The organism is Aquimarina sp. Aq78 (assembly GCF_900299525.1).
Lineage (GTDB): Bacteria > Bacteroidota > Bacteroidia > Flavobacteriales > Flavobacteriaceae > Aquimarina.
Genome location: NZ_OMKA01000036.1, coordinates 1 through 92,779 on the forward strand (window position 1 = coordinate 1; position 92,779 = coordinate 92,779).

Annotated in this window: 53 protein-coding genes and 1 tRNA gene; 26 read left to right on the plus strand and 28 right to left on the minus strand. The window is 34.1% G+C overall.

Going from position 1 to position 92,779, the window contains the following annotated elements; genetic code table 11:
- Nucleotides 1–250: 250 nt before the first annotated feature.
- Complete coding sequence (locus DG435_RS25060; RefSeq protein ID WP_106794795.1) at nt 251–514, plus strand: hypothetical protein; 264 nt, start codon at nt 251–253, stop codon at nt 512–514.
- Between the two features lie 649 nt (nt 515–1,163).
- Entirely contained in the window at nt 1,164–1,595 is a 432-nt protein-coding gene (locus DG435_RS25065; RefSeq protein WP_106794796.1) for a TerB family tellurite resistance protein, read from the plus strand.
- Nucleotides 1,596–1,629: 34 nt separating this feature from the next.
- Here the strand turns inward: DG435_RS25065 and DG435_RS25070 are convergent, their stop codons facing one another.
- The 5 genes from DG435_RS25070 to fbp all read right to left on the minus strand — a co-directional run bounded on the left by DG435_RS25070 (nt 1,630) and on the right by fbp (nt 6,091).
- Nucleotides 1,630–3,171, minus strand: a complete 1,542-nt coding sequence (locus tag DG435_RS25070; protein WP_106794797.1) for an ATP-binding protein — start codon at nt 3,169–3,171, stop codon at nt 1,630–1,632.
- Between the two features lie 2 nt (nt 3,172–3,173).
- Entirely contained in the window at nt 3,174–3,668 is a 495-nt protein-coding gene (locus DG435_RS25075; RefSeq protein ID WP_024769915.1) for a Rab family GTPase, read from the minus strand.
- Nucleotides 3,655–4,479 carry a hypothetical protein gene (locus tag DG435_RS25080; RefSeq protein WP_024769914.1) on the minus strand — a complete coding sequence of 275 codons (825 nt, stop codon included), beginning with the start codon at nt 4,477–4,479 and terminating at the stop codon, nt 3,655–3,657. Before DG435_RS25080 ends, DG435_RS25075 begins: the two co-directional genes overlap by 14 nt.
- Nucleotides 4,480–4,497: 18 nt before the next feature.
- Nucleotides 4,498–4,851 (minus strand): fructose 1,6-bisphosphatase, encoded by a 354-nt coding sequence (locus DG435_RS25085; RefSeq protein ID WP_024769913.1) that lies wholly within the window; start codon nt 4,849–4,851, stop codon nt 4,498–4,500.
- A gap of 241 nt (nt 4,852–5,092) precedes the next feature.
- Entirely contained in the window at nt 5,093–6,091 is a 999-nt protein-coding gene (fbp, locus tag DG435_RS25090; protein ID WP_024769912.1) for a class 1 fructose-bisphosphatase, read from the minus strand.
- A 176-nt stretch (nt 6,092–6,267) separates the two neighbouring features.
- Between fbp and DG435_RS25095 the strand changes: the two genes are divergently transcribed.
- The 4 genes from DG435_RS25095 to DG435_RS25110 all read left to right on the plus strand — a co-directional run bounded on the left by DG435_RS25095 (nt 6,268) and on the right by DG435_RS25110 (nt 11,256).
- On the plus strand, nt 6,268–6,747 hold the full coding sequence (locus DG435_RS25095; RefSeq protein ID WP_106794798.1) for a GNAT family N-acetyltransferase: 480 nt from the start codon (nt 6,268–6,270) through the stop codon (nt 6,745–6,747).
- Between the two features lie 53 nt (nt 6,748–6,800).
- On the plus strand, nt 6,801–8,054 hold the full coding sequence (locus DG435_RS25100) for an aspartate kinase (RefSeq protein ID WP_106794799.1): 1,254 nt from the start codon (nt 6,801–6,803) through the stop codon (nt 8,052–8,054).
- A gap of 53 nt (nt 8,055–8,107) precedes the next feature.
- Entirely contained in the window at nt 8,108–9,916 is a 1,809-nt protein-coding gene (locus DG435_RS25105; RefSeq protein ID WP_106794800.1) for a lysophospholipid acyltransferase family protein, read from the plus strand.
- Between the two features lie 128 nt (nt 9,917–10,044).
- Nucleotides 10,045–11,256 (plus strand): mechanosensitive ion channel family protein, encoded by a 1,212-nt coding sequence (locus tag DG435_RS25110; RefSeq protein WP_106794801.1) that lies wholly within the window; start codon nt 10,045–10,047, stop codon nt 11,254–11,256.
- Between the two features lie 190 nt (nt 11,257–11,446).
- Here DG435_RS25110 and DG435_RS25115 read toward each other — a convergent pair whose 3' ends face one another.
- From DG435_RS25115 to DG435_RS25135, 5 genes are all read right to left on the minus strand, one after another.
- Nucleotides 11,447–11,875, minus strand: a complete 429-nt coding sequence (locus DG435_RS25115) for an arsenate reductase ArsC (RefSeq protein ID WP_106794802.1) — start codon at nt 11,873–11,875, stop codon at nt 11,447–11,449.
- A 58-nt stretch (nt 11,876–11,933) separates the two neighbouring features.
- Nucleotides 11,934–12,431, minus strand: coding sequence for a GNAT family N-acetyltransferase (locus tag DG435_RS25120; protein WP_106794803.1), 498 nt, complete (start codon nt 12,429–12,431; stop codon nt 11,934–11,936).
- The gene (locus tag DG435_RS25125) at nt 12,432–12,917 is read right to left on the minus strand and encodes a DUF6428 family protein (protein ID WP_106794804.1); all 486 of its coding nucleotides are present in this window, start codon (nt 12,915–12,917) and stop codon (nt 12,432–12,434) included.
- Between the two features lie 21 nt (nt 12,918–12,938).
- The gene (locus tag DG435_RS25130) at nt 12,939–13,262 is read right to left on the minus strand and encodes a helix-turn-helix transcriptional regulator (protein WP_106794805.1); all 324 of its coding nucleotides are present in this window, start codon (nt 13,260–13,262) and stop codon (nt 12,939–12,941) included.
- A gap of 80 nt (nt 13,263–13,342) precedes the next feature.
- The gene (locus DG435_RS25135; protein ID WP_106794806.1) at nt 13,343–13,750 is read right to left on the minus strand and encodes a TM2 domain-containing protein; all 408 of its coding nucleotides are present in this window, start codon (nt 13,748–13,750) and stop codon (nt 13,343–13,345) included.
- A gap of 208 nt (nt 13,751–13,958) precedes the next feature.
- Between DG435_RS25135 and DG435_RS25140 the strand changes: the two genes are divergently transcribed.
- Nucleotides 13,959–14,381, plus strand: a complete 423-nt coding sequence (locus DG435_RS25140) for a hypothetical protein (RefSeq protein ID WP_024769902.1) — start codon at nt 13,959–13,961, stop codon at nt 14,379–14,381.
- Nucleotides 14,382–14,446: 65 nt separating this feature from the next.
- Here the strand turns inward: DG435_RS25140 and DG435_RS25145 are convergent, their stop codons facing one another.
- The 6 genes from DG435_RS25145 to DG435_RS25170 all read right to left on the minus strand — a co-directional run bounded on the left by DG435_RS25145 (nt 14,447) and on the right by DG435_RS25170 (nt 17,933).
- Nucleotides 14,447–14,830 carry a VOC family protein gene (locus DG435_RS25145; protein WP_025665767.1) on the minus strand — a complete coding sequence of 128 codons (384 nt, stop codon included), beginning with the start codon at nt 14,828–14,830 and terminating at the stop codon, nt 14,447–14,449.
- 10 nt (nt 14,831–14,840) lie between these two features.
- On the minus strand, nt 14,841–15,299 hold the full coding sequence (locus DG435_RS25150) for a DUF1801 domain-containing protein (RefSeq protein WP_106794807.1): 459 nt from the start codon (nt 15,297–15,299) through the stop codon (nt 14,841–14,843).
- A gap of 13 nt (nt 15,300–15,312) precedes the next feature.
- Nucleotides 15,313–15,834 carry a DUF4199 domain-containing protein gene (locus DG435_RS25155; RefSeq protein ID WP_106794808.1) on the minus strand — a complete coding sequence of 174 codons (522 nt, stop codon included), beginning with the start codon at nt 15,832–15,834 and terminating at the stop codon, nt 15,313–15,315.
- 101 nt (nt 15,835–15,935) lie between these two features.
- Complete coding sequence (locus DG435_RS26055) at nt 15,936–16,352, minus strand: response regulator transcription factor (protein ID WP_106794815.1); 417 nt, start codon at nt 16,350–16,352, stop codon at nt 15,936–15,938.
- Nucleotides 16,353–16,377: 25 nt separating this feature from the next.
- A complete protein-coding gene (locus DG435_RS25165; RefSeq protein WP_106794809.1) occupies nt 16,378–16,998 on the minus strand; it encodes a hypothetical protein in 621 nt (206 codons plus the stop codon).
- Entirely contained in the window at nt 16,992–17,933 is a 942-nt protein-coding gene (locus DG435_RS25170; RefSeq protein ID WP_106794816.1) for a 2-hydroxyacid dehydrogenase, read from the minus strand. The genes DG435_RS25165 and DG435_RS25170 overlap by 7 nt, the downstream gene beginning before the upstream one ends.
- A 90-nt stretch (nt 17,934–18,023) precedes the next feature.
- On the opposite strand from DG435_RS25170, the gene DG435_RS25175 reads away from it, so the two are divergent.
- The 7 genes from DG435_RS25175 to DG435_RS25205 all read left to right on the plus strand — a co-directional run bounded on the left by DG435_RS25175 (nt 18,024) and on the right by DG435_RS25205 (nt 34,432).
- Nucleotides 18,024–19,700 carry a tetratricopeptide repeat protein gene (locus tag DG435_RS25175; RefSeq protein WP_106794810.1) on the plus strand — a complete coding sequence of 559 codons (1,677 nt, stop codon included), beginning with the start codon at nt 18,024–18,026 and terminating at the stop codon, nt 19,698–19,700.
- Between the two features lie 117 nt (nt 19,701–19,817).
- Nucleotides 19,818–20,411: a hypothetical protein gene (locus tag DG435_RS25180; RefSeq protein ID WP_106794811.1), complete on the plus strand. Its 594-nt coding sequence runs from the start codon at nt 19,818–19,820 to the stop codon at nt 20,409–20,411.
- Nucleotides 20,412–20,566: 155 nt separating this feature from the next.
- Nucleotides 20,567–22,744, plus strand: a complete 2,178-nt coding sequence (locus DG435_RS25185; RefSeq protein WP_106794812.1) for a T9SS type A sorting domain-containing protein — start codon at nt 20,567–20,569, stop codon at nt 22,742–22,744.
- Nucleotides 22,745–22,876: 132 nt separating this feature from the next.
- Nucleotides 22,877–25,369 carry a T9SS type A sorting domain-containing protein gene (locus DG435_RS25190; RefSeq protein ID WP_106794813.1) on the plus strand — a complete coding sequence of 831 codons (2,493 nt, stop codon included), beginning with the start codon at nt 22,877–22,879 and terminating at the stop codon, nt 25,367–25,369.
- Nucleotides 25,370–25,486: 117 nt separating this feature from the next.
- On the plus strand, nt 25,487–27,193 hold the full coding sequence (locus DG435_RS25195) for a hypothetical protein (RefSeq protein WP_106794814.1): 1,707 nt from the start codon (nt 25,487–25,489) through the stop codon (nt 27,191–27,193).
- A 165-nt stretch (nt 27,194–27,358) separates the two neighbouring features.
- Nucleotides 27,359–33,397: a T9SS type A sorting domain-containing protein gene (locus tag DG435_RS25200; RefSeq protein ID WP_108840688.1), complete on the plus strand. Its 6,039-nt coding sequence runs from the start codon at nt 27,359–27,361 to the stop codon at nt 33,395–33,397.
- A 207-nt stretch (nt 33,398–33,604) separates the two neighbouring features.
- Nucleotides 33,605–34,432, plus strand: coding sequence for a GIN domain-containing protein (locus tag DG435_RS25205; protein WP_159025655.1), 828 nt, complete (start codon nt 33,605–33,607; stop codon nt 34,430–34,432).
- Between the two features lie 363 nt (nt 34,433–34,795).
- On the opposite strand, the gene DG435_RS25210 is transcribed toward DG435_RS25205, so the two are convergent.
- The 12 genes from DG435_RS25210 to DG435_RS25270 form a co-directional block, all read right to left on the minus strand.
- A complete protein-coding gene (locus DG435_RS25210; protein WP_106793619.1) occupies nt 34,796–35,191 on the minus strand; it encodes a thioesterase family protein in 396 nt (131 codons plus the stop codon).
- Nucleotides 35,192–35,254: 63 nt separating this feature from the next.
- Entirely contained in the window at nt 35,255–36,610 is a 1,356-nt protein-coding gene (mgtE, locus tag DG435_RS25215; RefSeq protein WP_106793618.1) for a magnesium transporter, read from the minus strand.
- Between the two features lie 91 nt (nt 36,611–36,701).
- Nucleotides 36,702–37,559 (minus strand): 16S rRNA (adenine(1518)-N(6)/adenine(1519)-N(6))-dimethyltransferase RsmA, encoded by an 858-nt coding sequence (gene rsmA, locus DG435_RS25220; RefSeq protein ID WP_106793617.1) that lies wholly within the window; start codon nt 37,557–37,559, stop codon nt 36,702–36,704.
- Entirely contained in the window at nt 37,552–37,866 is a 315-nt protein-coding gene (locus DG435_RS25225) for a DUF4286 family protein (protein WP_106793616.1), read from the minus strand. The genes rsmA and DG435_RS25225 overlap by 8 nt, the downstream gene beginning before the upstream one ends.
- Before the next feature lie 84 nt (nt 37,867–37,950).
- A complete protein-coding gene (locus tag DG435_RS25230) occupies nt 37,951–39,738 on the minus strand; it encodes a tetratricopeptide repeat protein (RefSeq protein ID WP_106793615.1) in 1,788 nt (595 codons plus the stop codon).
- Nucleotides 39,739–39,796: 58 nt separating this feature from the next.
- Nucleotides 39,797–41,068: a serine--tRNA ligase gene (gene serS, locus DG435_RS25235; protein WP_106793614.1), complete on the minus strand. Its 1,272-nt coding sequence runs from the start codon at nt 41,066–41,068 to the stop codon at nt 39,797–39,799.
- Between the two features lie 212 nt (nt 41,069–41,280).
- Nucleotides 41,281–43,179, minus strand: coding sequence for a histidine kinase (locus DG435_RS25245; RefSeq protein WP_106793612.1), 1,899 nt, complete (start codon nt 43,177–43,179; stop codon nt 41,281–41,283).
- A 212-nt stretch (nt 43,180–43,391) separates the two neighbouring features.
- On the minus strand, nt 43,392–44,717 hold the full coding sequence (locus DG435_RS25250) for an HTTM domain-containing protein (protein ID WP_106793611.1): 1,326 nt from the start codon (nt 44,715–44,717) through the stop codon (nt 43,392–43,394).
- Nucleotides 44,714–45,646, minus strand: coding sequence for a bifunctional riboflavin kinase/FAD synthetase (locus DG435_RS25255; RefSeq protein ID WP_106793610.1), 933 nt, complete (start codon nt 45,644–45,646; stop codon nt 44,714–44,716). The genes DG435_RS25250 and DG435_RS25255 overlap by 4 nt, the downstream gene beginning before the upstream one ends.
- Before the next feature lie 162 nt (nt 45,647–45,808).
- Nucleotides 45,809–46,435: an aminoacyl-tRNA hydrolase gene (pth, locus tag DG435_RS25260; RefSeq protein ID WP_106793609.1), complete on the minus strand. Its 627-nt coding sequence runs from the start codon at nt 46,433–46,435 to the stop codon at nt 45,809–45,811.
- Between the two features lie 200 nt (nt 46,436–46,635).
- Complete coding sequence (locus DG435_RS25265) at nt 46,636–47,271, minus strand: 50S ribosomal protein L25/general stress protein Ctc (protein WP_106793608.1); 636 nt, start codon at nt 47,269–47,271, stop codon at nt 46,636–46,638.
- A 23-nt stretch (nt 47,272–47,294) separates the two neighbouring features.
- Nucleotides 47,295–48,236 carry a ribose-phosphate pyrophosphokinase gene (locus DG435_RS25270; RefSeq protein ID WP_106793607.1) on the minus strand — a complete coding sequence of 314 codons (942 nt, stop codon included), beginning with the start codon at nt 48,234–48,236 and terminating at the stop codon, nt 47,295–47,297.
- 147 nt (nt 48,237–48,383) lie between these two features.
- On the opposite strand from DG435_RS25270, the gene DG435_RS25275 reads away from it, so the two are divergent.
- The 12 genes from DG435_RS25275 to DG435_RS25325 all read left to right on the plus strand — a co-directional run.
- Nucleotides 48,384–48,465 (plus strand) — tRNA-Leu (locus DG435_RS25275).
- Between the two features lie 1,183 nt (nt 48,466–49,648).
- Nucleotides 49,649–50,236 carry a UpxY family transcription antiterminator gene (locus DG435_RS25280; RefSeq protein WP_024769849.1) on the plus strand — a complete coding sequence of 196 codons (588 nt, stop codon included), beginning with the start codon at nt 49,649–49,651 and terminating at the stop codon, nt 50,234–50,236.
- A 256-nt stretch (nt 50,237–50,492) separates the two neighbouring features.
- The gene (locus DG435_RS25285) at nt 50,493–61,031 is read left to right on the plus strand and encodes an SDR family NAD(P)-dependent oxidoreductase (protein ID WP_106793606.1); all 10,539 of its coding nucleotides are present in this window, start codon (nt 50,493–50,495) and stop codon (nt 61,029–61,031) included.
- A 15-nt stretch (nt 61,032–61,046) separates the two neighbouring features.
- Complete coding sequence (locus DG435_RS25290; protein ID WP_106793605.1) at nt 61,047–62,816, plus strand: aminotransferase class III-fold pyridoxal phosphate-dependent enzyme; 1,770 nt, start codon at nt 61,047–61,049, stop codon at nt 62,814–62,816.
- Nucleotides 62,813–66,610, plus strand: coding sequence for a beta-ketoacyl synthase N-terminal-like domain-containing protein (locus tag DG435_RS25295; protein WP_106793604.1), 3,798 nt, complete (start codon nt 62,813–62,815; stop codon nt 66,608–66,610). Before DG435_RS25290 ends, DG435_RS25295 begins: the two co-directional genes overlap by 4 nt.
- Nucleotides 66,611–66,702: 92 nt before the next feature.
- Nucleotides 66,703–69,282 carry an RND family transporter gene (locus DG435_RS25300; protein ID WP_106793603.1) on the plus strand — a complete coding sequence of 860 codons (2,580 nt, stop codon included), beginning with the start codon at nt 66,703–66,705 and terminating at the stop codon, nt 69,280–69,282.
- A 270-nt stretch (nt 69,283–69,552) separates the two neighbouring features.
- Entirely contained in the window at nt 69,553–70,440 is an 888-nt protein-coding gene (locus DG435_RS25305; RefSeq protein WP_106793602.1) for an outer membrane lipoprotein-sorting protein, read from the plus strand.
- Between the two features lie 216 nt (nt 70,441–70,656).
- The gene (locus DG435_RS25310; RefSeq protein ID WP_106793601.1) at nt 70,657–71,925 is read left to right on the plus strand and encodes a GMC family oxidoreductase N-terminal domain-containing protein; all 1,269 of its coding nucleotides are present in this window, start codon (nt 70,657–70,659) and stop codon (nt 71,923–71,925) included.
- Nucleotides 71,926–72,011: 86 nt separating this feature from the next.
- Nucleotides 72,012–72,842, plus strand: a complete 831-nt coding sequence (locus DG435_RS25315) for a hypothetical protein (RefSeq protein WP_106793600.1) — start codon at nt 72,012–72,014, stop codon at nt 72,840–72,842.
- 24 nt (nt 72,843–72,866) lie between these two features.
- Nucleotides 72,867–73,040: a hypothetical protein gene (locus tag DG435_RS25795; RefSeq protein ID WP_159025654.1), complete on the plus strand. Its 174-nt coding sequence runs from the start codon at nt 72,867–72,869 to the stop codon at nt 73,038–73,040.
- 35 nt (nt 73,041–73,075) lie between these two features.
- Nucleotides 73,076–92,362 (plus strand): SDR family NAD(P)-dependent oxidoreductase, encoded by a 19,287-nt coding sequence (locus tag DG435_RS25320; RefSeq protein ID WP_106793599.1) that lies wholly within the window; start codon nt 73,076–73,078, stop codon nt 92,360–92,362.
- 10 nt (nt 92,363–92,372) lie between these two features.
- A partial coding sequence (locus DG435_RS25325; protein WP_159098274.1) for a hypothetical protein occupies nt 92,373–92,779 on the plus strand: 407 nt, incomplete at its 3' end.

Below are 92,779 nucleotides of genomic sequence, written 5' to 3' on the forward strand. Positions count from 1 at the left end.
TTCTTCACTATACCTATTCTGCCATTTTGTTGAATAAGTTTTTGAATATCTATCCATTATATTACACTTTTGTGTAAACCTATTTCAGGACAAGACAAGATTGATAGGGTATGAGTGATCAACAACAGTAAGAAATACAGTAAAAACAGTCACGTTTGTAAAAGGATGTGGCTGTTTTTGGTTTTATTCGGTAAATTGCTCATATTGGATTTGTGAGAATATCATGAAAAACAATTCTAAACCATAAAAAATGGATAAGATCGAGGACAAAATTAGAGAGTTTAGAGCAAAATGTAAAGAAGATCGCTGGGGAGGAGTGTCAAAAAAATGTAAACTTACCAAGGAAGAAATGCATCAACTTGAAGAACTAATATCATTTGCTGTGATGGATAGAAACGGTGTTTTAAAGGGGGAATTAAAACAACAATTCGAAAATATGTTAAACTCACAGAATACTGATTTAACAAGAGATCAATTAATAGATGTTATTTTTACTATTGATGATAAGAATTAATAATTTTTATATAAACCAACAGTATAGCTTATAAAAAACAAAAAGCGAGATCAAAATTACCTCGCTTTTTTACATTTTATGTACCGACCTCGATAAGAGTGGTACTATCTTATATCTTCTCATGGCTTATCTGTGTATAGCATAACTAGAAGAAGCAGGTAGTTGTTTTATAAAATTAATAAATGGTTTAAAGTTTAATCCGAATTTAACGTATAAAGTTTTCATATTTTATGATTTTTAAATTATTAATATCTCTTTGGATATAGTATAAACAATTGCCGTGCCAAAAATTTAAAATATCTGTAAAGTCAATAATAACAGGAGTTTACGGAAATTGGTTTTTTGTAAATGAGTCAAGGGAAAGATAGGGTACTCAGATTTTTTCTAAAGAATTGATTAATAATCCCAATACAACTAAATTTAAAATCATTGTTAGAATGTTTTAGTCCAGATATATGTTTTTTGAATGTTTAAGATACGTTGTGAGATAGAGTAGGGTGGTGATTGTTTTTTGTCAAATTCGCTATAGTTTCGAGGTGTAATAGATTTTCTATTACATAATGAGGATTTAAACTAAAAAATGACAATTATTAATTTTAAAAGGTATATAGTTTAGTTATATTTGCGGCAAATTAAACAAAAGTATACAATGTCAATATCTGATTTATTTGATAGCGGATTTCAGAAAAGAAACCAGGACCATTTTGCAGCAATTGTAAAAATAGCAATGAGTGATGGAGTGATTACTGACGAAGAGAAGGCTTTTTTGGATAGATTAGCCACCAGACTGGATATTTCTGAGAATGATTACAAAGAAATTTTAAAAGATTATAGTACACATCCTATTAATCCTCCTACAAGTTACGAAAGAAGACTTGAGCGATTGTATGATTTGTCTAGAATGGTTTATGCAGACCATGTAAAAGGTGAAGGGCAGGTAGTTTTATTAGAAAAACTGAGTATTGGGCTAGGATTTAATCCAGCAAATGCAAAATACATTGTTGATAAAGCCTTAAACTTGGTTGATCAGGGAGTAGACAGCGATACTTTTGAAGAAGAGGTTAAAAATATGAATAGATAATAAGGATCTATTTTAAATCATAAAAAAAGGCAGCTTAATCGGCTGCCTTTTTTGCTATTTGTTTTGTGATTTTATAAATCAATTCTTCTTGCTCGAAGGGTTTGGCTATAAAGTCATCCATTCCGGATCGTATACATTTATCCCTGGCTGCATCATTGGCTTTTCCAGAAAAACCAATAATAGGTACTTCAGAAATAAATTTATCTCCATAATTGTTTCGAATCATATGCGTGGCCTGATACCCATCGATTTTAGAAACGGTAAGATCCATTAAAATCAAGTCATACTTGCGTCGTTCTATATAATTAATAGCCTCTTCGCCGTTAATAGCAATGTCGACAAAAAAGTTACCTTGCGAGATCAATACCTTCATAATTAGGTATTGTGTTATTTCTTCATCTTCTACTACCAGGATTCTATATTTGGTTGCACTTTTTGGTAATGTGTATTTTTTCTTCTTTCGTTCTGGAGCTGCTTTTATGATCTCAAACTTAAATGGAAGCTTTATATTAAATGTAGTCCCTTTTTCGGGCTCACTGGTTACCTTTATTTCTCCGTTTAAGAGATCTACCAGGTTTTTTACTATTGCTAGCCCAAGTCCTGTGCCAGAAATTCGTTTGTCGTGATCAAAACGAGTAAATCGCTCAAAAAGATAGGGGATGTTTTCTTCCATGATACCAATCCCGGTATCTTCAATTTTAAAATTAAGACTTAGCTTATTGGTACGTTGATAATTTTTGGTTACCGAAAGAATAACCTTTCCTTCTTCGGTAAATTTAAAAGCATTGGTCAGGATATTATTTAAAATCTGATATATCCTGGTTCTGTCTCCGATAAGATATTCCTGAATGCTGGGATCTATATTAGTTTCAAAAGTAACTTGTTTTTCTTCGGCTACCTTAGAATAAGACTCACGAAACCCATCCATTAAACTGTAAAAAGCGAAACGTTCTTCTACAATTTTTAGTTTACCAGATTCTATTTTAGACAGATCAACCATATCATCTATAAGTGCATTAAGATGAAGACTTTCTCTTTTTATAATTCTGGCAAGTTCCTCTTGTTCGAAAGTTAGTTTGGTTTTCTCCAGGACTTCTACAAATCCTAATATACTTGTGAGAGGAGTTCTTATCTCATGATTGATATTAGCAATAAAACTATTTTTAAATTCTTCTTTTTCCAGAAGATATTTGTTCTTAAGTTCGAGTTCTTTGGCTAATAAAATGGATTCATTTTTTTGTTGTGCTATTTGATTCAGGTCTTTATATTTTCCTGTATAATCAAAAAGAATAATTATGATTTCTTCTTTTTCAAGAGTAAGTGTGATGTCGCAAATTTTTTCTGTTTCTCCATCTTCTAGATGAATACAAGGGAAGTTTAATGCTTTTTTATCAGAAGAGGTGTTTTTTTCAAATTCTCGCAGGATTTCAAAAAAGGGATGAGCATCAAAAATTAGTGTGCCTTTTTTCCAATTAAAAAAAGTAGTATCACTTTCTGTAATAATACTATCATAAGTAACATGGATAATTTGTACTTGTGGATTAAATTGCGAATGGTCGTTCTGATGTTTTGTCATACTCACTTGGTTATTTCATCTGCTAAATCTAAAAAGAAACTCTCGACATTTTTATTTGTTTTAGCACTGGTTAGACCATCAAAAGGAATATTTTTTGCTGTAAGCTGACTTCTAATTTCTTTTTCATTAACCAGATCGAGTTTATTACCTAATACTCTGGCGGGTACTTTTATGTAGTTTTCTTTAAGGTATTCGAGATCCTTAGTAAGGGTTGCATATGTTTCTTCTCTGGTAAGATCAAAGACATAAATAAAGGCGTGTGATCCCAGAAGGTATGATTTTCGGGTATCTTCTATGCTAATAGAATGCCCTTCTGTATCCCAGATGATCATAGATAACTCTCTACCATCGGGCAGTTGTATCACTTTCTTTTTTATTTGGACTCCAAGGGTTACCTTGTATTCTTCAGAAAATTCGTTGTCCATAAAACGTCTGAATAGAGACGTTTTTCCGACACCAAAGTGTCCTAAAAGGACTACTTTTTTAGACAATTTCATCTGCAAAATGTTTTTTTAATTTTTTAGTAAAAATGGTACTGTTTTCTAAATCGTTGCTAGAAATATTATTCTTGGCAAAATCTATAATTTGATCTTCCAGAACTTCCTTAAACATCATAGTATATGCTCCAGAAATCACAGCGGCTACATAATAAGAATAAAAATTTTGTATGTGTATAGTATACAATTCATATTCTATGAGCTCTAAATTTTGATTTCCTCCTTCAAAAGCATCTTCAACAAAACTTTTTATTGCTGTAAGCATCCCGGCAACCATTTCTTTATCTATGGTCCCTTCTGATAACGGACTGTAATCTGCAAGTAATATGCCAGAGTTTTTTTCGATAACAAACATTTGGATTAGCCTTGGTTTTGCATAATCTGTAATCGCAAGGTCACCATCACTAACTCCTTGAACCTTGGCTTTAGTTCTACGAAACCAGTTTCTAAAGGAAAAGGCTTTTTTTGTTTTTCTACTGATGTTTTCGCTCAGTAATTTCATTTCATGAGCGATGTATTTCTTGATCATTTTACCAATGATAGGAAATAAAGCTTCTACCACGGCATCTTGAGAGTTCTTAATTTCTTCTCGTAACGTTTCTGTAATAGTTGGTCCTAAGGTTTTAGGGATTTCCTGTACGAATTCCTCTAGTTTATCATCAATAATAGGATCAACTTTATGGGAGAGTTCTTTTTTTTGATGAACAATTTTGGTTAAATCATCAACCTTTTGAGCAATGGAGTCAGCAAATTCGTGTTCTTCTGTAAAAAGAAGTTCTTTAAGAATTTTAAGTTTATCCTGCTCTTCCATAATTTTGGATAGATTGGATTATTTTTGGTTGATTTTTTCACCAAGGTTGATAAGAAGATCTCCCAGCGTTTTTTTATCAACTTTTTTGGTATCCAGCATATCAGTTTTATCAGCTAGATTATCTTCTAATTCGGTGATTCTGATATTTATATCTGTACTTAGATTGTCAATTGCTTGATTTAGCTCTTTACGCGTATCATCGATAAAGTCTTCAAGTTCTTTCTTTTTTGAAGTAATTTCTTTTTTTACTTTTTCAAACTCTGAATTATAAGCAGCAATATTTTCCCCAAAGATTAGATTCTTTATTGCTTCTATTTTTGAAGAAGGGTCATCAGCAACTTTTTCTTCAACAGCTTTATTTTCTTTAGCCATTTTAATCGGTTTATTAGATTCTTAATTTTGAACTTACGTAAAATTAACATAAAAACGTTAAAAAAGTCGCTATAATGGCGATAATGTTAATCTCATCAATTCAAAATCCTATTCTTTTAAAAAGATTGTGTTGTACGTTTTACTTTTAAATTTGGGGTGAGGGTATACGAAGTTTTATAAAAATACAAATATTCGATATACAAGGATAGTAAAAAATAAGGTTATTTTGGTCTATTTAGACTTATTTCATAAATGACTCTACTTTTTCAACCATATTTTTACTACCACAAATAAAGGGAGTACGTTCATGTAGCTGAGTTGGTTTAATATCCATAATTCGTCTATATCCATCACTAGCTTTACCACCTGCTTGCTCGGTTATAAAAGCCATAGGATTGCACTCGTATAAAAGACGAAGTTTTCCATTAGGAGATTTTGAAGTATTTGGATACATATATATACCTCCTTTTATCATATTACGGTGAATATCACTTACCAGAGAACCAATATATCGAGAAGTATATGGGCGATCCTCTTTTTCTTCTTGGCAATATTTGATATAATCTTTAATTCCTTGTGGGAAATGAATATAGTTTCCTTCATTTACCGAATATATACTTCCGTTATCCGGAAATTTCATATTTGGATGTGATAAGTAGTATGTTCCTAATGCAGGGTTTAATGTAAAACCATTAACACCATGACCTGTAGTATATACAAGCATAGTAGAGGTTCCATAAATGATATATCCTGCTGCCACTTGTAAATTACCGGGTTGTAAAAAATCATCCAGAGTTACGGGAGTTCCCGTAGGTGTTATCCTGCGATAGATCGAGAAAATGGTTCCTACAGAAACATTAACGTCTATATTAGAACTTCCATCCAAAGGGTCCATAAGAACCACATAATTATTGCGATGGTCGTTTTTTTGCCCTTTTATAGTAATGAATTCATCGTTTTCTTCTGAAGCAATCCCACATACAATTTCTCTATTTGTAAGGGTGTTGATAAAGGTCTCATTAGCCAAAACATCTAGTTTTTGCTGATCCTCACCTTGTATATTGGTTTCTCCGGCAGCCCCTGTAATATCTACTAACCCTGCTTTATTTACCTCATGATTCACCATTTTTGCAGCTAATCGAATTGAGTTGATCAAACGAGAAAGCTCTCCGCTTGCATACGGAAAATCATTTTGATTCTCTATGATAAATTCTCCTAGGGTTTGATTTCTTCTTGTCATTTATGGTGAATTTTATTTGCTGCAAAAGTATTATTTTTTAGGCAACTATAACGTTTTCGGGAGTTTTAATTATTAAAGTTCATTAAGAATTGTAAAAACACATAATGTGATTGCATAACATTAGAAAATTGTCTGATTTCTAATACATATTTTATAGTTTTGATAAACTTTTTTTTATGAATTATGTGATTAGAGATGCCAGGGAAGAAGATATGACTCAAGTACTGAGTCTAATCCAGGAATTGGCAATTTTTGAAAAAGAGCCTGATGCGGTCGAAATAACTGTTGAAGAACTTATACGTGAGGGCTTTGGTGATCATCCACTTTTTCATTGTTTTGTTGCCGAGGTAAAGGATGAAATAGTAGGAATAGCCTTGGTGTATTATAGATTTTCTACCTGGCAGGGACGCTCTGTTCACTTAGAAGATCTTATTGTTAAAAAATCTATGAGAGGAACTGGTTTAGGTAGTGCATTATACAAAGAAGTATTAAAATACGCTAAATCAAAAGGAGTACGAAGAGTAGAGTGGGTTGTTTTGGATTGGAATACTCCTGCTATTGATTTTTATGAAAAAAGCGGAGCAAAGCTTTTAAAAGATTGGTACTTGGTTCAAATGGATCAGGATGGGGTTAATAAATTTGTATCAGAATCATAATGCTTTCAAAATAACATCATCTAATTTATTATTATTAAAGAAACACTTGGTTAATGAGAGTTTTTAAATTCGGAGGTGCATCTGTAAAGGATGCTAATGGGGTAAAAAATGTACTCAATGTACTAGAGAAAACAGGGTTTTCTAATCTAGTTATTGTTATATCTGCAATGGGAAAAACAACCAATGCTTTAGAACATATTGTTGAATTATATATTAACAATAGTAAAGAACTCAAAACATCACTTCAGGATCTGGAGATCTATCATAACGAAATTCTAGAAACACTTTTTGAAAACAAACAACATCCTGTTTTTAATAGAATTGAAGGACTTTTACTAGACATGCAAACAACATTGAATAGAAATAAGTCAACTCAATATGATTATGTCTATGACCAAATAGTAAGCTATGGAGAGTTAATTTCAACAACTATTGTAAGCGAGTACCTAAATCACAAAGGATATCAAAATGAGTGGTTAGATGCACGTGATTTTATTAAAACAGATACGATTTATAGAGACGCCGAAGTACATTGGGAAACTACCCAAGACTTGATACTCCAAAAGATTAATAAAAATAGCCTTAGTATTACTCAGGGGTTTATTGGATCTGATGAGAATAATTTCACTACTACTTTGGGTAGGGAAGGGAGTGATTACACCGCCGGGATTTTAGCATATTGTTTAAGTGCAGATAGTGTAAGTATCTGGAAAGATGTGCCTGGTGTCCTTAATGCAGATCCCAGGGTATTTGATAAAACTCAATTATTGTCTCACATTTCTTATGAAGAAGCTATAGAACTTGCTTTTTATGGAGCATCTGTAATTCATCCAAAAACGATTCAACCTTTACAGCGCAAAGAAATACCACTATATGTTAAATCGTTTCTTAACCCTGTTGATCAAGGGACTTCTGTAAAGAAGGGGCAACCATTAGATCCTCATTTGCCTTGTTATATTGTAAAGAAAAATCAGGTTTTAGTCTCACTTTCTTCTTTGGATTTTTCATTTATTGTTGAAAATAATATTAGTGAAATCTTTAGCCTTTTTCATCAATATCATATAAAAGTAGATCTTATTCAAAATTCTGCAATTAGCTTTTCGGTATGTCTTGACGATAAGTTTGATCATTTTGAAAAACTTTTAGGTAAACTTAAAGCAAAATTTAAAGTTACTTATAATACAAATGTGTCCTTATTTACGATTAGACACTTTACAAATGAAGCTATTACCTCTTTAGAAAAAAATAAAGATATTTTGCTAAAACAAATAACCAGAGAGACTTATCAAATGGTATCCCGAGATTAGTGATATCAATTCAAGGATTTTGCTATATTTGCAGTTAGCACAAATTGTATTTAATGCCTATAGTCACAGCAAGAGAAGTAGCCGCAGGGCTCAAAATGGATAAACTTGGTTTTATAGGCACCTTTATTGGTTGGGTGCTTCTTAAGGTTACCCGAATATCAAAAATAAATCGACAGTATGATAAACTTAGCCATTTAGAAGGGCTAGAGTATATAAGTAAGACCCTTGACTTATATGGAGTTACTTTTGAAATTCCGGCAGAAGATTTAAAACGATTACCCAAAGAAGGTCCATTTATTACATTATCAAATCATCCACTAGGAGGACTTGATGGCGGAGTATTACTAAAATTAATGGTAGAGCATCGTTCTGATTATAAAATTATTGCAAATTTTTTGTTACATAGTTTTAAACCATTAGAACCTTATGTTATGCCTGTCAATCCTTTTGAGGATAGAAAAGAAGCAAAGTCTAGTCATAAAGGAATCAAAGAGGCTATTTTACATCTTAGAGAGGGCAAACCACTAGGTATTTTTCCGGCAGGAGAAGTATCTACTTTTAAAGAAGGTAAGAATTATGTAGACAAGCCTTGGGAACCGAGTGCGATGAGATTGGTTCAAAAAGCAAAGGTTCCTGTAATCCCTATATATTTTCATGCTCGTAATAGCAGGCTTTTTTATCGTTTGGCATCTGTAAGTAGTATCTTACAAACAGCCAAATTACCGAGTGAACTTTTTTCTCAGGAAAATAAAGTAATTAAAGTACGGATTGGTAACCCGGTATCAGTAAAGGATCAAGAGGAACATACTGATCTTGAAGATTTTACGAATTTCTTGCGAAAGAAAACGTATATGCTAGCAAATCCTTTTGAAAAAAAGACATTAAGAGAATCGATTCCTCAAAATTTAAAATTACCAAAATCACCTAAAGAAATAGCTGTTGAAGGAAATATCAATGCAATAGAAGTAGAGTTACAATATTGTAGAGATCATGATAAGCGATTATTGATTAGTAAGAATTATGAAGTTTTTCTGGCAAAGAAAAAGCATATCCCAAATGTGGTTCATGAAATAGGAAGGCTTAGAGAGATTACATTTAGAGAAATTGGAGAAGGTACTAATAATTCGTTAGATCTGGACCCTTTTGATGAATATTACCATCATATGTTTTTATGGGATAACCAAGCCAAAAAAATGGCTGGAGCATATCGTATGGGTATGGGTTCAGAGATTTATGCTAACCGTGGTATTGATGGGTTTTACCTTCAGGATTTATTTAGATTTGAACCAGAATTACATAAAATGATGAATGAATCTATCGAGATGGGTAGAGCTTTTATTATTAAAGAATACCAACAACGTCCTATGCCATTATTTTTACTTTGGAAAGGTATAGTACATTGTACACTTCGTTTTCCAGAGCATAAGTATCTTATAGGTGGAGTTAGTATTAGTAATAAATTCAGTAATTTTTCTAAATCTCTGATGATAGAGTTTATGAAATCGCATTATTATGATCCTTATGTAGCACAATATGTTAGACCTAAAAAGGAATTTAAGGTAAAGCTAAAAGATGCTGATAAAGATTTCGTTTTTGATGAAAGTAAAAGTGATCTCAATAAATTTGATAAAATTATCGACGAAGTAGAACCAGGAAGTCTTCGTATTCCGGTTTTAATTAAAAAATATATTAAGCAAAATGCTAAAGTAGTAGCGTTTAATGTTGATCCGTTATTTAATAATGCGGTTGATGGTTTGATGTATATTCGTATCGCCGATCTCCCCGATAGCACTGTAAAACCTGTTATGGAAGAATTTCAGGCAGAATTAGAACAGAAGTATTTTAAAAACGGTGATAAATAAAATTCTCATTATCATATATTATTTTTAAGATTCGATTTTCTTGATAACTTTTTCTCCTTTAGTCTTTAAAAAAAGCAAAAATTAAAGTAACTTCAGTAGTGTTTCGAATTGACTTAATTTGCTAGGTTATGGTTATTGAATACGTATATTTTGCTATTGCCCTTGTTGGGATTTTATTCTTCTTCTATGTAATGCGTAGGATTTTTAGATGGTTGCAAAAGAAGGCTAGTGCACTAGAGACCAATATTTTTTTTAGTAGTAATAAAGCTATTCAATTTTTTAAGTTTATCACTCCAAGAAGAGAACGGCATATTCTCAAGATTGTAATTAGGTTATTTAGAATAACTGTCAGTATTGCCTTTTTGATTTTATATCTTCCTTTTATGTTCAGTTTGGTTCCACAAACCAAAGTATATGCAGATACTGTTTTAGGATATATAAAAAAACCATTATTATTTCTGTATGATGGCATTATTGGGTTTATTCCTAATTTGTTTTTTATCGTTGTTATTTTCTTTATTACTAAATATTTACTTCGCTTTTTGAAGTATGTAACCAATGAATTGGAACAAGAGGCGGTTAGATTAGAGGGATTTCATGCAGATTGGGCACGCCCAACATTTAATCTTCTAAGAGTTATTATTATTGCTTTTGCGGTAATTATAATTTTCCCATATATACCAGGCTCAGATTCTCCAGCATTTAAAGGAGTATCTATCTTCTTCGGGGTGTTATTTTCTTTGGGATCTACCTCTGCTATTTCTAATATTGTAGCAGGTATTGTAATTACATATATGCGACCATTTAAAGTAGGAGATCGCGTGCAAATAGGAGAGACCATTGGAGATATCACAGATCGGAGCCTATTGGTAACACGAGTAAAAACTATTAAAAATTTAGATATTACTATTCCCAATTCGTCTATTTTGGGAAACCACATTGTTAATTTTAGTAAAAATGCTATTGATGATGTTGGAATTATATTACATACTTCGGTTACTATTGGATATGATGTCTCAAGTAATAATGTATTGAAAGCTTTGGTCGAAGGGGCAAAAAAAACAGACTTGATTTTACCAGATCCTTCACCATTTGTCTTGATTAAAAGCCTTGATGATTTTTATGTAAGCTATGAAATTAATGCATACACCAAAAATCCCGAAAAATCAACATTGATTTATTCGATGCTACATGAGAATTTAAAGAATGAACTTCATCATGCCGAAATCGAAATATTGTCACCTCATTATCAGGCGATAAGAGATGGGAATGTATTGACTGTACCACCAGAGAATGTTCCCGATAATTATATAAAACCTGGATTTAAGGTAGAAAAATAGTGGATTTTTATTTTTCTAATCGTAAGTAGAATATAAAAATATTTTTTAAACATGATTTATGTTATCTAAGAAGGTTTTATAAATGAAAACCGCACAAAAATTAATTTTTGTGCGATCTTTTTTAGTTATTCAGACAAATACAACCTTCAAGATGCTTGTTTAGGAAATCTTATCAGGACCCAGGTTGTATTTATTTAGATACTGTTTTCAGTATATTTTTTTCTACAAAATCTTTGCAATATTCTTTAATCTGATTTCTGGTTTTTGTAAATGCAGTATGAATTTCTTCTTCTGTACCTTCTACTTTTGATGGGTCAAAGAAATTATAGTGTAATCTTTCTGCCTTACCAGGAAAGAAAGGACATCTTTCTTTGGCATTATCGCATACAGTAATAATGTAATCAAATTGCACATCTAGATATTCATCGAGATTATTAGAAGTATGAGTAGAGATATCAATGCTATCTTCCTTCATAATAGCTATTGCTCTGGGATTTACTCCATGTGTTTCTACTCCCGCACTATAAATAGTTGCGTTGTCTTTGGCAAAGTGTTTTAAATACCCTTCTGCCATTTGACTTCTACAAGAATTACCTGTGCATAATACTAAAATATTCATAAGCGTTTTGTTTTTAATTATCCCCTTTTTTGAAGAGAATTTGTGGTGTTTATTGTGGTTATATTATTATTTTACTTCTTCGTTCTAAAAGAGTGTTATCGTGCCAGATATTATCTAATTTCGCCACTTTTTCTCTATATCCTATTTCTCTAAATCCTAAAGATTTATGTAAATCAATACTTGCATTGTTATTTCTAAATATGCCTGCTTGTAAGGTCCAGAATCCAGCCTTTTCGCTTTCCTCAATTAATTTGGACAAAAGTAATTTGCCTATACCCAAACTTCTATATTTTGATGTTATATAAATGCTAACTTCTGCTACTCCTTTATATACTTCTCTTTTTGAGGTAGGGGATAAGGCCGCCCAACCTGCAATAGTATTTTTAGAGATTGCCTTAATTCTACACGATTTTATATGCGAAACATCCCATGTTTCCCATGTAGGGACTTGGGTTTCAAAAGTGGCAATTCCTGTATCCATTCCTTCTTTATAGATTGCAGAGATTACAGGCCAATCCTTTTGGGTAAAATATGCTATTTTTAATGTAGAGTCCATCTAGCAACAACCACTACCCGGAGCGCAAGAATCAGCTTCTGTAGCATTATTTTCTGTAATTCCACAAGCTTCTTTTGCTTTACAGTCTGTGGGGTTTACAGTAAGTTTAAGTATCAATTGATCATTTTTGATTTCAAAATCTGCAATGTGTAATTGTGCAGTATGAAACATAGCATTTCCATATTCTATTTTTGCTACCGCATCCATTTCATAAGATTTCATCTTTCCTACCTTTCTTAATATCCCCAGAGCTTTATAAGTACTCATATACTCTGATTTACCTAATTCACCTGGGCTCTCCCATAGTTGAATAATAGTCTCTTTCCAGAAATCGGTACCAGCACCACAATCTACAGAATCTACGGTAATATGTTTTACTTCGGTGATGTGGTAATTAGTTCCTACCAACATTCCCGGGCCATATTCGAATAGTAATGATTTATCTTGATGTTCTGCTAATAGTGATATAAAATCTGATGTATTCATAATTTTTAGTAATTAATATATTTAACAACAATTCTTTTTGGTTGTATTAAAAAACGAGTTTAGATTTTTTTGCAAAATAGTCCATCGATCGATATCGATACAGTAACACATGCTTTTGCCTTCGATTTCTCCCTTAAGTAATCCAATGCTTTTTAGTTCTTTAAGGTGTTGGGATATTGTAGCTTGTGCTAAGCCTATTTCTTCAACCAAATCATTACATATACAAGCGTTTTGTTTGCTGATATATTGAAGAATAGCAATACGTGCGGGATGCCCTAGTATTTTGAAGAACTGTGCCAATTCATTTTGTTGTTGATCGAATATTTGCGTCTTAGTAATTCCCATAATCAGTATTATAATATCGCAATATTACGATAACAAAATGAAATAAAAAAGCCAGAAGTTAAAATTTCCAGCTTTTATTATTAGAACCAAGGCTTTCTACCAACCTGATATGTTTGATAAAACTCTTCATCAGATTTTGTTAAATACATAATACCTTCTACAAGACCAATAATTGATGGAACGTAAATAGTTAATATTCCTATGCCTAAACACATTAGAGGAAATGAGATTAAAGTTATTCCCAGTAGAATAAAACCTTCTTTTTGATATCCTAAAATGAATTTATGAACTCCAAGCCATCCTAAAAAAATAGCTAAAATACCTGCAAGAACTTTTTTATTATCCGTAGAATTAACAAATTCCTTAGCCTCTTCTGCAAAATCACTGGCCGCTTCTTTAGCATCACTAGCAAATTCTTTTGCAGCTTCTGCCGCTTCTTCTGCTCCTTTTTTTATATCGTCCCCTAGGTTGTTGTTTTCTTCACTCATGTTGTTAAAATGATTTATTAGTTTGGAGAAAATTACAAAAAAATATCAATTAAAAATCAGAAGATTAACAAGAATGTTTGTAAGCACAAATTATTAGTATATAGGATAGCTATAGTACGGTGTATTTTGATAAGTCATATTTATTGCTATATTTGGTATAACAACTTTGAATAAAAAAACAAATACTAACCTTTTAAATTTGAAAACTATGATATGGGGAATCTCATTAATCGTTTTAAGTATTCTTGCAGTACCATCATTACTATTATCTAAAAAACCAAATGCAAAAGAGCTTTTAGAAAAAATCGAACCTTATCAGGGTTGGATTGGATTTATATTTTGTATTTGGGGTATCTGGGGTATTATTTCTGCAATTTTAAATCTGGGATGGCTTACAACATATCCTATTTGGTGGATAACCTTGTTAGCAGGGAATATTGTTTCTGCAACATTAGGATTTATGCTTGGATTTGGTCTCATCAGTAAATATTTTTTATCCAAAAGTGAAGAGGCAAAAGAAAAAGCAAATCGCCTTAGAGAGAAATTAGCTCCCAAACAAGGTAAGCTAGGTATCATAGGAATAATAGTGGGCTGCTGGATGATTGTAGCATCTCTTTTATTCTTTATGTAATATTCTAAATGAAATTATATATAAAAAAAGGTTGGCTATATAGCCAACCTTTTTTTAATGAGGTTTTATAAGAATGCTTTATCGACTGGTTCCCAAAGCTCAATTTTATTACCTTCTGGATCTACAATCCATCCAAATTTACCGTATTCATATTCTTCTACTTTATCAATAACAGTTACCCCTTCACTTTTAAGAACTTCGAGAAGTTCAGTTAGATTTTCTACCCTGAAATTCATCATAAACTCTTTCTTGCTTGGTGCAAAGTAGGTAGTGTCGTCTTTAAAGGGACTCCATTGTGTAGAGCAATCATTGCCTTCTTTATCTTTCCACCAGAATGTACAGCCATAATCATCTGTATTAAAACCCAGGTGATCCCTGTACCAATCTTTTGTTTTTTTTGGATCAGCTGTTTTAAAAAATATGCCTCCTATTCCTGTTACTCGTTTCATAGTTATATTGTTATTTGTTTTTTACTTTAGATTCATACATGGTAATCCATTCCTGCGGAGTCATTTTGGTTGATAGTTCGCCGATCAATTCCATCGGAATCTGATCTATTTTTTTGAAACGAATACAACTTTTGCCCATATCTAACTTTGTTTTTACATACTTAGGATATTCGCCCACAAACCAGTCCATTAATTCTGGATTTGCATAAATACCACTATGATACACTGCTATAAAGTTCTTTTGAGAAGCAATATTCATGAATGGTAATGGTAGTTTAGGATCACAATGATATCCATTAGGATATAGCTCATGAGGTACAACGTAACCAATCATTTTATAACTGATCACTTCAGAAAAGCCTTTGGGAAGATTTTCTTTAATCACCTTTCTAAGGTTTTGCATAACCTCTTTTCTTTCTTCAGGAATAACATCGATATATTCATCTGGTGTTTTAGCTTCGTATTGCATGTATTTTGATTTTTTAGTTACTTCTTATAGGTTTACGTTGAAGGATCAACGCAGAAATTAATGAAATGATAAACCCAACAATCATGACCGTTGCAAACATTAAAAAGAAGCTCATAAACCTGTTAGAAAATAACTCTTTTTGAGCTTCTAACTCGGCCAATTTAATTTTAAGTTCGGCTTCTGGGAGAGAACTTTTCATTTGTTCAACATAATACGAATAGTATTCTGCCATAAAATCCGGATTAATGTATTTTATATAAATTACATCTAATATCCCAAATGCCAAAGCGGCAATAAGAGTGATAAGTATACCTATCAATAATGCTTTTCCAAAAGAAACAATACCATTATTTTCTTTATCTCGATACTGTTTAATGCCAAGAAAGACAAAAAGTAGTGATATTATAATACCAGCATACCCAATTACTTCTTGAATAGAATAATCCAGGTTTTTCCCTAAAAACCATCCTGCAAGCGCTAACAGACATATAGAAATGGCGCTTCGTAATCCATAACGTATAATTGTATTTTTCATTGATTTATATGTGTTTATTGTTAGTCTCAAAAGTAAATTTAGACTAATAAATAGCATTCATACTAAAGTATGAAATTTACAATATATAGGGTTGAAATGCCCTAAAGAGGTATAATTTGTAGTTCTTTTGCAATTTGTATAGCCTGGGTACGACGTTTTGCATCTAGTTTTACCAGCATATTAGAAACATGAGTTTTTATAGTACTTTCCGAAACAAAGAGTTTTTCGGCTATCTCCTTATTTGATAATCCCATAGCAATCTGGCATAATACTTCATATTCTCGTTTACTTAACCCCAGTTCTTCAATCTTTTGATAATCTATTTCCTGTGCAGGATTTTTCTTTTTGTGTAAGACTCTTTTATTTATAACTATGCCAATTACAAAAAAAATAACAGCAATTATGGCAATTACAGTTTCTATTGATGTATCACCTGCAATAACAGTATATTTACTTAACTGAAAAAGAGCTAGTATTGCTAAGACTAAAGCGGCAAAAGTAAAAATTGTTTTCCTCACTCTATAAATGTAGTAAAACTGAAATTTAATTTGAAAGCAAATCAATTTCTTGTTGAAGGTTTTGTTTTGCATTAGCTTCAAACCTTTTATAGAAGTGTTCAGATTTAAAGATAGCTGGCATATTTATAAAATGATTTAAAACTTTGATTCTTCCTTTGTTATACATAAAATCAGGATAGTATTTATATTCTTTCCTTACGTTTTTGTAATACACCTCATAGTTTTTCCAATCATTTCCTAATATAGAGAGATCTGCATCAGTAAAATAGTTTACATCACTATTTTCTGAAACATGATGTCCTTTAGTGGCTAAGATGATTTCTTCACAGAGGTGACTTTGATGTTCATCAATTGATAAAGAATGTAGTATCTCTGTCGCTTTTTTTGCGCTTTGTTCCTCATTATCCTGTTTTAGTACATTATAGATATAATCATGATAAAACAGAGCAAATAAAACCATATCCCAATCTTTGATTTGGTTTTTGACTTCAACCAAATTATGATAAAGGTGCTCTAGATGTGACAGATTATGATAGTATCTGTTCTTTTTACCATGATATTTTACGATATCGTCCCATAAGGATTCTATATAATCAGTATCCTTTATGTAGTTGGATAGTAACGTTATGAATACTTCTTTTAACAAAACTCTGCTTTAATTTTATCAACTATTGTCTGTGCTAATTTCTCTTTAGATTCTACAGTCCAACCTGCAACATGTGGACTTAAGATTACGTTATTCATTTTAAGGAGTTCTTTAAATTCTTTTGGCATATCTTTTTCTGAGGTAAATAAATTCTCAAAAGATGACTTTTCATATTCCAAAACATCTAATCCTGCTCCTAATATTTTTCCTTCTTCTATACTTTTGACCAAATCCTCGGTAACTACACTTTTTCCTCGAGCAGTATTGATGAACCAAAATGGTTTTTTGAATTTATTGATGAACGTGTTATTGATCATTCCTATAGTCTCTGGAGTTTCTGGAGTGTGTAGGCTTAAAACATCGGTTTTTTCAAAGAATTCATCAAGGTCTACTTGTGTTGCATCGCTGTTTTCTACATCATCTTTAATATCATAGCAAATAACTTCGACAGCAAAACCACGTAATTTTTTTGCAAAGGCTCTACCCATATTTCCATATCCAATAATACCCACAGTTTTTCCATCAAGTTCTACGCCTCGATGCTCTTCGCGAAACCATTGTCCGTTTCGTACACTTTGGTCTCCATTATTTAATTTATTAAATAACGATAATATCATTCCTAGTGCATGCTCACCCACTGCATTGCGATTCCCTTCTGGTGCGTTAAATAGTTTGATCCCTAATTTCTTTGCATATTCGATATCGATATTTTCTAATCCAGCACCTACACGTCCTATAAATTTTAAGTTTTTGGCTTTATCCAAAAAAGTTTTGTCAATGGTAAATCGGCTTCTTATGATAATTCCATTATAACTATGAATTTTGGATTGGATTTCTTCTTTTGTAGAAATGTAATCTTCATCATTTTGAAAACTAACTTGTTTGAGTTGACTTAAAAGCAGAGGATGGTTTGTATCTAGGTGAAGTATTTTCATATATTTTGTATAGATCATCAAAATTAGTTAATAAAAGATTAGATACAGTATCTTTGATAATAATCAAACCATATTTTAAGAGTATTTAACTTGAAAATAAAAAAAAATATACTTCTATTTCTTTCGTTTGTAAGTATTACAACACTTTTCTCACAAGGGGTTGATACTACTTTGGTGCGTCTTAAATCTGTATTAGATGCCTCTATAGAAGATACAACTAAGATAAAGGCCATGCTTGATCTTGGTAAATACCAGTTAAAGCGAGATTTTAGTTTGGCAGAAGACTATTTTGATCAAGGATTGACATTACTCGAAAATAAAACGGAAGACCATTATCAAAAGTTTAGAACGGCATTGTATGTACAATTGGGTGTAGTGCACCGAAGAAAGGCAGAGTACCCAAAAGCGATTGAATATTATGTAGAAGCATTAAAGTATTATGAGCAAAATAACAATGTTTCAAAAATAGCCGATGTATATCATAACATGGCCTTGGTATATCGCTATCAAAAAGAACATCGAAGAGCTATAGAAAACTATAAAAAAGCAATAGTTCTAAAAGAAAAAGTGAAAGATACGTTTGGGATAGGAGCTGGATACAATATGCTAGGAGTTTCTTATCGACAAAATAAACAACAGGATTCGGCTTTAATTTGCTATCAAAAAGCAGAAGAAATGTTTACTACGATCAATAGCAAAGAAGATCTGCATGGAGTATACGGTAACATGGCGGTTTTGTATTCAAGACAAGGGAGGTATGATCTATCTACACCATTAAAAAAAGCTAACCTAGCATATTATAAAGAAATAGGAAAACGACTTTCCATTTGTGTAGAGTACTTCAACCTAGCCCATGATTATATGAAACTTAAAAATTGGGAACAGTCGTTGAAGTATGCAGACTCCTCCTTACAGGTTGCATTGGATGAAGGTTTCAAAGAACGAATTGCAGTTTCATATAGACGTAAAAGCTATTTGTACGCCAAAATAGAAAACTATAAAGATGCACATGAAAATTATCGCATTTATAAAAAATACAACGATACGATCTTTAATATTCAGAATGCTAAAAAAATGCAAGCCCTTGAATTGAATTATCAGTTTGAAAAAGAAAAACAAGCAGATAGTTTAAAGTTTGCTCAACAAAAGCGTGAAGTTGAATTGATAGCCGAAACTGAAGCTTCAAAAAAAAGATGGTATTTTATTTTACTTTTGGTTTCTGTTGTTGGTGCAATCATAATCGGATATTTGGTTAGACGTAATTATATCCAGAGGTCAAAAATGACTCAAATAGAATTTGAAAATCAAAAAACAATATTAGATCAACAAATCAAAGCTAAAGAAGAAAATATAAAACATCTTATTGCAGATAACAGTATGCGCTTGGCATTTAAAGAAGAATTACTAAATAAGATAAAGAGTGAAATTATTGACGGAGACCCTGAGAATATGATTATAGCGTTAAACTCTTTAACGACACAATTGCTAAGACAAATTTCTACCGAAGGAAAACTCTCAGGACTTCAGGAAAAGATTGATGATGTAAATCAGAATTTTGATGATACATTAAAAAAAATATACCCAGATCTTACCAAAGGTGAACGCGAGGTATGCGCATTATTACGACTCAATTTATCAATCAAAGAAATTATGACCATTCGCGATGTATCTTCAGACTCAGTAAAATCTATGAGACGAAGAATTCGTAAAAAAATGAATGTTCCATCAGATATAGAGCTTGAAAAATTTATTCGTGATTTGGCGTAAACTTCTTATACGTAGCCTTACGTATTTTAGGGCTGAAAAGGCCTTTGACACATTTTGACACCTGGATATTTTGGAACAGATTGAGCTTGTAAATACTATTGTATAAAATCTTTTTATATGATAGAATCATTACTTGTATTTACTTTTCTAGATGTTATCGTAATAGCATTCATTGTGACATTGATCATTATCGGATATTTACAACTTACAATTCATAAGTATCGATTAAAGATGAAACAAGTGAAGCAAGAGTGTTTATTGCTCAATCAAAAGCTAGCCATTAAAGAAGAAAAAATTAAGGAGCTTTTGTCTTACAAAAACAAACAATTGTCTTTGAATGAAGAAATACTAAATAAACTAAAGAATGAAATTAATGCAACAGATCCATCGAGTGAAGCACAAAAGTTATGTTTGTCAAGTGCGCAATTACAATTTCAGGTAGCATATGAAAAGAGATTGGTAGGGGCACCTCAAAAAACAAAAGATATCAATCATAGTTTTGAGAGCAAATTAGAAATATTATATCCCGAGCTTACTCTTTATGAACGTGAAGTATGCACTCTGTTTTCACTCCGATTATCTGCCAAAGAGATCATGAAAATTCGAAATTTATCTCTGGATACTATCCAATTACTACGGGAACAAATTCGGGAAAAAATGAGTATCCCTCAAGGAATCAAACTCGAAAAATTTATCCAGGAATTGGCTTAGACTTTACGAAATCATTCTCTAAAGTTTATTGAGTAAGTACCCCAAACCTCACCACTCATTTCTACTAAAATGACACCTTTTGACACCGCTAAAATTACCTTAAAACAATAGGTTTAGACTATTTTTGGGGCGCTACACCTAATAAACCCCAGAATATGAAAAAACTATTACTCTTCGTTTTTACGCTTTTTTTATTCCCAATGATTTCAAATGCCCAAACTGGAAATCAAATTGATGGATCTGCGATTACCCCGAATCAATCTAATGCCAGCAATACACCTTTTCCTTATGATGGTACTACCACTTTTACATCAGGGTCATTGTTAACTACTGGAGATTGGAACCTAGCTATAGGTCCCGGTGCAGGAGCGTCTTTAACGACTACTTCCAGAAATATTTTAATAGGGGGTATGGCAGGAGCTAAACTCACCAATCGAGATAATGTGGTGATTGGAGTATTTAGTGCAGATCAAACTACCAACACCCTTGAGAACATCTTTATCGGTAATTATGTAGCCAGAAATGTTACTGGAAATGAGAATGTGGTCATAGGCCATAGAGCAGGGCAGAGTTTAACATCAGCTCATGATAATACGTTAATTGGTGAGGAAGCAGGAAAGGATCTAACCGAAGGAGATGATAATGTATTTGTGGGTGAAGATGCGGGGCGATCCACTACAACGGCCTCTAACAATACATTTATAGGTAATTCTGCAGGTTTGAGTAATACTACAGGAAGTGGAAATACTTTTGTTGGTGGAGGAAGCCCGTTTGCCGTGGAGAACGCGATTGAAGGATTTAGCCCCGTGTATTCGTTGATCAGTACAAACGACTCGCCGGGAGAGGATAATACAAATGGAGAAGGAAATACATTTATAGGCGCTGGAGCCGGGCAGGATAATACCGATGGTTATGCCAATACATTTTTAGGGTTTGATGCTGGAGCCAACAGTAATCATGCAGATGGAAATACATTTATTGGTTATGGAGCCGGATGGGATAATAATCGATTAAATAATTTTAATGATGCCAATCGAAACACCTATGTAGGAGCTATGGCAGGAGGTATCAATAGAACAGGTTCTGATAACGTGGGGATGGGTTGGAATGCCAACTTTACGGGTTGGGGAGCTAGTGGTCCTAGTGCAGGAAAAAATAATCGGAATACATTTATAGGAAATGCTGTTGACGTTTTTGGAGATGATCAGGTTATTATAGGTCACCAAGCTCGAGCAACTGGTAATAGAGGGTCAATTACTATTGGTTCATTAAGTAGTACCGCCAACTCATATGCTGCGGCAATAGGATATGATGTAGATGTAACTAACGCAAATACAATGGCATTAGGGGGAGATCAAACCACTAATCGCATGAGTGTTGGAATTGGTACAGTAGCTGCCAACCAAAATGCATCATTAGAACTAGCCGATACCGATAAAGGTTTTTTGGTGAATAGAGTGACCACCGCACAACGTATCGCTATGGAAACTGCAGCAGCGAATGGTAATCCCTTGGCTACTACTGAAGCAGGGATGATGGTGTATGATACCGATGTTTCTGCACTTTTTGTTTGGGATGGTACGCAATGGGTAAACACGACAATAGATACCAATACGGATACCGATGATCAAACGATAGATGAATTTCAATTAAATGGTGATAATCTTGAGTTATCCTTATTAGATGATGCAGAGGCTACTAAAACTGTTGATTTGTCTAAGTATTTGGATAATACAGATGCTCAGGATTTAGATTTATCAGGAAACACGTTGAGTCTAACCAATGATGTTACTACAGTCGATCTTTCGGGATATTTAGACAATACCGATACACAGGATTTGACTTCAGCAAGTTTAAGTGGAACTAATCTAACAATTGCCATAGAGAATGGTGCTTCAGTATCGGTAGATTTAGCACCTGTACTTTCTTCGTTAACATCAGATCTTGGTGATGCACAAAGTGAAATTGTTGATTTGCGAACCGAAAATACGGCACAACAAGTGCTTATTGATGATTTGATTACTCGCATAGAAGCTTTGGAGAACAATGTTGTTGGTGAAATTAATAAAAGTAATACACCAATATTGTATCAAAATATCCCAAACCCGTTTAACAGGACATCTTCGATTAAGTATTATTTACCAGAAGGGATCACAAATGCTTCGGTTATATTTAGTAATTCGATTGGACAGTTGGTCTCTACAGTTGCTATTAAACAAAGCGGAGATGGAGAGTTAAATATCAACAGCGATGGATTAGCTTCTGGCACGTATTTTTATACTTTGTATGTTGGAAGTCGAAAAATTGATACCAAAAAGATGGTGATAGAATAATTTATTGCGGCAAAATTACATACGTACTCCCACGTATTTTGTTGTTAAACAGTATAATGCCACTGTTAATATTATGTTAGGTGAAATGAAAAACCATATCTTTGCGGCCAAAGATCTTTCAAAGCCCCTTATATGAAAAGACAACTACCCTTTGTTTTAATACTTTTTTTATTCACTTTTGTCATCTATGCACAAGACGGAAATGAGGTACTTGGTACTAATGCAGCTATAGGCATAACAACCGGAGATTTTAATACTGTGGTTGGTGACTCTGCGGCTCATTTTTTAGCCAGTTCTTCTAGAAACACTTTACTTGGGTATAGAGCAGGCAGGTCTATAAATTTTAATACCACTTCGACCGCAAATGATAATGTTTTTATAGGGAATGATGCCGGGTATAATAATGTTACAGGAGATGAGAATGTTTTTATTGGATCTTTTGCTGGTCTTAACACAACTACCGGAAATGAAAATGTCTATATTGGTTTTAAAGCAGCGTACTTCAATGACGCTGGTAGAGACAATGTTGTTATTGGTACAGAGGCCGGGGGATATAGTTTTGGAAGTTCATTAGGAACAGATTTTGATTTTAGGGATAATGTTATTATTGGAAAGAGAGCTGGATATGAAATACAAGACGGAGATCGTAATGTTTTTATAGGAGAAGAATCTGGATATAATACTACAACCGCAGATGATAATGTTTTTATAGGATATAATTCTGGGCGTGCTAATACCATTGGAGAAGGAAATACATTTGTTGGCGGCCAAGCTGTAAACTCTTTAGATGGTGCGTTTAGTTTTTCTGGGTCCAGTGGAGAAGATAACACTACAGGAAATAATAACACTTTTATTGGAGGAGGAGCCGGAAGTGATAATGGTGCGGGAACCGAAAATACTTTTATTGGTACAGAAGCCGGAACCAGAAATGAACATGCAAATTTTAATACGTTTATTGGCTATCAGGCTGGTTCGCGAAATAATGTGAGTAATAGTACTACAAATGCCCAACGTAATACTTTTGTGGGTTGGCGCGCAGGAAGGCGAAATGAAGAAGGAGCTAATAATGTAGTGATGGGGTATAATGCAGGCTTCGATCAAGATGGAAGTAATAATAATGTAGTTATTGGATACGAAGCAAAAATTAATGGAAGTGCAGATCGATCAAATAATGTAATACTCGGGGCTAATGCTACTGTAGAAGGTAATTATATCGTGGCAATTGGAGCTGGAGCTACTTCGACGGTTAGTAATAGTATGGTGCTAGGAGGGATTACAACCGCAGACCGCTTAAGTGTGGGAATTGCGACTTCGACACCAAACCAAAATGCATCGCTAGAACTGGCAGATGTAGATAAAGGATTTTTGGTGAATAGAGTAACTACTGTACAACGTACTGCTATGGAAACTGCTGCGGCAAACGGTAATCCTTTGGCAGCAGCTGAAGCCGGAATGCTTGTATATGATACTGATCTTTCTTCTTTATTTGTATGGGATGGCACGCAATGGGTAAATTCGACCATAGATACAAATACTGATACCGATGATCAAACGATAGATGAATTTCAATTAAATGGTGATGATCTCGAATTATCCTTATTAGATGATGCAGAGGCTACTAAAACAGTAGATCTTTCAAAATACTTGGATAATACCGATGGTCAGGAACTTTCAATAGCAACAAATACGCTTAGTCTTTCTGGTGGAACCAATACAATTGATTTATCTAATTACCTTGATAATACAGATGCACAAGCGTTATCATTAACTACGAATACTTTGAGCATATCTGGTGATTCGGGCACTATAGATTTATCTGGATATTTGGATAATACGGATAGTCAAGAACTTTCTCTGGCTACGAATACGCTTAGTCTTTCTGGTGGAACAAATACTATTGATCTTTCTAATTACTTGGATAATACAGATCAACAGGACCTGGATTTATCAGGTAATATTTTGAGTCTAACTAATGATGGAAGTACAGTGGATTTATCAGGATATTTAGATAATACTGATGCACAAACATTAAGTTTTAGTGCAGGAAGCCTAAGCATTACTGGTGGTAATAGCATCGATCTTTCAATATTACAGGATGGAACAGGAACTGATAGCCAAAACCTTACTTCTGCTACGCTTACAAATAATGAATTAACGATTGCCATTCAAAATGGAAGTTCTGTTACCGTTGATCTTTCTACTATATTAACATCGCTTCAGGATGAAAATACTACACAGCAAGCAGAAATATCCGATCAGCAATCACAAATTACAGCTCAACAGGCACAAATTGATGATTTAATTAGTCGTATGGAGTCTCTAGAAAGTTGTGCTTGCAGTGATTCAGGTAATTCCAATAAAGGGAATACACCGATTTTATATCAAAATATTCCAAATCCGTTTAATGATACATCTTCTATTAAATATTATCTGCCAGACGGCATCAACAATGCTTCGGTTATATTTAGTAATTCGATTGGACAGTTGGTTTCTACAGTTGCTATTAAACAAAGCGGAAATGGAGAGTTGAATATCAATAGTGATGGATTGGCAACAGGTACATATTTCTATACTCTATATGTGGGAAGTCGAAAGATAGATACTAAAAAAATGGTGATAGAATAAATCTTTTTATTTCAATATGCTTTCAAAACGCGTTTGATAATCAAGCGGATTTTTACTTTTTGACTAAAAAAGGATAATGAATTTATTGTCGTATTTTTGAGAACAACCTGTCTACAAATGAAGTTAATATCTCTTGTTTTTCAATTGTTCTCTAAAAGCAAAGTTATATTATGTATTGTGTTAATACAGAGTATACTTTGTTATACCAAAACCTTTTCTCAATCACATAAAGTACAAGAAGATAGTCTTCAGGTCGAAAAATTACATATCAAAGCATTAGAAATAATTAATACCGATCCCACATCGGCAAGGAAATATTTAGAAGATGCATTAGATATATTAGACTCACGGCTTTTACAAAAGGACAAAGAAAATAATGGGTTTTTATTGAAAAAGTCACTTATTTTGGAGCGCTTAGCTTATTTTTTAAGAAGAGAAAATAAGTATAGTGCCGCTCTGAAATATCTTCAAGAGAGCTTGAAATTAAAAGAAATTGCAGGAGAAACCTTTACGTTATCATATACGTATTCCCAAATCGCCTGGCTTTGGATATATCAATCAGAATTTGAAAAAACTAAGGTCAATTTGGATTCGGCATATGCATTAAGCAAAAGATATGATAACATAAAAGAAAAAATAAGAACCTTAAGTCGATATGGTACCTTGTATCTAAATCTAAAAGAGTATGCAAAAGCAGAAGATCACCATCTTAGGGCAGTAAAACTTGCTGATTCTATTAATGATGTTGGGGCAATGGCGACAACAAATGCTAACTATGCAGATTTTTTAAGGCGTCAAAAAAAATATAAAGAAAACATACCTTATCTTAAGAAGTCCATGATAATGCATAAAAAGAATGATAATCAAATTGGATTAGAATCGGGATATTATGCTTTGGGACTCACTTATAGAAACTTGAAAAAACCATATGAGGCTATAAAAGCATATAAACAATCTATCGCAATGTCTAAAAAGCAAAAAAATGAAGCGATTATACATATGCGTTACTTGGGACTTAGTAAAAGCTATGAAGATGTTGAGGATTATAAAAATGCATTTTTATCTTATAAGCAATTTAATATTTTTCAAGAAAAAGGTAAAAATGAAATAAACTATCGAAAGATGGCTGATCTGGAATCTAGATATAAATATAAGCAACAACTCGCTTTGGATAGTCTTAAATTTGCACAAGAAAAAAGAGAAGTAACTTTATTAGCTGAAACCGAAGCTTCAAAGAAATGGTTGTATATGGTGTTGTTTCTTATAACTGCCATAGGTGCTATAGTAATAGGGGTATTGGTTCGTAGAAATTATCAAAATGGAGCTAGAATACTAAATGAAAAGCTTGAAAAAGAAAAAGCCCAAAAGGCATTACTAGATGCCAAAGTGAAAGCTGGTGAGGAAGAGACCAAACGATTAATTGCAGATAATAGTATGCGCCTGGAATTTAAACAAGAATTACTGGATCGATTAAAAAATGAAATAGCCCCAGAAGCTTCTGAAAAAAATCAAAAAGCAATTAACACCTTGACTTCAGAGTTACAAGTTCAGATCAAAACAGAAAGTAAATTATCGGGATTACAATCTAAAATTGATGAGGTGAACCAAGGATTTGATACCAAACTCATAAAATTATATCCATCTCTTACCAAAACTGAACGTGATATGTGTGCATTGCTTCGATTGAATTTATCAATCAAAGAAATCATGACTGTTCGTAATGCATCAATAGATTCAGTAAAATCTACAAGGTATCGTATTCGTAAAAAAATAGGGCTTTCTTCGGGAGAAGAATTAGAGAAGTTTATTCAGAATATTGCCTAGATAATTTTCTACGTACCCCTACGTATATTTGCTTAAAAACCAGGGATTGCCACTTTTTGCCACCGTTAAAATTATCTTAAAACCAGCGAATTATAGTATCATTGCACAAGAATAATGAATGCTCATAGTCTGAACAATCTATAGTAATTTTTTAAAGCCCCTTGTATGATTAAAAAACTACTCCTTGTTTTTTTAGTATGCCTTAATGGTTTCCTGTATGGTCAAGAAACCAACGTGCCTGATGATAATTTTGAGAGCTATCTAGAGACTCACGATGCAAATGGTAATACCGTTTTTGTTGGAGATGCTTCAAGTATGGGTAATGGAATTGCTGGTGATAATCAAGTAACAACTTCAAGAATTGTTATGGTTACTTCTTTAGATATCTCTTCTAAAATGATTTCAGATATTACAGGGATTGAGGACTTTACGGCTTTAGAAATACTAAACTTTTCTACTAATGGTGTTGGTAATTTCGACCTTTCCAACAATATCAATTTAAAAGAACTGTATTGTGCATCTAATGGAATGAGCGGTATAAATGTTACTGCCAATATAAATTTAGAAGTGCTGGATGCTTCAGGCAATTTTTATACTGCAGTAGATGTAAGTAGTAATATCAAGTTGAAAACCTTAAACCTAGCGAGTTCTGGAGCAACTTCTTTAAACCTTGGAAACATCAGTACTTTAGAGAAAATAGATGTGTCGAATAATAATTTAACGAACTTAGATATAAGTAATTTGTCTAGTTTAACAGATTTAAATTGTGATACTAATTACAATTTGAGAATTACAGATTTTAGTGCATCAACCGATTTAGTACACCTAAATTGTAATAACACCGATTTAAGAAGTTTAGATGTATCCAGTAATACATTATTAGAAACTCTAAAGATTGATTTTGTATCTGGTTTTGACGTAGATCTTTCTAATAATATAGTACTAACTAGTTTATCAGCTCAAAGTAGCGATTTAACCAGCCTAAATATAAAAAATGGAAACAATTCCAATATTACTTCATTTGATGTGAGATTCAATCAATTTAGTTGTATTCAGGTAGATGATCCTACGGCTAGTTATTTAAGCACTTGGCAAAAGGATAGTACAACGACTTTTAATCTAGATTGTAGTGTAACTAGCGTACCGGATATTAATTTTGAGTACTATTTAGAAAATCATGATGCCAATGGAAATGTAGTGGCAGTGGGTAACCCTTCTAGTTTAGGAAATGGTAAAGTAGATGATGGCTATGTGCTTACTTCAAGAATTGCAACAGTTACATCGTTAAATATTTCTTTTTTCTCTGTTGGGGATTTAACTGGGATTGAAGATTTTACAGCGTTAGAAATACTTAATTGTTCTAATAACGATTTCAATGACTTAGATCTTTCTAATCAACCAAACCTAAAAGAGTTGTATTGTCATAACGTATTTGTTTCAATTATAGACGTTTCGGCTAATCTTAACTTAGAAAAGTTAATTGTAAATGATGCAAATTGTACAACCTTAACGATAGGAGAAAACACTGTAATTACAGAACTTAATGCAAGTAATAATAAACTAACGGTACTTGATATTACAGATTTTACTACGCTAGAAATATTAGATTTTTCTAAGAATTATAATTTAGACATTGCAGATTTTAGTGCTTTAACCAATTTAGAGATTTTAAATTGTAGTGATACTGGTTTAAGAAGTATCGATTTATCAGCTAATACATTGCTAGAAGTATTAACAATGAATAATATGTCTGGTTTTGATGTAGATCTTTCTAGTAATGCAGCTTTAACAAGTTTTTCAGCTAGGGAGAGTGATTTAAGCAGCATAAATATCCAAAATGGAAATAATGCTAACATCACTAACTTTGATGCTAGATTAAATGATATAACCCTAAACTGTATTCAAGTTGATGACCCAATTGCTAGTTATTTAAGTAGTTGGGATAAAGATGCTACTACAGTTTTTAGTCTCGATTGTAGCGAAACCAATGTGCCCGATGATAATTTTGAAAATTACCTAGAAACCCATGATGCCACCGGAAATACAGTTCTCCTAGGAGATGCTAATAGCATGGGGAACGGAATTGCTAACGATAATACGGTATATACTTCAAGAATTGCTAACATTACCTCTTTGAATATTACTGATCGGGGTATTGCCGACTTAACTGGTATTGAAGATTTTGTGGCTTTACAAGATTTAAATTGTTACAATAATGGGCTCTCCAGTATCGATGTTTCAGAAAATCTCGCATTACTAACATTAAATATAAGTAGAAATAGCCTTACAGATCTTGATGTATCTAAAAACACGCTTTTAACAGAATTGCATGTAGCAAGAAATAGTCTTACAAGCCTAGATGTTTCTCAGAATATTGCTTTAATAACATTAGGTTGTAGTCAAAATCAGCTTAATGGATTGGATGTTACTAAAAACACGGCATTAAAAAACTTATATTGTTATACGAACCCATTAGGCAGTTTGGATGTCACACAAAATACTGTTTTAGAAAGCTTAGATTGTGTAGAAAGCCAACTCACAAGCCTGGATGTTTCTCGAAACCCAGAATTACAATATTTACAAGTTTACGATAATTTGCTAACAAGCCTAGATGTAAGCAAGAATGTAAAATTAATCGAACTCTATGTAGAATATAATCAAATTGCAAGTTTAGATGTATCAAAAAACACGGCCTTAGAAGATCTATCTTGTTTTTCAAATCAGTTAACCTATCTGAATATTAGAAATGGAAATAATACAAATTTAGACCATCGAGATTTTGATATCACCAATAATCCAGGACTTACCTGTGTTGCTGTAGATGACCCAACCTATGCTACTACCACTTTTACGAAAAAAGATGTACAAACTAGTTTCAGTACTTTTTGTAATACGACCTATGTGCCCGATGATAACTTTGAAACTTACCTAGAAACACATGATTCAATAGGAGGATTAGTAACTCTTGGAAACCCAACCAGTATGGGTAATGGGATTGCGAATGATGATTATGTAGGAACCGAGCAAATTCTAAACATAAAGAACTTAAATATCTCTAATCAAGGTATTACAGATCTTACAGGATTAGAAGCATTTATTGGTCTAGAAGAACTAAGAGCTTTTGGAAATACGGTTTCCAACCTAGATTTAACTGCTAATATAAATTTAATTGTAGCTGCTTGTTCAAATATGGGACTTACCACAATGGATGTTTCAGGATTAACCGCTCTTAAAACACTGGAACTAAATACGAATCAACTTTCAAGTATAGATGTTAGTTCTAATGTATCATTAGAAAACTTACGTATAATCAACAACCAACTTTCTGCTATTGATGTAGGTGCAAACAAGGGTTTACGAGATTTACGTATTCAAGGTAATAATTTGATATCACTAGATATCAGTGCTAATACTGTACTAAGATATTTAAGTTGTGTAGATAATGATTTAACCAATCTAGATGTTCAAAATAATGTATTAATAGAAAATCTTAGTTGTGGAGAGAATCAGTTTACTACAATAGATGTTAGTACGCTTATCAATCTAACCGATTTGTTTATCGAAAATACACCAACACTTACTTCTTTAGATGTATCCAGCAATTTGAATCTTGAGGATATAGGGGTAGATAATAACACCTCATTAACTTCTTTAGATTTAACTAATAACACTAAACTAATTGAAGTATACGCCAATAATACTTCGATAACAAAATTAGATTTTAGCAATAGTCCTGATTTGTATTATATAGAATGTCAAAACAATAATGCGTTAACCTTTTTAAATTTCAAAAGCGGAAATACAAGTGGTATTGATGAAATTTACGCAACAGGTAACCCTAATGTATCCTGTATCCAAGTAGATGACCCTACTGCTGTATATTTAGGTAGTTGGAATAAAGATGCTACAGCAAGTTTTGCTGAATATTGTGAGCTAACGTATGTGCCAAATGATAATTTCGAAGCCTTATTAGAAGGCAGAGGCTTTGGTAACGGAATAGCCAATGATAATTATGTATATACAGAATTAATAGCTGCGGAAACAGTACTAATAATCCAAGATAAAGACATTGTAGATCTTACTGGGATTGAAGATTTCGAATCGTTAGAAATATTTCTTTGTCGTAGATCAAATGTCGAAACTGTTGATATAAGTAATAACACGAAGTTAACACATGTAAACTTAGTAGATAATTCATTAACAGCACTTGATGTAAATACTAATGTATTACTACAAGAGGTGTATATTAATGGTAATTCTGCGTTAGGAACTGTGGATATTTCTACACTGGCAGAATTAACCACCTTCAATGTTTCAGATACAGGGATTAATACCATTGATGTATCTAACAACCCTTTAATAAGAGTACTTATATTAAATGATAATGAGTTTACTACATTAGATGTATCATCGTATCCAAATCTAGTTCAGGTATTAATTGCAAATAACAAATTAACTTCTTTAAATGTTGCTAATGGAAATAATACCAATTTTACCTGGTTTGATGCTTCTGGAAATCCAGATTTAACCTGTATTCAAGTAGATGATGTAAACGGAAATTTTAATCTCTGGACTAAAGATGCTACAGCCAATTATGCACATTATTGTGAGTTAACCAATGTACCCGATGATAATTTCGAAAACTATCTAGAAACCCATGATGCCAGTGGTAATACAGTTACTATTGGAAACGCTTTAAGTATGGGGAATGGAATAGCTAATGATAATCAGGTAGCAACTTCAAAAATAGAAATAGTCACTACATTAAATATTGAACACCAGGATATCGCTGACCTTACAGGAATTGAGGATTTTAAGGCATTAGAATCATTGAACTGTGATTATAATGAACTTACGTCGTTAGATTTAAGTAGTAATACCAATTTAAAAATTTTGGATGCCGCAGAAAATAATTTCATTTCCTTAGACTTAACTGGCTATACAGTATTAGAAGAAGTAGAATTGAGAGGTAACATCTTAGCCAATTTACAGGTTGATAATAATCCAAACTTAAAAAAACTAAGAATAGGTAAAAATGCGTTAACGACATTAGATGTAACTGCATGTATACAACTAGAAGAACTTCTTGTGCATCAAAACCTATTGGCATCTTTAGATGTAAGAAATGGAAACAATGCCTTAATTACAAATTTTGCAGCTACTGGCAACTCTGATCTAACCTGTATTGAGGTAGACGATGCATCTGCAGGATATTTAGCAACCTGGGATAAAGATGATACTGCTGGTTTTAGTGAAGATTGTATAACTCCCATAATCACTCTACTTGGTGATAACCCTCAAATAATTGAACTTGGTTCGGGATATACCGAGTTAGGAGCTACTGTTGATGCTGGCGTAACTAATTTGGTAATTGATATTTCTGATTTTGTAGATGTAGTTGGCATATACACCATTCGATACAATGCCACAGACAATGCAGGTAATATGGCAGAAGAAGTAATCAGAACTGTCGAAATAGTTGATAATTGTCCATTAAACAATGTATCAGCCAATAATTTTACCATTACAACTACCAGTGAAACATGTGCTGATAAAAATAATGGTACCATTGCTATTAGCGCAGAAACAGTACTGGATTATAGAACTACAATTAATGGGCAGGATTATAATTTTACTTCAGAAGTAACCATAAACAATCTACCTCCAGGAACATATCCTCTATGTATTACCATAGAAGGCTTTACTAGTTGTGAACAATGTTTTGAAATGGTTATTGAAGAGGCAGAGAGCTTAACAGGGAAAACAAAGCTACTTGCAGAAGCAGGAACTACAAAAGTAAATGTTGAAGTAACCACAGGTACTGCACCATATACTGTAAAAATCAATAACGAAATAGTAGGAGAGTATACAGTTAAGAACTTCATTCTAGAGGTACAACATGGAGATGAGTTAGAAGTGTCTTCAAACATAGATTGCGAAGGCAAATTATCTACCATAGTTAGCTTGTTTGATCAGGTAAGTATTACACCCAACCCAACGAAGGGAGATGTTACGCTTACCCTTCCCGGCACCCAATTACAAACCATAAATGTGTCGATGTATAATGCTTTAGGGGTTCAGGTTTCTTCGGGAACGTATATTATTACTTCGGGACAAGTGACATTACCTATGGAACAATTACCACATGGTATTTACTTTGTGTCGATTGATCATGGAGCTACGTTTAAAATTGTAAAACAATAAAGCGAAAACCTTCATTGCTATCATTTCAACTTAACTGGCCTAAACTTATTCGAAAGGCTCAATGTTAAAGAATAAAGAAATAAGAATTAAAAGTATGATGATATATAGCCTTAGTAAGAGACAGCTTAAAGAATCCAAATGTGACTTTCTAAAAAAACGGTGTCTTAATTATAAAGACACTTAAACACATAATAAATGGCCCTTAGAATGAAAAAATCAATGCTTATAGTTGCTTTGTTATCCTTTAGTATATCCATTTTTGCACAAAAAAAACCAAAGATTAAAGGAAATAGAATTATAAATGAAATCACCAAAAATATTCCTGAAACATTTAATACTGTCGAAATTGATGATGAATTAAAAGTAATTTTAAATCAAAGCGATCAAAGCGGGTATTATCTAAAAACCGATGAAAACCTAATCGATATTATTCAGTTTAAAATAGAAGATAGTATACTAAAAGTATATACCACTAATAGAATTGTGAGGAGCAGAAAGCTAGAAATTAGTTTGAATGTAAAAGAAATAGAGCATATTATACTTAAAAATAATGCTGAAGTAAAAAGTGACAAAAAATTGATTTCAGAAAAAATGTATATCAGTGGATATGGTTCGAGTTATTTGGATTTGAACGTAAAGGCAGATGATGTTAGAGTTACATTATACGATAAAGTGAGAGGGAAAATTAAAATCAAATCAGAAAATACTACAATTACTATGAATGGCAAAACAGATCTTAAAACCTATGTAGTTACAGATAAAATACAAGTTGCCATGACCAAAGCTACCGAATTAAATATGGATGGAGATGCAGATTATGCTTCTTTTGATGTTAAAGATTCATCAAAACTTAAAGCCAAGAAAATGAAAACTTCTTCTACAGATTTAAACACTTATAACTCTGCAGATGCATATGTATACGCTAAAAGAAATTTAGAGCTTTATGCGCAAGGAAAAAGTATAGTGTATGTATATGGTAATCCCGAATTAGATGTTAAAACCCTTACTGATCGGACTAAAATCATAAAAAAGTAATTAACACTGCATTAAATTATTTTTTATTACCAACTATAACTTGACTTGGCGTGGGAGGGTGTTTGATTTATCAGACATCCTCTTTTGCTTATAACCTGAGCTCGATGTAAGGCTTTAATTTTGAAAACCGTCAAATTGAGTGGTTTTTCATAATGAAATGGAGAAAAATTGTATCGAAATTAGGCTTTTGACGTAAATTTACTTGCCTTCGATAGTTCTGCTGAGTTTGGTCGAAGTGCAATTTTCTATCGAAAATCACTCTGACTGACGTAAATTTTGTTACATCGAACTCACGTTCTATTTCTGCAGTATTATTGATGCTTTTCTTTTTTAAAAACAATACATATGCCTCTTCTTCAGTATTTAAAGAAACAAAGAAGTAATTTCATCTGGGATTCTTGCAGGCCTTAGTGTTTTCTTATGTAAAAAACACCAGCTTGTCTTGGCAGAAACTAATACTTTTTGAGTAGTTGTGTTTATAATTTTAGTATGACGTTCACTCCTAACACCTCTATAATTATCAATCCAGGTTTGTAGTGTGATTTCATCATTTTCAAAAGCAGGATTATGATATTCTATATAATGATTAAGAACTACCCAAACGTATGTATTCCTAATATTCTCATTGGTTCTGGATTCCCAATGTTTTTTGGCAACATCTTGTACCCATTGTAGATACACTACATTATTTACATGATCCATATCATCTATTGCTGATTTCGGAACTGTAAAACGGAATTCAAAGATTTCGGATTTCATGAATAGGAGAGTTGAATAGATTAAAAGTACAACTATTTTAAAATTTGAGAGAGAATTTGTGATCTAAAACCCTAAAATTAGTTTTGCGATATAAAAGAATAAGAAAATCCCGAAAATATCATTACTGGTTGTAATAAAAGGACCTGTGGCAATTGCAGGATCAATACCTCTTTTATCAAGAATAATTGGTACAAAAGTACCGATAAGTGCCGCTACGATAATAACACTCATAAGTGCTGCTGCTATTGTTAAGCTAAATGAGATTTCATACTTCATAATAAAACCAAAAAGAATAATAAGCAGCGCCAATGCAGCACCATTAATTAAGCTAAGACTTACTTCTTTCAGTAGTCGATTTAGCAAGCTTCCTTTTACTACATTATTTGCCAATCCCTGTACTATAATTGCAGAAGATTGCACACCTACGTTTCCTGCCATCGCAGCAATTAGTGGTGTGTAGAAAAATAGATCTCTAATTCTTGGATTGGTCATTACACCTTCAAAGCCCTGCATGATGAATACACTTCCTAATCCTCCAAAAAGGCCTAAAATCAACCAGGGTAACCGTGCTCTGGTAAGTTCCCATACATTATCATCTGCTTCTACATCTTGAGAAATACCTGCAGCTAATTGATAATCTTTCTCAGCCTCATCCTTAATAAAATCTACAATATCATCTATAGTTACTCGACCAACCAATACATTTTCTTTGTCTACCACAGGGATAGCTTCAAGATCATATTTTTGCATAATACGAGCTACTTCTTCTCCTTCGGTATCTACATCTACAGAATCTACTTTTGGAATATATACTTCGCTAATATGAGTTTTTGCAGAGGCAGTAAGTAAATCCTTAAGAGATAGTCTGCCTTTTAACTTTTCATCTTTATCTACAACGTAAATAGAATGTACCCGAGTAACATTTTCTGCCTGTCGCCGCATTTCTCTAACACAACCAGCTACGGTCCAGGTTTCTTTTACCATTACGAGCTCTTTGGCCATTAGTCCACCTGCAGTATCTTCATCATAGGTGAGAAGCTCTTTAATATCCTCTGCACGTTTTTCATCCTCTATCTCTGCAATTACTTTTTCTGCACGATCATCAGGAAGCTCGGCAACAATATCAGCAGCATCATCAGTATCCATTTCTTCTAACTCTTCTGCAATCTCTTTTGCAGAAAGGTTTTCAAGAATACGTTCACGAAAATCTTCTTCGAGCTCCATAAGAGCTTCAGATGTTTTTTCGCTATCTAATAATTTAATAAGGTAGGTAGCTTCAGATAAGCCAAGTTCACTAATAATTTCTGCAACATCAGCAAAATGAATTTCACTAAGCATTTCGCGCAGACGAGTATCACCTTCTTCACGGATGAGGTGTCGTACCTGTTCGATTAACTCATTAGAAACTTTAAATTGCATATACTCAGTATTTAGTGATCCCCTTCACAAACGCCCACAAAGATAACCAAAGAATTTAATTGGACTTTATGAGTGTGTTAAATCACTTAACCTATTGTTTTTCAATTAATAATGTCAATTTTATAAATTGATCAACAGACAATTGTTCGGGACGTTTAGTCAGAATTTCTAATGTTTTGATCTCATCATTCAATTCAAAAGTTTTAAGACTATTTCTTAAGGTTTTACGACGTTGCCCAAACGAAGTCTTTACGACTCTGAAAAATAATTTTTCATCACAAGGCAGAGAATATTCATTTTTTCTAATCAATCGCAATACTCCACTATCTACTTTGGGAGGAGGGTTAAAAACATCAGGAGGAACAGTAAATAGGTATTCGGCATCGTAAAAGGCTTGTGTAAGCACCGAAAGAATACCGTAGGCTTTACTACCCGCTTTTTCACAAATACGCTGGGCAACTTCTTTTTGAAACATCCCGGTAAATTCAGGAATACGATCTTTGTTTTCTAATGTTTTGAAAACAATTTGAGTAGAAATATTGTAAGGAAAGTTACCTGTTATTGCAAATTGTTCTTTGGTAAATAATAGATTTAGATCAAACTTTAGAAAATCGGCCTCTATTACTCTAAAAGTAGTATTCCCTCTTAATGCCTCTGTATGTTCGAGATGAAAATTAGTGTTGAGATATTCGATAGACTCCCTGTCTAGATCCATAGCTATAACATCAATATCTTTTTGAAGAATATACTTGGTGAGAACTCCCATTCCCGGACCAATTTCAACAACATTTTTGTAGCCTTGCAAGGTAAGGGTGTCACCAATCTTTTTAGCAATATTTTCATCCTTTAGAAAATGTTGTCCCAGATGCTTTTTTGCCTTTACAGCGGTTTTTTCGAAAGAAGATTTGGGGTTAGAACTGTATTTTTTGTTTTTTTTTGATTTACCCATTCCGTTCACTTACAATTTCTAACTCGGTTCTAAACGCTACAAATTTACCAGTAAAACGATTAGATTTTGACCTAAGACGATCTGCATCCTCATCATAGTATTTTTGTAAAGTTTCTTTGTTGTTGGTCGTGTATTGTACAGAATAAGTGACACCTCCCATCTCTTCTTCTACCATTACTTTAGTCATTAATGCTTTACTAAACTTTCCTGTAGAAAGCATATCAGGTATATGTTCCTCTTTCATCCAATCTAACCATTCGTCATGGATAGTTTCTTCTATATTTATGGTAACGTTATATATGTACATGTTAGTTGTTAATGTTTTGGGAAATAGTATTTAGTATAATTACAAAGGCGTAAAGTTACAAAGAAGCAAAGGTTTACAGGTGATTTAATTTATGGCATCTCCTCGTAGGGTTCTGTATTTTTTTCGTGCATCTACAAAATAAATACTATCAGCGTGATTAAAAATTATCTTTTCATATAATTCTTTAGCTTTTTCGGGCTCTCCTAGCTCATTCACATAGAGCTCGGCTAACCAGTAATAAGCATCATCAACGAGGATATCATCATTGTAAAATTCAATAATTTTTAGATAGTTGATTTTAGCTTTTTCGAATTGCTTTTCTTTTTCAAATAATTTTGCCTGTCGTAAAAAAGCTTCATCCTCAATTTTTTCACCTTTATGTTGAGTTAAGATAATTTCATGCATAGTAATTGCATCCTGATTTTTATTCTGAAAAGCCAATAGATCGGCCTTTGCAAAAATCTTTAAAGCAGTTTGAGTAGAATCCTCAAGAGAATTATCACTGATAATTAGACTTAACTCCATAGCATCATTAGCAATCAATTGAGAGGTAGAAGACTTTAGTACATCGAGTTGCGTTTGTGCCCAGGCAAAATCCCCTTTGTAATAACTGGTTTTTGCTACTTTAAACCTAGCATCTTGGGCTAAGAAATTATTTTTTAAAGCATTTTGTACCTGGGTATAATAAATTAATGCCTGATTAAATTTTTGATCCAATACCAGGATATCTGCAATTTTCATTTTTATTCTAGAAGATTGAAATCTTGATAGTGGTTCTCTATCTAGTATATCTTTTAAAAAACGAATAGCCTCCTGTTTTTTATCCTGATTAAATGCTAGAAAATGCGAATAATCAATTTGTAATCCTATAGTTTCTCTGGCTTTTCCATATTCCTTGAATACGGTATTATATTGTTCTATAATAGTTTTATGCTCTTTTTTGGAGGCATTATCTACTTTTGCCTTCAGGATAATTTTATGAGCCGTAAGCTTCATATCTTTTGAAGCCGGTGTTTCTAAAATATAATTTAGAATTTCTACAGCAGACTTAATATCTTTTTCCGAAATAGCAATTCTAGCAAGATCTATAATCCCTTCAGGGCTTTCTTGTTTACGCTTATATATTGCTTTTTCTTGTATAAATGCTTTTTTAAATTCCTTTTGTTGTACAAAAAGCCAGCTTAGCATTTCATTATATAAGATATCGGGATTCCGCTGGAGTTTTTTAATCAATAACTTTCTAAATATAACATTTGCCTCACCCGTTGGACTATCTGTTATGTAGTCACTAAAATTTCGTTGTACAATATTTATATAATTAGGCTGCAATCGCAATAATGCCAAATAGCTATCGAACATTTTTTCTAGTTTCCCCTGTTCTCCATAAATTTTGGCTAACTGTACATTAAAATTTGCTCTGGGATTGTGCTTCATCCCTTTTTCATAAATTAAAGCTGCTTCATCTAATAAACTATATTTTTCAAAAGTTTGAGCAAGTGAATAGGCATGATTTGCATTATTGTTATTATAGGTTTCTATGGCTTTATCATAGTAAGTACGAGCTTGCTCTGTTTTACCTTGCAGATCATAATGGTGTCCTAATTCGACCAGAATTTGAGCATTATTTGGCACTTTCTCAATTCGCTTTTTTAGAATGCCCTCTGCTTTATCAAAATGTTCTAATTGTTGATGAGATTCGACTAACCCTAATAAATAATTAATTCGGTTTGGGTTTTTGGTATATAATTTTTTGTAGACAGAAAGTGCTTTTTCGTATTGTCCCTGCTGGATATAGTTTTTTGCTAACTGCTCCGACTGCGCAATCGTCGAAAAAGTAAACAACAGGGTAATATAGAAAAAGATAAAGCGCATTTTGCAAGTTTTTTTGTAAAGATAGCAAAATGCGCTTTAGTAATATGTTATGGATCCCTTAATCTATATATTCAAATCCACAGTAAGGAACTAGTACTTCGGGGATTTTGATACCTTTTGGAGTTTGGTAATTTTCTAATATACCTGCAAGTACTCTGGGTAATGCCAATGAGCTTCCATTAAGCGTATGTGCCAATTGATTTTTTCCATTTGCATCTTTAAACCTTAATTTTAAGCGATTAGCTTGATAAGATTCAAAGTTAGATACAGAACTAATTTCTAACCAACGATCTTGTGCTGTAGAGAAAACTTCGAAATCAAATGTTAGAGCAGAAGTAAATCCAATATCTCCACCACAAAGGCGTAGTATACGATACGGTAATTGTAAATCGTTAAGGATACTTTTTATATGATCTACCATCCCATCAAGAGCATCATACGAGTTTTCTGGTTTTTCGATACGCACAATTTCTACTTTATCAAATTGATGCAAACGATTTAAACCACGCACATGTGCACCATAAGAACCTGCCTCACGTCTAAAACATGGAGTATATCCCGTACAGCAAATAGGAAGATCACTTTCTTGTAATAACTCATCTCTAAACATGTTGGTCACAGGGACCTCTGCAGTAGGGATAAGGTATAGATCGTCCCCGGTTACATGATACATTTGCCCTTCTTTATCGGGTAATTGTCCTGTACCATATCCTGATGCTTCATTAACCAGATGAGGTACCTGAAATTCTTTATATCCGGCATCAGTATTTTTATCCAAAAAATAGCTAATCAAAGCACGTTGTAATCGAGCACCTTTACCTTTATACACAGGGAAACCAGCTCCTGTTATTTTTACACCCAATTCAAAATCAATAATGTCATATTTTTTGGCAAGCTCCCAATGTGGTAACGCACCTTCTTCTAAAACAGGAATATCACCTTCACGAAAAATCTCTTCGTTGTCTTCATCACTTTGACCATTAGGAACAGAATCGTGAGGGACATTTGGGATGGTGTACAACAACTGGATTAATTTCTCTTGGATATCAGTAAGTTCTGTTGATAATTGCTTAGAGCTATCTTTTAGTTGTGCAGTTTTCTCTTTTAATAGGTTTGCTTTTTGCTGCTCACCATTTTTAAATAGCATCCCTATTTCTTTAGAGAATTTATTAGAGTCGGCCAGAGTATTGTCTAATTTAGTCTGTGTGGCACGTCGACTTTCATCCAAGCCAATAATTTCTTCTAAAACAGCAGCGGCGTCAAAATTCCTTTTTGTCAAAGCTTTTATATACGCTTCTTTGTTTGCTATGATGTTTTGTACTATTAACATGATATCTTTTTTGGGCGATTTCCGGGCTATTCGTTATATCTTTTTCTTGGCTACCCTAAGCTTATCTATGGGTATTAATGATCAAGAAAAAGGATGCCACTACTATCCCTATCGCAATGAAGGAGCAAATTTAAAGAAAAGTGAGGTTTTAGATTGTAGTTCTATAGTGAATTTTAAGAAATTTATTCAAACCTATTTAAGAATATAAAAATTTATGCAATTGGGACTTCTATATTGATGACCGTACCTCTTTGAATTACAGAGTCTATAAACATATCTCCGGATAAAGTACTCAAACGAGTTTTTATGTTTTTAAACCCAATTCCATCAACTGCTTTTCCACTCTCGAAACCTACACCATCATCTTCAAAAAGTAGTTGTATCGAATCATCGTGATGATTAAGATAGATATCGATATTTTTGGCTTTAGCATGTTTAAGACAATTAGTTAATAGTTCTTGTATGATCTTAAATAGTTCTTCTGTAAGAGTCGGACTAATTTGGTTAATCTGATTTTTGGGATATGGGTGAAATGATATTTGCTGACCGCTACCATTGATCACATTATTGATATATTCTTTTATCAATGAGGTAATCGGATTTTTTTGAAACTTTTTCGGGATAAGATTGTGAGAAAAATCTCTTACCTGATTATAGGTCTCATCGACTTGTTTAATAATATTTGCTTCTTGATCATCGGTTTTACCAGAGTTAGAAAGTTGCAATTTTATACTTGCTAGATTACCACCAACACTATCATGTAACTCTCGTGCAAGGCGTTGCCTTTCTTTATCTTGCCCGTCCATTGTAGCTTTGATCAGGTTTAATTCCTGATCTTTCATCAATCCATATACTTTTTGAGTATTTACTTCTTCCTGAGACTTGTTGAGCGCTATTTGAGTCTTTAATTTCTGAAAATACATAAATAGCAAACCGATTACTGGTAATAGTACAGCAAGAAAACCGATCAAAAATGCTTTTTTGATAGTTCGTTGTCTTTTAAGTTCACTTTCTTTTAATAACCGTTCTTCTTTAAGTGATAAGATCTCTTTTTCTTTTTGAAGCGTCTGATATTTAACCTCTAATTCTTTTACAATTTTTTTATTTTGTTTTGTAGTGATTCGGTTAGAAACATCTACGTATTGGGTCATTAATGCATATGCATTTTTATAATTTCCGCGATTTGCATACAGACCCTTTAGCATATGGATAACTTTTTTTTGCAATTCTAGCCTGTTCCATTGTACGGCATTTACATATGCAGAATTTAATATCATTTCTGCAGAATCGTAATCTTCTAATTTATAATATACCCGACCTATTTGATATACGGCTTCTATATATAGATCATAGAAATGATTTTCTTGAGCTTGCTCTTTTGCAGGCATAAAATATTCCATCGCTTTGATGGTTCGGTCATTAAAAAGTTCGAGTCGCCCAAGTTTTAATCGAACCTCTATCGATATTTTATTTGGAGTATCAGGGAGATCCTCTAAAACAGAAAAGTAATAAGATTTTGCTTTTTCAATATTGTTTTTATGAAAATAAATATCTCCTAAAAACTTCCCGGCCAGTATTATGGTTTCCTTGTTCTTAGACTCTGTAATGCAAGATTCAATAATGGGGAGTGCTAGGTCATATTTTTTTTGTTCCAGATATACAGCACCCAACCCGAGTTGGTGTTTATAATACATCGTTTGCATTTCGGGAATAGGAGAGTTAGTAATGCCTTCGATAAAATGTTTCATCGCTGCATCATAGAGGCCGTTTTTAAGTTTTCCGTGCCCGATAATATTGTTTGCTATAGAAAGGTATAATGATTTATTGGTAATATTTTCTTTTAACGTTGTGGTTTTTAAAAGATCTCCATAATACGTTATAGAATCGGTATTGCCTGCTTGCAGGTGTATTTGAGCTATTTTTTCAATTAATTGTAGGCGCGTAATAACATCCGGACTGTTTTTAAGCTGGCGATATAATTGCGCATCTACAGTGTTAGGAATAATACCAAAAAATGTATAATTAGTATTCTGTCTGTTGTTTTGACTATGTACAGAAAAGAAAAACAACAGAAGAATGCTACAAATTCCCTTTATTAAATATGAATGCATTGTAATAATTTTTGTGAGTCGAAATTAAGTACACAAATTAGAGTATATAATTTCGAGTTAAAACCGTATTTCCTTGATTTTAAACTATGCAAAACTACATAAGGTTTTACAATCAAATACTATAGGTGTCGAAAAATAACTTAATTTTAGCTTGCTTTATCATAAAAAAGAACACTCTTGCTTTTTTTTATGTCATAAACCATAAGATTATTTTACTCTTTTTCTTCATACTTGAGAATCCATGGATTTGTAGTAAAGTAATTCCATGAAGCACTGGCCAGATCAACTTTTGGATCGATAAGTGTTTGGTATTTTTTGCCATTAATAGATACTTTACTATGGACATAGATGGCAATATCTTTTTCTTTTATGGCATATTCTGCTTTGATTTTTTGTGCAAATTGCCACATAGCATCTGGTTTTGATGATACTAACCGTAATTGTTTTTTGGAGAGATAATCATTTTTGTTAATTAATTTTTGTAGTGCTTTAGGATCATTTTTATCTACAAAATAGAAATTAGTAGTACCATATCGACCTCTTAGCATCATACGCCAACTCATTCTATGACCTTCTTCTGTCCATAATACATCTCCTGGGATAATCCAGTGGCGAATAGGAAGCAAGATTTGTATAATAAACCATACTGTTAGTACAGGAAGCAGAAATTTACGGTATGAAGGAATAATTACTTCTCCTGCATTATAAAATTCCTTCTTTCTCATAAACAGATGATGTATTCTTTCTCTTGTAAAGAAAAAGACGGTAAATGCTAATGATAAATATGGAAATATCCCTATTTGAAAAACAATAGAATTAAAAATATGGAAAAATACACTAAAACAAAAAGCGGCTAGTCGAGTTCTCCTCCACAGTAGTAAGGGGACAATCAATAAGTCGAATAAAATACCATAATATGCAATAAAAACATGTGTCCAATGTTCCTGAAGAATATTTCCTACAATAGGATAATTTGCTTTACCAATCATCAGGTTTTTGGCAACAGTAAAATCTAGCCAGTCAGGATATAGTTTGGCTACAGATGCATAGGTGTATACAATCCAGAGTTGAGCAATAATAACTAATATGCACCATCTGGGCATCGCAATTTTTTTGAGTAATGGGTTTTGTTTTACATCTATCGAGAAATAATTTCCTGCAGGTAGAGTGCACATTATTATGCAAAGTAGTAATAAGAGATAGTAATGGTTGTTATAAGATGCTTTTTGCATAAAATAAACCCCTGCCCATAATATGGTATAGCCAATCATGCTCCATCGATATTTAAAACCAATCATTACTAAAAGGCCAAAAATCCCCATTACGGCAAAATAATAATACATACCATTACCTGGTAAAGGTTGTAAAAAGTCTAAACCAATAAAGTTAAAAGTAAACTTGGGTTCGATAAGGGTACGATTAACCCAGCCTGTAAAAATAGCTCCAATAGCCTCTGAAGCAATCAGGAATCCAAAAAAAACTCTAAATATAATAAGAGAACTATTATCTATATGAGTGAATAGCCAACGATTGATCATACCAAAGAATTTATAAAATCACGAGAGAAATCTTCATCTTGTTGCATAGCATCTTGTAATTGCTCTAGAGAATTAAATTTTTTCTCATCTCTAATGCGTTTTATCATTTCGATCTGAATCTTTTTGTCATATAAATTAAAAGAAGTGTCAAAGAAATGGGTTTCTATAGTTTGTCGAGTGCCATTTACCGTAGGATTTGTGCCTATATTCATCATCCCAAAATAGGTTTTGCTATCAATAAATGATTTTACAATATAGACTCCATTTTTTGGAATTAGTTTGTAATCTTCTTTGATGTGTAAATTAGCTGTCGGATAGTTAAGTTTACGTCCAAGTTTTTTTCCTTCTACTACTTTACCTGTTAGCATAAAGCAATACCCCAGATATGCATTTGCTTGAGTAATATTTCCATCGAATAGTGCTTTTCTGATTTTGGTAGAACTTACCGCAACATCATCAAGATCTTGTTTAGAAATTTCTTCTACAGTAAAATTATTTTGTATACCATAAGAAGCAAGATCTGTGATATTAGAATTACGATTACGTCCAAACCGATGATCATATCCTATAATAACATGCTTTGCTTTAAGGCAATCAACAAGCATTTGTTGTACATATTCTCCCGCACTTAGACGAGAGAATTCTTTGGTAAATGGATGAATAACCAAATTATCTAGTCCTGTCTTTTCTAATATCTGGATACGCTCATCAATAGTGTTAATGAGCTTAATATCAGAATCCTGTTGTAGTACCATTCTGGGATGTGGAAAAAATGTAAGAATAACCGACTCCAGATTGTTTTTGCTGGCACTTTCTATCAGGCGTTCTATTATTTTTTTGTGACCAATATGTACACCATCAAAAGTACCTATAGTAACTACAGAATGTGTTTGGCTATCATATGTATTTGCATTTGTATAACGTTTCATCTGTTCATTTTTGATTTGATTTCAATTGTCAGATAGAATTCGTTAATAAATAATATAACCTGTCTATTGCTAGGTAGATAGGTGTTGTGGTTGTTATGGCTCATTTTGAGAAGTAAGATTTTAAGCAGTTGTAAAAATAAAAAATAGTTCTGAGACATTTCTTTATTTTCCGTTAAAGGTATTCATTGTATTAGATGTTCCTGCAGTGGCAAAAGATTTAATCAAAGCGATTCCTTTTTCTAATCGTTCTGTTATAGCAGATTCTTCTTCAGGATTCCATTCTCCTAATACGTAATCTACTTGTCTGCCTTTACCAAATTCATCACCAACTCCAAATCTAAACCTGCAATATTTAGAAGTTTGTAATTGTGCTTCGATGTCTTTAAGTCCATTATGACCGCCAGCACTGCCTTTGGATTTGAGACGGATAGTACCAAAAGAGAGATTAATGTCATCGGTTACAACCAAAAGGTTTTCTAATGGTATTTTTTCTTTCTCTAACCAATATCGAACTGCTTTTCCGCTAAGGTTCATATAGGTATTGGGTTTGAGAAGTATAATGGTTCTTCCTTTGTATTTGTATGTAGTAAGATCGCCTAGTTTTTTGGTTTCGAAAGCGAGATTTTCTTCTTTGACCAAAGCATCCAGAATTTTAAAACCGATATTATGACGGGTATTGTGGTATTTTGGGCCAATATTACCTAGACCAGCAACAAGAAATTTTTTCATGAGATCTTCTTGATTTTCATGGGGTTGTTTAGAAAATAATTTTTTAATTATCGAAAACATGTTGTTTTTATTTGCGTGAGGGATAGGAGCGGCATCCTTTTTTACTGCCCTGAGCTAGTCGAAGGGTTGCAAAAAAGATACAGCATATAGCCCGGCTTTCACGTTGAAGCGTGGGGGATACGCCCCGAAAATTTTCATAAAAATAAAAAAAGCATTCTGAATTCAATTCAGAATGCTTTTATATTATATAAAAAGTAAGATTATGCTTCTGCTGCAGGAGCTTCTGCACCTTCAGTTGCACCTTCAGCTGCACCTTCAGTTTCTTCTTCTTCTTCCTCGTCTTCAACAGCTGTACGAGATGTCTTAATCATACAGACAACTGTATTGTCTGGGTGTAAGATCGTAAAATCATCACTTGCTACATCGGTAACGGTTAATTTATTTCCGATTTTTAGGTTGGTGATATCTCCTTCGATAAGGTCTGGAAGATTAGCTGCAAGACCTTTTACTTTAATACGTCTTAGGTTAAAACGTAGTACACCTCCATTAAGAACCCCTCTTGAGTTTCCTGTTGTTCTGAAAGGAATCTCCATAGTGATTGGCTTATCGTCAAAAATTTCAATAAAATCGATATGTAAAATTTTATCGGTTACAGGGTGAAATTGAATATCCTGTAGGATAGCATTTATTTTTGTACCATTATCCAAAGCTATTACCACGGTATGAACGTTTGGAGTATACACTAAGTTTTTGAAAGCAATTTCTGGTGCTGCAAAGTGTACAATAGTGTCTCCACCATAAATAACACAAGGTACCTGTCCAGCATTACGTAAGGCTTTTGTTGCTTTCTTGCCTACGCTTTCTCTTTGAGATGCATTGATTGTTAATGATTTCATTTTAAAAATTTATTAATTAGTATTTACATTATAAAGTTAGAGCTGATCGACTCGTTTTTATGAACTTTGTTCATAACATCTGCAAATAGATTTGCACAGCTTACAACTCTGATTTTATTACTTTCTTGTTTTAGAGGAATAGAATCGGTTACAATTAATTCTTCTAATTTTGAGTTTTCTAATCGCTCATAAGCGCTACCCGAAAGGATAGGATGAGTACAAATAGCTCTAACACTTTTTGCTCCTCTTTCGATCATTAGATCTGCTGCCTTGGTTAATGTTCCTGCGGTATCTACCATATCATCAACTAAGACTACATTTTTTCCGGTTACATCTCCAATAAGTTCCATATGTGAAATCACATTGGCTTTTGCTCTTTGTTTATAGCAAATCACTACATCACTCGTTAATGCCTTAGAATAGGCATAAGCTCTTTTTGATCCTCCCATGTCTGGTGAAGCAATCGTAAGGTCGGTTAGATTTAGTGATTGCAGATAAGGCAAGAAAATAGTAGAGGCAAATAGATGATCTACTGGTTTTTCAAAGAATCCCTGAATTTGATCTGCATGCAAATCCATTGTAATAATTCTTGTAGCTCCTGCTGTTTCAAGCATTTTTGCAATTAATTTTGCAGCAATAGGAACTCTTGGTTTGTCTTTTCTGTCCTGTCTGGCCCATCCATAATATGGCATCACAGCAGTGATATGTCTTGCAGAAGCTCTTTTGGCAGCATCAAGCATTAATAACATTTCCATAAGATGATCAGAATTAGGATGTGTTGATCCAATAATAAAAACTCTGGATCCTCTTACAGATTCTTCAAAAGAAGGTTGGAACTCACCATCACTATAGGTGGATGTAATAACATTACCTAATTTAGCACCATAGGCAGTTGCTATTTTTTCTGCAAGTTCGGTACTTTGACTACATGTAAAAAATTTTGCTTCTGTAACTGCGGTTGGCATAGGGTAAAATGTTGTATTGTAATGAGTTAAAACTTTTTTCTAAAAACAAGGTGCAAATTTAGAAATTTATTTTCACTCTGGCCTTTATTTTATTAACTTATTTAATGGCCGGAAAAAAATATTTTGCTAATTTTGCCATCCGAATATGCTCGAGTGGCGGAATTGGTAGACGCGCTGGATTCAAAATCCAGTTCTTTCGGGAGTGTGGGTTCGATTCCCACCTCGAGTACTTAGATTAACTCTTTGATTTTCAAAGGGTTTTTTTGCTTTTGACTGCTTCTTGTTTTTTCTTCTTCTTTTAGATTTAAAATGGGTGGGCCAACTTCATAGGAATATACAAGCAGCAATATCGTCTAATCAAAATGCACTTAGACAGACGAATACCTTAAATGAACTGGAAATAAACATCATTATTCAATTCAATTTATTATTTTCGACTATACCTAAAAATCCCTCAACGATACTAATAAACTAAAAATATGAGTTTCAAAGAATTTGAAGACTGTTTCACTATGGATAGAATGCCTTCAGAAGTCTGTAAATTGTTATTTAATAAACAACTTTGTATTCGCAAAGAACATCATTAATGGTTACCTCTGATAAAAGGTATTATGCTTCTCAGCAAAATATTATTAAGAATGAAAATGCTTACCAAATAGGTTTTTTTCTATTTTTTTGGAGTACTTATTAAGAGTTTTAAAAATGTAATCAATTGAGTTGTAATGCTTTGTGATTGTTTGAATCTACTCGAAAAATGCAGTGTGTTCAAATTGTTATTTATACTAGCACTCATTATAAAATTAACATAAAATTAAGAAGATATGTGAGAAAGTCATTATAATTTTACTGGTGAAATAATCTTTGTGAAAAAACGAAGTGAAGTTTCGTTATTGTTTCTTATTTTTTTATTAGAGATAAGAAATGTTTAAAAAGTGAACACAGGTCAAAAGCAAATTTTGCTAACTGACCAACCCCCGGTGTGATATTCGAACTTTTTCGAATCTTAATATTACCAATACCCCATTAATTACTTTTTTTTAAATTGATAAGAATCAGTTGATTGGAAAATACTAATTGACCAACCATAAGTATGTCCAATCTTAAAAATGCATATCTACAATCGTCTATTGATGCTCACAACTTCTTTAATTAACCTTAGAAGATTAAAGATTTTTATCAACTCTTAATAAACCGACTTAAATAATGGCTACACCTAAACCTAACCAGATTTTTTAAAACCAAATAAGAATCAGTTGATTGGAAATGCTAATTGACCAACCATAAGTATGTCCAATTGTTAAATATATTTATCCACAACCACGAATCTAAGATCTATTAATGTTCCAACTTTATTAATTGATCTTAGAAGATTAAAGATATTTTATCAACTCTTAAATAAACCGACTTAAATAATGAATACACCTAAACCTAATCAGACCATATATCCGAGAACGGTACTGGAGAGAAGAAGAAAAAGAAATGAGAAAAACTGGTATGTTTTTTATACTTCACCACGTGCCGAGAAAATAGTATACAACGATCTTTTAGCAAGAGAATATGATGCGTTTCTTCCATTGACTAAAACATTGAAAGTTTGGAAAAATAGACAGAAAAAACTCATAGAATCTCCGCTTTTTCCAAGTTATATTTTCGTAAATACTAAAATGAGCGAGATATATGATATCTCCAGAATTCCCAAAATAGCTACATATATTAAGTGTGGACAAAATCCTTCCGTCATTCCACCAAATGATATAAATACTATAAAAAAAATGCTATTACTTGAACAAGATGTCTCTGTCGAAACTATTTTTTGTGAAGGAGAGCAAGTAAAAATTGTTCACGGACCTTTAACCGGTCATGAAGGCATTTTGGTACAGGAAAAAGGTAAAACAAGATTTGGGATTCGTCTCAAAGAAATAAACCATACAGTGTTTATTAATGTTTGTACCAATATTTTACAAAAAGTAAATAGTCCTTGTACAGTTAAAGAAAAGTAGCCACCCACTCCCTGTATTTTCAAAATATCCCTTCGGTGTTAATCTAGATGTTTAACACTATCCACCTTATGTCTTTAAAGTTAAATCTGCTTAAAACGAAAAAGCACTTTTATACTTGAGGAAGGGAACGAATAGATATTAATAAATTTTATAAGAAGTATCAGAGATATTTGTTGAGTTTTTGCAGTATAACAACTACAAAAACTCAATAAAATATTAACTATTCAGGTACCTTTTCATAGTTATTACAAAGAAAATGATAGATAAAGAAATACTATTAGAATCAACAGAGGATTATCTTAAATCCCTTATATCCGAATTTGCTGAAATATCAATAGGGGATAATTGTGTTTCTACTCCATTTCAGGAATTAGGAATTGATTCATTTCGTATTCTGCAGATTATTAAGAAATTAGAAGAAGAATTTGGAACTTTGCCCAAAACCTTACTTTTTGAAAATTTCAATATCGGTGATTTAAGTCATTATTTCGTTGATAAATATGAGGAAGTACTTCGAGAAAAATTTAAGAAAGAAGGAGATGATAGTTATGTAACTGAGCATTCTGATGAGGAAACGTCAAATCCTACCAAAGAAATTTCGAAAGTAGTTAACAGTCAGCTAAAAAATACTTCACAGAAAACAGCCATTCTTATATTAGAAAAAGAAGCTAATAAACACCCTGAATTACAGGAATTGGTGAAAAAACTCTTCAACCAATATAAGAATGAAGGTTCTGCATCAAGAGGTACAAGGAATATAGCTCCTAATCTTTTTATTGGTGCCAATAAAAAGGGATATTTTAATTATAGCCGTTATAAGGATATCATACTAGTGTATAGCTATACAGGAGCCAAAGATTATCTACCCGTTATTACAGAAGAAATATATCAATACTGTACCAACAATGATTTTGAACTCAACCTTTTCACAGTCGAGGAAGTAAATTCGATAGGAGGAGTTTTGTTTACAGCTACTCCCTTTGGCGTTTTATCAAGGGTAAATATAAAAGACTTCACACTTCAAGGAAGCAAGATGCGTCGTTTACGCTATCAGGTATCAAAGTTTGAAAGAACAGGAAAATGCAGAACCGAAGAATATCAGAATGGTTCTGATAAAGAGGTAGATAAAAACATTGCCAGAATTATTGATGAATGGTGTGCCCCCAGGACAATGGTTAACCCGCTCATCCATATGGTTAAAGAAGAAATTCTATCAGGTAACTTAAGTACAGAGCACAGGCTTTTTCTGACGTATCTTGATGATGTCCTACAGAATGTAATCCTTATCTCAAGATTGTCATCAGAAGAAAATGGGTATTTAATGGATTTAGAATTCTACCCAAAGGAAATGCCCTTAGGAGGATTGGAATTTGCAATCGTGAATATTATCAAAATTTTAGAAACCGAAGAGTGTACTACTTTAAGTTTAGGAGGTACATATGGTTGTAAACTAGACTCTTCTCCAAATGCGGATTCTGAATTGGATAAAACATTGGATTATCTGCGCGGGCAAAATATTTTTAACGACGAAGGAAATTTACAGTTCAAAAATAAATTTAGACCAGAGCATAATACTGTATTTCTTTCTAGGCCCGTAGGAAGCAATCCTGATAATGTAACCGACATTATTATGATGATTGCAGATCCGATGAAAATGCAAACTTCAGATGAGGAAAATCACACCTTCTCCAAATTAAATAAGCAAGCTGCTGCACCAGAACTAAAAACAAGGAAACAGGATATATCAAATACAATTGGAAAATTTAATCAGGTTAAAGAAAATCAACAAGAAGAGAAATACGGATTGGTGATTGCAGGAGAAGAGCGATCTGTTATACTATCAGAGTATGGTTATAACCCTTTGAATATTCCAGATGATCAGGTTACATTTGATCTGAAAACTGACTCGTGGGCTCAATTGGAGTTACCAGCTATTCAAAATCAGTTAGGCTTTTTGTATACGCAGCTTCAGCAACCGGTAGATTTGGTCGAGAGCTTAAAAAGTATTTTTCCTTTTTCTTATTTTACGTTAACTACTGCAGGTCGCACTGCAGAACGCGCTTTTTGTAAATCATGGTCTAAAAAAGGGAAAGTACTTCAGAATTTGCTTTTTCCTACGGCAATTTTCCATCAGATTGAAAATGGATTTGCACCAATAGAACTCCCACATCCTGAGGTGTACAGATTAGATTCTGAAGAACAATATAAAGGAAACCTGAATTGGGAAAACCTTAAAAAGCAAGTAGAAGAAGACCCTAAGTCCGTAGCTTTTGTTTTTATCGAGATGAATGATAATGCTGCCGGCGGAGCGCCAGTATCCTTACAGCATCTCAAACAAGTCAAAAATTTCCTTTCAGAATATGCAATTCCTCTTGTTTTTGATACTACAAGAATTGTAGAAAATGCTTTATTTATCTTAGAACATGAAAACGAATTTATTGGTAAAAATGTTTGGGATGTAGTAAAGGAAATGACCTCTTATGCAGATGCTATAATTACAAGTCTGGCTAAGAATTTTTGTGTAGACAAAGGAGGATTGATCGGTACTAATGATGTTGAACTCTACAATAAAATTCAAAAATTTATTCAGGAAGAAAGCATTGGACTTGATGTAATCGATAAAAAAGTTATTGCGTTATCCTTTCATAACAAGAATAAAATTGAGACTCGAGTCCGTAATAGATTGCAATCTGTACGAACAATCTGGAGAGCTTTAAAACAACAAGGAATTCCTGTCGTACAACCAGCATTAGGGCATTGTATATTGATTGATGTTAAACAGGTTCCTGAATTTAAATCATTTAAGTACCCTGTAGCGTCATTTGTATCCTGGTTATATCTAAGTACAGGGATTCGTGCTGGGGCTCATAATGTAGGAATGCAAAAAGACACAGAAATTAATAATTTGGTACGCTTGGCCATTCCGGTAGGTTTAAAACATGAAAAAATAGAAGAAATCACCAATAGGTTGGTTAAAGCCTTTAAGGAAAAAAATAATATCTCTGAAATCTTACCAGAGGAAAATCAAGCGGAAACATTTGGTAATATCTATACCAATTTCAAACTCAAAAAATATCATAACCCTTCTGGAGAAGTAGTTTCAAAAGCACTCAATTCTGGAGTCTCTTCAATAGATTCGGTAACCAAAGGAAAATCTACACAGGCTGATCTAGATATTGAGGTAAAGGAAACTGAGGCAAATGAGGATATACAAAGTAATAAACCTTACCAAACAGGAGATATTGCTATTGTTGGGATAGCGGGCCGTTATCCTAAGGCCAAAAACATGAGCGAATTCTGGAACAACCTAGTTCAAGGAAGAGATTGTGTTGAAGATATACCCGATACCCGTTTTGAGCAACGCCTTCATAATAAATTTTCAGAGAAATACCGTGGAGGATTCATTGACGATGTAGATAAATTTGATTCACTGTTTTTTAATATCTCTCCTAGAGAAGCAGAATATTTGGATCCTCAAGAAAGGCTTTTTCTTGAAGTGGCTTGGGAAACACTCGAAGATGCTGGTTATTATCCAGAAACATTAATAGACGACAATACTCCCCGAAATATAGGAGTTTATGTAGGAGCAGTATGGACACTTTATCAAGTGATCGGTACAGAAGAAAAACTAAAAGAGAATTTTGTTAGTCCCAGTTCACATTTATGGGGCATTGCCAATCGCGTGTCATATGCTTTTAACCTTTCTGGCCCGAGTTTACCTATAGATACAGCTTGCTCCTCGAGTCTAAGTGCATTATATCTGGCCTGTGAAGCAATCTATAAAGGAGAATGCTCTGGTGCCATTGTAGGCGGAGTTAATCTTGATGTGCATCAAAGTAAAATAGATATTAATAAAAGTGGAGGAGCACTTTCAGCAGATGGTGTATGCCGTACCTTCGGTAAAGATGCTAACGGCTATGTAGCTGGTGAAGGCGTTGGTGCCGTTTATATTAAACCTCTTGATAAAGCAGTAAAGGACGGAGATCATGTTTACGGAGTGATCAAAGGTATCGCCGTCAATCATGGTGGAAAAACCAGTGGATTTATGGTGCCCAGCCCTAAATCACAAGCACAGGTAGTTACTGCAGCATTAGAAAATGCAAAAATCGACGCCCGAAGCATTGGTTATGTCGAAGCGCACGGAACAGGGACAGAACTAGGTGACCCTATCGAAATTTCGGGTTTAACTACTGCCTTTCAGGAATATAATGTAGATAAACAAGAATGTTCTATAGGTTCAGTAAAAACCAATATTGGACACCTTGAAGCCGCAGCGGGTATCGTAGGATTGCATAAGGTACTCTTGCAAATGAAATATAGAAAACTTGTTCCTTCCCTGCATTCTTCTGAGTTAAATCCTTTCATCGATTTTAAAAATTCACCTTTCTATGTAGAGCAAACGGTTAAAGAATGGAAACCTAAGGAAATTGATGGTGTTCAATACCCTCTTCGAGCAGGAATTAGTTCTTTTGGAGCAGGAGGAGCCAATGCACATATTATCATTGAAGAATATGTAACTCCGGTTGAGCAACAAAAAGAATTACCTTCAAAATTTAAAGAGTATATCTTTCCGCTTTCAGCCAGAAATGAAGGTCAACTTCGGGAAACAGCAGTTCGCTTGCGCACATTCCTTCAGAAAGATTTATCAGAAGAAGAACTACTTAACAGTAAAGATATAGCACATACTTTACAAATAGGAAGAAAATCTTTTGATCATCGCCTAGTTATTATTGCAAAAACAAAAAAAGAACTGGTTCAAAAACTTACTTCATTTATTGACGGCAAGCAAGACAATACGATGCATGTTGGAGAAGTAAAAAACAGTCAAAATATTACACGTTTATTAAATCGTAAGGAAAAAGAAGAGTTTATTAAATTCCTATCTCAAAGCGGAGATTTAAGTAAACTAGCCCAACTCTGGAGCGTTGGATTTCTTGCAGATTGGCAAGGAATACAAGCCCTGGAAACAGGAGTAAAGATTTCTTTACCAACTTACCCTTTTGCAGATAAGCGACACTGGATTTCTGATGATACTTCAGAATCATCTAACCTTACCTTACATTCAACCACAGCCCTTCATCCGTTAATCGATTCCAATGAATCGACATTCGAAAGACAGGTTTTCAAGAAAACTTTTCATGACAAGGATTTCTTTATATATGATCATCTGGTATCAGAAATCCCAACTTTACCAGGTGTTGCTTATCTGGATTTTGCAAGAAAAGCCGGAGAACTGGCAACAGGAAGAAAGGTTCAAATAATTAAAAATATTCTCTGGCTAAGCCCGCTCACTGTAGTTGATTCGGCCCCCAGAGAAGTATGTATAGAATTGAAACCTAACGGAGGATTAGTACATTTTGAAGTATTTAGTGAAGAAGAAAATAATACAAAGCAAATATATTCACAAGGAAAACTTATATATGCAACTCATCAGGAGTTAACTGCAGAACCCGAATATATAGATTTAGAAGAGATTCGTACAAGATGTGCAAAAGTTACCCATGGAAAGGAAGCATATCCACTTTTTAAATCACTGGGATTGGATTTGGGGCCAAGTTTTCAGGTGCTTCAGGATATTTTCAAAAATGACGATGAAATATTAGGAGAACTCCTTATTCCAGAAATCCGAAATAACGATTTTAATGATTACCTGCTCCACCCTTCCCTTGTGGATGGTTCTTTTCAAGCAGGTATGGCGGCACAATTAGGAGCACAAACCGGAGAGATGTTTGTACCGTACTCAATTGGTGAAGTCGAAATTTTACAACCGCTAAAACCAAAATGTTTTAGTTACGTCAAAAAGGTAAATAATCCTGGTTCTAAGGTGTCCAAAGTGAATGTTTTTATTGTGGATGAGGATGGAATGATACTTGTAAAAATTAGGGAGTCTATAGGAGTTCCACTGGTTAGTGTTCACGAAAAGCCGGATCAGACCAAAGAAGAAGAATATTCAAAACTGTATTATTCTCACGAATGGCAGGAATCTTCATTAGAACAAGAAAAAGTAACACTTGATAAATCAGGGCCTATTTTACTTTTTAGTCCAGATGAAAAACTCCGAAAAGTTTATAAAAATCGATTTAAGAAAGGTGAAGATATTATACTGGTCGAACCTGGAGATTCTTATGAGGAATTAGGTGATCAGAGGTACAAGATCAATCCACAAAATGATGAGAATTTTAAGAAGCTTTTTGAAGCTTTGAATAAGGATGTCATCAAGAAAATATGTTTTGCGTGGCCAATAGATATAGCATTAAAAGAAGAAGGCGAGTATAACGAAGACTTTTTAGGTAGATCGTTTAATAAAGGCATTTATTCTTTCCTTATCCTATGTCAATCACTGATCGAAAAAAAGCTTGATAATGTTCAATTATTATATCTGTATTTAGGGCAAAATGATAGTATCCAACCACATCATGAAGCAATAAATGGATTTGCTAAAACCCTTCAGATGGAGCATCCAAAACTGTATTGCAAGATTTTGGAAATCCAACAGTCAAAGAGTTCTTATGATAAAATCCTGGATATAGTTTTGACAGAGTTACATCCTGATACTTTCAGTGCGATGACTATTCGTTACCAGGAAGAAGAACGTTATATCAGAAAAGTAAAAGAATTTTCTCTACTCCAAGCTAAAGATTCTGGCCCTACCGATGGTTTGGGATTGAAAGAAAAAGGTGTATATATTATTACCGGAGGAGCAGGAGGGTTGGGGCTCATATTTGCCGAATATTTAGCGACTCAATGCAAAGCACGATTGGTACTTACTGGCAGATCTAAACTCTCTAGTGAACGTAAAGCCAAGTTAGATGAATTAAATGAAACTGGTGCCGAGGTAATGTATATGTCAACCGATGTTTCTACCCATAAAGATGTTGAGAACCTTATTAAAAAGACTAAATCGAAATTTGGAGAAATCAACGGAATCATTCACAGTGCAGGTGTTTTAAGAGATTCATACATCAGAAATAAAACACGTGAAGAAATGGAGGCGGTTTTTGCTCCTAAGGTATATGGAACTCTCTATTTGGATGAAGCAACCAAAGATGAAAACCTGGACTTTTTTGTGATGTTTTCATCCCTTGCAGCAGTTGGAGGAAATGCAGGCCAGTGTGATTATTCATTTGCCAACCACTTTATGGACTCCTTTTCCGGTAAACGAAAATCATTAAAGGAAAAGGGAGAACGATCAGGAGTAACACTAAGTCTCAATTGGTCTTTGTGGGCAGATGGAGGAATGAAATTGGATGAACAAACTGAAATCTTCTTCAAAAAGAATCTGGGAATAAAACCTTTAAGTATTGAAACTGGCCTGGAAGCATTTGAGAAAGGTCTTCATGCCAAAAAAACTCAATTCATAGTATTAGAAGGAATACAGGAAAAAATAGAAAGAGCCTGGGGCATTAATGAGAAGAAAATTTCAGAACCTGTATCAACAAGCGATGTAACCTCACTTGACTCTGAAGTACAGGTGGTGGATCAAAAGACAGATAAGGAATTGTTCACGATAGTTCGGAGTACACTATCTGAAATTGTTATGGAATTATTGAAACTGGATCCAGAAGATATTTCGTACGACAAAATATTATTAGATCTGGGGTTTGATTCCATAGGTCTAACAACTTATGCAAACCGAATTAATGAATTTTATAAATTGGATGTAACTCCAGTACTCTTTTTTGAATACCCTTCAATTAAGGAAATCGCAATATTTCTCTCGAGAGAGCATAAAAATGAAGTATTGGGTGTTCATAAAGTTTCAGGTGCTTCTACTTTATCAGACACCAAGAAAGAAGCTACTCAATCTTCAACAGAAAAAGAAAAATATGTTGATGGGGAGAGAGTTGTATTTAACATTGATAAAGGATGGAATGGCAGTGGATCGGATCAACAATCACATACTCAAACCTCGGGAATAGGATTATCCACAGAAAGCCGTTTTATTGATCAGCCAATCGCTATAGTTGGTATGAGCGGTGTTATGCCAGGATCAAAAGATTTAGAGGAATTTTGGGAAAACTTGGAAAACGAAAAGAATTTAGTCTCTGTAATTCCTGAAGATCGCTGGAATTGGGAAGACTACGACGGAGATCCTTTTAAGGAGAAAAATAAGACCAACTCTAAATGGGGAGGTTTTATGAATGACGTAGATAAGTTTGATCCATCATTCTTTGGAATTTCTCCCAGAGAAGCAGAAATGATGGATCCACAGCAACGAATATTTTTAGAAACCGTCTGGAAAGCTATTGAGGATTCGGGACATAAAGTTTCTGACCTGTCAGGCACCAAAACAGGTCTATTTGTTGGGGTAGCGACTAGGGATTATGCAGATTCATTGGTAGATAATCAAATTCCGCTTGATGGATATACCGCTTCAGGAAACTCCCATTCTGTATTGGTTAACCGGGTTTCTTTCCTATTAAACCTTCGTGGGCCTAGTGCTCCACTTGATACAGCATGTTCCAGTTCTTTGATTGCAATCCACAGGGCAATAGAATCGATACATACAGGAAGTTGTAATATGGCAATAGTCGGAGGAGTACAGTTAATGCTTACCCCTGCAGCTTATATTTCATTTGGGATGGCAGGTATGTTAAGCGGTGACGGGAAATGCAAAACCTTTGATAAGAGTGCAAATGGATATGTGCGAGGAGAGGGGTCAGGAGCTATATTCCTTAAACCTCTGGATAAAGCAGAAGCCGATAGAGATCATATTTATGCAGTTATAAAAGCAACTACCGAAAACCATGGAGGAAAAGTCACCATGCTTACGGCTCCTAACCCTGTAGCCCAAACTGATTTGCTGGTTGAAGCCTATGAAAAGGCTCATGTTGATCCCTCAACAATTGGATATATCGAATGCCATGGTACTGGTACCAGTTTAGGCGATCCTATTGAAATTCAGGCTCTGAGTAAAACATTTTCAGAATTATATAAAAAGCATAATAAAGCTTCAGCAGAAACTCCTCATTGCGGTTTATCCTCTGTAAAAACTAATATTGGTCATCTAGAGACAGCCGCTGGAATAGCTGGTGTCCTGAAAGTATTATTATCTCTCAAGCATAAAAAAATACCAGCGACACTCCACTTTGAAGAACTCAATCCATACATCAACCTTAAAGGAAGTCCGCTGTACATAGTGGATAAAACACAGAACTGGGAAACTATAAAAGATGATCAAGATAATACCTTACCCAGAATAGCGGGAGTAAGCTCTTTTGGTTTTGGCGGAGCAAATTCTCATATCGTTTTAGAAGAATATATTCCGAAGGAAGATCATTCACCAGTTCAATCGGAAGAACCACATATCATTGTGCTTTCAGCAAAAACCGAAGACCGACTTAAAGTGTATGCTCAATTGCTATACGATCACGTAGAAAAACATAATGATGATCTTTCGGATCTTGCTTTTACACTACAAATTGGTAGGGATGAGATGGCTGAACGTTTGGGACTAGTTGTAAGTTCAACCGAACAACTGAAAGAAAAACTTTCTGTTTATCTCAGTGAAAAAGAAAATATAGAAGATGTTTTCTACGGAAGGGTTAAACAAAATAGCGCTGCTGTAATAGACTCCACAGAAAATAATGACTTCTCAGAAAACCAGATAAATAAATACATTAATGATAAGAATTATTCTAAGCTAGCAGAAGCTTGGGTAAAAGGTATTAATATTGATTGGATGCAACTTTATAAGCAGGCAATCCCCAGACGCATTAGTTTGCCAACATATCCTTTTGCACGTGAGAGATACTGGTTTAATCTGGCTGATAGTGAAAAATCAAAATCTGATGGAGAATTTGAAAAACTTCATCCGTTGTTACATTATAATTCTTCAACGCTAAGTCAGCAATGCTATACTTCAATCTTCAGTGGCAAAGAATTTTTTGTAAAAGATTATGAGATACAAGAGCAAAATGTGATGCCTCTTGCTACCTATTTGGAAATGGCCTATGTAGCAGTAGAAAAAGCGATGCCAGATCTTAATGAATCGATAATTCTGGAGTTACAAAATATTTCATGGGAACACCTGTTTACTTTTAAGGAAAAAAGGGAAGTCAACATATCTCTTTTTGAAAATGATTACAAAGGAGTTGACTATGAAATTTATAGTACAGAAGGAGAAAAAGAAATAATTCATTGTCAAGGACAAGTTGCACCAGGAAGAGATCAGGCTTCAACAAAACTTGATATAATGCAACTCAAAACTCACTTCGCAGTAGAACCACTGGATCCTGAAAAACTGTATGATATTTTAGAGCAAATGGATATGAGTTATGGTTCTTCTCTTAAAGGAATAAAAGCCTTTTATAGGGGAGAAGATCAAATACTTGCTCGGTTAAGTTTACCAAAAACTGTGGAAGATAATTATGAAAATTATACTCTTCATCCAAGTATTCTGGAGAGTTCATTTCAATTAGCAATTGGTTTATTGACCGATCTGGATCCGCAATTAAACCAACCCTTATTACCATTTGAAATAAGATCTATGACATTATTTTCTCCCTGCGATAGAGAATTGTATGCCTGGGTACGATACTCAAAAGGAAGTAAACCAGAGGATGATATAGGGAATATAGATATTGACCTCACCAATATATCAGGGGAGGTATGTATTAAAATGAAGTCTTTGTCATTCGATAACTCCTTACATAAGCAGTCTATTAAAAATTCACATAAGGATTTTGAAATGTTAATAAATGCCATACAGAATTATGATTCAAACCAAACAGAATATACTGATACAGAAGATCACACTGTAAGTTTTGATAAATTATTAAAGGATGTATACTAAAGGAAAGATAAGGTCATGATAGCAATCGACGATATATTGGAAAAAATTGTTTCAAAGGAAATAGAGAAAAAAGAAGCTTTAAGATTCTTTGAAGAATTACCCGAAAAAGAGAAAAGTTATTTGGTTTCTAAACTAAAAACGCATTTATCAAATAATGCTAACTCGGTTGAGAATAACTTTTCTGAAAAAAAAGAAAGAACACTTAAGGCAGTGACTGAGCTTCAGTTAAATGAAGAACATAAGGGATTCATTGATCAAATGGCTCAGAAACTGGAAAAAAATGCACCAAAATCCAAAGAAAATGCATCTGAGTGTCAGACATATTTTGTAGATCAAAGAAGAACCGGAGGATTGAAAAAAGCATTAAAACGCTTACAATTTCATCTAACGTATAGCGAGTGTGATGGAGCATACCTTTATGATATTGATGGTAATAAATACATTGATATCGCTAGTGATAATGGAGTTAACTTATTTGGTCATCAACCAGACTTTATAAAAGAAGCGATCTCAAAACGGCTGGATAAAGGGTATCCTTTGGTAGGATATACAGAAGAGCTTTCTCAGGCAACCAAACTTTTTAGTGAACTTACAGGCCATGAAAGGGTGCTCTTTACACAATCTGGTACAGAGGCAGTTATGTGGGCAGTAAGGATTGCTCGCGCGGCTACTCAAAAGAAAAAAATAGTAATTTTTGAAGGAGCATATCATGGATTATCTGATACAGTACTTGCAGCCAAAGATCAGTTTGGCAATAGTATAGCAATGGGACTTGGAATGATCCAGGAATTTGCCGATGAGCTTATTGTACTGGATTATGGAAATATGGAAGATCTGAGTATCATTGAAGATAGAGCAGATGAGATTGCTGGGGTTTTGGTAGAACCAGTACAATCCAGAAACCCAAATAATCAACCTGTTGAATTCTTGAAAGAAGTGCGTAAGCTAACACTCGAAAAGAATATTTTGTTGATTATGGATGAAATGATCACTGGATTTAGAGTTTCCTGTAGCGGAGTACAAGGCCTTTGGAAGATTAAAGGAGATCTTGCTACTTATGGAAAAATCCCTGCCGGTGGTATGCCTTCAGGAATGATCGCCGGACTTACTAAATACATGAATTATGTAGATGGTGGAACATTTGACTATGATGATGAATCGATGCCTAGTGTTAAAAAGGCACTTATGGCTGGTACGCATACAAGAAACCCAATTAAACTCGCTGCAACACTAGCAATACTTACCGAAATTAAAAAAAGGAGTTCAACTTCAGAAAACAAAACCGATGAGTCGAATTCTTGTTTCTTACAAGAATTAAATGAAAAAACCAGACTTATGTGCGAAGAACTGAATTCTTTTTTTAAGACTAAAAATGTACCATTGATAATCGAGTATTTCAGTTCATTATTCAGATTTAAATTTCTTGATGATCCCAATGGAGTGGTAAAAGAGCTAGTTTTTGTTTTGATGAGAATAAATGGTGTTGAAACCAGCCCCTCAGGCAACTGCTTTTTAACATTAGCACACTCTGATAAGGATATTAAATCCATTATAAGAGTTGTAAAGAAAAGCATTGATACGTTAATGAAGCAAAACTTCTTTTATATATCTGATAGTATTGAAGAAGATGAAATTAAAGAAGATATCCGGTCGACAATATCTACTATTCCTGATATGAGAAACGATCCCGAGCAAGAATCTATAAAAAATGATCAAATGGAAAAACTAAGGAAATTAATTATTTCTGATTTGAACAATTTCCAGGAAAAAGAAGTAACGATATGACGGTAGCAACAACTCAGAATGTTTTACAAGAAATTACAAAGATTTTTGAAGCAACATTGCGGCTTCCTGCAGGGAAACTAGATGTTAATGCTAAGTTCGAAGATTTTGGTATTGATTCTATTATTTCTATGGAATTGATCAATAAAATATCTCACAATTTCGGTATAACACTATCTCCTTCAAAATTTGTAAATGTAAATACTACTAAAGAACTGGCTGATTTGCTGGAAGAAGAAATAATTCCTGTGAATAATGATAATATCAGCGATATACCCGATACAAACAACCCATCAGAAACACAAACAGAATTAGGAACCAAAAGTACTCCGGTTAAGAAAGATATTAATTCTGTCTCAGCAAGAAGTCGCAAATTTAGGGATAGAAGATCGGTTAAAGAATCCTATCATGAGCTATTACATTTTATAAATCAAAGGTATAATATAGATCTATCATACCGTTCATTTAGGTCAGTTGATGAAATTGTTGACGTTTTATTGACTCATCATATTGATGATATGATGGATTATTATAACAATCTTCATCAAAGTAATGAGAACGATTTCAATGGAAAGGAAAAACAGATGCCTATTGCAAATGTGACAGCTAAACCATCATCCCAAAACTGTGATATAGCCATTGTTGGTCTTAGTTGTAATTTTCCGGATGCACCTAATATTAAGACATTTTGGGAAAATCTGGTTGATGGTAAAAATAGCATTAACGAAATTTTGAAATCAAGATGGAATTGGGAAGATTATTATCAAGAATCAGTCTCCCCAGGCAAGACTATCTCCAAATGGGGGGCAATGATCAATGACATTGATTGTTTTGATCCGAAATTTTTTGACCTTGACCCAGAAGAAGCAATACTGATGGATCCTCAGGAGAGGTTACTGATACAAGAGGTCTATAAAGCATTTCAAGATGCAGGTGTAGCTCCTAAAAAATTAGCTGGGTCCGATACAGCTATATATGTTGCTTATGAGTATTCAGAATATGAAAATTATCTAAGAAAGAACATAGATAAAATACCAGTAGGTAAATATGGACCTGTTTTCAGCTCTTCAAGCCCTACATATTATCTGGCAAACAGACTTTCGTTTTTGTTTGATTTTTATGGACCTAGTGAGTCTATAAATGTTAACTGTGCAGGATCTGCAGTAGCAATTAATAGAGCCTATTACTCATTACTAAATAATGAATGTAGTACTGCAGTTGTAGGAGGTGTATCTTTAAATTTATTTGCAGATGATTACATCTCATTATCGCAATATGGTATGTTATCACCTACAGGAACATGTGGAGTTTTTGATGATGAAGCTAATGGTTTTACGCGAGGAGAAGGAGTAGCAGCCGTTGTTCTAAAAAGATTGGATGACGCCAAAAAAGATAATAACAGAATTTATGGTGTTATCAAAACCAGTCATCAGAGTAATAGAGGTAATGCCAGATTTTTGTCAGAAGTTAAGCATGAAGCAATCACTAACGTCATAACCAACTGCTATAAAAAAGCTGCAATAGCCCCAGAATCAATAAACTACATCGAAGTTGATGGATATGCTACAAAATGGGGAGATTCCTTTGAATACGAGGGGATTAAAAATGCATTTATAGGAGATAAGTCAAAAGAAAAAGAATGCGCTTTAGGAAGTGTAAAAGGAAATATAGGAAATCTGGAAGCCGTTAGTGGATTGGCTAGCTTTATTAAACTGTCACTTTCATTGTATCACAAAAAGTTTCCGATGACCATATCTGGGAAAAAGATAAACACCTTTCTAGATATTGATAACCCCTCTCATCCTTTATACATAGCTAATAAGGAGTTGCCTTTTGATATATTACGTAAACATAATGATACTCCAATTAGGGCAGGGCTTAATTCTTTTGCAGATAGTGGAGTTAATTTGCATATCGTTTTAGAGGAATACCCTACTAAAGAGTCTATATCCAAAATAGAAACCACAACATCATCTCAGTTATTTGTTCTTTCTGCGAAAGATGATGAACGTTTGAATGAATACATTGATAGCTACATTGATTATTTATCTAATACTAAGGTTAATTTATCTTTTGAGGATTTGATCTATACTTTGCAGGTAGGTCGTGATGCCATGGATGAAAGATTGTCCATAGTAGCTTCCTCGCATACAGATTTGCTTGAAAAATTGATCATGGTAAAAGATTCAGACAAGGAAGTATCGTTAGAAAAGGAAGGAATCTTTTATGGAAATATCAATCTCAATAAAGAAAATGGGATAATCAAAATCTTAACAAAAGATATGATAAGTACCATGATTGAACAAAGCTTGAAGGCTTTGCAGTGGGAGCAACTTGCACAACTTTGGACTAGTGGTCTTCTTATAGATTGGACAATGGTTTGGGAAAACAAAAATACACGCTTAGTATCCTTACCAGATTATCCTTTTGCTAAAGAAAAATATTGGATTGATATAGATACTATAGAAAAATCAGATGTTAAGGAAAAGCAATCAGTACCAAAAAGTATAAAAGATAACGAGATTGAAGTAATTAACGAAAATTCCATACAGGCTGAGTGGTTCTTTTTCAGGTCTGATAACGGTGTGGAAAATAATCTTATGAAACCTGCCGAAAAAATAGAGCTTTTTCTGAAACATGAAATATCACTTCAAATAAACAAACCAATTGAAAAAATTCCTGATGATAGCAGTTTTTTAGACCTGGGGATGAATTCTATTGGCCTGATAACCATGATCGCTCAAGTCAATGATTTATTAGAAATTAATATATCACCAGCTATTTTGTTCAATAATTCAGAAATTAAAACCCTTACTCAGTATTTAGTGGAGAACTATTTGGAAAAAGCTCAAAAAATACAAGTTACAAATGATAAGGAGTATGAAAGCAAAAGTATAGGTAAAACAGAATTAAAGCCTAACGAGGTAGTATCTAAAATGATACGCAAAACATTGGTGCCCATGCAAGTAAAAGGTAAGAAGCGACCTGTTTTTGCAGTTCCGGGTGCAGATGGGAATGTAATAACCCTGCAACATCTTATTTCAGCATTGGGGATAAAACAACCATTCTATGGTTTAGAACCGATAGGGATTATAAATAAAAATACTACACTTGATAGTATAGAAGCTATAGCTAAAGCCAATATAGAGGCGATTAAAGAAGTACAGGCAACTGGTCCGTACCGTTTATTAGGATTTTCTAATGGTGGTACAATTGCCTATGAAATGGCTAGAATTTTATTAGATCAAAAGGAAACCGTAGAAGCTTTAATACTTATAGATTGTATGTCTCCTACAAAGGAAAATGGTCATATGATTGATGATTTAGTAGAGGGGATTAAATCTATCTTTATTAACGCATCTGGCCAGAATGTGATCTTGGATGCAGAACAACTGAAGCAGGTTTCTGAAAATGAAATTGTTGATTATATATATGATAACGTCAAGGATTTGGGATTTAATTTTCCGAAAGAACAATTGGCTACAAGTATCTATACCACGATCGCCAATGATAAATATTGCCGTGCTTATGAACCTTCAAAATTACCAGAAGAAGTAGAAATATTACTCTTTAAAGCTACAGAAGGTTATACAGATGTATATAAAAATGCTCCTGAAGATTATGGTTGGAATGAATTACTGCATAAGCCTGTCCTTATCAACCCTATCGACGCTAACCATTTTTCAATTATTGATAAGGATAATAGCAAAAAAATTGCTAGAAAAATAAATACTTTTTTTAATAAGACTACATCAAAGAAATCTACCATAAAGCAAAAAGTACTTCAAAAGCATTAGTAGATTAAAAAATAGATAGCACACAATCAACCTTATACCAGTAGAAATTAAAGTCTATTGGATTACTGTTTAAACATGTAATACACCTAGTTATGAGCAAGAACTCAAAATCCAAAACAAATTTTTTCGAAAATGTTACACAAATGGTTCGGAAAAGAAGATTGATTATCTGGTTAGCTTTTGTGGCTATTACAATATTTACATTTTTGGGAGTACCAAAGACTAAATTTGACATGACTATTGAAGGATGGTTTCCGGAAAATGATGAGGTTTTGGTAGCGATGGATGAGTTTAAGGCAGAATTTGGAAGTAATGAAGGAGTTTACATAGCCTATAAACCTTTAGATGGGGATGTGTTTTCTACTAAATCTTTGGAGGTGATAAAGAAAATCCGCGAGGATATTCTCAAAACAAAGCATAATGATGATTCAACAGCGCTAAAACATATTGTTAAAGTCAATACTCTTGTTAACGCTTCTGTTTTAACGGCAGAAGGCGATGTATTGGTTTCCCGAAAACTGGTAGGGGATAATGTTCCGACTAGACAGGAAGATATAGAAGAGGTTCGTAAACTTGCGCAATCTCAGAAGTCTTTTCCATTACTGTTCTTCTCAAAGGATATGAAGTATGGGGGAATACTTATTGAAACTGACTTTGGAACTGAGCTACTGGAAGAGGAATCATCTATTGTTACAGAAGAGGGGCTTGAGGATACTTTGGAAATGGATGAAATGGTTGTTGCGGATATGAATGAAATCAAAAAAAGCGAAGAAAGAATTCGTTTCAAACGTGCAGATTTAAGTGAATTGGTTCCTTTAATGGAGGAAATCAATACCATCTTGGGAAAACCTGAATATAAAAAGCATTTAGAATACTATGCAGTAGGAAATGCTCCCCTGGCCTACGAACAGCAAGCTATAGCTATTAAAGAAGCAGGCCCGATTTATTTAGGGCTTTTATTGATAATATCTATTTTGTTATGGTTTTTTATCCGCTCATTTAGTGCGGTGGCCTGGTCACTTTTAATAGTTATAATAAGTGCTGTTTGGACCGTTGGTTTGGCAGGTTGGTTAGGTGTAGAAGTAACCGTCTTTTTAATGTTAACGATCATGTTGATCCTAACCGTTGGAGTATGTGATGCCGCGCACATATTTTCGGGCTACGTATATTTCCGAAATCAGGGAAATGACCGAAAAACATCAATACAAAAAGTATTTGCATCAACTAATAAAGCAATTGTATTGACCGCGCTTACTAATATAATAGGTATGTTGGCTTGTTTTCTGATTCCAATCCCCCGTATTCAGGTTTTCGGTATTATGTCTGCAGCGGGTGTAGCTTTTGCTTGTATCCTTACCATTTTCTTTTTGCCCTTATTATTGGATGTGTGGGCGCCTGGAAGGGAAAATGCACAGCAAAAAAAGAAGTTCAGGTTATCGACAGGTAAGTACCTACCCAATTTTTCTATGTTTTTACAAAAAAGATTGAATAGTGTACCGTCTATAGTGCAAAAGAATCCTATTAGTATTATTTTGTTATTTCTGCTAGTGTTAGGAATAAATATTTATGGCGTAACTGTACTTAAAATAGATACTAACATCGCTAACCAATTTGTCGAAGGCAGTCCTTATAGAGAATCTGCGGAAATTATTGATGAAAAAATGATGGGAAGTCTGAATATGGAAATTTACCTGGACTTATCCAAGACAAACGCATTTGAAAATCCATTTGTACTAAATACTATTGATGAACTACAACGAAAGTTAGAAACTAAATATAGCGATGTAGTTGTTAGAACATCATCTTTGGTAGAAGTTGTAAAAAAGGCCAATAAAACATTGAATGAAGAAAAGGAAGAGATGTATACTATTCCCGACAATCAAAATGCTTTATCCCAAACTCTTTTCCTTTTTAACCTGGCAAACCCAGAAGATCGTAGAAAACAAGTTTCTGACAATTATAGTAAATCTCACATTTCTGTGCAATTATACAATGTTGGTTCTCTTAAATATTTAAGCATATACGATGGCATGCAAAAGGATATTGATGAAGCAGTAGGAGTACTCAAACAACACTACCCCGACACCAGAGTATCAATAACAGGAGCGCTTCCTATGAATATGAGGTTTGTGCAGGTTATTGCTAGCAATGGATTGCAGGATATTATTATGGTACTGATAGCGGTGACCATAGTCTTAATTTTCGTTTTTGGATCTATACAGGGAGGCTTGATAGCGATTATCCCCAACCTTATTCCATCAATGTTAACCTTAGGGTTGTTGGGATTGACAGGACGATCTGTAGATATAGATATACTGTTGTTACTACCGGTGGTTGTTGGTATTTCTGTAGACGACACTGTACATTTTATCAGTCATTACCGGGATAAGCTAATGATAGATGGAGATATTAAAAAGGCTTTATATCATACTATAAAAGAAGTTGGTCAGGCCGTTACTTTTACAAGTTTAATTTTAGGATTAGGCTTCGGTATATTATCCTTTTCAGCTATGGAGGGAACAGCAAATGTTGGAAAATTTGGTTCAATTGCAATCTTTTCAGCTTTAATGTGTGATCTTTTCTTATTACCAGCGTTAATTTTGGTCTTCAAGCCAAAATTTCAAAAGAAAGGCAAACCAAAATTTCAAAGAAAAATGGTAGTGCAAAAATGACTCTAAGTAAAGCCATAAAAAGGTAAAATAGAAACCCTCCAGCATTTATATAATTTGACTTAATATAAGGTAATAAATGGAAAGCATTTTGGTCATTTGACCAATAGGAAAACAACCAGAGCAGCCGGTATTTTCTTTTGACTTTTGTTTAAAAGGAGCCAAAGACCAACAACGTCTTACTCTTGTGGGTATGGTTTGATTATCTGTAGCAAAGGTTGTTTAACCTTATAGTCTATTATTAAAATTTTTTTCAACCTAAATAAATAAATAATGAAAAAAAAACAGATTGTTTTATTGGTTGTTGTGACCGTTTTGATATCGTCATTTTCAAAAAGGATATTGCCATCTCAGTCGGCAAAAGATATCATGATAAAGGTGCAAAAAGTAGCTAAAGAATCCTTTAGCACATCAGTTCAGAGAATAAAATTATCGACCTGTAAATATACTGTATCAAATAAAAGAATTGTATGTACTGAAGAAGCAAGAAAGAAATTGCTGGAGAGTGTTGCTAAAAATTATGGAGAAAACCATCAGGATAGTCGATCGGTCTCCATTATAATTGAACCTAAAAAAGAACAGGGAGTAGGTATGTTAACCTATGAGTATGGTGAGCTTGGTAAGGATAACGATAGTTGGATCTATTTGCCAGAATTGAGCAAAGTTAAGCGCCTGGCATCGAGCAGTGATAGTAATGATAGTAGCGGAAGTTTTTTTGGGTCTGAATTCTCTCTTGAAGATATGGAAGACTTGAAAGTTGATGAATATAACTTCAAGATTTTGAAAGAAGAAAGCTATAAGGGACGTGAGGTCTGGGTTATTGAGTATACTCCTACAGCAGAAAGGGCAAAAAAATCAAAATATAGCAAAACAATATCATGGATAGATAAAGAAAGATATATCAGTTTAAAGAAGAACCTGTATGTTCATGGAGACCATTATAAACAGATGACTATGTCAAAAATTGAAGAAATTGATAACGTTTGGATCGCAAGGCGATTAACTATAAATAACCTTGCCACTCGCACGATAAGTATCATGAATATGATTTCGGTAGCTTTTGATCAAGAAATTTCGGATGATTTTTTAAGCACAAGGACTTTGGAAGATTTTACGTTTAGAGAACGGAATTTAATCAGGCTTCGTAATAATTTAAAATAGTAATACAGATATATAAAAAGCTTCACAAAAGGAGCGATAGTAAACTTTAGAATGTAAAGTCAGGTTACAAAATCATTTGGTGTAACAAGCTGATAGTCAAAATTAAAATGAATAAGAACAACAGGTAATTATCACTATATAGAACCATAATTCATCCACATTTTATAGTTACCAATTCACCACAAACTCATAGAAACTTTATAAGGAATAGTACATATGAAACATTCAAACAATGAGGGGCATTATGATGCTATTGTCGTAGGTTCAGGAACTTGCGGTGCCACAATTGCAAAAGAATTAAGCAGACAAAATAAAAAAGTCTTGATCCTGGAACGAGGAGGAAATGCACCTCTTAAAGAATCCATTATGGGATATGCCAAAATTTCTAACGAAGTACGTGTTGCAGATAAACTGAAAGATTTAAGAGCTTTTACTACCGGAGGTACAACGGCTATGTATCTTGCCGTAGCAGATCTGCCACCTATAGAAACTTTCAAGAATTTAGGAATAGATCTTACCGAAGATCTAGAACAAGCCCGTAAAGAATTACCAGTCGCCGAAATTTCGGATGGATTAATTGGTAGTCAAGCAAAAAGATTAGGTGAAAGTGCCAGACAGTTAGGTTACGACTGGGAAAAGAAGTTGATGTTGGTAGATCAGTCAAAATTCAATCACAAAAATTATTATGAAGTAAAATGGAAAGCTAGAACCTATGTAGAAGATGCTCTTAGAAATGGAGCAATTTTGGTTAATCAAGCCACTGTTTCTAAAGCTATACTTGATAATAAAAAGGCTATTGGCGTTGAATACTATATTGGGAAAAAAAAGAAGGTATTTAAGGCATATGGAGAAAAAATAATTCTTGCAGCAGGTTCTTTGGCCTCTCCCATTATTCTTAAAAATAGCGGACTCAAAAATGTAGTGAATCATGGTTTTTACATTAATCCAAGTATTGGCCTTATAGGAAAGGTTCCGGACCTTTCGTCAGAAGAAAACTTTTGCGGTTGTATGGGGGCAAAGTTAGATGATGATATTGAATTGATGGATGCTAATTTTCATCGTTTTCTATTCAATGTAGGGATGCTCGTCTCGGGTAAGCCTTTACGTATAGCATCATACCCAAAACATATTGGGATCACTGTTAAGATCAAAGAACCAGTTGGAGGTGAACTTACTGAAAATGGCAAATATCATAAAGAATTGACTGATAATGATCACCGGCGATTAGAGAAAGGAATGGAAGTGGCTAATGAAATATTAAAAAATGCCGGAGCTAGAAAAATCTTTAAAACCGATCTTATATCTGGGGGAGCTCTGGGAACAATCAAAATTAAGGAACATATCGATGAGAAGCTTCAGACAGAGTATAGCAATTTGTATGTTTGCGATGGCTCCATATTACCCGAAAACGAAAGAATAACACCAACTCTTACACTTGTTTGCCTGGCCAAATATTTGGCCAGAAATTTGGCAACTTCTCTTTAAAAAAACAAATATTTAACCATCTGAATAAGTTCAAAACTATTTGAAACATACAGTTTTGATTTATTACACTAAAAATTATAAATGACATGAAAAATTCAGAAAAAAATAAAACCAGTGGTTTTTTACTAGGGCTAACACTATTAAGCATTGCTGTTGCAGTTACGGCACCTTTTGTATGGGATCAATTTTTAGAAGGACAATTAGGAATAATTGTATTGGTTTTTGTTGAAGTATTACTACTTACTTTTATTATAACGTCAATTCATTCCCTTTGGAAAAATTCAGGTTCTGGCGAATGGAAAATGAAATCAGATAAGAAAGGAATGGTAGTGTATACTTTAAAAGTTCCCGGAGAAACTTGGTTGAAAATTAAAATAGTGGGAAGACTTAAAGCCAAGTTAGCAAGCATTTTAACGCTTATGCGAAATCCTGATGCAGCAAAAGATGTAGGTATGTTCGATTCATACTATATAAATGGATCAGACCCAAAGCTGGATGGAGCAGATCCAAAACAGGTGTATTATACTTTTAAACAAAAGCTTTTTCCTCCTTTCAAGCATAGAGAATTTGTAGTTAAATCCGAATTTTCACAAGACCCTGTTAGTAAAGAAATGAAGTTCAATTTTGTAGCTGCACCAGATAAACTACCCGTTAATAAGCGTTGTCATCGGGTGACAAAAATGCATAATAGATGGCGATACACTCCTTTAAAGAATGGTGAAGTAGAATATGAATTTGTATACGACGCAGTTGATCCAGGAGGTTACTTTCCATATGCATTAGCTAATTGGTTAATCCCTAGTATGCTACCCTATGCGTTTGCAAAAATGCCAAAGATATTAGATAAAGAAAAATATCGTAACGCTAAGGTTGATTATGTTCAGGAAGTTAGTCAACCAGAAGAAATGATGATATAAAAAACCTGATATAAAACCCCCAGTTTGACTTCTGAATTTGTAGATCATAAGCGCATACTGGCTTATGAGGAAGCTCTCTATCTTAATAGAAAACCTGATGTTGTTAGTAATATAACACAGGATAACTATCTACACTCCCCTTCAATTGATGTTGCAAATTTTATTCAATTCGCTAAGGTCATAAAAGACCTGGCGTAGGTGCTTATTTTCCAATTTTTAATGATCATAATATAATGAATAAAGTGTCCGAAAATCGAACATATAGTTTAAATATACCACAAATGTTATGGGATGGACTGTCCGAAAACTGGTTAATGAAAGAACTAGGTGATATACATTGGAAAATGATATCAGAAGGACTGAAAACAGAGTCTGATAAATTGGTTGACAGTAATGGAAATAGGTTGTATGCTAGCTTTGTTCGAATAAAGTGGGAGTCTAATAGTTGCCTGGGAGAATTCAGTGAAAACGAAGAAGTAGAGATTAATAGTTATCTGTCAAAGTATGGTAACAAGATGTTTTTTAGTAATGGCCAGGTGACCGGGCTAAATAAAAAAATGAAGACAGAATTAATGTCCGTTTTTTCTTCTCGAAATTCGGGAAATAATCAAAAATTGATAAAAGGAACACCTCTAAGCGTAGAACATAAAAATATTTCAGATCACAATAAACTTCCTAAAGTTGCCAAAGACTTTTTTAAAGTAAAATCTTGTTTTTTTCAACCTGAAAAAGAAGAAAGTAACGATATAAAAGAAATCATTCTTAATGATAGCTTATTTGATATCTATGCAGATGTAAAACCCTTATTTCAAAAAAAATACCAAATTGATTCTTATGATGATATCAACGGTGTTGGTCTTTTATATTTTGCATCTTACCCAAAAATAAGTGATAAATGTGAATTGAGTTTTTTTCAGGAAAAATACATTGGAGAAATCGAAAACTATAATTGGGCCAAAGATAGTTCTACTATCGCGAGAGATATACACTACTATGGAAATGCAAATGCAAATGAAGAATTGGTGTATAGTTTAGAAAACTTTTCTTACCTGGATAACAATACAATTAAACTAAGTTCTTCTTTAATAAGAGAAAAGGATGGAGTGTTAATAGCAAAGATATTTACGATTAAAAAGCTATCAGAACCGTTAGAAATTGCAAGTGCTTGGATTAGAGGTGAAAAGGAAGGCGAAACGAAACCTTTCTTAGAAACAAATACACCAAATATAAATACTACTAAATCTCCTGATAATTCTCCAATACTTAACCAAAATTTCAAAGGTAATAGCGATTTAAGCGAAGAACAGCTATGTGAAACTATAATCAACTTTTTTTCTAAAATTTTAGAAAATAACGAGATTGCTATCCATACAGATTTAAGGAGATTTGGAGTTGAATCCATTGTATATACAGAACTTTCAGAACATCTTAACATAGAGTATGGTTTCCAAAGTAATCCAAGCACATTTTATGGACTATTTACAGTGAAAGAAATTGCATCTTTTTTGCTATCGACATACAATACCGTACCTAATCTGAAAAAAGATAATGAAGTAGTAAAAGATAAGGAAAACTCTGTGGGTTCTGATGATATTGCTATCATAGGACTTTCATTAAAAATGCCAGGAGCAAATACTAAAGAAGAATTTTGGGAAAATTTAGTGAATGGAAATTCTTGCATCACAACTACTCCAAAAGATAGATGGGATTGGCCAGAAGATATTGATATACACGGAATTCATAAAGGAATTAATTACGGAGGCTACATAAAAGATGTAGATAAATTTGATGCATCTTTTTTTGGGATATCCCCAAGAGAAGTAAAAATGATAGATCCACAGCAAAGAATTCTTCTTGAACTCACATGGGAACTCATAGAAAGTTCTGGATACAAACCTTCGGTATTAAAAAAGAGTAAAACAGGTGTTTTTATTGGAGCTAGCGGGAGCGACTATGAGACTCTACTACATAAAAACCCTAAACTTCAAGAGTTTTCTGCGACAGGAACGGCAATGGCACTGCTCTCAAACCGGATTTCATATTTTTATGATTTTGATGGCCCTAGTTTAACAATAGACACGGCTTGCTCTTCATCGTTGGTTGCCATAAATAATGCGATTGCTTCAATCAAACAAAATGAATGTGAACAAGCTATAGTAGGAGGGATACACCTCATGTGCGAACCTACAAAGAGTATTGCTTACAAAGAATCCAATATGTTAAGTATTGATGGTAAGTGTTACACTTTTGATGAAAGAGCCAATGGATATGTAAGAGGAGAAGGAGCCGTAATGTTCCTTTTAAAACCTTTGAAAAAAGCAATTGCCGATAATGATAATGTGTTGGCCTTAATTAAAAGTACAGCCGTAAATCATGGAGGCTATTCTGGTGGGGTAACTGTACCTAACCCAAACAAACAAAAACAACTTATTGAAGAAGCATATACAAAAGCCAATATCGGTATACAGGATGTTTCGTATATAGAAGCACATGGCACAGGTACAAGCTTAGGAGATCCAATAGAAGTATTGGGTTTAACCAAAGCTTTTCAAGCATTACAAGATGAAAAAAATGAAAATCTTACTCCCTGGTGCTGGATAGGATCAATAAAAACAAATATTGGTCATTTAGAAGCAGCATCCGGAATTGCCGGACTACTAAAGGTAACTATGGCAATGAAATATAATTATCTGCCCGCTAGTCAAAATTTCAAAAACATAAACAGTAAAATTGAAATTGAAAATAAACCTTTTCGTATTCTGGAAAATGGAACCGAATGGCTGCCAAATAACGATCAAAATACTCTTATTGCTGGAGTAAGTAGTTTTGGGATAGGAGGTGCTAATGCTCATGTAGTTTTAGAATCTTATAAGGAAGATGAGGTAGAGAACACTTCAGGAATCGAAGGGCCATACTTATTTATATTATCTGCAAGACGTGAAGAAATACTGAAAGATTATGTAAAAAAAATACTGAGTTATATAAATCAAAATTCTTCGGTAACTCCTTATCAATTATCATATACCCTACAAGCTACCAAAGAGGAGATGGAACATAGGTTAGCTTTTGTATATAATACTATCGAAGATCTCAAAGCATATTTGGTAAATTTTATAGAAGGGTCTTACCTACAAAACACCTATGTAGGTAGCATAAAAAAATCAAAACTAAACCAATTAGATCATAATAAAATCATTGTCGATAGTCTTAATTTGAGGGATATAGCAGAACAATGGTGTCAAGGTAGTACCATAAAATGGGAAGAGCTGTATCCAATCAAACCTAAAACCTTAGAAATTCCGACATATCCTTTTGACCACAAAAAGGGATATTGGGTTTCTTATACAAAACAGCAAGACCTTGATGAAAAATATCCTCAAATAACCACACAAAAAGTACAAGAAGAAGTAAAAATCAAAACTTCCAACATTTCGGAAGAACTCTCTATTCCTTCACAGATTTTAAAGAAGACAGAGAAAGAGGTTTCATTAGTTCAAGATTTTAATAAGGAGACCCTGTCAAAACCTATTAATATCCCATTAATGCCTCCAGGGCAAATAAAAATGGAAGAGATAGAACAGGTCGTGGACCAAAAAATACAGTTCACCCTTTCGGATACATTAGAGGAGGCTCTGAAGGAAAACCATACTATAAATAACCTTTCTTACATAAAACTGTTTGATCAAGGTAATGGTACTTATTCTCTGGAGATAAATGCTGACAGAAATAACACTCTTTCGAGTGAATTAGTGGTAGAGCTGATACATAGTCTGGAGTATGTAAAACAACTACCAGAGCTAAAAGTATTGTTGCTCCGAGGTAATGGAAATACTTTTCTTCAAGGAGGGCGCGAAGCATATAACGAATCGGTAGTGCAAGGTCTTTATCGTTCCATAGCTTATTTTCCCTATCCAATAATAGCAGAGATGCAAGGGGATGCCATAGGTAGTGGTTTCCTGTTGGGCGCACTGTGTGATTTTATGGTATGCAGCCAGGAAGCCAAATATTCCTATACAGATTATGACAAAGGACCGTTACCTACATTAGAAGAAGAATTGCTTTTCAGAGAGCGTTTTGGAGAAGTTTTCGCAAGAGATTTCCTATATCAATCAGGGGTGTCAACAGGATATGAGTTAGAGGAAAGAGGCTGGAGTATTCCGATCGCCCCTTCCGAAGAGGTAAGAGTTTGTACAGAAAAACTTGCTCAGTCCCTATGTGGCAAACCACAGATTTCTCTTCATCTTCTAAAGGAACACTTAGGGCGAAATATTTTAAGGCTAACAGATGGATTAAGTGTAGTTGAATCATTGAAGATAAAAGACACTACAACTTCAGCCTCATCCAAGGTCTTTTCCCGTTCGAAGTATATAACAGTTGAAACAGATAAGGATCAGATACTGGTAATCAGGATACATACGGGAGAGAAAAAATACCGATTAAAAACCCTTGTGTCGGGTCTTGGTGATATTCTTGGTCAGGTTAAGAAGGAAAGGTGCCATAAAGCGATCGTACTTACCAGTGATGATGAAGGTTTCCTTAGAGTATCGGATGTATCTGGATCGGTAAGAGAAATTCTAGAGTTCCAACGGTTGCTCATAGAATCACCAATCCCCGTAATATCGGCAATAAGGAAAAATGCAAAAGATATAGGTTGGCTGATTGCTCAATCGTGTGATGTGTGTATTTACCAAACAGAGGGAGACTATTCGGCTTCGAGCCTTTTAGGGATACCAGAATTATCAAGACGGGCAGGATATATATTCGAAGATCGATTGGGATCTTATGTATGCCAGGAAGTATTGCTGTCAAACAAGATATATAGAGGTATTGAGCTTCAGAAGCAAGTGGGAGGGGCATTATTAGTATCCAAGGATCCCTTTTCATCAGCTATGGAATTGGCGACCCTATGGAGTTTCCTTTCAATAGAAGCTATAAGACAATGGAAGAAGGATAGAGTAGTAGCAACCCTTGAAGAGATAGATCAATTACCGTTGTGGCGAGAAACTGAAGAACATGTCAAGACTTCTTTACCACAGGAACCTACAAAGATTCAACTAAAGTCCGAAGTTATACGGGCCACGGTATACCAGGAAGGGATAGTAGAGGTAAGGATGGAGGACCGGGAGGCGAAGAATATGTTTTCTGATGCCTTCATAGATGGTATCACAGAGATATTCGAGCATATAGCAGAATCTTCGGCCTATAAAGTAGTGATATTGACAGGATATGATAATTATTTCATTTCAGGAGGAACCAAAGAAATGTTACTGGATATCCAAGAGGGTAAAATTAAATTTACTGATGCCAAAATATACCATTTGGCACTTAAATGTAAGATCCCAGTGATAGGCGCTATGCAGGGTCATGGGATCGGTGCGGGTTGGTCGATGGGAATGTTTTGTGATTTTCCATTGTTCAGTGAAGGAGGGCATTATGTGAGTCCTTATATGAACTATGGGTTTACTCCCGGAGCGGGATCGACTCTGATTTTTCCTGAGAGAATAGGATATGACCTGGCAAGAGATACCTTGTTGACAGGAGTGGAGTACTCGGGTCAAGAGTTAAAGGAAAAAGGACTGCCTCTGCCGGTTTTACCCCGTAAAGAGGTTTTTTCTGCTGCGCTTACTCTTGCCAAGCAGCTGGTAGGTAATTCCCGAGATAGTTTAATAGCTCTTAAGGATCAGTTGACCGATAAGTTAAGAATCCGTTTGGAAGAAACATACAGTCTGGAACTGGCCATGCACGAAAAAACATTTGTTGGCCGTTCTGATACTTTAGAACGTATTGAAAACAATTTTAATACTACCAAAGAAGATACAATGGATCAGGCAATCCAAGCAGAAGGATCGATTCCTTCTGGATTCCATAACATATCTCAGGATACAGATGTGTTGTCTATGATCTTGGCAAGTCTCAAAAAACTATTGGCCCAAGAATTACACATGGAGGAGGGAGAGATTGATGAAGATACTCCATTTATTGATCTTGGTCTGGATTCTATTATTGGTGTAACCTGGATACGAAAGATCAATGAAAAATATAAGATTTCTATTAATGCAACCAAAATTTATAGTTATCCAAATCTGAAGCAATTTAGCAGTTATGTAAAAGTAGAAGCAGAAAAAGAAGGAATATTACCTGTTCAGGAGGTTCTGGAAAAACAAACTAATCATGTCAATAATCCTATAGAATTACAAAGTATAAACGCTTCATTGCTAACATTAGAAAAACCTATTTCTGAGTACAATTTATCAACACAGAAACCAACTGTACCTGTAGAAGACCAATCAAAATCTATTGCAGTCATTGGTATGGCAGGTCGGTTTCCTAAAGCCAAAGATGTAGAAGCATTTTGGCAGAATATAGCTCAGGGTAAAAATTGCATTAATGAAATATCTAAAGAACGATGGGATATTGATAAATACTATCAGGAAGGAGATACAGCCCCAGAAAAGACCTATAGCAAATGGATGGGGGCATTAGAAGAATATGATCTTTTTGATCCCTTATTTTTTAATATATCACCCTCGGAAGCAGAGCATATGGATCCGCAACAGAGACTGTTTTTGCAGACCTGTTGGCATGCCATAGAATATGCAGGTTATAATGCCGAATCATTGGCTAATAGCAAATGCGGTGTATTTGTAGGCTGTGGTCAGGGAGATTATCATCTGTTATCAAAGAATCTAAGAACAAGTGCTTATGGTTTTACAGGTGGAGATAATTCTATACTGGCTGCACGTATATCTTATTTCCTAAACTTACAGGGACCTTGTTTAACCATTGATACAGCTTGTTCATCCTCATTGGTGGCCATTGCCAACGCCTGTGATTCCTTAATTCTTGGTCAAAGTGATCTCATGCTGGCAGGAGGAGTTTATGTTGGTGTTGGTTCTGATATGCATGTCAAAACTTCACAAATGGGGATGCTATCACCAGAGGGAACATGCTATACTTTTGATCAACGAGCCAATGGATTTGTACCTGGTGAAGGGGTTGGAGTGGTTATGTTAAAAAGACTGGAAGATGCAGAAAGAGATAAAGACAATATTCTTGGGGTTATTCAAGGGTGGGGTACTAACCAAGATGGCAAGACCAACGGAATCACAGCTCCAAATACAGAAGCTCAATCTAAGTTGCAACAAGAAGTTTATGATAAATATAATATCGACCCATCTTCCATTCAGTTAGTTGAAGCCCATGGAACAGGAACAAAATTAGGAGATCCGATTGAAGTAGAGGCCTTGGTAGAATCTTTTAAAAAATATACTCCAGAAAAGGAGTACTGTGCACTGGGGTCGGTAAAAAGTAATATAGGTCATTGCTTAATGGCGGCTGGTGTAGCGGGTATGATTAAGCTTCTGATGTCATTAAAATATAAGAAACTACCTCCAACTATTAATTTTGAAAAATTGAACGAACACATCGGTTTAGAAAACAGTCCGTTCTATATTAATACAAAATTGAAAGATTGGGAGATCGAGGGAACTCAAAAACGTCAGGCCGCTATCAGTTCCTTTGGTTTTAGTGGGACCAATGCTCATATGGTTATAGGAGAGTACTCGTCATCGTTAGATAGAAATATCAAAGATTCTGATGGCGTTCTAAATAATGATTGTGTTTTCCTTTTATCTGCCAAAACCGAGGAACAATTGAAGCAAAAGGCTATTGATCTGTTGACTTATATTGATAAAGAGAGACAATCTCTTGATATGGTTCAAGTATCATATACGCTACAGGTAGGAAGAATGGAGATGGAACAGCGCCTGGGATTTGTAGCTAATACTACAGATCAATTAATAAAAAAATTGAAAACGTATATAGAAGGTAAAAAACACGTTCAAGACGTATTTCTGGGAGAAGCAAAACGTAATAAAGCCACTATTTCCTTATTTTCTAATGATACGGATTTACAAGAAACAGTTGATAAATGGATTCAACAGAAAAAACTTTCTAATCTTATCAGTTTATGGGTTCAAGGGCATGATCTGGATTGGAATAAATTGTATGGAGAGGACAAACCTCTTAGGACAAATTTACCGGTTTATCCTTTCGCTAAAGAGCGATATTGGTTTAATGAAGAAGTTAGTGATTTCTCATCGCCAAAAGTTTCTGAAACGATAATACATCCTTTGCTGCATCAGAATACATCTATGATTCATCAGCAACGTTATAGTTCAATATTTACCGGTAGAGAATCATTTTTAAATTATGATCAACAAACTGGGGTAAAATTCATAACAGAATTAGCAAGTTTAGAAATGGCTCGTGCAGCTATTGAACACTCATTACAGACAGAGTCAAGTATAGAGCTAAATAATATAGTATGGTCGGACCCTATGATTGCTGATCCCAATACAGAATTTACTATTTCTTTATATGAAAAAGACAACGTTTATATTGATTTTGAAATATGTAGTAATGCAGGAAACGAAGAAATAATCCATTGCCAGGGAGTAGCGCGCATTAACAATTCATCAGTATCAAGTCAAAAAGACATAGAGTGGCTTAAAGGACAGATGATGCAAATTAAAAAGAGTATAACTCATTCAGAAATTATAGATATATATCAGAAAGAGTATCAATCATTGATCCAATTAAGTTTGTCGGATCATACCCTTAGTAATCAAAAAGGTTTTGTGATATACCCTGCGATCATAGAACATATATTAAAAGGTGTTGATTTTTTTGAAAATAAACATAAGAGATTAATTCCTTTGAATTTGGGGTCGATACAAGTAGTATCACCTTGTACACAAAACATGCATATATGGACTCGTTTTTCAAAAAACCATCAATCAGGAGATGAAAATTTCAACTTGGATATAGATCTGTATGATGACCAAGGCAGTGTTTGTACACAAATTAGAGAGTTATCACTTGGTAGTGATAATCAAACAAGAATAGAAGCATTTACTAATGTTAATGAAAATATAACCAACAAAGAACTGTTTCAACCACAAGAAACAACACAAACATTATTTTATAGAGAATATTGGCAAGATCAACCAGATATCAATATAGAGGCAGGATCGGATGATCAACAGACCATTATTTTTACGGATAAGGATTTTCGTGAAAAATTGGTAATTGAAACAGAGAATCTGTTGTCCAAAGCTATTATGGTCGAGCAGGCTGATAGTTTTCGGCAAGTGACACCTAAGTTATATCATTGTCATCCAACTAACCAAGGTGATATAGGTAAAATACTTAATCAAGTTACTGATGAAGAGAGTAAACCTGTTCGTATCATATATACTTGGGCAAAAGATCAGGGTGAAACAAGTGTTCACATGTTATTTGATTTGTTTAAAACTATTAAATCATCTATATCTTCAGTAACTCACGTGACACTGGTCGGATATTATAATCCTTCAGAAGTTAATACTTGTTGGGATTACTCTTGGATTGGTTTTGAACGATCATTAAAATTACTTCTACCAAATATTCAAGTATCATTACTTTATACAGACATACCTTCCTGTACATCTAAACAATTGTTAGATGCATCACAACGGAATGGAGTATTATGGTATAAGGATAAGAAAAGACATATACTATCAATACAATCATGTAAAACCGATAAAACAGACAAAGAATCTGTACTGAAACAAAATGGAAGTTATTTAATTACAGGTGGTTGTGGTAGTTTGGGTTTACAGTTTGCTTATTACCTGGCGAAAAATTATAATGCTAATCTTATATTGGTAGGTAGGCGTCAGATAACCTCTGATATCGAAGAGCAAATTAAGAGTTTAAAAGAAACGGGTACCGGAGAAGTATACTATACATCTGTTGACGTTAGTGACAGAAAGGGAATATTAGCTTTGAAGTCTGATCTGCCTTTTAACCTTTCTGGTATTATTCATGCGGCAGGAGTAGAATCCTCAGAACCTTTTAACAATAGATCAACAGAGGATATCAATACAGTACTTCATCCTAAAACTATTGGTTCTATATTATTAGATGAGATATTTAATGAACCTTCATTAGATTTCATTTGCTACTTTTCATCAGTATCGGCTTTACTTGGTGATTTTGGTTCTTGTGATTATGCAGTAGCTAGCCGTTTCCAAATGGCTTATAGCCAATATCGTGAACAAAAAGAGCAACGTAATGGGAAAACAGTTGTCATCAACTGGCCACTATGGCAAGAAGGCAATATGGGTACAAGTGATAAGGAACAAACTTCCTTTTATTTGAAAAGCAGTGGTCAGGAACCATTACAAACATCACAAGGTATAGACCTTTGGCATGACCTTTTAAAGTCAGATATGACGCAAACACTCGTGATACTGGGAAAACCATCCCGTCTTGAGCAGACATTGAATCGATTATATCAGGTTAGGCAGCCAATTAATGTAGAAAGCGTTCCTGGACAAACAAAATACAACGAGGATAAAGTACGGAAATTTCAATACCAAGGACTTTCAGTGAAGGAATGTATCATTTCCGACTTAAAGCAACAGATTTCTGGATTGACTAAAATCAAAAAAACAGAACTAAGTACTACTAAGAATTTAACAGAATATGGTTTTGACTCTATTAGCCTAAGTAAATTTGCTAAAAGACTGACAGCTTATTTTGGATTGGAAATAACGCCAGCAATATTTTTTAGTGCTACTACTATTAGTAAGTTGGGAGAGTATTTTCTGCAGGAGCATGCTATACACATAGAAAGTTTTTACAGCCAGACTAAAGTTGTTAATGAAACTGATAAAGGAAAAATTACTACAACTAAATTAGAAAGTGTTAAGCCGGATCTTAATCGTCGTTTTAGACCTCGATTTAATTCTAAACTGCCAGTCGTAAATCAGGAACCTATCGCAATTGTGGGTATGTCTGGGCGTTTTCCTCAGGCTGAAACGGTAGATCAATTTTGGACATTGCTTGCAGAAGGTAAAGATGCGATTACCGAAATACCTTCTAACAGATGGAACTGGCATGATTATTTTACCACTCCAGGTGATGCCAACAATAAAATGATTACTAATAAAGGAGGTTTTATTCATGGTATGGATGAGTTTGATCCGTTGTTTTTTGAAATTTCCCCTCGTGAGGCTGAGCAAATGGATCCTGCCGAACGCTTACTTCTAATGGAAACCTATAAAGCTATAGAAGATGCAAGAATATCTCCAAATGATATCAGAGGTGAAAAAGTAGGTGTTTTTGTTGGAATGGAAGAAAGTCAATACGATCAAATCACAGGGCGGCAAGGCATTACTACCAGTGGTAATGCCATGATAAGTTCTAGACTTTCTTACTTTCTTGATTTACATGGACCGGCTATTGCTACAAATACAGCGTGCTCATCAGGATTGGTAGCCTTACATCAAGCTGTGTCAAGTCTGCGTCAAGGAGAATGTAAATCAGCAATAGTAGCGGGTATTTCACTGCTCCTTTCACCAGAAAATTACATGATGATGAGTAAGGCAGGTATGCTATCAGAAGATGGTCATTGTTACTCTTTCTCAAAAAATGCTAATGGTATTGGAGTGGGAGAATCTGTTGTAGTACTTATGCTGAAACCATTATCAGAAGCTATTGCAGAAGGTGATTCAATATATGGAACAGTCAAAGCTAGTGGTATTAATTTCGATGGTAAAACCAATGGAGTTACTGCACCTAATGGAGACAGACAATCTGAATTAATAGAAAAGGTTTACAAAGATTACCAAATTGATACCAATGATCTATCATATATCGTCACCCATGGTACAGGTACCAAACTTGGTGATCCTGTTGAGATAAATGCTTTGATTAAAGCTTTTAAAAAACTAAATAGTAACAAGCAATCCCAGATAAAGCAAGAACATTGTGCTTTGACGAGTTGTAAGAGTAATGTGGGACATACATTGGCAGCCTCTGGGTTAGTTAGTGTGGTTAATTTAGTAAAAGCCATGCAATACCGTCAAATTCCTGGAAGTTTAAACTGCAAAGAGGAAAATGATTATATCACCAGAAATGAAAATCCATTTTTTATAAATAAAGAAACCTGTGAATGGACTAAGGAGGAAGGCAAACCATACCTGGGAGCCGTAAGTTCCTTTGGACGAAGTGGAACCAACGCTCATGTCGTTATTGAAGAGTATCAGGAACTGATAGAAAATATAGATTCGATTCCTCGAACGACTCAAAATGAAAAAGTAATGATTCTTCTTTCCGCAAGAACCGAAGAACAGTTACAACAAAGAACTCGTGATTTGCTAGATTTTATTGTATCACCATCTCAAAAGACTGTTGATGTACAAGAATTAGGATATAGTCTTCAGGTATGTAGAGAAGAGTTTGAAGAACGCCTTGGATTTATAGTAGGATCAGTCACCCAATTGGCCGAAAAACTTCAAGATTATCTTGATGATGTTGAGGACATTGAAGATACTTATAGAGGTAAAGCAAAGCGCAATCAGGAAGATATTAGGATTATCAATGATGATGATGACATGAAAGAGGCGATTGATAAATGGATTATCCGTAAGAAACTACCCAAATTACTTGAGTTGTGGGTTAAAGGCTTGACGATAGACTGGAAAAAATTCTATGGAGATAATAAACCCAAACGTATTGCTTTACCTACTTATCCATTTGCTCAAGATCGTTATTGGGTAAATACAATACCGAAAGATCAATCAGGAAGTAGCTTACATAAACTACACCCATTAGTACATCAAAATACTTCCAATCTTATTCAGCAAAGTTATAGTTCAACTTTTAGAGGAAATGAATTCTTTTTAAAAGATTATCAATATCAGGGGCATACAGCATTACCGACTAGTATTTATTTAGAAATGGCAAGAGCTGCTGTTAAAATGGCTTTACCTATAACAGAAGAATCACTAATTATTGAAATGCACCATTTAGAATGGATAGAACCATGCATTGTTAATAAGGATAAAAATATTAAGATCGTTTTATCTCCACCGAATGAAAATCAAATCAGTTACGAAATTTTTAGCCAAGAGGTTGGTGCAGAAATATGTCATTTTAAAGGTAATGCAGTTTTTAGTGTAACATCTAATACTTCAAAATTGGATGTGCAAGGTTTGATGAGACAAATGGGAGAAGATTCTGTAGAAATATCTGATCTCTATACTACTCTAAACAATATTGGTATAAGTTATGGGCAATCTTTTCAGGCACTAAAATCTATATATCAAGGAAATAACCAATTGTTGACTAGGTGTGAAATACCACCTATAAGTCAAGGCAATTATGTGCTACATCCCAGTATCATAGATAGTATATTACAGGCAAGTGTCGTGTTAATTGGAAGTGTAGAACCATTGATCCCAGTAGCTTTGGATTCATTAACTGTTGTGTCAGCTTGTGTCGAAGAAATGTTTGCTTGGGTACGATTATCACAAGAAACTCAACCCGATGACAAGCAAATTAAACTGGACATTGACCTGTGTGATCAACAGGGGAATGTAGCTATAACTATGAGAGGTTTGGAACTAGTGGTTCCTTCACAAATAAAATCAAAAGGAACCACTATAGAAACAACTCAATTATGGGATGGAGTAAGTTATCAGACCAAATGGGAAGTACAACCTGTAGTATCAAAAAATACTACTGTAACTCATAAAACAGTATTAATTGTTTGTAGTGGATCGACCTTAGGGCTTGAAAAGGAAATTCTGCACTATTATGATCAGAATAATACAAAGTCCCTTCTTGTTAGAATGGCAAATAAAACAAAGCAGGTATCCGACAAGGAGTGGCTATGTGGTACAGACGACCCTGAAGGATTTCAAAGTTGTTTGAAGAATATCGATGAAATAGATGCGTTGTATTTTCTTTCTATGCAAGATGAATTCTCTAATTCGTTAAGTTTAAATAAATTGGAGTATAGTCATAAAAGCAATGAAATTCAATTTTCACGTCTTGTTAAAGTTCTTAAGCAAAACAATAAGGTAAAAGAGAACATTGAATCTTATGTATTAACACTGGATACTCACTCTATTCATGAAGAACCAAATCAATATGGGGGAGCTGGTATTACAGGTTTGGCGTATTCACTTGCTCAAGGGAGTTATCAATTCCGTGTTAGAAACATTGATTTGTCCTCAGAGGATCTAAAAACAATAGATGGTCGTAAGAAAGTATTAGAGATTATACTTCAAGAACCTTCTACAGATAGAGGAGAAGTGTTTAAAGTTCGATCAGGAAAGAGGTATCGTCAAACATTATATAAATTAAACTGGAACACTCCGGTTAATTCTGCTATTCGCCAAAATGGCGTTTATCTTATCGTAGGCGGAAGCGGTACTGTTGGTAAAATCATTACACGTAAACTGATCAAAAAATATGGAGCCACAGTTGTATGGATAGGAAGAAGTGAAGTAACCTCAAAGAAGGTTCAGGTGGCGATGGAATTATGTAAAGAATCCGGAGGGAATTTGAAATATATCCAAGCTGATGTTACTCATCAGAATGATTTCGAACAAGCAGTAGCATCCATTACACAAGAATATCATAATATAAATGGAGCCATTTTTGCCGGAATGGTCTTTGATTTTGAAAATTCATTAGATCAAACTACAGAAAAAGAATTCAGATCAATTTTTGATCTGAAAGCCCAGGGAAGCTCAGTATTCTATACAGCTCTGAAAAAGGAACCTCTCGATTTTATGTGTTATTTCTCCTCGGGACAGGCCTATTCTTTTTCTGGAGCAGCTAAACTTTCTGCATATGCGAGCGGAATTACGTATGCCGATAGCTTTGTTCACTCAATTCGAAAGCAATCAGATTTTCCTGTTGGAATTATAAATTGGGGATTCTGGAAATCTTCAATTGAAACTATTGCAGAACGTAATGAAGATATTTCAACCGGGAATTTCGAAGCCCTGGAGGACAATGAAGGATTTAAATGCTTCGAACAATTCGTTAGTGAACTTATGCAAGGAAGGGTTCATCAGGTTTTATGTATGAAAACGTCACAACATATTGAAACATTGATGAATTGCAATAAAGAAGAATTAATATCCTTAACAAGAATACCAGATTCATCTTCAATAATAGTATCAGAATCTACAATCGAGATTCCGCAGGAAAAAATCAAAGAACTGAAACACATTGAAGAGAATAGTAAATTAGAAGATTGGCTTTATCAATTATTGTTTTGTCAAATAGATCAGTTGATAAAGTCCAATAGTGACGAGAAGGTATTGGAAGTATCCACCTTATATAAACAATGTGGGATTTTAAATAAATATATCCCATGGTGGAATACTTGTCTACAAAGGTTGAAACAGAGCGGATATATTCAATATGAAGACAATATCATTACTGAATGGAAAAAAGCAAATACTAAAGAGATTTGGAGTAAATGGAATATAGAAAAAGAGAAATATTTACAAAATCCAGATCGTAAAGCGTGGGTTACACTTGTACATGATTGTTTAGAAAAACTCCCAGAAGTTTTACAAGGCAATGTTTTGGCTACAGACATCATATTTCCTAATTCTTCTATGGATAAAGTAGAAGGAGTATATAAAAACAACCTACAGTCTGATACCTTTAATGAAATTATAGCCAATGCGATAGTAGCATATGTGCATCAAAGATTACAATTAGAGCCTAAGGCTAAATTAAGAATACTTGAAATTGGAGCAGGTACAGGAGGAACTTCAGCTATTGTTTTTTCAAAACTACAGCCTTTTAAGAAGTCCATAGAGAAATATTGCTATACAGACCTTTCAAAAGCATTCTTTTTCCATGCAGAAAAAAATTATGTGCCAGAAAACCCTTACATACACTGTGAGAGGCTTGATATAGAACAACCCGTAGAGGATCAGGATATTGAAATTGGCACTTATGATCTGGTGATTGCCGCTAATGTGTTACATGCTACCAAAGATATACGACGTACTTTACAGAACGCAAAAGCCATTTTGAATCAAAATGGATATTTGCTGATCAATGAATTAAGTACTCCAGCACTCTTTAATCACTTGACATTTGGGTTACTAGACGGATGGTGGCTTTTCAAGGACTCTGATCTTCGTATGCCAGGTAGCCCAGGAGTATTTCCCGCTACTTGGGAACAAGTTCTAAAAGAAGAAGGTTTTCCTTTAGTATTGTTTCCGGCAAAAGAAACACATTTTGTCGGACAACAGATAATTATGGCCCAGAGTAACGGGGTAATTAGGCAAAAAATATCAGTAAAACCGAAAGAGATAACTGCCAAAACTATTCCAAATGTAACCAAAAGTAAGCCTCCTCAGATTCAGAAACAAACAACTGTTTCAATACGAGAGCAAAGCTTAATTTCGAAACCTTCACAAAATATACGGGAACATATTCGTACTAAAATCCTAGATAGTTTATCGGAGACTTTAAAAATTTCCCCTGAAAATATCGATTTGGATATTGCCTTTTCGGATTATGGAATTGATTCAATTCTAGGAGTAAGTTTTATAAATCGAGTCAATGAAGTACTTTCTATTTCACTTAATACTGCTATCATTTTTGAACACTCATCGGTAAATCGTTTGAGTAAACATATAAATAACTCTTATCAGGCACAGATAGAATCCACCCTGGAAATACAACATGATATTTCGGTAACAACAGAGGAGGATCCAGGACAACCTATATATAAAGAAGAGGCAGCTAGTATAGGGAGTGTTTTACCTCCAAACAGATTTGCTTTTAGAACAAATCTGTTTGGAAAACATGATTCCGGAAAAATTGAAGAGAACAGCTCAGAGATTGCTGTGGTTGGAATATCAGGGATGTTCCCAAAAGCAGATAATATTAGTCAATTCTGGCAAAATCTGATACAGGGAGTTGATGGAGTTGATGAACTTCCTGATCGTTACCTGGATCAAAGAAAATACTTCAGTATCGAAAAACAACCAGATAAAACACGATGTAAATGGGGTGGAATAGTTGAAGACAGAGATTGTTTTGATCCTCTGTTCTTTAATATTTCTCCTAAGGAAGCAGAGTCGATGAATCCACATCAACGATTGGTTTTACAGGAAAGTTGGAATGCCATCGAAAATTCGGGATACAATCCAAAAGATCTTTCGGGCTCTCAAACAGGTATCTATATAGGAGCAGAACCTACAGGATACACAGGAGAAACTTTTACAGGCTATTCCGATGCTATTATAGCTTCTCGTTTGTCCTATACTTTAAACCTTAATGGTCCATCCTTTGTAGTTAATACAGGTTGCTCTTCTTCGGCAGTAGCGTTGCATTTGGCATGCGAAAGCTTAAGAAATAAAGAAACAGATTTGGCATTGGCAGGAGGCGTTAATGCATGTTTAGATGAGAACGTACTCATTCGTTTAGATAAGATAGAAATGCTTTCTCCTAATGGTCGTTGTTTCACCTTTGATAAAGAAGCAAACGGAACTATTATCTCTGAAGGTATAGGTATTGTAGTATTGAAACGTTTGGAAGATGCTATTGAATCAGGAGATAAGATTTATGGATTGATATCCGGATCAGGGATTAATCAGGATGGAGCAAGTAATGGAATCACGGCACCTAATGGAGAGGCCCAGGAAAAACTTATTGTAGATGTTTATAAAAAATTCAAAATTGATCCAAAAGAAATCAATTATGTTGAAGCACACGGAACAGGAACAAAATTAGGAGACCCAGTAGAAACGAATGCTTTAGTAAGAGCTTTCCAGAATTTCACAGACAATAAAGGGTTTTGTGCTATTGGTAGTGCTAAATCATATATTGGCCATACAGCTGCTGCCGCCGGAGTTATTGGATTGATCAAAGTATTATTGTCTATGCAACACAATAAGATACCAAAGTTGTTAAACTTCAAAACTATCAACCCTCTAATTGAATTTAAAGAATCTCCTTTTTATATAAATACCGAAGTAGAGGACTGGAAACCGTCTAATAGAGCTAGAATGGCAGCGATTAACTCTTTTGGTCATAGTGGTACTAATGCTCATCTGGTCATTAAAGAATATATTCAACCAAGAAGTAATCCTATTTCCAAAACAAAAAACCTTGTAATAATACCACTTTCGGCCAAAACACATGAGCAGTTGCTGCAAAAGGCCAAAGATCTCTTAGAGTTTATTCAAATAGAGGAAGAAGGAGGATTGCAGTCAACTAGAAATCTTGATTTGGTAGATATGGCTTATACCCTACAGGTGGGTAGGGAAGCTATGGAAGAGCGCTTAAGCTTTATTGTTAATTCGGTAGAAGAACTGGCTCAAAAACTTCAAGTTTATATTGATGGAGAACGTGCAATTGAAAATACCTGGATAGGGAAAGCTAATCGAAATAAGGATATTCACACTCTGTTTAGTAGAGATATTGACTTGCAGGAAATTATTAATAAATGGATAACCAAAAATAAACTATCTAACCTTGCTGACTTATGGGTAAAGGGGCTTGAATTAGATTGGAATAAGTTATATACAGAAGTTAAACCCAATCGTATTCATTTACCATCATATCCATTTGCAAAAGAACGTTACTGGTGTAACATCTCCAAAAGCAACGAGCTAATTAGGGTACCAGAAAGTAGTACTACAACAATTCATCCACTGCTCCATCAAAATACTTCTGACTTAAGTCAGCAAAGCTATACAACCGTTTTTAATGGTGAAGAATTCTTTTTAAAAGATCATCTGGTGGATGGACATAAGATATTACCAGCGGTAGCCTATTTAGAAATGGCTCAGGTTGCCATAAATCAGGCATCACCTGTTCATGGAGAACAATTCATTTTGGAACTGCAAAATACGGTATGGTTAAAACCTGTAGTTGTAGAAAAATATAAAGAGATATCAATAGCTCTATTTGAGAATGAAGAAAAGAGCGGTGCGGTAGAAAAAATAGAATTTGAGATATATAGTCTGAATGATGAAACAGAGGAGCAGAAAGAGACTATACATTGCCAAGGAGAAGCTATATTCAGAAGAAAGGAAATACCTTCCAAACTGAATACTGATCAACTTAGGAAACAGATGAAGCAAACAATAATTGAACCTTCTACTGTTTATAGTTCTTTTAAACAATTTGGGCTTGATTATGGTCCGGCACATCAGGGGATAACTGCCATTTATATGGGAGAAGATCAACTCCTCGCACATCTTAGTTTGCCAGTAGAGAATAAAACCAATCAGAAAGATTTCACTTTACATCCAGGTTTAATGGACAGTGCACTTCAGGCATGTATTGGGTTAATGGTTGATTTTGATGATTTACCATCCCGTCCATTACTCCCTTTCTCGTTAGAAACTATACGAATAATCTCTGCTTGCGTCCCAGAAATGTTTGTCTGGGCACGCTATGCAAAAGATAGTAAACCTGGAGATAAACTCATTAAAATTGATCTTGATCTATGTGATCACGAAGGAAATATTTGTGTACAGATGCATGGGTTTTCATCACGAACTCTGAATAGAGAAACAGGCTTTACTTCTCAAAAAATATCAATTGATGGAACCTATGATGATGATTTTTATAAAAACATAATTGAAAAAGTTCTTAATAATGAAATCTCAATAGAAGCAGCAGCTGAGTTAAATTGATTTTAGACACATGAAACAAGAATTAATAAAAATATATAGAGATATCTCCAGAGGAAAGCTTACCAAGAAAGAAGCACTGGATAAGATCAAAACTATTAAGCTACAAAAACAAGATAAAGCTACGGCTACAGGTGTTTTGTTGGCAAATTCGGTATGGGAACCTATTTCATTAGATATACTTTCTAAAGATCAGATAGAATATACTCAGCAGCATATCATTTTGTGTGAAATATCGGGTGTGGAAGAAAAGGAAATTAAAGCGTTACTTCCAGACTGTAAGATTTTAAGCTTACAATCTGACGATCAGCAGAGTATTGCTGATCGATATGAGCGTTATGCTATATCCTGTTTTGATTATATCCGCAATATACTTTCTAACAAGCCCCAGGGTAAAATACATATTCAAATAGTCATTGG

What these genes read in the sequence shown, in the direction of transcription:
- DG435_RS25060 (WP_106794795.1), top strand. Translation starts at nt 251, where the DNA reads ATGGATAAGATCGAGGACAAAATTAGAGAGTTTAGAGCAAAATGTAAA.
- DG435_RS25065 (WP_106794796.1), top strand. Translation starts at nt 1,164, where the DNA reads ATGTCAATATCTGATTTATTTGATAGCGGATTTCAGAAAAGAAACCAG.
- DG435_RS25070 (WP_106794797.1), bottom strand. Translation starts at nt 3,171, where the DNA reads ATGACAAAACATCAGAACGACCATTCGCAATTTAATCCACAAGTACAA.
- DG435_RS25075 (WP_024769915.1), bottom strand. Translation starts at nt 3,668, where the DNA reads ATGAAATTGTCTAAAAAAGTAGTCCTTTTAGGACACTTTGGTGTCGGA.
- DG435_RS25080 (WP_024769914.1), bottom strand. Translation starts at nt 4,479, where the DNA reads ATGGAAGAGCAGGATAAACTTAAAATTCTTAAAGAACTTCTTTTTACA.
- DG435_RS25085 (WP_024769913.1), bottom strand. Translation starts at nt 4,851, where the DNA reads ATGGCTAAAGAAAATAAAGCTGTTGAAGAAAAAGTTGCTGATGACCCT.
- fbp (WP_024769912.1), bottom strand. Translation starts at nt 6,091, where the DNA reads ATGACAAGAAGAAATCAAACCCTAGGAGAATTTATCATAGAGAATCAA.
- DG435_RS25095 (WP_106794798.1), top strand. Translation starts at nt 6,268, where the DNA reads ATGAATTATGTGATTAGAGATGCCAGGGAAGAAGATATGACTCAAGTA.
- DG435_RS25100 (WP_106794799.1), top strand. Translation starts at nt 6,801, where the DNA reads ATGAGAGTTTTTAAATTCGGAGGTGCATCTGTAAAGGATGCTAATGGG.
- DG435_RS25105 (WP_106794800.1), top strand. Translation starts at nt 8,108, where the DNA reads ATGCCTATAGTCACAGCAAGAGAAGTAGCCGCAGGGCTCAAAATGGAT.
- DG435_RS25110 (WP_106794801.1), top strand. Translation starts at nt 10,045, where the DNA reads ATGGTTATTGAATACGTATATTTTGCTATTGCCCTTGTTGGGATTTTA.
- DG435_RS25115 (WP_106794802.1), bottom strand. Translation starts at nt 11,875, where the DNA reads ATGAATATTTTAGTATTATGCACAGGTAATTCTTGTAGAAGTCAAATG.
- DG435_RS25120 (WP_106794803.1), bottom strand. Translation starts at nt 12,431, where the DNA reads ATGGACTCTACATTAAAAATAGCATATTTTACCCAAAAGGATTGGCCT.
- DG435_RS25125 (WP_106794804.1), bottom strand. Translation starts at nt 12,917, where the DNA reads ATGAATACATCAGATTTTATATCACTATTAGCAGAACATCAAGATAAA.
- DG435_RS25130 (WP_106794805.1), bottom strand. Translation starts at nt 13,262, where the DNA reads ATGGGAATTACTAAGACGCAAATATTCGATCAACAACAAAATGAATTG.
- DG435_RS25135 (WP_106794806.1), bottom strand. Translation starts at nt 13,750, where the DNA reads ATGAGTGAAGAAAACAACAACCTAGGGGACGATATAAAAAAAGGAGCA.
- DG435_RS25140 (WP_024769902.1), top strand. Translation starts at nt 13,959, where the DNA reads ATGATATGGGGAATCTCATTAATCGTTTTAAGTATTCTTGCAGTACCA.
- DG435_RS25145 (WP_025665767.1), bottom strand. Translation starts at nt 14,830, where the DNA reads ATGAAACGAGTAACAGGAATAGGAGGCATATTTTTTAAAACAGCTGAT.
- DG435_RS25150 (WP_106794807.1), bottom strand. Translation starts at nt 15,299, where the DNA reads ATGCAATACGAAGCTAAAACACCAGATGAATATATCGATGTTATTCCT.
- DG435_RS25155 (WP_106794808.1), bottom strand. Translation starts at nt 15,834, where the DNA reads ATGAAAAATACAATTATACGTTATGGATTACGAAGCGCCATTTCTATA.
- DG435_RS25170 (WP_106794816.1), bottom strand. Translation starts at nt 17,933, where the DNA reads ATGAAAATACTTCACCTAGATACAAACCATCCTCTGCTTTTAAGTCAA.
- DG435_RS25180 (WP_106794811.1), top strand. Translation starts at nt 19,818, where the DNA reads ATGATAGAATCATTACTTGTATTTACTTTTCTAGATGTTATCGTAATA.
- DG435_RS25185 (WP_106794812.1), top strand. Translation starts at nt 20,567, where the DNA reads ATGAAAAAACTATTACTCTTCGTTTTTACGCTTTTTTTATTCCCAATG.
- DG435_RS25190 (WP_106794813.1), top strand. Translation starts at nt 22,877, where the DNA reads ATGAAAAGACAACTACCCTTTGTTTTAATACTTTTTTTATTCACTTTT.
- DG435_RS25195 (WP_106794814.1), top strand. Translation starts at nt 25,487, where the DNA reads ATGAAGTTAATATCTCTTGTTTTTCAATTGTTCTCTAAAAGCAAAGTT.
- DG435_RS25200 (WP_108840688.1), top strand. Translation starts at nt 27,359, where the DNA reads ATGATTAAAAAACTACTCCTTGTTTTTTTAGTATGCCTTAATGGTTTC.
- DG435_RS25205 (WP_159025655.1), top strand. Translation starts at nt 33,605, where the DNA reads ATGAAAAAATCAATGCTTATAGTTGCTTTGTTATCCTTTAGTATATCC.
- DG435_RS25210 (WP_106793619.1), bottom strand. Translation starts at nt 35,191, where the DNA reads ATGAAATCCGAAATCTTTGAATTCCGTTTTACAGTTCCGAAATCAGCA.
- mgtE (WP_106793618.1), bottom strand. Translation starts at nt 36,610, where the DNA reads ATGCAATTTAAAGTTTCTAATGAGTTAATCGAACAGGTACGACACCTC.
- rsmA (WP_106793617.1), bottom strand. Translation starts at nt 37,559, where the DNA reads ATGGGTAAATCAAAAAAAAACAAAAAATACAGTTCTAACCCCAAATCT.
- DG435_RS25225 (WP_106793616.1), bottom strand. Translation starts at nt 37,866, where the DNA reads ATGTACATATATAACGTTACCATAAATATAGAAGAAACTATCCATGAC.
- DG435_RS25230 (WP_106793615.1), bottom strand. Translation starts at nt 39,738, where the DNA reads ATGCGCTTTATCTTTTTCTATATTACCCTGTTGTTTACTTTTTCGACG.
- serS (WP_106793614.1), bottom strand. Translation starts at nt 41,068, where the DNA reads ATGTTAATAGTACAAAACATCATAGCAAACAAAGAAGCGTATATAAAA.
- DG435_RS25245 (WP_106793612.1), bottom strand. Translation starts at nt 43,179, where the DNA reads ATGCATTCATATTTAATAAAGGGAATTTGTAGCATTCTTCTGTTGTTT.
- DG435_RS25250 (WP_106793611.1), bottom strand. Translation starts at nt 44,717, where the DNA reads ATGATCAATCGTTGGCTATTCACTCATATAGATAATAGTTCTCTTATT.
- DG435_RS25255 (WP_106793610.1), bottom strand. Translation starts at nt 45,646, where the DNA reads ATGAAACGTTATACAAATGCAAATACATATGATAGCCAAACACATTCT.
- pth (WP_106793609.1), bottom strand. Translation starts at nt 46,435, where the DNA reads ATGTTTTCGATAATTAAAAAATTATTTTCTAAACAACCCCATGAAAAT.
- DG435_RS25265 (WP_106793608.1), bottom strand. Translation starts at nt 47,271, where the DNA reads ATGAAATCATTAACAATCAATGCATCTCAAAGAGAAAGCGTAGGCAAG.
- DG435_RS25270 (WP_106793607.1), bottom strand. Translation starts at nt 48,236, where the DNA reads ATGCCAACCGCAGTTACAGAAGCAAAATTTTTTACATGTAGTCAAAGT.
- DG435_RS25280 (WP_024769849.1), top strand. Translation starts at nt 49,649, where the DNA reads ATGAATACACCTAAACCTAATCAGACCATATATCCGAGAACGGTACTG.
- DG435_RS25285 (WP_106793606.1), top strand. Translation starts at nt 50,493, where the DNA reads ATGATAGATAAAGAAATACTATTAGAATCAACAGAGGATTATCTTAAA.
- DG435_RS25290 (WP_106793605.1), top strand. Translation starts at nt 61,047, where the DNA reads ATGATAGCAATCGACGATATATTGGAAAAAATTGTTTCAAAGGAAATA.
- DG435_RS25295 (WP_106793604.1), top strand. Translation starts at nt 62,813, where the DNA reads ATGACGGTAGCAACAACTCAGAATGTTTTACAAGAAATTACAAAGATT.
- DG435_RS25300 (WP_106793603.1), top strand. Translation starts at nt 66,703, where the DNA reads ATGAGCAAGAACTCAAAATCCAAAACAAATTTTTTCGAAAATGTTACA.
- DG435_RS25305 (WP_106793602.1), top strand. Translation starts at nt 69,553, where the DNA reads ATGAAAAAAAAACAGATTGTTTTATTGGTTGTTGTGACCGTTTTGATA.
- DG435_RS25310 (WP_106793601.1), top strand. Translation starts at nt 70,657, where the DNA reads ATGAAACATTCAAACAATGAGGGGCATTATGATGCTATTGTCGTAGGT.
- DG435_RS25315 (WP_106793600.1), top strand. Translation starts at nt 72,012, where the DNA reads ATGAAAAATTCAGAAAAAAATAAAACCAGTGGTTTTTTACTAGGGCTA.
- DG435_RS25320 (WP_106793599.1), top strand. Translation starts at nt 73,076, where the DNA reads ATGAATAAAGTGTCCGAAAATCGAACATATAGTTTAAATATACCACAA.